Genomic DNA, 102,288 nt, shown 5'->3' with positions numbered 1-102,288 from the left:
GGGTCCTGGGTTCGAGTCCCCGATGGTGCACTTTATAACGCTGAAAACCAGCGTCAAGGCCCGTTGGTCAAGCGGTTAAGACTCCGGCCTCTCACGCCGGCGACGGGAGTTCGATTCTCCCACGGGTCATATTTCCCAAGACCGCAAGCTGACTTCTTCAGTTTGCGTTTTTTTGTACATGGACCATTAGCTCAGTTGGTCAGAGCAACCGGCTCATAACCGGTGGGTCCGGGGTTCGAGTCCCTGATGGTCCACTCTTTCAATTTTATATCTAGGGGTATAGCTCAGCTGGTAGAGCAGCGGTCTCCAAAACCGCGTGTCCCGAGTTCGATCCTTGGTGCCCCTGCTTTATAAAAGCTCGCAAATACGTTGTTTGCGAGCTTTTTACATTTTATGACATTACATGAAAATCGTTTTTTGACTACTATTTGACAACTAAAGCTATACCGACTTATTTTGAGTTATTATAGAACCCACTCGGTTATGCTAAATTATGAGTTTCATAATTTAGCATAACTTTTTTTGATGTTAGTTATATACTATCTCTCGTTATGTGGTTTTTATGACTAATTATAATGAAGATGATCGATGCCTACAAGACAGGCAGCAAGAACTGATTCTATCCCCCCCTTGCGGGCGGATACATAAAGCCGTGCAAGTCATCACGACCTGCACGGCTGATTTTTATCTTATTTCAGAACACACGAAAGACCGGGCATTCAGAGACTTTTTACTGTCTGTTCAGATGGGCATTTAGGCACTTTTTAATGCTTAAAGTTTTTATGTAATTTGCTCTTTATTAGACTTATCGCAAATCTAATAATGATCCTAAAATCATATCTGTAACGCTTCTGATATTCATATTCTTATATAGCACTACGGATCCTGCACCACTTGTGTCGCAGCAAGATCTTCGACATCGCTGCATAATTTTTCTTTTAACGGTATGTCTGACTTTTTGAAGGCAGTACATAAACCGATTTTTCTATCATTTTTCACTTTTGGTTGTATCTATAAGTTTCCCAACAAACAAAAACCGTGCATTTTCATAATCGAATGAACAGGTAGACAGGGCGATGTATCTATCTTCATCGGTCAGTTCGGTATCTGCCAGACATATGCTGTTACTGCGGATGATATCCACCCACTGTGTTTTTGGGGCGGGAACGTCATATACAGTATCAAAGGCACTTACTATTGCGAGTGCAAAAAATTCAATACGATAGCTGGCTGTCATGGTTATAAGCCGACCGCTTCTGTGTTTTTCAAACTCAGCAGGATCCCTGAATTTGCGTATATCACCGAACATGGTATCCCCCATATTATGTCCGTACAATATACTCTGATCATCGGAAAAATCGGCTCTGCAGATCTTATCCAGAAAGATTGCACCGTGCTCGTTTTCCAAACCATCAGCCCCGTGGTGAAGATAGTACTGATTATCATTGCCTTGAACAATAGGATAGTCTATGTTTGAATCTTCAACATAAAGCCAGCCGATGAGATCGGGACATTCCTTTGATAACTGCTTCAGTTTTTCACGTATAATTTCTTCATACGATCCCCTCGCTTTTTCAGCCGATGTCAGAACGATCGCCTGTTCTTCACGTAACGCAGCCGCATGTGTTTTTGTATCATCAGATGATATATCGCTATCATCACCCGAGGTCTGACTTGTTTCCGCTGCATTTATGTCGGATGATACAAAATGCACCGCCGATGTACGGAACTGCCGCAGTACCGCAAGGGATACAGCCACCGCTAGCAGAATCGCCGCCGCACGAAAACGTGCCGATCTAAACATAAACATCACCGTCACTTATATGAATGTTTCTGTCCTGTGTCCTGAAATATCCGAAGATATCCCGTCAGATAACATCATTATCCTCTCTATGTTTTCTGCTGCGTATTACCATAACTATCAGAACAGCACCTGCGGCAGTTAAGATAATGAAAGGTGCAACACTGAACAGCAGTCCTGTAACGGATATATCCTTCATAGTGTTGGTGAAGGTTATCGTCTCTGTGCCGTAGATATCATATACAGCGTTCATTTCTGCTGTTGCATCGGGGGAAACTGCAACGGAAGCCGCTGCATCAGCTGTACCGCTCTTCAAATTAAGCGCTTCATCATCAGTGCCTTTTGCCGAAGCGATGTAAATATCACCTGTGTCATTTTTTTCGGTGACCTTTATCTTGGTACCCGTAGGCAGACCTGTCAGAGTTATCTCATCACCGTGCCTGAGCTGAAGCCCTGTGTTTGAATTTGCTATGCCATCAAGAGTCCATGAACCGTTAGCTGCAAGATGTGCGGCAACTGCTGCACCTGTAGTACCGTCCTTCTTTATCGTGTAACTGAAATCATCAGCAGAGGTCACTGAAGCATTGCTGAGCTCCACCTTAAAGGGGAAATTGTGAAAAGCATCTGCAAGCCCACCATCGACCAGCTTTTTAACTTTCACGTTGTAAGTATAATATTTATCCGAATGATATTCGGTAGTTTCCTGTCCGCCTACCCCCGATATTGTTTCGGTCTCAGTATCAACATCAAAACCTGTTACCTTGCCTTCGTTTGCCGATGTAACAGTACTGTCATAGGTGATGCTGTCGGTATCATTGTCGCTCTTGAACAGTACATAGCCGTATACCTCCAGACCGTCCTTGGCATTATTGTACTTGGTATAAACATCAAGATATATATCGTTATCCGCGCCGCCGTCACTTACGCCTGCTGCTGTAAAGGTCGCAGCCGTTGTAACATCGCTGATCTTGTAGCGGTATATTCCGGGAGGATTCAGCTGCACCTTGGTAGAATCATCATTCGGATCATAATCCGGATTGAATATCTTATTAGCGTCTACGCTGATTCTCATACTTCCCGTGACCTTTTTACTTGTATCAACAGCTGTTGCACCGATAGTATTGGAGTTATGTAAAGTATCTTCGCTGCCGCCGAAAGCTATGCTTCCCTCAACAACGCTTGTCGTACTTGCATCATCACCTGTTGTGGATATAGCTTCTATCTTGCCGGGGTGAACTATAACTGCTATCGGTACAGCGCCGGGTTTTGGCACACCGTTTTCAAGGTCACTGTTTGCGTAGGTAAGTATCTGGGTCTCATTGTTTGTTGACGCACTGGTGATATTATAACTGTATGTTATATTCGGTGCGTAGATATCAGATCCCTCTGTGTTGAACATCAGGATATCCTTGTTGATGGAAATATTTGCGGTGGAATTCGGCGTAACAGTATTGGCGTTTTCGCTGTTTATCATTCCCGTGCTTACTGCCGAAACTGTCAGAGTCTGTGTCATTGCGCAGGCTGCACATACAGCGATCAGAGAATTTTTAATAGTAGTTTTTTTCATAATGAACCCTCCTTCATATCATGAATATACCTTTTCATTCTTTTGCCGAGTTGATATTTTTTCCTTAGTTGGTGTTTTACCTTTGTAACAGAATGTCAGATGATCTATAAGCAGGCTTACCGCTGCTATAACTATCATCAGCCCTGTCCATTTGTCACTCAGTGTCATCTTTTTGGTCAGGTCTTCCGTCATCAGGAAGACTACTATTGATACTATCAGCAATACACATTCGAGTATCATCCCGATATGCATTTTATCTGTAAATCTTCTTAGCTGCTTACATATCTCCTCATTCTTTTCACTGCATCTCCTTTCTTCCGTATCGTTATTTTCATAATTTTCGTGACTGTCATAACAGCCCTTTTCTTCAAGCTTTTTTGCTAATTTTTTGCTGTATGATATCTGCCTGTATTTTTTCCTTATAGCTGTTATAGGCAGAAGTATCATAAAAGTTTCTGCCACGCACAGCAGATTCAACAGTGCCCAGTGATCGCTGTCTGTAAAGTATCCCAGCGGAAGTCGGTGGATATCCTCCATCGGCACATCATCTGAACTGCGTTCCATATACTTTTCAGCATCTTCACTGCTAAGGGGTCCTGCACTTACGAAAAGCACTATCCTGCCGTTTGTTACCACATCGGTGCAGGTGGAAAGGCCTATCAGCATCCCGTCTGAAAGTTCCTGCGGTATATCCCTGTGCTGTACAGCGTGTTCACTCAGGTATTTCTTCAGCTCGGGAAATTTTGCATCTGCATCTTTCGATACGTTGTAGATAACATTATCGTAAGCATCTGCATAAGCACAGGCAAATACTTTTATAAGATATGTTCCATTTTCTGTCTGTAAAAGTCCTTCCTGATGTGAATCGAAATATTCCTTATCGAGGAAATTTCTGATATCACCGAACATTGCACCGTTATCCATGTGATGTCCGTATATCAGATTATACCTGTCGCTGAAATCACGCTCGTTCTCACTTGCAAGATATATAGATCCGCTTAGTGTGGAATCTCCGTAAATATCCTTGTTAAGGTATTCAAGATCGTCCCTGCCCTGCACCAGAGGGTAGTTGATATGGGTATCAAACAGTTCCAGCCAGCCAACAACATCGGGGTTTATCTTACGCAGTTCATCGAAAGTTTCAGTACCCTCCTCTTCGGCAGCCACCTTAGGACGGTATTGCAGAAGATCCTGTGAGATATAAGCATTCTGATTGGTATACCTGATATCATAAAGCACATACGCTCCGAAAGCGAGCATCAGCACTCCCGCACCTGCTGCGGCAAGCATCAGAAGTGTATTTGCAGCTGACGCTATCTTGTTCAGGAGTTTCATGATACCACTCTCCTCATATGTTATGTCTACGCAGGGTAATGACGACCTTTCCCTTTATCTCGCTGCGGTCAACAACACCGTAATAACGGCTGTCTTCACCGCCGCAGCGATCATCCGAAAGCACAAAGCAGGTGTTTTCGGGCAGCTTTACGGGATATTCAACAAATCCCTCATATCGCGGGGTGGAAGTATATATATTTGTTTCCGTTACGGTTTTCCCGTTTATCTCCAGATGTTCATCGTCCGTAATGTTCACCGTATCACCGCTTACCGCCACGATACGCCCGATGTAAGTTCTTCCGTTCTTGTATATAACTACCACGTCCTGTGCGGTGTACTTGTCCTCAAGGCGATAATATAGCAGAAGATCTTTCATCTTTATATTCGGTGACATATCATTGTTCGGCGCTGTGACTGCACCTAGCGCAAACCCGAACAGCAGCCAGATCAGTATTATTATCACAAGCAGATCCAGCAGAAAGATCTGTACCGGCTTCATGGGTGATCTGTGCTTTTCCATGGATATCATCTTTCTGTTAGGTGCCCGCGGTCCTCTGTTATCAGCCGCGTCAGTATTACTGCGGTCAAATATCCTCATAACTCTTTTTCCTCCTGAGATGAATATACATCAGCCATGCCGAACCTGTAAGAAATACTGCACTCAGTATCATATACGGCATCTTGTTTTCTTTCATTCCGGTCACAGGAACAGGCTTCACGTTATTATTAAGTACTATGTCCGTATCCTCGTTGATGATGATGTGGAAAGAATTTTCCTCGTCAAGGGTACAACTGTAACCGTCTGCTGTGGCTGAAAGTTCGTAAATTTCTGTCGGCATGAACTCCGTTACCAGATATCTTCCTCGCGGAAGTCCCATAACAGTAACATCGCTTCCGTCCTTTACGCTGAACTCCACATATCCTGTCATTGTTCCGCCTATGGTCTGATGGCCTACCTCAACAGAACTTACCTCGTTCCCGTCGGGTGAATATCCGCTTACAGGCAGATATGTCATATCCTTGATAAGTGAGGAATTGATCCTTACAGTAAATTCTGCGTTGTCAGGAGCATCACCGGTAACTTTCTTACGTATGCGCATCTGTATGCCCTTTGTACGGTAGATCACGTAGATAACAGGCTCTGACGGCATATTGTTCCATTCCTCATCCGGCGATCCGCGGTATACCATGTGTCCATCATTGAATCCCGTGCTGAGCTGTCTTTCCGAATATACCTCTTCCAGATCCGAAACTCTTACATCAGTTCTGCTGCCGATACCTATACGCGTGTAGTTCAAAAAGCACTTCCAGCACTCTCCGTGATCTGTATCATACTCATCAAGATCTGGCGGAACTTTGAAGGCTCCTGCCTCTGTCTGATCGAATTCCAGCGTTCCGTATGCGTTCAGCGGCAGATATGCATTCTGCTCCACCGTCACATCATTAAGGTGTACAGGTTCCGAGTTTCTTGTAACAGGTGTTATCAGTTTCAGCCTGCCGTTGGGTTCTTCTATAACGTAGCGTATCGTAGGCTTTTCGTAGTAGATCAGCCATATGTCCCTGCCGTCAAGCAGTTTTTCGGTATCGTTGTTCAGCCACAGCTGATAGATATCCTGCACATCAGTCATCTGATAGCTGAGAGTTGTAACAGGCATCTCGATGTCCGTAAGTTCACCGTTCGGCTTCTTGGCAGCCGCAGCTATCATGCCGAACATATATCTGTTATTGTCGCTTATCAGCGTATCGGGGTCTATGGCAGTAAGATCATACACAGAGCCTATGTCTATGCTCTTTGTGTATACACTGCTGTCACTTACTCGCAGATTGTCCCTTACGATAAATCCGTCATTTTCAGCAACAGCCACATGAAGTATCAGCGGCAGGGGAGTATGAGTGTTTTTATAATTCACTGTATGATCTGCGCTGTTTTCGGCTGAGGTATATGAATAAGCAAGTGTACCCGCATCTACCGTACCGTTCGATGAAGTCGATGTAATATCCGTTTCAAATTCAGGTACAGCTGTCTGCTCAACAGTGAAGTTCTGAGTTATCTCGGTAACTATAACATCACGGTACCAATAGTTTCCTTCTGTGTATTCTTCATCATTATTCGGGAACTTTGAATAGAACAGCGCAAATGATACTGACTGTCCGTCACAAAGGTCTATATTCTGTTCATTATATTCTGTTGTGCTCTCGGATTCAACAACAGGTGATCCATACTGCTGATAGTTTCCGGTACCATACTTAGATTTTCTGTACCTTGTCCTTGTGACAGTTGTCCTTTCAGTAATTTTAACTGTATACTGAAATTCCCTTGCTATGTCCTCTGGCAGACCTGCTGTGGTTTCGCTCAAAGTGATGATGGTCGGCTGTGTAGCGTAGTATACAACATAAAGCTGAATATCATAGCCGCAGTTTACAAAATCTGCGCCGTTCAGCGAGTATTCAAATCCCCTCCAAGTGTTGCGTATCTCCAGATAAGGGCGCGAGCTGTTGCTGTTCGATGCAGCTGTTATCATCGTCAGGTCTTCCGCACTTGCCGCATTCCGGCTTCCGAATGCAAAGGAGTAGTACTCGCGGTTATCATTTGATACCGGATAATCCAGCGGTGTCGTCAGCTCATTATTCATCACATAATTTGCCACTGCCGCAGTCTTCGGTGCCACAGCTATGGTCTCCACTTCATCGAGTGCCCCTGAAAACTGCATTTCAACATATCCGATGTCCACGTCTTTCGGACGCTTATGGAACACCAGATATACTTCCTGGTCAGAAGGCAGTATACTTTCTGTACCGCTGCTGTATGTTATCTTTACAGCCCTCGCATCAGTATCAAATCGTATATCAGTTATGCTTCGGCTGTCTGAGATATTGTTAATACCTGTCTGTATAAATGCATCGCTTATGCAGGCAAAATCAAAGGTATAATTCTCATCTGCCAGGGGTATCGGCTCGGCATACACTCTTGCCGTGCTTTCCGCACCGATTTCGATGGGCACATCTGCGGTGAATGTTATTGCACTCTGCTTGCGCCATTCAGTGTCTTTAAGCACCAGTTCAGGGTCAGATGCATCTACTGCGTGTACGATTACCTCAGGCGGACTGTTCCAGTATCCGTAAAGGGTCATTTCACGTGTGATGATCGTTTCAAAGTCAAACTCCGGAACAGAACCCTGACCGCTGCTGTAACGCTGCGCACTCCAGTAATGGAATACTGTCAGCGGGTCATTGCAGTGCGGTGTGCATGGCGGCTGATCGTGAAGTGCTGAATTCAGCTTGACTTCACGGTAATACAGACCGTTCAAATCATCGTAGTGATAAGCACTGTCCTGCTCTTCCCAGCTTCCACCCCAGTTTGAATCCAGCTTATTCTTGTCGAAATAAACCTTGACTTCCCATTCAGCATACAATGTCTGGGGAGTGCCGTCAAAGCCCGCAGTAACTGCCGTGTCTATCAGACGGTTGGCTCCGGCTTCAAAATGTATGCCGCTTCCGTCAGGCTTGGTATTCCAGCCTGTAAAACGGTAATTCAGGTTCTCAAATATATCTCCGCTGAGTTTTATGTGGGAATTGTTCAGCAGATGACTAACTCTTACAGAAGTGTTCGTAACACTGTATACAGGACGGCTGTTCTCGTAGTCCCTTTCAGGGTCAACGCCTATACGTCCGCCGTAGGATAACATACAAGCCTCATACCCTGCCGTGGGCATACCGCTTTTCAGTGAACCTCCGTTGGCATCATATATGACAGTTGCCGTATCCACAGGGATATATACTGCCTCCATGATTATAATTCGCTTTTCCGTACCGTCCTCAGTCATGGTTATCTCTGAGTATGATTCTTTCAGTTCAAAGCTGTGTCCGGGCGGATAGATACGTCCGCTCTTATCGCCTCGAATATGCCAGCCGATGAAGTTCATACCCGCCGGCGCAACGGCTGTTCTTGTAACAACTGCCTTTGCGTTTCCTGTGTAAACAGATTCTGCCAGAAGCAGGAACACATCATCTTCCGATTCATCTCGTGCATCTATTGTACCGTCACCTGCGTGATAGTCGATATGGTAAGCACCCAGTTCCTTCCAGTGCAGGCGCAGCAGTATATCATGGTCTACTTCATGATCGAAGTTGAAAGGTGTTTCATGACCTGTCTCCCTGTCGATCTCATACCAGCCCGCATACTGATACATCTGCTTGTCTTCTGCCCTGTACCTTCTGCTGAGGTCTGCACCCTCCAACTCCTGTGAGTAAAAAGCACGTCTGTCTGTGCAGGCAGATTCCGCAGGATCCCATTCTTTGGAAAGATGATAATAGTCTCTGTCATAAAGGTGGTAATAATACTCACCGTTATCGTCCTGAACATAATTCCTTGTGGTGTGGATATACTCCACTATCTTGTCACCGTGATAGGATTCCCAAAACCATGTGGAGGAACCCTCAGGCAGCTGACCGCCGTTGGGGTCTATCTCGATGAGATACCACTCTGCTTCCCAGCCTGCGTATACTATCATGTTGTGGGCAGGCATGGTCATGTCGTCAAGGTCTGCTTTCGCGGAACAGTGCTGATCGAAATACCAACCGCTGAAACTCCACCCTGCCTCCGCTTCGGGAAGCTGTACACCGCCCAGATAGTTTTCGATATTGTCTCCGTAAAGCACAGGTATATCAGCTATAAGAGTATTGTCCCTTGAATCCACGAATTCGATAGTGTAGGTATTTCTGGTGTAGTAGAAATACAATGACGAATTCGGAATGGTGTTGTTGTTCCATGAGGTGTTACTTCCTACGTTTACAACAACGTTGTTCTCATTAGCCGCACATTCTCTTGTAAAACCCTTAAGCTCCCAGAAATCCGCAGCGTAGTTTATGATCTGGAAATCATGGGTAAGATCAAGGTAAAGAGAATAGCTTTTATCTCTGAATGTCCTGCCGCTCTCAGCACCCGGAAGTGCCTCGACGTAATAGTGGAAGTAACGTTTCTGCTTATTAGTTGTGGTATGATCGAATGTCAGATTTTCATCGGGCATTATCTCCATACGGGTGATACGCTGTGTGTATGTGGATGAACCGACAGGTGTCCATGAGGTAGGCGGATTGGTCTGAGGGTAGGTAACGTTATTGCTGCCCGTGAAAGACCATATACCGCTTATATCCTCACCGTAGCGAGCAGTCACGGTATGTATGGTCCTGTTTGGGTTTGTCGTCCTGAATATCACCGTATGCACGTTACGGTCATAATACACATTAAGTATGGTAGTTCCGTTACCTGCGGCTTCTTTGCTTTCGTCACAGTGTTCGAAGTGAAAACCATCGTATGGACACTGCATATAGCTGTCAGGCACAGATACCGTGTTTTCCGTATGCTCAAAAAACTGTTCACTTTTCTCAAAGTCGTAATCATCATCTTCATCGTAATCAGCTTTCTGTTTCCAGCAGATGATGGTGTATTTCGTCTGTGCAGGTATCCAGCGTGCCGTGAATTTCAGATCGTGGTCAAACATCAGCCGTCCGTCTTCTATATGTATATGACTGCGCTGTTCAGCGTCAAAATCAGGCGATCCCAGAAGCTGTGCAGAACTGTCCGTTACCTTTACCGGTTCGTGTCCTTCTTCTTCAAGATACCAGCCAAAAAAGTCATAACCTTCGCGGCGCGGCACACGAAAATCACTGCTTTCCGCACCGCTCTTTGCTTCAACTGCACAGGGCGGTATATAGGAAGCACCGCTTCCTGTTGCACCAGAAATGAATGTTATCCAGCGCAGAGGTTCAAATATGGGGTAAAGGTCGATAGTATGTGAAGGACCAACATGATTCTCAACATCTACTGCTATGACTGACGGCAGCGGAGTGCGGTCTGCGTTGGGGTCTTCGTTTACAGCATAATCGTAAGACCAGCCCTTGAACTCCATATGAGGTGCCTGTATATCAGAATTTTCCGTACCCTGTACAAAGGTATTTCCGTCGTGTGTAGCAGTCACATCATCTACGCTGAACTGATTTACCTCATCTGTCAGCGTGACCATTTTTGTTGCAAGTATCGCACCGGGTGTACCGTCAGCATTTCGCTGATCGTGAAATACCACGAATATACAGTCTGCATATACAGCCCCGACTTTTACCACTCCCTGACTATCCTCTGTAACAGGGGGCACGTTTGAAAAATCTATCCCCTCATCGTAAGTTCCTGTAACCTCATTGTATATGTACCAGCCTATGAATGTCTTCGTTCTTGATTCCAAAAGCACAGGCAGCTGAGGAAAGATAGGCTTTTCATCGCCCTTTATCGTCTGTTCGCATATCTCTCTGCCCGATGATGTCGGGAAGTAATAAAGTGAATATACCCCGCTGTCATCAGGTGTATAGAATTCATAAGTCCTGAGTGGGATAGTTCCATCGTCTATCTCATAAAGTGAGAATCCTGTTGCCTGAAAGATAACAGTATCTCCCTCTACGGAAAAATCAGTTATCTCCTCGCGTACTCCGTCATCAGATATGTGCCACAGACGCATATTCTTGTTGGCAGCATTTGCCTGACCTATCTTGCTGTTTGTTATCTTCGTGGTGATAGGTGCTTCCGATTCAGGCTGAAATACCTCGCCGTCCTTGGTTATGGTTATATCGTAAGAACATATAGCGCCGCTTTCGGTGTCGCTGTACTTCTGAACAGTAAGGGTCGCATTTGAAGGCATAAGTCCGTCAAGAGATACCGATTCCGAACCATCTCTGCCGGGATAAGCACTCAGCTGCTGATATTCAAGCCCGCTGATGTCTGTTTCTGTTGTTTCTTCCGATGTCTCAACTGTTATCTCTTCTGCTGATGCTGCCAATAATTCAACAGGAAAGCAGTTGAACAGCATCGCTGTTGCTATAAGAAGCGGGATCAAACGCTTTATCTTTTTCACAGGTATCCCCCCTTAGGAAATATATTTCAATCATTTTCTTATGTTGTTATTTGAATATAATGTTAAATAGTTTCTCTCAATTAATTCATATGTTTTATGATTTTATCTATTATGATTATATCATACCAAGTGTTACAAAGCCGTCACAGCGAAAACGTTTCGTGTGTTCAGTTGGTGAAAATATAATGAAAATCAGTTGAAAATATATTGCTGTTACGATGTTTGCAAAGGCTGTTCAAAAATAACTTTTTTTGCTTACGAAAAATTTTTCGCACCACTTGTTTTGTTGTATTTTCACATAAAAAAAGACCCTTCCTCCGTCATCGGAGGAAAGGTCTTTATACCCATGAAAACTCATCAGCTATGGTCTCCAGTTCTCCCTCATATTTCACTGAGCCGTGCTTGATGCCTATCTTGCCGTATTTCTTTTCTATAAGATCCCTCTCACCTATCTCGTCAAGGGATTCGATCATATCCTTTATAAGCTGCCGCAGATATCCCTGTTTGTCCGGATCTCCATCCCATAATATACCCAGCAGCTCCCCGTTTGAACACAGTGTCCCATCACGGTAGATAAGGTACGCGAACATTTCCAGAGTCCTGCTCCTGTGAAAAACAAAAGCTTTGCCGTTGTCGAACACCGCAAAAGGCGAACATCTCACAAGTAAACGGCTTTGAGGCGCGTCTATCGGGTATCGCAGATTCTGCAATTCACGCCGCAGATCTTCCTCAAATACCGGCTTCCGCAGATACCCGCTTGGGTGAACGCCGTAAGCTTCATAGCAGTATTTTGTAAATCCCGTCACAAATATTATATTCAGCTTGGGATAAAAATCCTTTATCTTTTTTGCCAGCTCGATACCGTTGATACCGGGCATCTCCACATCAAGAAAAACTATCTGCACTTCCTTTGAAAGCAGTTTGAATGCCTGCTCCGCAGTATTCGCAGTCATGTGTGTGCCACCGGGGTCGATCTTATTCATAAGATGCTGCATCATCTCGGATATCTCAGGCTGATCGTCAACCGACAGCGTTATCAATCTTCTCATCTCCAGACTCTTCTTTTATAGTTATCCGCGCAACAGTGCCGTCAGGTACTTTCATAAGTTCCAGCCTGCCGCCGCAGACCAGATCAAGCCTTTTTATTATATTCTCAAGTCCAACGCCCCTGCGCTCTTTGTTCTTTTCGATATCAGGACGATCTCCCGTGCCGTCATCTTTTACCTCAATGACGATATATCCGTCTTTGCGGAACGAGCTGATACCCACCGTACCACCATTTTCACGGGATATACCGTGTCTTACGGCATTTTCCACCAGTGGCTGAACAGACAATGCAGGCACCATAAAATCATCACACATTATGTTGTAATCGACTTGCAGCTTATCCTTGTAATTAATGCGTTCCAGCGTCAGATAAGCCTCGATATTGTCCATCTCCTGTTCAAAAGTTATGGGGCTTTCTTCGCTAAGTATATCAAAATGCGATCGCAGATACATGGAAAAATATTTTAGCCCCTCGTATACCTCGGGATACTCTCGACTGCGGGCGCATAGCGTCATTAGCGAGTTGTTTATAAAATGTGGCTGTATCTGCGCGATAAGCAGCTGATTCTTACTTTGTTCAAGCAGATAGTTCGATTCGGCTAACTCCGTCTGCATTCTCTCCAGTTCCTGGATACTTCGTATAAAACTGTCTTTCTTGTTCTGTTCATGCAGTGTGAATAGTATCAGTGCAGCAAAAGAAGCCATTGTGCTGTTAAGATTATATGTCATATTAAGGCTGACTATCATAGCCACAGTATGAAAACCCGCTGCTGTGATAACAGCTTTTGCAAGAAAATTGTATATCCTTTTCCATTCAATCACTGTAACACATATTATGAAAATATACGTGATTATCGTAGTCAGCTGCCATATGGGGAATCCCCAGGAACGCTCATAGCGGTTATCCTCGGTTATTTGGTAAAATATCCATGTGTATCGATTGCTTATCAGCAGCGCATACAGCAGATACTGTACCGCCTGCACTGTGACTATCACTCGCCGCAGTCCTCTCAGACCGTGCTTGTCAGCAATGTATTTTCGTATTATTTTCAATAGGAACTGCGTTATCCCCGCACAGGAAGCGTAGTACACAAAAGTCGCGATACGAATTATATAATAAGCGGCTTTGCTTTCATGCCCACCGAAAATCAGGATAAAAATATCGCTTAAATTGTAGATCAGTACCGATATATAAAAAAGGGTAAGTTCTTTTGTAAGCAGAACCGCCCTGCTGTTTATTACCTGATAGCGTTTATCGTCCTGCCTGCCCACAAGCATCGAATACAGCAGAAACAGGATAAAACACTCATTCCAGCATTTTACGATTATCTGTGCGAACTGCATCGCCCCTAAATGCGATATCAAGCTCTCCATATTTACAGCATCACCTCATTTAATGCCATGATTTTCATTAAGGCAACACTCGCCTGAGTCGTTATTCTCATTTTATATAATTGTGATATTGTCTATATATTTGTTTATTCTATTATAGCTCAAAATCTTGTTCATGTCAAGTTCATCTTTTAATAATTGATGAATTTAACTAGATTGCATAATTTTACATAATGCCTTTGTTTTTCGGCTTTTCACGTGGCATGAAAACGGATAGCCGTCCAATAATAAGACAACTATCCGTTTTGCATTTATAAAATTATATCGATCTCATCCCGTTACTTTATGGTAACAGTCACAGCATTTTTTATTGCGTTTGATGTATACCAAGTGTCGTTCACTCTTGCGGCGATAGCAACTTTATAAGTCTTGCCGGGGGTGAGATTTTTGGGAGAAGTGTAAACTGTATCGGTTATATCCTGTGTCTGTATTCTCCATTTGCCTGCAAGGTATACAGCTATGCCGTACCTCTCAGCGTTTTCAACCTTATCCCATGTGAATCTTACCTGATGATATTTCTCGCTGTATGTTACCTTAATGTTGGTGGGATAGGCGGGCATAGGTAAGCGCTTGTATGTGTTCTTGCCATTGCTTTCGATAACTGCAAAATCACCGTTGCCGCTGATAACTGTTGAAGTGTCTTTTACGTTTACCCAGCCTTTGCCGTTAAGAAGCTCTGCATCTTTGGCAATATTTTTGAAATTCTCGCCAAGGGTAAGGGAACTAAGTTCACCAGAAGACCAGAACATACATCTCATATATGTAACACTACTCGTCTCAAAACCGCTCAGATCCAGAGCAGTCAGGTTGGAACAACCACCGAACATCCAACTCATATCTGTAACTTTGCTCGTATCAAATCCACTTACATCCAGTGAAGTCAGTTTGGTACAGCCGCCGAACATTCAATTCATGAGTTTCATAATTTAGTATAACTTTTTTTGATACTATCTTTATTTTAGATACTATTATTGTTTTTGAATGATTTATTGTACGGGATATAGTTACTAAATATTTTCTGATTTTAAGTTTTTTTATTTCTTAACAAAATAAGCATAGACTCGTACTCTTATATATGGTATAATAACTTTATATAAAATGAGCAAAGACGCTTCTCTATTTTGTGAGGGGCGTCTTTTACTTTTGAAAGGAGTCCTGTAAATGAACAGCTTCAAGAATACCATGTATGAGGCTTTCACTGCGAATAACGTGATATCTCCTGCTTACTTTGATAAATACGGTGTTAAGCGCGGTCTGCGCAACCCCGATGGCACAGGGGTAATGGCAGGCGTTACGAATATATGCAATGTTCACGGTTATGTTGTTGACGACGGCGAGAAAAAGCCCGCCGATGGCAAGCTTATCTTCAGGGGATACAATATCCGTGACCTTGTGGGCAGGGTAGAAGCCGAAGATCGTTTTGGATTTGAGGAGATAGTTTATCTACTGTTGACAGGCAGACTTCCCACAGTTGAGGAACTTTCTGATTTTTCTGAACTGCTTTCGGACAGCCGAGCACTTCCCGATGATTTCTTTGAGGACATGATATTAAAAGCACCATCACGGGATATCATGAACAAAATGGCAAGGGCGACTCTTGCGCTTTACTCATACGACAGTGACCCCGAAGCTCATACCCCCGAGCACGAAATTGACACAGCGGTTTCACTGATTGCAAAAATGCCTGTAATAATGATATGCGCTTATGAGACCAAAAAGCGCTATTACAACGATGATTCAATGTTCATGCACCCGCTGATAAAGGGTCAGTCCACGGCTGAAAATATACTTTCAACTCTCCGTCCCGACAGAAAATTCACCCACGATGAAGCAAAACTTCTCGACCTTATGCTTATGCTCCACGCAGAGCATGGCGGCGGAAACAATTCAACGTTTTCTTGCCGTGTGCTGACTTCCTCCGGCACAGACCCTTACTCTGCATATGCCGCGGCTATCGGTTCGCTGAAAGGTTCAAAGCACGGAGGAGCAAATCGAAAAGTCAATGAGATGATGGGATTCATCAAGAGAAATGTTTCTGACTGGGAAGATGAAAATGAGATCTACGATTATCTGAAAAAGCTAATCAGAAAAGAAGACGGCGACAAAAGCGGACTTATCTACGGTATGGGGCACGGTGTTTATACTCTTTCCGACCCCCGCGCAGTTATGCTGAAAAAGTACGCAGGTAAAATGGCTGAGTGTACTGAGTTTGAAAGAGAGTTCCGCTTGCTTTCTTCCATTGAGAATCTTACCCCGCAGGCATTTTCTGAGATAAAACATTCCGATAAAGTGATGTGCGCAAATATCGACCTGTACAGCGGTTTTGTTTACAGAATGCTTGGCATACCCGAAGATCTGTTCACTCCTATGTTTGCAGTTTCCAGAATGGCAGGCTGGTGCGCCCACAGATTTGAGGAAATAAACAGCGGCAGACGGATCATTCGTCCCGCATATAAATCCGTTGCCCCCGAGAGACCGTATATAGCTCTCGGCAACAGATAAATACCTGATTATTGGAGGTATACCATGAAAGACGGTTATGTTAAAATTTCCTGTGCTACACCAGTGCTGAAAGTGGCAGACTGCCCCTACAACGCTGACAGGATAATCGAGATTATTGATGAAGCCCACCGCAAAGGCGTGAAGATAGTCTGCTTTCCCGAACTTTCCATAACAGGCTACACCTGCGCCGATCTGTTTTTGCAGGATACTCTGCTTGAGTCTGCAAAGCGTGAACTTGTTCGCATAATAAAAGCCACAGAGGGCAAAGATATCGTTTCGATAGTAGGCGTGCCCCTTGCGGTGGGAGGAAAGCTTTACAACTGCGCGGTGGTCGTAAACGGTGGTAAACCAATTGGAGCGATCGCAAAAAAGAATATACCAAATTACAGCGAGTTCTACGAAGCCAGACATTTCACTTCCGCAGCAGATGATCTTTGTGCTGATGTTCCCCTTGGTGATGGCTATACCGTTCATCTTGAAAACACTGTTTTCGTCTGCAATGAAATGCCTGATATCACATTTGGCATAGAGATCTGCGAAGATATGTGGGTATGCTCTCCCCCAGCGGAAAAGCTTGCGGAATCGGGGGCTGTGATGATATTCAATCTTTCTGCCAGCGATGAAGTTATAGGAAAAGCCGAATACCGCAGAACTTTGATAAAGGCGCATTCAGGCTCCATGGCTTGCGCTTACGCTTATGCCGACTGCGGCATAGGTGAATCCACACAGGATATGGTATTTGCGGGACATGATATAATCGCCGAAAACGGCTCTGTGCTTGCGGAATCAAAGGCATTTTCAAGCGGACTTACCATCGCTGACATCGACATCAAGAAGCTTCACTACGAGCGCAGAAGAATGAATTCTTTCACAGCATCGCAGGATATCTCCGCCGCATATTTCTCACTTGATATCACAAAAACCAAGCTTGACAGAACTTTCCCGCAAACACCATTTGTACCGACAGATAAGAATGTTCTTGACAGCAGATGCGAAGAGATACTCACCATGCAGGCTGTCGGACTTATGACAAGACTTCGCCATATCGGTTGTAAGACCGCTGTTCTTGGGCTATCGGGCGGACTGGATTCTACTCTTGCATTGATTGTAACCGTTCATGCATTCGATATGCTTGGGCTGGAGCGCAGCGGCATACACACCATCACCATGCCCTGCTTCGGCACAACTGACAGGACTTACAACAATGCGGTTTCCCTCGCAAAAGCTTATGGCGTTTCACTTTCGGAGATTAATATCTGCAAGAGTGTTACACAGCATTTTGCGGATATCGGTCAATCGGCGGAAGTACATGATGTCACATATGAGAATTCACAGGCAAGAGAACGCACTCAGGTGCTTATGGACAAAGCCAATCAGCTTGGTGGCATAGTCATTGGCACAGGCGACCTTTCCGAGCTTGCGTTGGGCTGGGCGACTTATAACGGCGACCATATGTCTATGTACGCAGTCAACGCATCAATCCCGAAAACGCTGGTGAGATGGCTGGTAAATTATGAAGCTCAGGTATCAGAGGGCGAGCTGAAAACAGTTCTTGAAGATATTCTCGATACTCCCGTCAGCCCGGAATTGCTTCCACCCGAAGAAAACGGCACCATTTCGCAGAAGACCGAGGATATTGTAGGACCATATGAATTACACGACTTCTTTATGTATTATATGCTGAGATGCGGATTCCCTCCTGCAAAGATATTCCGCATAGCCTGTATCGCTTTCAATGAAAAGTATACCAAAGATGTGATCCTCAAATGGCTGAAAGTTTTTTTCCGCCGTTTCTTCTCACAGCAGTTCAAGCGTTCCTGTCTGCCTGACGGTCCCAAAGTCGGAACGGTCACACTTTCACCACGCGGTGACTGGCGTATGCCAAGTGATGCCAGCGCAGATATCTGGCTGAAAGAGATAGACGGTATACAGTATTAGTATGGTAGAACGCACATTGACTAACAGTACAAATACCCTAACATTCCGAAAACGCTATGTATATATGTATAATAATTGATAACCGTAAGAAATAAGTGATACAGTGCAGGCTTCTTCAAAATATCTACCGCCCGGGCGGATATTATCCTGCCTAGTCTGGTTCTTGTACTTTTACCTATAGGCAGTCATGTGATAGCATCTCGTAAGCTGTCAAAGCTGCTTCCTTATCCATGTTGCAGCTAAGACGGTATAATGGTATTCTTCTGCCAAGTCTGCCCAAGAGGTTCAGCGTCTTTTCGAGGTCCGTTTTGTTATTTGGACGATAGCTTTGTTGTACGAGAACGGGTAATCCTTTTGAAAATTTCTCACGTTCTATGTGGTTGTTGGTACCTCTTTCAAGAAAAACGATACCGGCGAGTTCAACACCGATGTTCTTCTGCATGCCTTCTTTGCCTGCCCATGGCGTGCCGTAAACCATAATTTTTTCACCTATGTGAATGAACGGCTTGTCTCCGTTTACAATATAGCTGCCCTCGATATTTTCAAGCCACAGGCGGATATGTGTTGTCTTACCTGTGCCCGAGGGCGCAGTGAACAGCCATGCTTTGTTTTGCACAGCCACTACAGCTCCGTGCATGAGAAAGGTATCGAATGCAAGTATCTGAGCGGCAATTTTACGGTATACTGCCAGCGTTTCAAGATAACCATCGGGATAATCGGTAACGGGGATACCCTCTGCTGCGGCTTCGCGTTTGTTCATTTCTTTCTCACGTGCGATATCTTCGGCAGAGGTGGAAATGCTTAAATTTGGCTTGCTGTCGGTGATATAATCCCTGCAAAGCCTGTACACATCTTCATAAATGCTGTTTACGGCAATATTCACGCCGGCGAGACGTATCGTAAAATCCATTTTATCTTCTCCAAAGTGATATTATCTTTCCGGCGGCAGAACGTGCCTTATCTCGGCAATGCAAAATCTTGAAACGCATTTTAAATGGCTTGCACCACAGCTTTTTATACAGAGCATACCGCAGACCGTCCAGCTTTATCGGCTTGTTTCCACGCTGAGCTGAGATCACAACTCCCAGAATATCCTGCGGTCTGACGATATCTGCGCCCGAGCAGTTATCACCCGCAATCACAAATCTTCCGTCGGGAAGCCTGTCAACTGTCCTGTGCAGAACATACTGTTCGCCATTGGCGTTTTTGCGTTTGAAAAGCACGATATCAAGATTTTCAAGAGTTTCGGCAGAGCATTTTTTCACGCTGATAGCGTCCGAACCTGCACGGAAAAGCGGGCGCATACTGATACCCTTGACGGTAAACATTATCCTGCCCGAGCGTTCCAGCTCCTGTTCGTAAGTAGTCATCACTCTGTAAGCAGACTTGCTTTACGAAGCTGTCCGATAAACTCCGAGACAAACCGCGCTATCTCATCAGAGGAAGAATCGGGATACTTTTTGGCTAGTTCACTGTTTATCGTTTCGGCATCGGTATCCTCGGAAAGAAGTTTGATAATATCCGCCGCTGTTTCGTTAAGGCGCAGCATACCGTGGAATTTCGTGCTGTCCTCTCCCACAGCCACCGCATTCCATTCGCCGTCAAGTTCCATAACTGCCATTTCCACCGCAAGTTTCATAAATAATCCTCCCATTATAAACGGCAAACGCCGATTGATATTTAATAGTATAACACATGATCTTCGAACGGTCAAGCATTTTTACTCATTTTGCTAATTGCTCGTGTTTAGAAAATCAATTGAATTAAAATTCAATAAATTATTGACATATATGAATAAATATGGTATGATATGTTAAAATAACAAATATAGTTAATTTTAAATTAATACAAGAAAAATTGTAACAAGACAAAACAGCACCTTATCTCAAAATAAACGATCAGAAGGAGGATTATTTATGAAACACAAATTCAGAAGAGGATTGATGTGTGTCGTCATGGCTCTGGCGCTTGTAGTCAGTGCTTTCACTGGTGTTTTTCCACTGCAATGCATTACTGCCAGTGCTGATGACGAGTATCTGACTTTCACCGCAGAACAGGATGACTCTTCGGTTACGATCAGTTGGATGGATAGCTCGTTCTCGTTAGATTATAATAATGGTAATGGCTGGGTACCCTATTCTGATGGATATACCATAAATCTTAATCAAGATGATTCGGTTCAATTCCGTGGAAAGAATGATAACATTAGTGGCAGCATATTTGATAACAACAAACACGTTTATATCGAGGGTAGAGTAGCGTGCACCGGTAATATCATGACACTTTTGAATTATGAGGTTCCTGGTGATGCTTCAATGAGTTATGCTTGCTTTAGCAATATGTTTTTGAACTGCATAGGTTTGACAAAAGCACCTGATCTGCCAGCTACAGATTTGTCTAAAACATGTTACTTTAGAATGTTTGAGGGTTGCTCCAATCTGACAAAAGCACCTGAGCTTCCTGCGACAAAATTAGAGTGGAGTTGTTATGACTGCATGTTTAAAAACTGCACAGGTCTGACAAAAGCACCTGAGCTTCCTGCGAAAGAGCTAGATGGTCATTGTTATAACTCAATGTTTTATGGTTGCACTAGTCTGACAGAGTTGCCTGAGCTTCCTGCAACAGAGTTAAAAGAAAACTGTTATTTTTGGATGTTTGTATTATGCGAGGGCATCAAGGTGTCATATGAAAGAGATAATGAAAATTATAATGCTGAATACAAGATTCCTTCTTCCGGAGAGGGTACTTTATCATCCCCTAAGGATATTTATCTTATGTTTGCTGGAACCGGCGGACCTGTTCAAGTGCCAGACATCAACACAACTTATTATGTACATAAATATACTTTCTTTAGAGAAGTACCTGCAACCTGCACAACAGCAGGAAATATCGAGTATTATACCTACGGTGACAAGTATTACACCTATGATGGTACGACTTATACTGAATTGACCGACCTGAACGGTGACGGTGATGTAAATATTGATGATACGGTTATCCCGGCTACAACAGGAGTACATACTTACGGTGAGACTTCACCTATATGGACGTGGATAAAGGAGAACGGCGAATACACTGTTTTCGTTAAGTTTAAATGCAAGTTCTGCGGTGATATTGTAACTCCCGAAACTAATCCTTCCCTTGTCTGGGTCGACAATGGCAACGGCGTGAAAACTTACACCGCAACTATTAATCTTAACGGTCATGACTACACAAGCACAAAGGACGAACAAATAACTCAGAGTATTACGATCAACAACAATACGAAAAATTATAAGTACGGCGAGCAGATAAGGGCAGATGCTCACGCTATGAAGGATGGTAAGTATTTTGTAGGCTGGTATGATGTCGATACAAATACTAAGGTCAGCGGTACGCAGACTTATTATTTCTATGCTACACGTAATATGAGAATTGAGGCGAGGTATGATAGCTCAGCAGTAGAGGAAGAAGAGCCTGTTTATTCGATGAATGTAAGCAGAGTTGATCTTCCCGAAAGTGGAAAGCAGAAAATATCTTTCACAGTTGATTGGGAGCTGCCTGAGGACTACCAGTTGATTGAGGCCGGCGTTTTAAGAAGCTACACAAATGACAACCCCGAGCTTGATGGTGCAGATGTCAGCAAAAAGGTATCGACACTACAAACTGAAAGAGGTACATTTAAGTACAATCTCACCCTCAGTGCAGCGAATTCAGAAAAGACTATTTATTCCAAGGGATATGTGACCTACAGGAATAAGCTGAATGATCAGATAGTAACAGTTTATACAGCTCCGGTTGCTACTGCTAAAGCATAATAAAAATGTCAGGAGAGAAATATATGGAAAAGAAAATGCAAAAACCCGAAATGGAGATCATTCGTTTTGACTGTGCAGATGTTATAGTGGCATCAGGCGGCGGTCCGTTTGAAGAAGTTGGCGAAAATGAAGAAGAATGAGCATTATTGCTGATCACTGAAAACAACAAAACATAAACGGCAGGCAGTTTCGGCTGTCTGCCGTTTGCCATTAGATACCATGTAAAATTGCGATGAAATGGCTCTACACCTAAACGGCGCACCCTGTTTCTTGACCTTAGCTCAATTTCAGTTACAGATGCGCAATTGTACCAAATGCTGTTTAATACTTAATAACCTTTGTCACTCTTTACAAAATGAAAAGATAATATTCATATAATTAATAATTATCTTGCTATTTGGATTTGACTATGATATAATAATTTATGCAAGCTATTTTGATTATAATAAACAAAAGGAGGAACTATTATATGACCTATAATTTAACTAAGCGTGCCCTTGCAGGTGCGCTGGCTGTTCTTTGCGTTGCGGGAACTGTTCCTGCAGGCGTAACTTCAAACGTCTTCTGTGGTATAACTGCTGTCACAGCTTATGCTGATGCAGATGTTACTTCTATTCCTGTTTCAAAAGTACGTGAGGTCGCAACTCTTGATGAGTTTATTACTGCTGCTAATAATGCAGAGGATGGCGACACCATCAGGCTCACAGACTCTTTCACCATAGTTGGTTATAAAACCATAAATAACGGCAAATCGTTCAATGTTGATTTTAACGGCAACATGATCTATTTTGACGGTGAGGGCACTTATAAGGTTCAGAGCTATCTTTATATCGATAATAAAGATACTAATATCACTTTCTTCGACAGAGGTCATGGCGGCGGAATGTCTGCTATCAATCCCTGTGTAGTTCGTCTTATATTGATAAACAGAGGTACGGTTGAACTTCTCAGTGGTTCGTATATAGGTGGTCTTGATACTATCAGAACTGATTCAAACGATGCACACGTTTTTATCAAGGGCGGCTATTATGATCTTCTTAAAGAAGACAGCGAAGGTCCGTTTTTCAGAAACGGCCGCGGGCATTATTATTTCACAGGCGGATATTTCACCGAGGCCAGCAATATTGGTGATACCAGATTTGATCTTGTAGAAGGTTTTGAATATTATAAAACAGGTGACGAAGAGTATCCGATAGGTGTTCGAAAAATCGGTGCTGTTTCTATTGAGCCTACTGATGTTTCAAACATTCCCGATCAGAAATACACAGGCAGCAAGATCACTCCTGCTTTAAAGATACAGACAGCTTCGGGACTTCTGCATGAGAATGTTGATTTCACTGTTTCTTATGCAGATAACACCGAAGTCGGTACAGCTACAATATATATAAATGGTATAGGCGATTTTTACGGCACGCTCACTAAAACTTTCAAGATCAAAGATATACCAAAGTACGTGATACCAAAGAATTTAAGAGCACCTTACGGCAGTGCGCTTTCAAGTGTAAAACTGCCCGATGCAGATAACGGTACATGGTACTGGGATAGTGCGAAAGACACTGTCGGTGATGCAGGCACGAAGACTTTCAAGGCGACTTTCGTTCCAAATGATACCGAGCATTATCTGTCTGTTTCGGGTATCGACGTTCCTGTTACCGTTTATCATACTTATAAAAAGGTAAAGGCTGTTGAACCAACTTGCACCAAAGACGGCAATATCGAATTCTATATCTGTACCGACGGCAAGTACTACACCGATGATAAGGGTGAGAATGAAATCTCTCTTGCAGATGTAGTTATCCCTGCACCGGGGCACAGCTTTGGTGAACCTGATTGGACATGGTCTGACTTAAATTCAACAGCCGCAATTACTGCAAAGGCTACCTTTAGCTGTAGTAAGTGCCGCTATTGTGAAACTGTTGATGCTGTGGTAACTGCTAAGGTACTCAACCCGACTTACATTGCTGACGGCAAATATGTTTATACCGCTACGGTAAAATTCGGTGGAAATGTCTATACATCTGTCAAGGAAATACCTATTGAGATGATCCAGCTCACTCATGTTGAAGCTGTTGCGCCGACCTGCACAAAAAATGGCAACATCGAATACTGGTACGATAAATCAAATAATAAGTACTTTACCGATAGTAAGGGCACAAGCGAGATAACAAAGGATAAGACTGTTATCCGGGCGCTGGGTCATAAATTCGGTGAGCCCGTATGGAAATGGAACAAAGATCATTCTACCGCTACAGTTTCATTTGCCTGCTCGCAGTGCAATACAGTTCAGGGTACAACTGCTAAGATAAGCACCACAACGATTATGCCTACATACACTTCGGTTGGCAAGACTATATATGAAGCCACTGCGACCTTTAACGGCAAAACTTATACCGATACTCAGGAAGTCCTCATGCCCAAGCTGGTTTACAACGCTCCCGAAATATCCTACGAACAGGGTTATGGTGCAGTCAAACTCAGCTGGACAGATGTTGAAGATGCCGAGAAATACGCTGTTGCGGCGTGTGTCAGCGGCAGATGGTCTGTTCTCGCAGAGGGCGAAGGCAACAGCTATGTTCTGACTGGTCTTAAAGAAGGTAAGGAGTACAAGGTAGCTGTTATCACAAAAGCATATGGTGAGTGGGTAAAGAGCGTTACCAATGCTATTGTTGTATCTCCCAAGGATACTACTACAAAATATCCCGCAGTAACAGATATCGATTATAATGAGGAGTTCCACCAGTTCAGACTCATCTGGACAAAGGTAAAGGATGCCCAAAATTACGGAGTAGCTGTTTACCTCGCAGGAAGATGGGTGATACTTGATCAGAATATCTCTGCATCGACTCCTTACTTTACTTCACCCAAACTCAAAGCAGGTCAGACTTATAAAATGGTCATCTGTGCAAAAATAGGCGGCAAGTGGGATACATCAGCACTTAACACCAGAACATTCGACGTTACTGTAAAGTGATGATTCCTGCGTAATAATATTATAAACATTCACAAATATAAAGAGCTCAGCGAACCTCATAAGTTCGTTGAGCTCTTGCTTTTGAACTAAAAAATGCCTGTCCCAAACGTGAACAGGCATTATCTTTTATTTTATTGCGTCATCGTTCTCGACTACCGGCGGTATCTCACCCTCGTTTGGTGAACCATCGGCATTGATGCTTCCCATATCTTCGTCCATACCGAAGATATGCCAGTAACCGCCCGATCTTCCGACGTATATGAAAAGCTTCGACTGCTGACTGCCCTTAGTTCCTCGAAATTCAATGTTCGTTACTACCTCGCAAACCTCGCTGAGCTTCGGCGCAGAACCGTGCTGCTCCTTGTAAGCTGTCATATCGTAATCTTCCGCCGAAAGGGGAGTCATGTCACCAAACTTGACGGTTATGTTGTAACCCGCGCCGTAAGTATCGGTAAATTCCTGATACAGCGCTTTCATGTATTCGTCCTTGCTGAGACCGGATGCCTGCCTGTCATCGTCGTATTCCTGCTTTATCTCTTTAGGGAAGCATTTTACGAATTTGTCGTAATCTCCCTGAGATATCGCGGTAAAATACTGTTCGATGACTTCTTCCTTGGTGTTAGCAAAAATCGCACCGCTCTTGTAAAGTGCAAATCCCAGTACGATCAAAGCTGCGATCACCACTACTATCAGAAAATGGGTTTTAGACTTCGGGTCGGTCCTCTTTTGTACCTGTCCCTGCTTTTCTTCTTTAGCCCACTTTGCATACAGCTTCTTATCTTCTTCCGTTTGCATACGAATGGGCTTTTTTCTCGCTGCTTTTCTGTATTTTTTTACAGATTCTGCAACTTTTGCAGGCTTACCGTAGCCGCATTTGTCGCAGAAATCTCCGCTGTAATAGTGTCCGCATGACTTACAGATCTTTCCCATATATTAACCTCTGTATTATTCTCTGATTTGTTTTGTTCTCTCCGATTTAATGACTGAAAGCTTGTTCTTTTTCTGTGAATAAAGCAGTGCGTCCGCATGGCTGAGCAGTTCGCCGATCTCATCGTCAGAAGTACATTTGAAAGGATAAACGCCAACGCTGGCATGAACGTAGAACTCCTTGTCCCTGCCCTCGTTCTCGTTGAACTCAGCCGATATATCGTCTATCCTCTTGCGTATCGCAGCTGCACTGAGACTATCATCAGACTTCACGCACACCACGAATTCATCTCCGCCCAGTCTGCCGATGACTTCACCGCCTCTGAAGGCTGAAGAAAGTATCTTTGCGACACCGCATATGGCAAAATCGCCCTCTTCGTGACCGAAACAGTCGTTTATGGTTTTAAGACTGTCCAGATCCGCAAATATCATCATAGCGCTGCAACCCTCGTTCTCTTCGGCACGTATAAGCTTTCTGGCCGCCTCAAAGAAACCTCGCCTGTTAAGACAGCCTGTTAGATCGTCCTGTTTTGAAAGCTCGTCCAGCAGCTGATTGTTCTCGCGTATCTCGATAAGGCTCTGATTGAGCTGTTTCTCAATGATCTTCTGGTTCTTCATAACAACGATCATTTTCAGCGCTGCGCATATCTGTACCATCAGCGATGGCAGAAAACTGAAATACTGATGCTCCAGTTCGCATATAAGCAGTCCGTAATGTTCTTCGTTGGTAAACAGCGGCATACATATCATCGTGCAGCGTCTGTCGCGAATAAAATGCTTGTTTGTAAGCAATTCATCGGGCGAGATGTGCTGTTCCTCAGGGGGCAGAAGCTTGGGCTTGCCGAGGTTGTGATAAGCTTTCAGCTTTATGCAGTCAGGGAATTTCCATTCCATACCCTTATGATGCTCCACTATATTGTCATATACGTAAAGATAGCTTGCTTTAACATGAAGTCTTTTCATTTTGTCTACCACAGAGCGGTAAGCTTCATCGTCATAAGCATCAAACACCAGCATATCACGGGTTATCATATTTGTCAGCCAGGTCATAAGCGTGTTGCTTCTCAGCTTGTAGTGATTCATTTTGATGTGTCTTTCGGATATCAGCTTGTATAACCTTACAAATATGCTGTTGAGCCTTAGTTGCTCTGTCTTGGTATCAAGGGTACACGCCAGCGCTGAGTGTATATACTCCATCGTTGAGTACAGCGTTTCCAGGTCGGTGTACTCAAAGAAATCCTCTGTTATCGTTTCTTCCAGCTTTTCAAAAATATCGTAAGGATCAAAGTCGTTGTCCTGCTTTATGCTTTCTGCACTGGAACACAGTTCCTTTATAATATCCGCAAAGGTCTCACGGTATTTTATCGATGTATTGCTGAGCCTGTACCTGTTGAATATCGTTCTGCAGATATCATCAGCGTGCTCAGTGATCATTTTCGGGTCGTTATGGAGCGCACTGAGTTCTGCCGAAGCTGCATCAGTACAGCCGCAGGAGTTCCTTATTATGATCTTTGAAGAAATTGTCTCCTGTTGTATGGCACCGTCGTTGATGTAGTTTACAGCCTCTATAAGCGCATTGTATCCAAGCTCGGTGGAATCCATTGCCACAGTAGTCAGATGTGGCGTAAGATCTGTCGCAGCAGGATCATCGTCAAATCCGGTGACGAGAATATCCGTGCCGGGTCTGATGTTCCGCTCTTCCATTGCCTTGTAGCCGCCTATCGCCATCTGATCGTTTGAGAATACTATGGCGTCAAGGTCGGGGCATCTGTCAAGAAGCTCGCCCACTTCAGTTTTAACGTGCTTTGAAAAATTGCCGTAAGCGACCTTGTTCTCGTCATACTCGATACCGTACTCAGCCAGTACTTCCTTGTATACCTCGAATCTCTCTACAGCATCATCACTGGTCATAGGTCCGCTGACGAATCCTATCTTGAAACAGCTGTGAGCTTCTATCAGATGCTTTATCACCTGTCGGAGCCCTGTACGGTTGTCAACAGTAATGCAGGGATATCCGTTTATCTGCGAAGTAAGGGTTATTATCGGCACATCTGAGAATTTTTTGAGAAATTCTTCTCTGCGCTTTTTGTCAAGGTGACTGCCGATAGTTCCTATAAGTACGAGCAAAGCATCAAAGCACTTGTCTTTTGCAAGTTCAAACACCGTGTTGTACTGATATTCGTAAGCTGTCCTGATCTTGTCAGCATACTGTGCATCAATATAACGTCCGGGGAGTATGAACATATCAACGTCAAAATGCTTTGCGGCTATCATAGCTCCCTCGCAAACGGCGTTATCAAATTCATCCTCCGGATTACTTATCAGCAGACCCACTCGCAGCCTGCGTCTGCCGATAGTTGTTTCGCTCATAAAATACACTCCGTTTCATGATCGCAGGTCTGTAACGGTAACACCCTTCCCAAACAGACCCTTCAATGAGTTCCTTATTTTCACCCATAAGCCGTTTTCAGTCCTGTTTAGGCTGAAACACAGCATATATTATTTCAGATGATACTTACTATCCATCTGAACGCTATAAGTTGATATGAATGTTTTTCTGACAGTCCTTTATTTCAAGCTTTCCGTCACGGCAGCCAAGGTCGAAGCATTCGGCCGCCAGGAAATCGATGTTTATCTCCGTTTCCGTCAGTTCAACAAATCCGGCACCTGTACTGTCGCCAATACCGGATACCATACTGCCCTCACAGCTGAGGTTCATTGCAGAATTAGATATCCTGCACGCGCATTCACTGCCGCGGGTACCGATGTTGGTTATCTCTCTGCCCTTGATGTTTGAAAACAGTTCGCAGTTCCTGATGTTTATATCAGCAACGCCGCCGTTCTTGGCACCGACAGCGCACATAGTGTTTCCGCTTGCCGTGATAGCAAGCTTGACATTTTCCACGTCTATTCGTGTATTGCCGTCGATAGAGCCTATACCCGTTAGATTAGCCGAAGCCGCACCGATGGAAACAAAACATTCCTTGATGGTGATATCGCTTCTGCCGATGGAACTGCCGATACTGATACTGTTGCCGCCTGCACAGCTTACATCCATAGTTCCCGAGAGTATGTTTATACCGTCGCGGCTGCTGCATTTTCCGCCGCCTATTCCTACGCAGTTATCGCCGCAGGCAGTGATGGTCAGTTCATCATCCATCTGTAAAGTTATCTTACCGTAAGTCAGGTCGAATTCATTTCCTATGCCAAAGCAGCTTACGCTTTCGGGTATTATCGTCAGGCTTCCCGAACCTTCAAGGGTCAGTTCTGCCTTTTCGGGAACAAGTATACCGCCCTTGACGAGCCTGTTTTTACCGCTGACCCTGACCGTTACCTTGCTTCCGCAGCCAAGCGACAGCGCAGGACGTCCCAGGGTGGATTCTATAGAAGCATTTCTCAGCCTCAGCCTACATTCAGCACCCTCTTTGACAGTAATGGGCATGATCGCAGAAGGCATACCTGCCTCACCGATGATCTCCACATCACAGCCGCTGATGAATACCCCTGTGTACTTCTCCTGTATAAGATCAGAGAGCTTGATTATCTCTTTTTCCTCAGAATCCGCATGATATATCTTGCCCGAATTGCCCTGGGCTTCAAGATGATACTTCACTATCTGGCTGCGTATCCTCTCGCTTATCTCATTGATAAAGAAAGGCTTCGGACGCGAGATATAGAATCCCTGGAACAGATCGGCGTGGATATTTGAAAGGACTTTCAGTTCTTCTTCCGTTTCCACACCCTCAGCCAGAACAAGAAGACCGTTAGAGTGCATCATGTCTATCAGCTGAGAAACTATGCTCCTTAGCTTTAGATTAGTATCTATACCCGATATCAGCGAATGATCCAGCTTGATGTACTGAGGATCATAGCGGATAAGTCTTGATGTATTCGAGTATCCTGTACCATAGTCGTCTATTGCCATCTCGACTTTCTGTTCTTTCAGTCTGTTAATCAGAAAAGCCAGATTCTCGTCAGATGTATCAGTCTGCTCGGTAAGCTCGATGACAACCTTTTCCATCAGCTCACCATAATTAGTCATAAGCTCAGTCCAGTCGTTGTCACTGAGAAAACTTGAAGGTATGGCATTTATGAAAAGCTTCCTCTTCTTGAAAAAGCTCTGGTTCTTGCTTAGCTGGTCAAGCACATTGTACATGGTAGCGTGCTCGATATCGTAGAGTCTGTCGTACTTCGCTGCCATGTCGATTATCTGCAAAGGACTCAGTCCGAACTTCTTGTCCGTCCTCATAAGTGCTTCGTATGCGAATATACTTCCGTCCCTCGCGCTTACTATGGGCTGGAAATAATACATGAAAGAATTTCTGTCCAGCACATGGAAGAAATTCTGCACCCTGCGGTAGTCGTTTTTCTGAAGCTCGTACACAGCACTGGAAAAACTGCTTATAGTTCCAACGCCCGCACTGACAGCCTCATACAGTGCAAATGAAGCATAGTGGAATTCCTTTACTGCCGCATTTTCTCTCCTGCAGAAAGTCACATATCCGCCAGTAAAGGTCATGGAATGTTCCTTGCTTATCACAACTCCGAATTCGTCCGTAACGTAAGAACTCTTTACAGCCTTCTGTAAATTCTCAGCGAACTCCTGAGGTTCTTTTACTCCGCTTCTGACAAATACCCAGAATTTCATTCCCGAATGATAAGCCAGTGAAGTACCCTCGGGAGAAACCTTTTCCATGCTTTCCAGCGCACTTCTGACAAATGACTTCTCGTCTCTGCCCTCATCGATGTGCTCCAGCTTTATAAGCATCAGGAAAGCGTCATCACCGGCATCGGTCATTCGCTCAGCCAGCTGGTTCTGGTTCAGCAGGGGATACATTTCACCGATAGCCAGAGGTACAGCCGTGTCACGGCGCACAACAAAGCCGGCGATACAGTCCTCATCGTCAACATGGACTGTCATCACCTTAGCGGGACTTGAAGATACCTCCGCATCAAGGGCACACTCCAGCACATTTCGCAAAGCATCACAGGATAGATACTCCCTGTCCATGCCAAGCAGCCCCAGCGCATTATCATCAATATAATATTCGCGGCTGTCGTTCCACAGCACAAAAGCTCCTACACTGTCCGTGCAGTGCATAAGCTCTTCCCACAGACTGCCCAGCATACGCTGCAGCTGTTCGCTTCTTTCTTCATTCATTGTGTGACCTTCTTTGCGGGTGAAAAGCCCCGTATATTTTAGATTATTCCATGTTAAATTATATCAGATTCTTATTCAAAAGTCAACTATTCAACTTTTCGCGCCGCGAGCATTTTTTTGATCTGAATAAATGCGTATGAACGCCTTGTTCAGCCTTCTGCATTGTGTTGACACTGCTTACTGACAGTCAAAAATCAACTTTTTCACAGCGAAAACTTTGTGTTAACAATTGTTTTAAATTTTAATATAGACATAATTCTGCAAAAGTTGTACAAAAACGTACAACTGTTTCTTAATTATTAGCTGTATTTAAATGGGAATGATAGATCACCCACGATATAAGGCGTGAAACTCTATACAAGGTCAGCATTTAAAAATATGATACTACAGGCGAAAAAAACACGGAGAGGAAAACCTCTCCGTGTAGAATACATATATTAGAGATAGAATACAAGAACAAAGATAAGTAAGCCGACAAGAGCAACGAATCCGAATACCTTGAACATCGAAGCAGAAAGGCTCTTTTCAGCCTTCTTATATTTGATGTACTCCTTGATCGGGTCTTCATGGTATTCTCTCTTCAGCGAGTTGCCCACAGTAGGATTGAGCATATCGCCGATGTTGATGTTCTTATACTTCTCCTTGATAGCTTCAGCAGCGTGAGCTTCGTCGAATCTGTGGTAGCCGTAAGCAGAATCCAGATTTGAATTGTCCTTCTTCTTCATGTCGATGTCTTCCATCGTAATCTCGGGACCCTTATTCTCGCTGGTGCCGCCGCCGTTAAGATATACGTGTTCAGTATCAACTTCCTTCATCATCTTGCTGGAACGGTTGGAACGCAGCAGCTTGATAAGGGTATCGGTATAAAGCTCGTCTTCGATCTCCTGCTCTGTAAGCAGCTGATCGGTAGTCTCATCGGTACGGGAATCAACTTCGTTTATCAGGTAAGTCAGCGAACGGTTGCTGATCTCACGCTCCTCAACTACTTCTTCCTCTTCAACATGACGATAGCCCTCGGGTGCAGTGAACTGCATATCTATTCTTTCATCTGCGATTTCAGCTCCTGTGCCGTCAAGACCTGTGAGGTTTACAGACTTACGCTTTGTGCCGGTAGCTATGCTGCCTTCGTCGATAACTCTTGCAGTGCTGGTGCCGACGCTTGCGAAAGGATCGATAGCTTCAAGTGTTCTTTCACCCACGTTTGCAGAGGGCAGATCGTCAACAACTTCGGGACGGTAGGATACAGGACCCATATTATCCTTGGGCTTTGAGTATTCATCAGGTTTAGCATTAACAGTAAAGCTGCTTGCGATATCCTTGTCTGAGGGGATCTCAAATGCACCGGGAGTCTTGGGTTCTTCCTTCTTGATGATGGGCTTGCGTCTGGTAAGACCGTCGATAGCTTCAACATGCTTAACCGGTATCTCTTCCTCAACAAGAGAAGTCTTGCCGGAAGAACTGCTGGCTGTGCTCGCCTGACTGCTCTGTGAGCTTGCTGCCTGTGCAGCGATAGCATCATCAACAAGGCTTACCTTGTGCTCTTCCTGAGGCTTCTGCTGTGCAGGAGCGGGTGCAGGTGCGGGCTTAACAGTATTGACAACAGGTCTTGCAACTGGCTTGGGAGCTTCTTCACTTATGATGGTATCAGCAGTGATAGCAGAAGCAGAAGCTACGAAGCTGTGAGCTTCCTCCACCTTTGATGAAGCTGCAGAACTTGTGATATCCTTTGAAGCTATCCTCAGCTTTGAACCGGTGCCGTTAGCCTGACCGATGTTGGACATGGGATATACCTTGTCAACGTCGATCTTTGCAGCCTTGAGTATCTGAGTTGCGGAAGTGCATCTCATTGAACCTCTTACCATCTCTTTGAGAGGCAGGAGTATTATATCTTTAAAAGTAGCGTGGAGCTCTGCCAGCATCTGGTCGCTGCCTGCTGACATTACGGATTGCGGAAAACGATTGTCAAACAGACGCTTCCATTCGCTCTGCTTGGAATCTATGAGCTTGTCTATATACTTGGCAAGAAGTATCCACAGATGAGGGTGCTCGAATCCTCTGTCATTGGTGATGAGCCACATATAGCATCTGATGAAAGCATCATAGCAGGTGACATCCTTCAGGTTAAGGAGCACGTCGTCCTCGGTAAGCGCCTGAGAAAAACAGCCGTCAGAGAATGCGAAGCAGCGGTAGCCGTTGCTGGCGAGCTTAGCATAAGCAGTCCTCAGTGTGATGTCATCTCTTTTGAAAGGCGGCAGCGCGGTAGGAAAATCATAATCAGTCTTATAATTCTCCGCATCTCCCATTGAGAGAAGCTTCTTGTAGGTAGCAGTCAGCTCCTCATCCTCCGCAGTAACGGGCAGACCCAATATTCTGAAAGGATTGCAGGCGAACAGCTCGTTAGCGGTAACTCCAAGTTTCTGGTTTGCCAAAGTGATTCCCCCTTAAAGGTATTTAAATGTAAAAATTATCTAGAAAAAGTTTTAAACGGTTAAAAGATTATACATTGCACCCGCATAATAAACTCTATACTATATCGAATCAATTATATCAAATAATCTTACATGATATATCAATAAAAATAAAACGTTTAGTGAACTAAATGTGAATACAGGTAAATATAACTAAATTGTTCTCTGAAATTTATCTCAATTAGATGACAAAAAGTATTTGCATTTTTGTGCAGTTTATAGTATAATTAATTTGTATAGATATAAGTCCGCGGAACAGGCATTTGGTGCGGGTGTTTATCTGAACATTTTTACACTAGGGGGAAATATATAATGGCTCTATTCAATAAAAAGAAACCTGAACCTGCTGCTTCTGCAGCACCTGTGGCAAAGCCCGTTAATCCTGATGATATCTGGAATACTCCGTCGCCCAGACGCAGGCAGACCGTTGCTGTAAAAGAGTCTAAGTATGATGAAGCTGTTCCCGAGACTCTTGAGGTAGAGAGCGTTGACCCTGAGATGATCAAGACCAAGATGGCTCAGCTTGAAGCAGAACTTGAAGAGAAGAAGAACCAGCCCGTCAAAACTCATGCAGATTATGGCACCAGCACAGTCGGACGTGAAGAGATAATTGACGCTCAGACTGAGTATGAGAAGCTTTATGTAGTTGAGCATGAAAAATATATAAGGTCACATCAGGAAGAGATAACCGAGGCTAAGGAGCAGGGTGTAGCTGAGAAGATGGAAGCTATGTATGCTGAGCATGAAGCCAAGGTCGCTGAGGTGGAGAATACAAAATTTGAATTCAGCGAGGTTGGACAGGCTGAGGTCGATAAGAAGCTTGTTGATCTGCCTTATGCGAAGAGACCCGAGGATTATGCGGAGTATAAGGATATAGCAGCTGTCGCATCCGAACCTGATGAAGCCGAGATCGAGAAGCTGGGTGTTATTGATCACAGTGAAGATCCCGATAATATCGGATTTGTCGATGAGGAATTCCTTGCCAAGAAAGTCGAGGAATTTGAGGCAAAATATGGTGACCGCAAATAAGGTCAGGGCAAATGTTTTTTTCTAGGAGCGATAGGTTTTGAACATCAACACAGACAACCCTATAATCAAGTATTCAGAAGCAGGAAAGGAATTTCCCTATGATAAACTTTTCTATTCGACGGTAAATGATTATATAATGGAGTATAAGAACGCGCGTCTTGATAAGCTGACAGATCATGACGCTTCGGTGTGCCTGGCAAGGATAATCAGGCGCATGGAGGTCAACGGTGTACCTGTTCAGCAGTATTTCAAAGATGAACTTGATGCGTGGAAAGATGCTTCCAACTATACAAGAGTTCTCAGACTCTGCGATCTTATGGCAAGAGATATCTTCTGCTGCTTTGATAAGAACAGAATAAATGAGAACGGGGATTTTGATAAGGTCAACAGATTCTACTGTGTAAATACCGATGGCAAGCGCGATTTTTTCATGCTTGATGAAGTCAAGAAGTCCTCACTTTTTAAAAAGAGCAGGACTCCCGAAAGCGAGTATTTCATGGATCTTCAGAAGAGATACGACGCAGGTCTGCTGCCAAAGTCAAAGGAAGAAGAAAAAAAGTTTTACGGCAATGCCGATTGATAAACAGAGAGGAAAGTGGAAATGGTTAAAATAGAAATGGAAAACGGTAAGGAGATACTTATCGAACTTTATCCCGAGAAGGCACCTATCACAGTTGCAAATTTTGAGAAGCTTGTAAAGCAGGGCTTTTATGATGGTCTGATATTCCACAGAGTCATCAAGGGCTTCATGATACAGGGCGGCGACCCCGAGGGTACAGGCATGGGCGGCTCTGATGAGAAGATCAAGGGCGAATTTGCAAGAAACGGAGTTAATAACGATCTCAAGCATACAAGAGGCGTTATCTCCATGGCAAGATCCATGATGCCCAACTCTGCAAGCTCGCAGTTCTTCATCATGCACGAAGATGCTCCTCACCTTGACGGTGACTATGCAGCTTTCGGCAAGGTAGTAAAGGGTATCGAGGTAGTTGATGAGATAGCTGATGTAAAGGTCGATTTCAATGACAAGCCTCTGGAGCCCCAGGTGATGAAAAAAGTCACCATGGTTGACTGATAATAATTATTATTAAAGCAGATGCCTCTGTATTACAAAAATATAGAGGTTTTTGCTGTGTATAGCGAAAAATATTTCTCGGGAGTGGTAAAAATGTTTATAAAAAGGTTTGCTGCGGTCATTGCTGCGGCTCTGGCGGTGACTGCTACTGTTCCTGCTGTTTATGCGGAATACGGCTACGATCCGACATATGATTACAATACTTATGATTATAACAACTACGATTATAATAACTACGATTATAATTACGATAACGGCTATGACAACGGCGGATACGAGGAGACTACAACTACTACAGCTCCGGACCCCGGTTATGACCCTGCTCAGTCTGCAGGTAATGAAGTTACAGCCATGGAGAACAAGGCGACTACTCTTGTTCCCGATAAGCCAACATCTGCACCTTCAAAGGTCTATCTGAAGCCCGGCGAGATCAAGGATGGCACCGTATCCGTAGAGCTTAGGATAGAAGCTGATTCTGCTGTATCCAGCGCACTGATGTCGGTTGCATTTGATACCGCACTTCTGCAGCTGGAAAGCACACAGATAAATCCCGAGGCAGGCGGCAAGGCTGCCGAGAACAGCTTCAACGGCAAGTATGTATTCAACTATACCAATGATTCGGGAAGCAAGTTCCAGGGCAATTATGTTACCCTGAATTTCAAAGTGCTGGATAAGGATATGGTCTCAACCACACTGTTCCTGACTGTTACCACACTGGATAACAAGACAGGTATACCGATATCCTATTCAGTTGAGAACGGTATTATCGCAAATCCCGATGCGCCCGGATACAATGGTGAGGAAACTCAGGCTCCCAAGCTCAACAAGCTGGTAAGGGTTCAGAAGAGCATTGGTCAGGCTCCGCCCTCGAAGATGGGTATCGAGAATTACAGGAATATCGTTGTTGCTGATCCCAGCATAGTAAGCTTTGAAAACGGCGTTTTCAAGATGCTGTCTGCGGGCGAGACTTCTTTTGATGTAGTGTTCAATAATGATGAACTTGAGACTTATGATATCATAATTGAGGATGATACTATTGTGACCGACGTGCAGGACAGGGCTGCACAGGCTGCTGATAATAACGGCGGCGGTGTTGACAAGACTGTACGTAATCTGTTCATCATAATTGCTATCGCGCTGACTATGATAATCATAGCGGTTGAGTATCTTGTTATAATGAAGCCCACAAGCAAGCGCCGTAAGAAGCTTGCTGCGGCAGAAGCTTTCTTCGAGAGGGAAGAGCAGGAAGATGATGACGAGGACGAAGAGGAAATGCGTGAAGACCTGAAAAAGGCTTTTGCAGCCCGCGATGCCCGCCGCAAGTCAGCCCGCGGAGAGGAAGAAACCAAGGCAGATGAAGATGATCCCGAAGAGCAGGATGATGCTGAAGCAGAAGCTGAGGCAGAAACTTCCGAAGATGCTGATAACGGTGATGAGTAATAATTTTTCGTGATGTAAAAAAGGACAGCTGTACGGTTGTGCGGCTGTCCTTTTTGTACGGATATTTTATATTTGTGTGAATTTTTCTCTGAAACGTTTGCGGACGTTGACAGGCGAGTTTAAACATGGTATAATCGATATGCTGTTCATATCTTGGTTTGGATGTGGAAGGTATTTGTCTGAAAGAAAGACTTTCGACGCAGGTAAAGTGAAAGTAAATCTGTGTGGGAAAAGCCCGCACAGTTTGAAAATATATATTCGGGAGGGCAAGATATGCCTAAAAAGGTCATCACAGATCATACAACCGGTGAGAGAAAATGCCGATGTTTCAAAAGATGCGGCGGGTGTCAGCTTAGTGAGAGCTACAGCGAACAGCTTGCAAGAAAGCAGGAAAAAGCCGCGCGTATGCTTTCGGGCTTCGGAAAAGTCGAGAACATCGTGCCCATGGAAGTGCCTTACAATTACAGGTGCAAGGTGCAGACCGTTTTCGCAACGGACAGCTCAAAGCGTATAATTTCAGGAGTTTATCAGTCTAACGCAAAGAAGATGGTGGCGGTGGACGATTGTATGCTTGAAGCCGAGGTGGCTTCGCCTATCGTTCAGACCATCAAGGTGCTTATGAAAGATATGCGCATAAGACCCTATGATCTTCGTACAGGTGAGGGTTTGCTCAGACATACGCTGATTCGTACTTCTTTCACCACGGGACAGGTCATGGTTGTGCTGGTTACTGCATCTCCGATGCTTCCTGCGAAGAATAATTTCGTTAAGGCGCTGGTGAAAGCTCACCCCGAGATAACCACGATAGTACATAATATCTGCCCGACAGGTATGCCGCTGACTCTTGGTGACAGGAGCCTTATACTTTTCGGCAAGGGCTATATTGAGGACGAGCTTTGCGGATGTCGTTTCAGGATATCACCTGCTTCATTCTATCAGGTAAATCCGACACAGACCGAAAAATTGTATAAATTTGCAGTTGAAGCAGCGGGCATACGCAAGGGCGTTAAGGTCATCGATGCTTACTGCGGAACAGGTACCATAGGCATAATATGTGCAAAGAACGGTGCAGAAGTAACAGGTGTAGAACTTAACAAATCTGCTTGCAAAGACGCTAAAGTCAATGCGGAGCTGAACGGTCTGGATAACATCAAGTTCTTCAACGATGATGCAGGCAAATTTATGCAGGCAATGGCTTCCCGCGGTGACAGCTTTGATGTGCTGGTTATGGATCCTCCTAGGGCAGGTGCCAGCCGAGAGTTCATCGGATGTGCGGTGAAGCTTGCGCCTGAGAAGATAGTATACGTATCATGCAGTATCGAAACTCTGGAGCGTGACCTAAGGATATTCAAGAAAGAGGGCTACAGAGCCACATTCATTCAGCCGGTGGATATGTTCCCGCATACTATGGGTATCGAGAATGTTGTCTGTCTTGAAAGGACTGAAAAGCCTGCCGAAAAAGCTTCAGATAAATCTGCCGAAAAGGAAGAGCAGGTATTTTTGAAGCCAAGAAGAAGGTCTGACAAAAGACTTGCAAAGAATGGCGTAAGGCGCAGAAAATGACGGCTTTTTTGCGGCATAGTCATTAAATAGGATATATAGTCGGGTCTGCCGGAAATGGCGGATCCGAAATTTGTATAATTTATGTATTTGTCGTATATTTGGTTGACATTGGTTCATATTTATGGTATAATAATATAGTATGATATGCGTGGATTTTGCGCATAAGTTATCCCTGAACAGGAGGATATTTGATGAACAGTAAGATCGAAGCTTTGGTAGCGAATATAGAGAAAGTCATCGTCGGCAAGCAGGAAACAGTACTTAAAATAGTAACTGCCATGCTTTGCGGTGGTCATGTTCTGATAGAGGACGTTCCCGGCGTTGGTAAGACACAGTTGGTTTCTGCACTAGCGAGATCTGTTGCGGGCAAGTTCAACCGTATACAGCTGACCCCCGACGTTATGCCCTCGGATATCGTCGGATTCTCTATGATAAATCAGGTGACCAGAGAACTGGAATACAAAGAGGGTGCTGCCATGTGCAACTTCCTGCTGGCGGACGAGATAAACCGTGCTTCACCTAAGTCACAGTCCAGCTTGCTGGAGATAATGGAAGAACATCAGATATCCATCGACGGTGTTACCCATAGTCTGCCTGTGCCTTTCATGACACTGGCGACCCAGAACCCAGTTGAAACATACGGTACTTATCATCTGCCCGAAGCACAGATGGACAGATTTATAATGAAGATATCCATGGGCTATCCCGCCTATGAGGACGAACTTCGTATCATGTCAAATGGTGAGAATCTTATCTCGGCTAAAGACCTGAGGGCTGTAATGAGTACAGACGATATCGCTGTGCTGATGGAAGAAGCTCAGAAAGTGGCTACTGCTCCCAGCATCAGAAAGTATATCCTCGATATCGTTACTGCTACGAGAAATTCCGAGTATATAAAGCTTGGTGTTTCACCTCGTGGTTCTATAGCATTGCTGAGGGCTGTGAAGTCCTACGCATATGTTATGGGCAGAAGTTATGTTATTCCCGATGATGTAAAGTCGGTAATGGTCGAGGTGCTTGCCCACAGGCTTATGCTTTCACCCAAGGGCAAATCAAATTTTGAAGACAACGGCGCTGCACTTAAAGCTGTGGCGATGACGGTACAAAGTCCTACTACTGCGGAGTGATCAGATTGGAGACTGTAAAAAACCTGATAAGCTTTCTGGCGTGTCTGGCATTGTCGGTCGGATTGGGCTATCTGATAAGCGGCAGCGGAGGAATTTTCATTGCAGTACTGCTTATCGTGGCGCTTATTACATCGCTGGCGATGCTGACTTTATCCCATGCGAGCATAGATATTTCCATGGGGCTTTCAGGAAATATCGTCAACAAGGGCGATGAACTGACTGCCAGACTGGATTTCAATAAAAAATTCTTTTTTCCCAGCACCTTTATCGAGGTGACTCTGTCGGTGACTCCGAATATTGAGGGTGGGGACAGCTCGCTGGCGTACAAGTTCATATGTACGGGATTGCGGGGAGACAGCATAGAGATACCGCTGAAAGCCATACTTTGCGGCGGTGCTGAGGTCGCGGTGGAAAAGATATCTTTCACTGATTATCTTAGCTTGTTCAGCATGAAAAAGAAAAATCTTCCCGAAAAATGTTTGGTGAAGATCCTTCCGAGGATACCTGATACAGGCTCTCAGAGCGAGGTGTTGAGGTCGGTATCTCAGAATATATCTTTTGACGACAGCGATGAGGAATCAAACGAAACTTCATCTGCACTTACGGGAGTACCAGGCTATGAACACAGGGGCTATGTTCCCGGAGACCCACTGAAAAGGGTCAACTGGAAGCTGAGTTCAAAAAAGGATCAGCTGATGGTAAGGCTTGATGAAAAGGTGACTTCTTCCAGCCAGATATTCAGAATGGATCTGCCCAAATGTCCAACTCCTGATCTGATTAGTTATACCATGATGGATATCACGATCGAAGGCTCGCTTGCTATGCTTTCGATGCTGATTAGGTCGGGCTATGAGAGTGAGTACAACTATTTCATCGATGATAAGTGGGAAATGGCTGAGATAGTTGACGAGGCGTCGCTTATACAGCTTCAGGAGAGGCTTGCGGGCATCGCTCCTTATCCGGATGAACACAGGATGGTCGATCACGATATAAATGAAAAGGGTAAGGCGATGATATGCTTTACTTCATGCACCGGACAGATGACCGATCAGCTGACTGAACTGATGGAGAATTTTGAGGGTACACTGGTCGTTGTCAAAGAGAGCGGCCTGGGTGCTGTCAGAAGTGATATGTGGACGGTCAGCCGTGAATTTGAATTTGAAAAACTAACTTAAAGGGGGCGTGAGCCATGACTGATAAGAAAGAACCGCTGAAATGGCTCTATGCTTCCATAGCTAAATATTTTCTTCCGCTGCTGCTTGGTGCGGTCGTGATGAATGTTATATTCGGGACTTATTATGATTACTTCGTCAAGACTGTTACAGCGGGATTCGTAGCATACGAATGTATTCTTTTCTGGTTTTTTGAAAAGATAAAGAAGCGGAAGGTATGGCGTTTCTTTATTTATATCACTCTGGGACTTGTGATACTAGTTTTCTCGGGGTGGTTGATAGGCAACGGCTGGCAGCAAACCGGTGTCAGCTTTATAGACTGGTTTTACGTGAACTCACAGGAAGTGGGTTCGGTAACTTACTACAATGCCTTTCTATTTGTAGGTATGGGATTCTTCATCATTTCTATACTTTACTATTTTACTGTTTACAGGTTCAGGATTTTCGGTGTAATGCTGACGACCATGTTCCCGTTTGTTATCTATGGTAAGCGTGCGCAGAACCTGAACACCCTCAGTCTGACTTTCATGATGACTGTGTTCCTGGCGATGATGATACATCAGAAGAGGGTAGCGGATGATTATACCGAAAAGCAGAAGCGAAATATGATAATGAACCGTTCCTATGCTGTCGGGATATCGCTGTTCGTGACCTTTGTAGGCGCGCTGACCATGCTTCTTCCGAAGCCTGAATATAAGTCACAGCTTGAAGCAAACAAAGGTATTTTCAAGTATTATCTGAACTCAAACACTACGGATTACGATGATCTTAATGATGTATCTTCACCGAGATTCGGTGCTAATTCGACAGGGGAGATTTTATTCACTGTTGATACCAAGGACGTTGAAACCATTTATATGCGCAGGCAGTCCTTTGATCTGTTCAGAGCTGATCAGTGGGTGCTTAGGGACGAATACAGGGATTGGTACGGTGCCGATGATGGTACGGATAATATAGTCAATTCTCCGCTGTATATGCATAAACTTCTGAAGTCTATGGCGGCTACAGGCAGGTATGAGGATCTCGGACTTACTGAAGATCTGTTCGGGAACGAGTACAAGAGCAAGATATGGCTGAATCTTTCGGGTTCGACTTACAGCCCCAGCTATATACCGGCTCCGATAATGGCAGAAACTGAAAGCCTTGATTATGGCTTTAGGAACGTTCACGGCGAATTTTATTACAAGAGCAGATATTCTTCGGCTTACGGTGGACTTGGAGTAAGCTATGGCGCTATTCCCGAGGAGGACGCTGAGTACGATTATGTCAGCCGTCTGCCTTTTAGCTGGGAAAGCTTTGAGAAGATGATGACAAGAGGTGTATACTACGGTGATGTCAGCCCCGAGGATTACTCGCAGATAGTCAGTATCTATGATCGCTACACTGAAAAAGGCGGTGTGACTGAAGATATTGCAAAGCTTGCAAAGGACATAACAAAGGACTGCAAAACTGATTTTGACAAATGCTCGGCTATAGTGGATTATTTTGAGGATAACGGCTATATCTACGACCTTGAATATATCCCCGATGATGAATCGATAGATTATTTCCTTTTTGAGAGCAAGACAGGCGTATGTACCAGCTATGCAACTTCAATGGTGCTGATGGCAAGGGCGCTGGATATCCCTGCGAGATACGTTGAGGGATTTGCGGCGTATGAGCGCAATGATGAAGGCGATCTGGTTGTTCGTGACAGCCATGCTCATGCCTTTGTTGAGGTATACATCCCAGGTGCAGGATGGGTGACTTTCGACCCGACAGTTCCCGATTATAAGGGAACAGAGAACGGAGGCGGTAATAACGCTGCTAAGGCTATCAGGACATTCATGGATTATTTCAGCAAGATAGCACTGTTCCTTGGCGTTGTGTTCGTGCTTGTATTCGTGATATTCATTGACAGGATAATCGAGCTGTTCTTCCGAATAAGAATGAAGTTCCGCAATAATACACCCGAAAAAACCCTGGCACTGTATGAGCGGATAGTTCGTCTGCTGGAGATATCATCTGACAAGGATATGCATATTCGCGGAATGACACCCGGTGAGATACTTGATTTGGGTACCAAGAGAGGTGCTGAGATAAGCAGGGCTGTATCCCTGTTTGAGATGGTATGTTTCGGTGGATACAAACCGGCAGCTGTGGAATTTGAAGCTGCATACAGCTGTTATAAGCAGAGTTGGAAAGCTCTTGCGGGCAAGAGCAAGAATAAACAAAAGACCGCGCATGGTGTTGATACTAAGGACGGCATATAAAAAAGCTGACAGATCGCGGCGGTATCAAGAACTGCTGCGGTCTGTGATTATAAGTCTTCGGAGGTGTTAAATGTATGAAATGGCTGGATGGAAGCGATATCTCGCCCGAAAGATTTACCGGAGAGTCACTGTGCGAGAAACTGTCAATGGAAATGTATAGCTATGATGAAGATAAGTGGTCTGAATGTGATGATGCGGTATACAATGCACTTCTGATAATTGATTTTGACGCGGTGCTCGTCATGGAAGGTTTCCCGACGCCTTATTATGGGTATTTTTCAGTGGATATATTTCGGAAGATGATAGATGCATTCAGGGCTATCGGAGATGATGATGATGCGGAAGTGCTTTCGCAGGCACTGAAGCTCGATGAGCATTACAGTGAGATCATTGCAGGTGGAGAAAACGATGGTGCTTATGAGGAGTTAAGTGATAAGCTGAGTGAGTTGGAGAACTCTTTGTACATTAATACCGATCTAGATATGTGGGGGCTGGTTTACAGGTATCTTGACAGATACATTGAAGAGCAGACTTCGCTGACAATCTGATTTTCTTGACAGATAAAGGAGAAAATAATGAGTACTATTAGAGATATCGTCCATGATAAGGACGGCCTTGGCTGGCTGTACGGCAAGTTTGATGCTGACTCGCTTTTTAAAGGTGAGATGGATATTACCATATACGGTGAAAGTGATGATGATATCGTGTATGCTGAGAAATGCGTAGCTCACTATGGTCGTTTAAAAGATGATACCGAATTTATGGCTGATCTGCGCGACAAGCTGGCGAAGTTCATGTATTATATGCGTAATGAGTGGGAGGCAATGGGCATATACGATGATATTGCCGAGGATACTGACAAGGCTGTGGCTGATTTTGAATCCGGCGGAGATATACTGAAGTATCTCACAAGACCTTACCTTAATGTGGAGCTTCCCGAAGACGGCACTGACGAGATCGGTTACAGCATCACGGCGGACTGCCCTTGGGAGCCTGAGCATCAGTGTTCGATCATCGTTAGGGGAGATCAGCTGAAATATGTTGGTCCCGATGACGGGAGCACACCTTGGGACGATGATGAGGAGTACTACTGTATTTGGCTAGACGAATAACAGTGAGTTCTTGATTAAAACGATAAGAGCGTATGCATTGATAGCATACGCTCTGTTTGTTTATCAGCTGTTTGCGCCGTTGGCGATGAACATTGAATCACCGAAGGAGAAAAATCTGTATTTTTCTTCAACGGCAATTTTATAAGCATTCATGGTATTCTCGTATCCTGCAAAAGCGGATACCAGCATGATGAGAGTGCTTTCGGGTAGGTGGAAATTGGTTATCAGACCATCGAGGACTTTGAATTCAAAGCCCGGGTAGATGAATATCTCTGTGAAGCCATCACAAGGCTTTATCTCACCATGAAATGCGGCTACGCTTTCGAGGGTGCGGCATGAGGTAGTTCCAACTGCGATAACACGACCGCCCTCTGCCTTGGTCTTGTTGATTAGGTCAGCGGTACGCTGGGGAAGCTCATAGTGTTCACGATGCATTTTGTGGTCGAGGACTTTGTCTTCCTTTACAGGACGGAAAGTTCCGAGACCAACATGAAGAGTCACATAGGCGATATTCACGCCCATTTTTTCTATATCGGCAAGCTGTTCTTTAGTAAAGTGCAGACCAGCCGTTGGGGCTGCAGAAGAGCCTATCTCGTTGGAGTATACTGTCTGGTAGCGCTCTTTATCTTTGAGTTTCTCGGTTATGTACGGTGGCAGGGGCATCTGTCCTATCTCGTCGAGAGCGGCAAAGAAATTGGTGGAATCACTGCACTCAAATTTGGCTATACGGTTGCCGTCTTCAAGAACTTCGGTTATCTCGGCGGTGAGAAGTCCGTTGCCGAAGACAAAACGTCTGCCAACTCGGGCTTTTTTACCGGGGCGGCAGAGTATCTCCCATTCGAGATTGCCCCGCTGTTCAACCAGCAGGAATTCGATGAATGAGTGAGTATCCTCGGTCTCGCCGTAGATACGTGCAGGTAGAACTCGTGAATCGTTCAGTACCAGCAGGTCACCTTTTTTGAGGTGGTTGCATAGATTATAGAAATGGTCGTGACCCACCTCACCTGTGGTTCGGTCAAGGCAAAGCATCCTTGATGCGTTTCTTGGCTCGATGGGGGTCTGGGCTATGAGTTCCTGTGGAAGCTCATAGAAAAAATCGGACTTTTTCATGTTGTTCAGGTCTAGCATTTTAAACTCTCCTTGCTTATATCGTATGCCGCGTAATGTACAAAATCTGCGGCTGCTTGCTGACAATTTACAGAAAATTCATATAAAACTTTTCGGAACATGGGCGCTTTCTATTGACAAGCGGCGGAATATGTGTTATCCTTAATTCCAGAACAGATAGAGGTGCAGTTGAAAAGAGTAGCACGGTCTGTCCTTTGAGATATTTCCCGAGGACTTAGCACCCCATGCCGAATGACCGATGTGAAAGGTAAAACTGCCGAAGCTGCGATGTGGGATATCGTTTGCTGACTGATGGTTTAATAGGTCATCGGTTGTCATCATGGCTTTATGATGGAGTGCTATCGGCGGAAAATTTATTTTGCCAACATTCTTATTATATTGTATGATGCGCCGGTTTTCAACCGGTTTTTTTGTTATTTGTCAATTTTTTATGTTTTGCGCAAAATTTCGACGCGGTATAACAGCTGATTTGGCTATCGTGACGATGAGCGTGAGAGGAAAAGGAGTTTTTTGTTATGGAAAAGAAATTTAAGGTAGGTATCATCGGTGCGACCGGTATGGTAGGTCAGAGATTTTCTCTGCTTCTCGACAAGCACCCCTGGTTCGATGTAGTATGTCTGGCTGCTTCCCCCAGAAGCGCAGGCAAGACTTATAAAGAGGCTGCTGGCAGCAAGTGGAAGCTGGCTGATCCTATGCCTAAGTCCATGGAGGATATGGTTATCCTCAACGCTGAGGACGATGTAGAGAAGATCGCTTCTATGGTTGACTTCGTATTCTGCGCTGTTGACATGAAGAAGGATGAGATCAGAGCTCTGGAAGAGAAGTACGCTAAGGCTGAGTGCCCTGTTGTTTCCAACAACTCTGCTCACAGACATACCGATGACGTTCCTATGGTGATCCCTGAGATCAACCCTGAGCACATCGAGATCATCGCTTCCCAGAGAAAGAGACTGGGCACAAAGAGAGGCTTCATCGCTGTTAAGTCCAACTGCTCACTGCAGAGCTATGTTCCCGCACTGGCTCCTCTGCACGCTAAGTACAAGGTAACAAAGGCTCTTGCCTGCACATATCAGGCAATCAGCGGCGCAGGCAGAACTTTCGAGACATGGCCTGAGATGCTGGATAACGTTATCCCTTACATCGGCGGCGAGGAAGAGAAGAGTGAGCAGGAGCCTATGAAGATCTGGGGTCACATAGAGGGTGACAAGATCGTTGACGCTACAACTCCCGCTATCACTGCACAGTGCCTGAGAGTTCCCGTTTCTGACGGTCACACCGCTGCTGTATTTGTAAGCTTTGAGAACAAGCCCAGCAAGGAAGAGATCCTCCAGACATGGAAGGAATTCGCTGGTGTTCCTCAGGAGATCAATCTGCCTTCCGCTCCCAAGCAGTTCCTGAACTACTTCGAGGAGAACGACAGACCTCAGGCTAAGCTCGACAGAAATCTCGAGGGCGGCATGGCTGTTTCCATCGGCAGACTGAGAGAAGATACTCAGTATGATTACAAGTTCGTTTGCCTGTCTCACAACACACTGAGAGGCGCAGCAGGCGGTGCTGTTCTGCTGGCTGAGCTTCTGGCTGCTAAGGGCTATTTTGACTAATTTATAAAGATTACATGGTCGGCGGGCGGCAGTTATATGCCGCCGCGGCAGACCTTCAACGAAGATCATTGGTCCTAACGATCAAGGAGAATTATTATGAAGAATACCATTTTTACAGGCGCAGGCGTTGCTATCGTAACACCTATGAACGCCGACGGTTCTATCAATTACGATAAGCTTGGTGAGCTTATCGAATGGCAGATAGCTGAGGGTACTGACGCTATCATCATCTGCGGCACTACAGGCGAAAGCTCTACAATGGGCGATGATGAGCACGTTGAGGCTATACGTTATGCTATCGAAAAGGTAAACCACAGGATACCTGTTATCGCAGGTACAGGTTCAAACCACACCGAATATGCTGTCGGTCTTTCAAAGAAGGCTGAGGAGCTGGGTGCTGATGCTGTTCTGCTGGTCACACCTTACTACAACAAGACCTCTCAGAAGGGTCTGATAGTACACTACACCACCATCGCAAATGCTATCAATATCCCCATAATCCTTTACAATGTTCCTTCCAGAACAGGTGTGAACATCACTCCTGAAACTCTGAAGGAGCTGTCCAAGGTAAAGAACATCGTGGCTGTTAAGGAAGCAAGCGGCAATATCTCACAGATAGCTAGAGTTGCAGCACTTTGCGGCGATGATCTGGATATCTATTCTGGTAATGACGATCAGATAGTTCCCATCATGGCACTGGGCGGCAAGGGCGTTATCTCTGTTCTGTCCAACGTTATGCCTAAGGAAACTCACGAGATCACTCAGCTTTGTCTGGAGAACAAGTATCCCGAGGCACAGGCTAAGATGAACAAGATACTCGATTTTGCAAACAGCAACGGTCTGTTCTGCGATGTTAACCCTATCCCTGTTAAGGAAGCTCTCAACCTCATGGGCTGGGAGGTAGGCGAGTGCCGTCTGCCCCTTATCAAGATGGAAGAGGCTAAGATCGAGAAGCTCAGAGCTAAGATGGCTGAGCTGGGACTTGTAAAGTAATAGAACTTTCTGAGGGCGGAGCGGTGAACGCTCTGCCCTTTGTTATTGATCGTAAAAAACGAAAGGACTGATAAAAAATGACAAATATTGCTATATGCGGTGCTTGCGGTCACATGGGCAGAGTTATTGCCGATGTTATCAGCGGCAGAGATGACTGCAAGGTCATCGCAGGTATTGACAAGGTTACTGCACAGTATGCGGATTTCCCGATAGTTGCAAATGTGGCTGATATGGCTGAAAAGCCCGATGTTATCATCGATTTTTCTCACCCCTCAACTCTGGATGATCTTCTGAGCTATTGTCTTTCAAACGGCACAGCTCTGGTAGTTGCTACTACTGGTTACGATGAGGAACAGACTGCTAAGATCAAAAAGGCTGCTGAACAGATACCTCTGTTCTTCACCTTTAATATGTCACTGGGTGTTAATCTGCTGGCTGATCTTGCGCGCAGGGCTACAAAGATACTGGGCGACCAGTTCGATATTGAGATAATCGAGAAGCACCACAACCAGAAGCTTGACGCCCCCTCGGGTACAGCTATTATGCTGGCTAATGCTATCAATGAAGAGCTGGACAACAGATGCAGCTATACATACGACAGGCACTCTGTTCGTGCCAAGAGAGGCAAGAACGAGATCGGTATGCACTCTGTTCGCGGCGGCACTATCGTTGGTGAGCATGAGATAATCTTTGCAGGCAGAGACGAGGTAGTAAGCTTGAAGCACGAGGCTCACTCCAAGAGCGTTTTTGCAGTTGGCTCTGTAAATGCGGCTGTTTTCCTGAAAGGAAAGGCTGCCGGTCTGTATGCTATGGACGATCTGCTTAAAGAGAGCTAAATCTTTTTGAACATATATCTTATATGAGACCTTCCCGGAAACGGGGAGGTCTTTTTTATGTCTTGCGGATTCTGATTTGCGAAAAATAAATATCGAAAAACAATAAAAAAGTATTGACAATCAATTTTGAGTGTGATATAATACAAATCAAGAAAGAAAGGAGAAATTGGTTATGAAGAAATTTACATTTGATGATATGAACGTAATAGTAATCTTGATAGGGATTTTTGTGTACCCTATGTGGCTGGGTTGTTTTATAAGCACCCTTTGGATATCGTTCATTCCGTTTATTGGGATGATACATTGTATGCGTAGAATCGGTAAAATGTACAGAAATATAAGCAGCGTGGAAAACGGTAAGAAAAAATTAATTAAATTGAACGTCTGTCTGCTTTTGTGGATAGCAGTGCTGCATATTCCGGGAATGGTGCTTTTCTATTTCAATGATACGAAAAGTATGTACAATATAAAAAAGGCAGATTATGTTTATGGGGTACAAGGTATAAACGAAAAAAACAAGAAGATAACCAAAAAGCTTTTGCCTGAAAAACTTCCTGAGAAATGTGAGAATTACTCATATATGACTGAGGGTGTTTTGACTCCTTATCATGCCACGTCTTGTCTCGTGTTTCGCACAGATGATGAAACTATAGAGGATTATGCGGAACACTACGGCGTTCTGTGCGATGAGGTAAGAGTGAAAAATGAAGACAATGGTGAGAAAAAGACTGTGTTTGATGAGTTTTTACATAAGGCGGAGATAATGTCGGATTTAGATGAAAGCAGGTTAGCGGAGTTCGATAATGCGGAGTTTTATCGGATAGACGGACACTTCCCGATAGGTGTCCTGATCGACAGGGATAGCGGATACGTGGTGATACTGACATAGGAAAAATCACGGATAACTACTTTGTGTAAGATATGATATAAGTCAACAAATATAAGGAGACAACAACTATGAAAAAGAGCACTTTAAAGAAAGTGAACATAATAATATTCTTACATAATTATGTATTTCCTGTGTGGATCCTTTGCAGCTTAATGACGATAGGAATATCACAATATTGCTTTTTGGGTACGCTCGTGTTTATGATCGCTACGGGGTGACTTATGAAAAAGTTGATCGCATAAAAAACGGCAGGAAAATCTTACGTTATTTTAGGATCGCTTTGTTTTTGTGCATTTCCGGGTTGATCCTGCCTGCGATTGTACTTTTGAGTTTTGATCATACAAAATGTATGTACAATATAAAACGGTTAGATTACACCTACGGAGTTTTCGGAAAGAATGCGGAGTATTATAAAAAGCTTCTTCCTGAAAAACTTCCTGATAAATGCGAGGACTACTCATTTGTGACGAAAGGCAGTATATTAGCGCAGGATTATCACGCATCTTCATGTCTGATGTTTCGTACCGATGAGGAAACGATAAAGTATTATGCAGAATACTACAGCTTATTGTGTGATGAGATAAGAGTGGAAAATGATGATAGTGAAGAAAAGATAAAGGGACTTGATTCGTTTTTAAAACAGGCAAGAATATCAGATGAAAGCAGACGCGGAGAGTTTGACAATGCGGAGCTTTACTGGATAGACGGTCACTTTCCGAAAGGCGCACTGCTTGACAGAGACAGCGGATATGTGGTAATACTGACGTAGGGAAAATCAGGAAAGGAAAAAACGATAATGGAGAAATATGGATTTAAGATATTGAACGTAATAATATTCTTGCTGACTTTTTTTGTGTTCCCTGCATGGTATATCTGTATAAACACATCCAGGATCTCATTCTATTGCATTTTGGGGACGATCGTGTTTATGATTGCTACGTGGAAGGTTTATGATGATGTTTACGATATAAAATATGGCAGTATAATATTGAATTGTTTTAGAGTCGCTTTGATTTTGTGCGTGGCGGGGTTATATCTGCCATCGATGGTGATCTCACATTTTGATCATACAAAATGTATGTATGATTTAAAATGGCTGAATTATGCGCACGGGGTGTACGGATTTAGCGGGGAAAGACTGGAGCATTACAAAAGGCTTTTCCCCAAAAAGCTTCCCGATGAGTGTGATGACTATGAATATCTGACTCAGGGTTATATTTATGACAGATATCCAGGTTCTCGTCTGATGTTCCGCACAGATGAAGAAACGATAGATATGTATGAGGAATACTACGCCGGTTTTTGCGAAAGAAAGTACAATGGTGCTCTTTGCGATGATATAAGTATGGAAGAAGAGTTTGAAGAAACAGAGTTTAGGCTCGATGGTTTTTTGTCAAATTCCGGATTAGTAGACAGATGGGGTGAAGGGGAAGATAAATGGCGAGAAGAGTTTGAAAATGCTGTGATCTATTCGACAGGGTACTTTCGTGAAGAGGTGCTGCTTGATAAAGACAGCGGATATGTGGTTATAACGATAGATGAACCCAAGTGATAAAACAGGGGATATCTCTTTATACATGGGCAGATATACATTTTTGCTATACCCTTGATGTTATATTTAGTACTTGCAATTTTAATAGTCGTGTGTTATAATTAAAGAGTATTATTTTTGGCAGTGAAACAAAGCTGCTGTTGAGGAAAGGAACTGATCGTCATGCTGTCAGATATCGAGATAGCCAAGCAGGCTAAAATGCTGAAAATTTCCGAGATCGCCAAGAAACTCGGGATAACCGAGGAGGAGTATGAGCCTTACGGTCATTATAAGGCTAAGCTCTCTGAATCTCTTTATGAAAAGACCAAGGACAAGCCCGACGGTAAGCTGATTCTTGTAACTGCAATCAATCCCACACCTGCGGGTGAGGGCAAGACTACTATTTCGGTAGGTCTTAATGAGGCTATGCACGTTATTGGCAAAAATTCAATGCTCGCACTGAGAGAGCCTTCTCTCGGACCTGTGTTCGGCATAAAGGGCGGCGCTGCTGGCGGCGGATATGCTCAGGTTGTTCCCATGGAGGATATCAATCTTCACTTTACAGGAGATATGCACGCTATAACTGCAGCTAACAATCTGCTTTGTGCGCTGATCGATAACTCGATGCAGCAGGGCAATCCTCTGCACATCGATCAGAGAAGAATAATGTTCAAGAGATGTCTTGACATGAATGACAGAGCTCTGAGAGATATCATCATCGGTCTGGGCTCTAAGGTAAACGGTATACCCAGAGAGGATTCTTTCCAGATAACCGTTGCTTCCGAGATAATGGCTATACTTTGTCTGGCGGCTGACCTTGACGATCTGAAAAAGCGTATCGAGAGGATACTGGTAGCTTACACAACTGACGGCAAGCCCGTATTTGCTAAGGATATCGGCGGCTGCGGCGCTATGGTTGCACTGCTGAAAGACGCACTTAAGCCTAATCTGGTTCAGACACTGGAGAACAATCCTGCACTGATACATGGCGGTCCTTTCGCGAATATTGCTCATGGATGCAACTCTGTAAGAGCAACAAAGCTGGCACTTAAGCTTGCTGATTACACCATCACCGAGGCTGGTTTCGGTTCTGATCTGGGTGCTGAGAAGTTCTTTGATATCAAGTGCCGTTTTGCGGGACTCAAGCCAAGCTGCGTTGTACTGGTCGCTACTATCCGTGCGCTGAAATACAACGGCGGCGTTGCTCGTGCTGATCTGACTGCTGAGAATGTTACTGCGCTGGAAAAGGGCATTGTAAACCTGAAAACTCATATCGAGAATATGAAGAAGTTCGGTGTGCCTGTTGTTGTGGCTATCAACAGATTTGCCAGCGATACCGAGGCTGAGATCGAGGTCATCAAGCGTACCTGCGCTGAGATGGGCGTTGAGGTATCTCTTGCCGAGATATTTGCAAACGGCGGCAAGGGCGGCACTGATCTGGCTGAAAAGGTCGTTGCTACAATCGAAAATAACGAGAGCAACTTCAAGCCTCTTTACGATGAAAAGCTGCCTATCAAGGAAAAGCTTGGCATAATCGCCAAGGAGATATACCGCGCTGACGGCGTTATTTTCACCGCTCAGGCTGAAAAGGCACTGAAAGAGATCAATGATCTGGGCTACGGTGATATCCCAGTCTGTGTAGCGAAGACACAGTATTCGCTTTCGGACGACCCTGCTAAGCTGGGCAAGCCCGAGGGCTTTGAGATAACTGTCCGCGACCTGAGAGTATCGGCGGGTGCAGGATTTGTTGTGGCTTACACAGGTGATATCATGACCATGCCCGGTCTGCCCAAGGTGCCTGCTGCCAACAACATCGACTGCGACAATAAGGGTAATATCTACGGATTGTTCTGATAAAACAGAGGTGCGAAATGAAAACCAAAGTCATACCCGAACAGGCGACAGCACAGGGCGTTGACGTAAAAATGTCCAATAAGACGGACAAAAAGCATAAGCACACACAACTTAAATGGCTCATTGGCAGCACGTTGTTTTTCGTGCTGCTGAATGTGCTTGCATGGAAAAGTACACCTTTCTGCGATTTTTATCAGAAGAACATTTTCCCTCTGTGGGCGCAGACCTACGGTCGTGCCACATCGGTTCTGCCGTTCTCATTCGGTGAACTGCTGATAGCAATCGCGGTTTTTGGCATACCGATCTCATTGCTGGTTATGATAGTTCTGCTCATTATTAAAATTAAAAAGGGCAGGCGTGGGAAAGTCGCAAGGGTATTCGGGTTCATCTACGGATGGATACTTGTATTTATCCTCGGTACAGAAACACTGAACTGCTTTGTTCTGTACCATACTTCTTCGTTTGAAAAGCTCAACGGTATCAGTACAGAAGAGCACACCAATGAGGAACTCAAAGAATTAGGATTCCGCATTGTTGTGCAGATAAACCAACTTTCGACACAGGTTCATCGGGATGAAGATGGCCACTTTATACTGACTTCGGACACCGATGATACGGCGAGAGCGGCTATTGAGGGGCTTGAAGATGAGTTCGTCTGCTTCGGCGGATATGTAGTCCACCCGAAGCCGATCTACTGCTCATTTTTTATGAGCCAGATGGACTTGATGGGGATATATTTTCCATTCTCGATGGAAGCGAATTACAATGCCGATATGTATAAGGCGAAACTGCCTAATACTATCTGTCATGAGCTAGCCCACACAAAGGGTTTCATGAGGGAGGAAGAAGCGAATTATATCGCTTTTGTAGCCTGTGACCGATGTGACGATGTTGAGTACCGTTACTCTGGATATCTTTCGGCACTGACTTATGTGCGCAATAAGATATTCGAGTTCTGTGACGAAGAAACGAAGTATGAATTCGATAATGCTATCTGTGACGAAGTATGGGCGGATATCGACGGAAACCGTGAATACTGGGAGTCGGTTGAAGAAGCCGAGGACACTGTGTTTGAAAGCGAGAGTGTCAGTGAAGTTAGTGAAAAGGCTATGGAGACTTCGCTGCACGCTAACGGTGTTGAGGACGGAATTGCGTCCTATGGCAGAATGGTTGACCTTATGTTGAATTATTACGACGAGCACAAGTTCGTTGGTGAAGAATAGTGGGTTGAGATAAATTGAACTTTACATACAGGACTTCTTCTCCCGAGCAGACTATCGCGCTCGGGCGTGAGATAGGCAAACGTCTGCGGGGCGGCGAAGTGCTTGCTTACCGCGGAGGGCTCGGTGCGGGAAAAACTACCATAACACGCGGTATTTCCGAGGGACTTGGGCTTGGTGACGAAGTTACTTCGCCTACCTTTGCACTGGTGAACGAGTACCGAAAAAAGGACTGCAAAATCAGTTTGATACACTTTGATATGTACCGCATAACCTCGGGTGAAGACCTTGAAACTACGGGTTTTTTCGATTATATGGACGAGGATACGGTACTGGCGGTGGAGTGGTCGGAGAATATCGACGACGATCTGCCCGAGGACTGTATCAGGATCACGATAAACAGGATATCCGATGATGAGAGAGAACTCACCATCGAGACCTGCGGCGGAGATGACAGATTTGAAAATATTAGCTATTGATACAAGCGGCAAGACGGCTTCTGTTGCTATAAGCGACGGGGCTCGTATGCTGTGGGAAAAGACGGTTTTTACTAAGCTTACACATTCGCAGGTTATACTGCCTATGGTGGAGAGCGCATTGGAAGAAACGGGACTTGATTATCCCGATATAGACTGCATCGCAATCGCGAACGGTCCCGGGTCTTATACGGGACTGAGGATCGGTGTGGGTGCTGTTAAGGGCATTTGCATGGGTGCGCCGAATATAAAAGCAGCAGGGGTATCGACCTTGCTTGCGCTTGCATACAACTGCATCGGTTTTGAGGGCAGGATACTTGCGGTGATGAGGGCGCGTCCGAAGATAATCTACGCGGCGGCTTTTGAATGCAGCGGCGGAAAGATATTCCGAATGAGCGATGACAGAGTATGCAGCGAGGAAGAATTTTTCTCGCAGATCGAGCACTGCGACCATATAATGCTTGTTGGCGACTGTGCCGAGGAGATAAAGGCTGGACGGTTTGCTGATGCCGACAATGTGCGTACAGCTCCTCTGAACTGTGTTCTGCAAAGAGCATCGTCGCTTTGTCTGGCGGTGGAAGATGACCCGACGCTGATGTGCAGTGCCGATGAACTTGCGGTGTCGTATCTTCAGGCTACTAAGGCTGAGAAGGATAAGGCTCACCGCGACGAGTAGCTGTAGATTTTTTTGACAATATAATTTATGGAGGTAAATACTATGAAACTGGCAATTGGCTGCGATCATGCAGGTCCTGAGCTTAAAAAAGAAGTTCTGGCTTATCTGGACGAGATAGGCGTGGAGTATATCGATCTGGGCGTTCAGGAGGGTGAAAAATGCGATTATCCCGATAAGGCACAGGAAGTCTGCGCTAAGGTAACAAGTGGTGAATGTGAACTTGCTGTACTTATCTGCGGGACAGGTATCGGTATGTCCATGGCTGCTAACAAGGTCAAGGGCATAAGGGCAGCGTGCTGTTCTGATTATTTTTCTGCTAAGTACACAAGGGCTCACAACGATGCCAATGTACTGTGCATCGGTGCGAGAGTTGTGGGCGCAGGTCTTGCCTGTGAGCTTATCAAGGTGTTTATCGACACTCCTTTCGAGGGAGGAAGACATCAGCGCAGAGTTGATAAGATCCATGCTATCGAAAATGTATAGTGTAAAAAATTTGTTATGCTTGTTTATTAATTTTGTTTAAATTGAAGTAGCTTTTTCCCAAAAACTGGTGTTTTTTTACAAAAAAACCTGTTTTTGGGATTTTTTTAATTGATTTGGAAAATTCTTTCTATTGACAAGCTTTGTGAAATCGAGTATAATATACAGCATTGAACGAAAATGTAACCGTTATGTAATTAACTGTAACTTTTTTGGAGGTATTATATTTTATGAAATTTATCAAAGCGGCATCCGGTGCAGTTCTCGCGGGTATTATCATCGCGGGCATGAGCCTGACTGCCAGTGCTGATGAAGTCAGCAAGGATATTATAAGCGCGAGCGGTGAAACTTTTGATGTGAATTACGCAAATGAAAATGAAGATGCGGGTTATCTGAAATATAAACATAATCTCATCGCTAACAGAATGGCGGAAATGTCGCCTGCGGGCAAGATAAAAAAGAACTATTCTACCATATGCGGTTCTTTCGGTTCTTATCTTACACACGACAGCAGATTCGATGGTACGAACAGAACGTATCTTATCGACGTTTCACAGTGGCAGGGAAAGATAGACTGGAAGAAAGTCAAAGCTGACGGTATAAATGATGTTATAATCAGACTTGGATATCGTGGTTATGGTTCGGCAGGCACGCTGATGATGGACAACAGTTTCTACGAGAATATCAAGGGTGCAAAGGCTGCCGGTCTGAAAGTAGGCATTTATTTCTACACTCAGGCTATCAGCTATGCTGAAGCTCGTGCGGAGGCTGACTTCTGTGCTCAGGCATTGAAGGGTTATACTCTTGATCTTCCTGTATACTATGATATCGAGAGCGTTGACTACGATTACGGCAGACTCGACCATGCAGGTCTTACAAAGGCTCAGAAAACAAAGCTCTGCAAGGAGTTCTGCGACAGGATAGAGTCTTACGGCTATGAATCCGGCGTATATGCAAATCTTTACTGGCTGAATAATATGATAAACGGCCCTGAACTTGGTAATGATTACAAGACATGGGTAGCCGCTTATATGTCACAGCTGAATTACGCGGGCATATACGATATGTGGCAGTATTCAAGCAATGCAGATATCAACGGTATCAGCGGAAGCGTCGATATCAACGTTATGTATGATGTTGATTATTCTCCCACGACTACTGTTAAGGTAAAGATCGAAGATGGAGTGCTTTCCTGGAACAAGGCTGCAGGGGCTGACGGTTATACAGTCTATGGTTCTGACAATGGCACCGATACATATGTTGTTGCCAATGTTACAGGGACAAACTTTTCATTGAACGATCAGAGCGCAGGTAAATACTGCGTTGCAGCTTACAACTATTTCAGCGGTAAGAATTACTACGGTAAAAAATCCAATATGGTTGACAGCTTCCGTCAGGCGCCTGCAGATGTTGAAGCAAATAGAAGCGGTATCGACAAGGTGACTGTCAGCTGGGAGGCTGTTCCATCTGCAGCAGGATATGAGGTCTATACCGTTTCTGACGGTATTACCAGAATGGCAGGCAAGACTTCGGATACCAGCTTTGAGATAAGAGGAAAAAATCTACAGAACAAACAGGCTTTTGTAAGGGCTTACAACAAGAATGGCTTGAACGGTGAACTTTCGGATTTTGTCTCACTTCCGGGCAACGCTCCTGCTTTTGTTCCTTATGCTGAGTTCAGGGCTAACAGACTTGTATGGACTGCCATTCCCGATGCTGACGGTTATATCATAACAAGGAACCTTAATGGTAAGGTCAGTGAACTGGTCGTTCATGATACTTATTATTATGTTGATGAAAGCAAGACGGCTGATTTCTATGTTCAGGCTTATTCTGAGCTTGATGGAACGCAGTTCCGCACGGAAGCTTCGAATATCTGCTCGTTCAAGGGCGTTAGTTATCCTCCCAAGGGTGAGATCGTGCTTGATTCAAGCTCGAATGGTCTGAGCTGGAACAAGATAGATGATGCTATAGGCTACATTGTATACAAGCTTGCAGATGACGGCTCCGAAATCGAAATTGGAAGAGTTGAGGGCTGTCGTTTCAATACGGATGATACCGATGCTTCGGTATTCTTTGTAAAGGGCTACAATGTAAAGGATGGCAAGGAATTCTATACCGAGTCTTCAAACCGAGTGATAATATCACTGCCAGAAGTTACCGAGGCTTCACTGGTAAGCAAGACCGATGATTTTGCAGTTATATCCTGGAATGAGATAGCAGACTGTGATGAGTACATGGTTTATCTTGATAAGGGTAACGGCTACGAGCTGTATACCACTGTCAGGGGCAGCATGGCTATGATCGGTGATCTGAAGGATGCTTCTTTTGCAAGTGTAAGGGTAAAGGGCTATGTCGGTGATAAGAATGTGGTAAGCTTCGGTTTATTCTCCAATCAGCTGTATATCATAGGTGATGAGAAATCAAGACCAAGTAAAGAAGTCCTTGACTTCAATGATCTTTTAGGTTAATAAGAGTTATTGCGGCTCCGCTTTCGGCGGGGCTGCTTTTTGTTTGTGTGGAACGGTGTTGTGGCGGCGGGAAATTTTGCGCTTTGGTGTCTTTACATTTGCAGGAAAATATGTTATAATAACATTGTATGGAATGAAACTGATATGATCGGAAGTGATGTGGTGAGCTGTTTACGTTTGAGCCTTGCTGCGGCTGTGACGGCGCTTAGTGTCGGACTCAGCGGCTGTACGGGGTTCAGCTTTACGGTTGACGGTCTTCTTAATGCTCCAAAGCTCACCGAGGAGCAGGGCGAGATCCATGAAGCTCTGACGGCGGCTGTTGGCGGGAGCGTTACACTGAAATATCCAAGAAACGGTGATAACCGTTCGGCTTTTGTTATAGGAAATCTTGACGGTGAACCCGGTCAGGAAGCGCTGGTATTCTATGAGTATAACACGGGTGCTGGTTCGGATAACGGAATAAGGGTCAATCTGCTGGATAAAGATGAGAACGGCAAATGGTTCTCGGTAAAGGAGCTTGCTGGCGCAGGCACGGAGGTCGACAGAGTTATTATTGCCCAGATGGGCGAGAAGAACCGTTACAATGTGCTGGTAGGCTATCAGTCTGTTACGGGCAGCGACTGTGCGCTGGAGATATACAGCTGCTATGACGGTGATTTCAAGCGTGTTGGTACTGATACTTATTCGGTACTGGATACACTGGATATAAACTATGATGGCTATCGCGAGATAGTTACGATACAGAGGCAGACCAATGCGGAGACAAATGTTACATCTGCAAAGGCTTCGCTTCTTGATATGTCTGCGGACAATGAACTTGTCAGAACTGAGGGCATTGATATGTGCTCGAATGTTGTGAATTATGTCAATACCTGCTCGGGTCTGCTGAACAAACAGCATGAGGCGATATTCATTGACGGCATGAATACGGACGGCAATCTTCAGACGGAGATAGTTTACTATCGGTATTCCAGCCTGCAGAATCCCATGCAGCTCAGTCCCCAGAAGCTTCTGCCGCTGTGTACAAGACCTTCGGGCTATTATAGTACCGACGTTGACGATGACGGCATAGTTGAGATACCATCGGTAAAGCCCATGACAGGTTATGAGAACGCTATCACCGATGAGATGGTATACATGACAACATGGAATGTATACAAGGATTTCTTTGACCTGTCGGAGAAATATCACGGATATTATTCCATATCCAATGGTTATTTTTTCTCGTTTCCCAACAGATGGAACGATCAGGTTACTGTCAAGAGAGAACTGGATATGTCGGAACTTGTATTCTATAAATACAGCGGTGACATCAACAGCTCCAATACCGAGATAATGAGGATAGCGGCTGTCAGTCGAAAGGACAGTGAGTCCTATGCAGACGACGGCTACAAGCTGATCGCAAGCAAGGGTCAGCTGGATTATTATGTGAAACTTCCTGAGGATAAGAGGGAACAGCTGATACTCACCATAGACGAGGTCAAGAACAATTTCTTTATCGTTGACTGATACACGATATTTTATTTACTAAAACGAGAGGAGAACTTTTACTATGAAAAAAGTGCTTGTTTGTGAAGATGAAGACTCCATCCGCGAGTTTGTTGTTATAAATCTTGTAAGGAGCGGCTACGAGGTCGTAGATGTCAACTGCGGCGAGGACGCTCTTAAAGCTTATGAGGAGAACGAGGGCGGCTTCGATGTTGCACTGCTTGATATAATGATGCCCGGCATCGACGGTATGCAGGTATGCAAGAAGATACGCGAGAAGAACAATTCCGTTGGTATCATAATGCTTTCTGCGAAAAGTCAGGAGATGGATAAGATATCCTGCCTGATGAGCGGTGCGGACGATTATATCACAAAGCCTTTCTCCATATCAGAGCTTATCGCCAGAGTTGATGCTGTTTGCAGAAGAGTGAACCGCTCGGCAGTCAAGCCAGAGGAGGCTTCTACTATAACTTCAGGTCCCTTTGTGCTCAATCTCAAGAGCAGGACAGTTCTCAAGAACAATAAGCAGATAGACCTGACTCAGGTTGAATACCAGATAATGGAGTATTTCTTCAAGAATCAGAATGCGGCTCTGGACAGATCCAGCATACTCAATCATATCTGGGGCGAGAGCTATTACGGCGACGACAAGATCGTTGACGTTAATATAAGACGTATCCGCATGAAGATCGAGGACGAGCCTTCTAATCCTAAGTATATACTGACGATATGGGGCTTCGGCTACAAGTGGTCTGGCGGAAACGGCTAAAGGGGTACTGCTGAAATTGAGCATTGATATTAAACGGAGATACCGCGGCAGAGAGAGCATAACAAGGCACTGGCTCATAAACAGCATGGGTATCGTAACGCTGATACTGCTGGCGGTGGAGATAGTGCTGATAGTTATAGTGCGGAGCTATTACTATACTTCGGCAAAGCAGTACCTGACTTCAAAAATGAATATCATCACCACTTCTGTGATGAATTCGGCGGGAGATACTACCAACTACAATGCCGAGATAAGAAGCATTGTCGAAAGCTACGAGGACAAGGACAGGATAGAGCTTATGGCGATAACTGCTGACGGCGATGTTGATGTTACATCCTCGGGATTTTCACTGGAGGGCAGTGACAGCATGACGGATTATGCTGAGGCTAAGGCTTCCGCGGCTGGTACGGCTGCACAGATAATCAAGCTGCCTACAGGTGAAAAGGTGGTTGCGGTCACTTCGGTGATATCGCCCAAGGGCTGCGACTACGAGGCGCTTAGAATGCTGAGTTCCATGAAGAATGTGGATCATCAGATAGTGATGATAATCGCTGTGATATCCGCCATAGTTATGGGTATCATACTGCTGATGTTCTTCACAGGTATGTATTTCATCAGGCAGATAGTAATACCTATCCGCGGTATTGCGGATATCACTCACAAGTACGCTAAGGGAGATTTCTCCAAGCGTATCGAGAAAAAAAGCGAGGATGAGCTGGGTCAGCTGTGTGATTCCATAAACAACATGGCTGAGGAGCTTTCAAACACCGAACAGATGAAGAACGAGTTCATATCCTCGGTATCACATGAGCTGAGGACGCCGCTGACAGCGATAAAGGGCTGGACAGAAACTGTTGCAACTATGTACGGCGATGTGGAGACCTTCAAGAAAGGTATGCGCGTCATCAACAGTGAGACAGAAAGACTTTCGCAGATGGTTGAAGAACTTCTGGATTTCTCACGTATACAGGATAACAGGCTCATGCTGCAGATGGATACCATCGACATACTTGCCGAGCTCGGCGAGACAGTGCTTATCTATCAGGAGAGAGCAAGGGCGCTGGGTATCACGCTGAACTACTTCGAGCCCGATATGCTGCCCTTTGTTTACGGCGATAAGAACAGGCTGAGACAGGTGTTCATCAATGTGGTGGACAATGCGATAAAGTACTCCGACAAGGGGGATACGGTATCGGTGGAAGCTTATGAGGAGGACGGAGATATCTGCATATCCGTATCGGATACGGGTATCGGTATATCAAAGGAAGATCTTCCCAGGATAAAGCAGAAATTCTTCAAGGCTAACCACACCCGCCGCGGCTCGGGTATCGGACTTGCTGTTGCTGATGAGATAATTTCAAGGCACGGCGGTGTTCTGACCATTGATAGTGAGCAGGGTGTTGGTACAACTGTTATGATAACTCTGCCATGTATTGAGCAGGAAGAAAGATTGGAGGAGAGCGACACGGTAGATGTGGAGCTGATATCCTCTGATGACAAGCCCGATGGGGCTATAGAAAGGAAAGAGACCGATGAGCAGTAATGCCGGTAAGGAAAAGTTCAAATCAAAGATAGGCGGTCAGGCAGTTATCGAGGGCGTTATGATGCGCGGTATCGACAAGGGCGCTATGGCTAATCGTATGCCTGACGGTACTATCGATATAGATGAGTGGGAGATAAAAGGCGGAAAGAATCCTGCATGGTACAGGAAAGTGCCTTTTGTGCGCGGTATATTCAACTTTGTGACTTCGATGATAGACGGCTACAAGTGCATATCACGTTCTGTGGATAAGCAGATGACCGACGACGAAGAGGAAGAACCCACCAAGTTTGAAAAGTGGCTGGAAGAAAAGCTGGGCGACAAGCTTATGCCCATTGTGACCACCATATCCATGATAATTGGACTTGTGATCGCAATGTTCCTGTTCATGTGGGTGCCATCGGCTTTGATTAAGCTGATAGAAAAGCTGGCAGGTACAGAACTCAATACGGTGCTGAAAAACGTCATCGAGGGCTTTTTGAAGATAGGCATATTCATCGGATATACGGCTCTTACTTCTCTTATGCCCGATATGAAGCGACTTTACGAGTATCACGGTGCTGAGCACAAGACTATTGCCTGCTATGAGGCTGAGACTGAGCTTACACCAGAAAATGTAAAGCAATTTACCCGCTTCCACCCGAGATGCGGAACAAGCTTTATATTCCTGGTGCTTTTCATAAGCATCTTTGTGAATACTATTTTCAGAATATCCTGGGCTAGTCTGCCTATGAGAGTGCTTTGCAAGCTGGCTCTTCTGCCTGTGGTTACGGGTATTGCTTATGAACTTATCCGTCTGGCGGGAAAGTACACAAATCCCGTGACTAAGGCATTTTCCGCCCCGGGACTCTGGATACAGCGCATAACCACACGCGAACCCGATAAAAAGGAGATCGAGTGTGCTATAGCTGCTCTGAAAGCAGTTATCCCCGAGAATAAAGAGGATGATCAGTGGTGACTTACAGGGAACTGCTGAAAGCACAGGCTGAACGTCTTGAAAGTACAGGAAATGACAACGCGCTTTTCGATTGCAGTGAGCTTCTGGGGCTTGCTATGGGTATAGATATCCGCAGCGGGTCATTTGAATCTGCTCTGGACGGACAGGCTGAAAGCTCTGTAAAAGCGAAATTTGAAGAACTATGCAGCAGGAGAGCGAATGGTGAGCCTCTCCAGTATCTGCTGGGAGAGTGGGAGTTTTACGGTATCCCGATAAAGGTCGGTAAAGGCGTGCTTATCCCAAGGCAGGATACGGAAACTCTTGTGGAGCTGGCTGTTAGTAAGTGCAAAAACTCGGAAGATATAGTTATTGCTGATCTTTGTTCCGGAAGCGGCTGTATCGCTCTGGCGCTGGAAAAATACCTGCGTTGCAGAGAAGTATACGCTGTTGAGAAGAGTGAAGCGGCTACAGGCTATCTCAGCGAGAATGTTAAAATGAACGCTTCGGCAATTAAGCTCGTTATGGGCGATGTCCTTGACGAGGGCTGTGCTGTCACTATCCCTGAATGTGATTTGATAGTATGCAATCCGCCTTACCTTACAGGTGAAGATATGGAACGTCTGCAAAGGGAAGTTACTCACGAACCAAGTGAAGCACTTTTCGGCGGTGAGGACGGTTTGGATTTCTACCGTGCTGTTACGCGCATCTGGAAAAACAGGCTGAAAACAGGCGGCACGCTGATATATGAGATTGGCATAGGTCAGGAAGATGACGTTATGCAGATAATGGTGCAGCACGGTTTTGAGAACGTCCGCTGCAAGCCTGACCCCTGCGGCATCATGAGATGTGTTATTGGTACAAAAAAATGAATACTAAACATATAATCACCGATAAGGACTATTATATCTGTGACGGAGACAAGGTTCGTTTTATCGAAGACGAGGGCACCATATGGCTTGTAGGCGACTATAAGAATCCCGGTACTGGTATAAAAGACCTCTATATCCCGAATACGATAAACGGCAAGCCTGTGGATACGATAGAGGGCGAAATAATTGATTATAAGAAAGATCTTCGAAGTTTTATCGTGGAGGACGATAATGAGTACTTCCGCTTGTATGAGGGTGGGCTTTACTCGAAGGATATGACTGAGATGTACTTCATGCCCCCGAAATATGAGGGCAAGGTGTTCTTTGTGCCTGAGGGTGTAAAGCTGATATGCGATACAGCGATATTCGTAAATACTCTTGAAACTCTGGTCATTCCCGAGGGCTGTACACGAATGATTGAATACAGCGCCTCTGCTCTGAAAAACCTTAAAAGAGTATATATCCCGAAAAGTATGGAGTTTATAGGCTTCAAGGCTTTCAACTTTACAACCCCGCAGGAAGTATTCTACGGCGGAAGTGAGGATGATAAGGCTAAGATAGATTTCTGTGATGAAGGATTTAATGCGGGGCTTCTGGATGCTGAGTGGCATTATAACTGCCGTATCCCTAAGTCGCCGGATGAAATAATGTTGTTATACTAAACTCTGTCGCAAAATTTGCATATAAAGCTCACAGGAGCTATGATTTTTGCGATCGGGAGCTTTAGAGGCGCATATTTTGCTATAGAGTTTAGTATATATCGGCGGTGATGCTTTTTGAAAAACAGGAAGAATTATCTTAAACGCAGGGCGAAGCTTCGCAGGCTTGTAAACGAGGGTTTTGCTTTTGAGACAGGTCGGGTATGCGAGGTGTGTGGCGCTGGTCTTTATGATTTTCCTATGTATGACGCGCTTGGGTGCCTTGCCTGTGACAGTTGGGCAGAGGATGTCTGCGGTGACCCCGATTGTCCCATGTGCGCAAAACGTCCAGCAAGACCATGGGGTATTCTGTTTGATGCAGATGCCGATCTGGGCGGACATATAGCAGTACGTCACGCGCTGTTGAGAAAAAGAAGTCTTCAGGACAACTATTTTCACAAGAAAAACGGTTCTGAAAGACGAAAAAGACGCATAGAGTACATTAAAGAGTACAGAAAACGATAAGTGTACTAAATTTGGTACGCAAATCTTAAAATTGGCAAAAAATCACTTGCAGTCCGTACAAAGGGACAGTTAATGTGCTATAATATATGCAGGAAAGAAAAATTTCCGAATAAAATGATTTTTGAAAGGAAATAAAAAATATGGCTATCGATAAGAAGAAAAAGGAAAAGGACGTTAAGGTACACAACATCACTGACGCGGAGGAGAAGAAGAAGGCACTTGAAACTGCCATTGCTTTTATTGAAAAGCAGTTCGGTAAGGGCGCTATCATGAAGCTTGGCGACGCAAGGGCTATGGACGTTGAGGCGATACCTACAGGTTCCATGATGTTGGATATGGCTCTTGGTATAGGCGGTGTTCCACGCGGACGTATCATTGAGATATACGGACCTGAGTCGTCGGGTAAGACTACAGTTGCACTGCATATCATTGCGGAAACACAGAAGATGGGCGGGGATGTTGCTTTCATCGACGTTGAACACGCTCTCGACCCTGTTTACGCTAAGAATCTTGGCGTTGATATCGACAGTATGCTGGTATCTCAGCCTGACAGCGGTGAACAGGCGCTGGAGATAGCTGAAGCGCTGGCAAGATCGGGAGCTATCGACTGCATAGTTATCGACTCAGTTGCGGCTATGGTAACAAAGGCTGAGATCGACGGCGAAATGGGTGATACTCACGTAGGTCAGCTGGCAAGACTGATGTCACAGGCTATGAGAAAGCTGACAGGTGTTGTATCCAAATCCAACACAACCTGCGTTTTCATAAATCAGGTTCGTGAGAAGATAGGCGTAATGTACGGCAACCCCGAGACTACTCCCGGCGGACGTGCGCTGAAGTTCTATGCTTCGGTTCGTATTGAGGTAAGACGCGGCGAGCAGATCAAGGACGGCGGCGAAGTTCTGGGTAACAGGACAAAGTGCAAGGTCGTAAAGAACAAGGTCGCACCTCCTTTCAAGGAGTGCGAGTTCGATATCATGTACGGCAAGGGAATCTCCCGCGTGGGTGAAGTGCTTGATGCGGCTGTTGATCTTGGCATCGTCAAGAAGGGCGGTGCATGGTTCAGCTATGAGGATTACAAGCTGGGTCAGGGCAGAGACAATTCAAAGCAGTTCCTGCTGGATCATCCCGATATCATGGCTGAGATCGAGGATAAGATCAAGGCGGCTATGGCTGATGATAATGCATCTATTGGCGGCAAGAATGACAAGAAGTCAAAGCTTGAAGAAAAGGCAAATGCAGGTGCAGGTATCACCGCTGACAAGGCTGTATCCGAGCCCGAGAATCCTTCCGATGAGGATTTTGAGGAATTCGCACCCATAGATATCGACAGTCTCGGTGAATAAAAAATGCTTAAAATAACCAACGTTTCCCTTTACAAGGGCGGGACGTATATGATCGAATTCGAGGACAGGGACGCAGAGTTTCTGAACCGCGAGATCGTCAGCAGATATAATTTGAAGGCAGGCATCAGTCTGCCTTTGTCTGCGTGGGAAGATATAAAGGCTGAGGAAGAATACCGAAAGGCGCGGGAACGTGCGCTGTATCTTCTGGACGTAAAGGATTATTCGTATATAGAGCTTTTTCGCAAGCTTGAAAAGAATTATTCGGAGGACACCTGCTATCGTGTAGTTGATAAAATGGCAGAGCTAGGTGCAGTCAATGACAGGCGCTACGCCGAGGGACTTGCAAGGCACTATGTTGAGGTCAAGCGTTTCGGACGAACAAGGGCTTTCCGCGAGATGCGTAACAGAGGTCTTACAGCGGAGATAATCAACGAAGCTCTCGACCGTTACGATGAAGACGAGGAAAATACCTGGTACGACCGTCTTTATGAGCTTGTGGAGAAGAAATATCTGCGGTATCTCGATGACGAAAAAGGTGTCGCCCGCGTGAAGAATGCGCTGGTAAGATATGGTTATGGTTATGACCTAATAAAAGAGGTGCTTCGCGACATTGAAGAAGAATACGGCGAGGAGGAGTAGACTATGGATAAGATCAAGTACAACGAAGAACAGGAGGCTTTCGAGATTTCCTACGAGATATGGGGAAAGCCCGTTACGGTTCTTTTTTATATGGAAGATCAGCAGGACATAATGGATAATATTTCAGATATCGCTGATAAGCTGGGCAGGGTAGAGCGCAACAAGTCGAAGCTTGCCGAGATAATTAAGCGTGACGGAAAGTACGACAAGAAGAAATTCCCCCTGCTGACTTCAGCGCAGATAGAGGATATCATGGAGATCGACAGCGCTTTCGTTGACGAGGACGAAGAGGGTACTGTTCTGAGTATCACTGTTACTGCCAAAAACGGCGCTCTGGGTGAGGGTGTTATGGTCGAACTTCTGGGTGACGGGTCGATAGAGATCTCCTGCGAAGGTAAATTAATGTAAAATATTTTTACAGCCCTTTACAAATCGGTAAAAAGGTGTTATAATATAATAATGTGATTAGACAGAATGTTAAATTGATAGGAGTTCTTATTTTATGTCTACAAGAGTGGGAATGGTTTCTCTTGGGTGTCCCAAAAACCAGGTGGATGCCGAGCATATGCTTTATGACCTTAAAAAAGAGGGCTATGAGCTTGTGAGTGATGCTGCGCTGGCTGATGTGGTCATCGTTAATACCTGCGGTTTTATTGAATCTGCCAAGCAGGAAGCTATCGATACGATACTCGAATTCTGCACCCTTAAAGAAGAGGGCAGGATAAAGCACGTTATCGCTACGGGCTGCCTTGCTGAACGCTACCGCGATGAGATGAAAAAGGAGATACCCGAGCTTGACGCTGTTGTCGGACTTGGCTCAAACGGCAAGATAGCCGAGATAATCAGGGATATTTACCGCACCGAGGAAAGCGTTTGCGCCTACGGCAGCAAGACCGACCTTCCTCTTGAAGGCGGCAGACTGATATCAACCGAGCCTTTCTTTGCATATCTTAAAATAGCTGAGGGCTGTTCCAACTGCTGCACTTACTGCGCTATTCCTGCCATAAGAGGAAAATTCCGCAGCAGAAAGATGGAAGATATCCTGGAAGAAGCAAAGTGGCTGGCGGAACACGGCGTTACCGAGCTTGTAGTCATAGCACAGGATACCACCAGATACGGTGAGGATATCTACGGAAAGTCAATGCTCCCCGAGCTGCTGAAAAAGCTCTGTGAGATAGACGGATTTAAATGGATAAGAACACTTTACAGCTATCCTGAGCGCATCAGCGATGAGTTCATCGAGGTTCTTGCGACCGAGGATAAGCTGGTCAAGTATATAGATATGCCGATACAGCACTGCAACGGCGATGTTCTTAAGAGAATGAACCGTGCCGGCGACGAAGCTTTTTTGCTTGAACTGATACAGAAACTCAGGGCAAGGATACCCGATATCGTGCTGAGAACTACCCTCATAGCAGGATTCCCGGGTGAGACGGAAGCTCAGTTTGAGGAGCTATGCGAGTTTGTCAAGAATGTTGGATTTGAGAGACTTGGCTGCTTTGCTTATTCTCCCGAAGAGGGTACTAAAGCTTACTCTATGCCCGATCAGGTAGATGAAGTTACAAGGAACAGACGCGCTGATATCATCATGCAGGAGCAGATGCTGGTGACTGAAAGATACAATCAGGCTCAGTTGGGCAAGACAGTCGAGATAGTATGCGAGGGCTTTGACCGCTACGCAGAGTGCTATTTCGGCAGAGGTGCAGCAGACGCGCCCGAGATAGACGGAAAGGTATTCTTTACCTCTGAGAAAAAAGTTGCAGTTGGACAGTACGTCAAGGTTGAGTTATTTGATACTCTTGACTACGATCTGCTGGGAACTGTAACGGAATAAGGAGGGCTTTTCGATGAAGAAAATGAATCTGCCAAACAAGCTTACTGTTCTGAGAGTAATACTCATACCATTCTTCATGGTATTCATGCTTTGCTTTGAGATAGGTCCGAGACTGCATACTATACTTGCGATGTCGGTGTTTATAATCGCTTCGCTGACTGATATGCTGGACGGCAAGATAGCAAGGGCGCAGAACCTTGTCACAACATTCGGAAAGTTCCTCGATCCGCTGGCTGATAAGCTGCTGGTCATGGTAGCGCTGATATGTTTCACCTTTGAAAGATGGATAGACCCAATCGCAGTGGTCATCATACTGTCAAGAGAATTCATGGTCACAGGTCTGAGACTCGTTGTTGCGGGCGAGGGCGTTGTGGTAGCCGCAGGTATCTGGGGCAAGCTGAAAACAGCTTTCACAATGGTTGCTATGATAGCTATAATGTTCATGCAGATAATCTACCCCGAACTGAAAGGCTCACCGGATCTGAACTGGACACACCCTGTGTTCCTGCTGAATGAGGTGCTGATCTGGATAGCTGTTATACTCACAGTAATATCGGGCGGCGTTTATCTTAAAGCTTACGCGAAGTATATCGACCCTAACGAATAATATAATATTCCCAAAATGCGCATCAGCAAGAATACCACGTATTAGTGACGTTCAGAGAAAAGCCGTTTGGTGCAAGGCTAAGTCACGGCGATGGGAAGTGCGGCTGACAGCAGGGAGAGGGGAACGGCAAGGCTCAGTATCCCTCCTCGTTTATCCGCGTTAAGGATATCAAGGCTGTACGGAATATGTACAGTGAAACGGAGTGGGACCGCGGGATCTCTCGCCTCCGAATACGCATATATCGCGTGTTCGGGGGCTTTTTTATTTATTAGAGATCAGTTCTTTTAAAACGCAGTAAGTAAGATTTATTGATATGTTTATTCAGAGATACGGAGGGTCAGTATGAGTAAGTTGATAACCAGGATCATCAGAAGCTACAAAGAGGAGATACAGTCCATCAAGGACAGAGACCCCGCTGCCACCAGTACATTGGAGATCCTGACTTATTCGGGACTGCACGCGGTGGCAATGTACCGTGTTGCACACTGGTTCTATCTTAAAAATTTAAAGTTCGTAGCCAGGGTAATATCCCAGACGGCACGTTTTCTCACGGGTATCGAGATACACCCCGGTGCCAAGATAGGCAAGGGTCTGCTTATAGACCACGGCGCAGGTGTTGTCATCGGTGAGACTGCTGAGATAGGTGATAACTGTCTGCTGTATCAGGGCTGTACCCTTGGCGGTACGGGCAAGGATCAGGGCAAGCGTCACCCTACACTTGGCAACAATGTAATGGTGGGATGCGGTGCGAAGGTGCTGGGTCCTTTCAAGGTCGGGGACAACTCGAAGATAGCGGCTAACGCTGTGGTGCTTGAATCTGTTCCGCCCAACTGTACAGCTGTTGGCGTTCCCGCCAAGGTAGTCAAGCAGAACGGCAAGCGCACTCTCGATCTCGATCAGGTGCATATGCCCGACCCTGTATCCCAGGAACTCTGTAAGGACAGACTTGAGATAGAACGTCTGAAAAAGCGCATTGAAGAGCTTGAAAAGCGCATAGGTCAAGAGGGCGAGTAAATGGATAGTATCGATCTTATCGAGATATTGCTGGCAAAGCCTTATCTTTACACCTGCGGTGAAAGCCTTATCGCCCTGAGAACGTTTCTGAACGGTTATGCCTTTTGCAGGATAGAGAATCAGCTGACGGGCGGAGCAAAAACTGCCTATTCGCTGCTGCCTGCTGACTGGGGTCTGTTTACGGAATATGTCCGCTGCAGCCTGACCTACGATGAACCCAATGCGGACTGGTTCGATATACTTATGACCTATTTCGGCGACAAAGAGGGCTACCGAATGTTCGTCAATTATTTCGACAGCTATCGCAGGCTGGAGATATCATCTTACAAGCGGGCTAACCTTACGGAAGAACAGCAGCGATTCTATTCGCAGAACAGCGGTAAAGCGCTAGTTCCTTTGGCGTACTATGTTGCGGATATAAACAGGGGAGCCTGTTATCTTGCCGCCTGCGAATTTGATAAAGAAGTACATCGGACGGCAAGGGTCTACAAGACTGAGGAAGAAGCTCTTGCAGATGCAGAGAAGCTTTTCGGCGGAGAACTCAGCTGGTTCGGCGTAACGGGAGTTGAAGAACTGAATTTCAGAAAGCCTGTACGGCTTTATAATAAAAAAATCTAGGAGGATACAAATGAAGCTTTATAACACACTTAGTCACAAGGTAGAAGAATTTATACCCAATACTGCGGGAAAGGTATCCATGTATACCTGCGGTCCTACGGTATATCACTTTGCACACATCGGCAATCTGAGAAGCTATATCATGGAGGACGTTCTGGAGAAGTATATGCGCTGGAGCGGTCTTGATGTAAAGCGCGTTATGAACATCACCGACGTTGGTCATCTGACTTCTGACGGCGACACAGGCGACGACAAGATGCTCAAAGGTGCAAAGCGCGAGCACAAGACAGTTATGGAGATAGCTAAGTTCTACACAGATGCTTTCTTCACCGACTGTGGCAAGCTGAATATCAAGACACCCGATGTTGTAGCACCTGCTACCACATATATCGATGAATTCATCAAGGTCATTTCTTCCCTTATCGAAAAGGGCTACGCTTATGAGGCTGGCGGAAATATCTACTTTGATACTTCAAAGCTGAAGGAATACTATGTGTTCCATAATTTCAGCGCTGAAGACCTTGAAGTCGGTGTTCGCGAGGGCGTTGAGGAAGATACCAATAAGCGCAACAAGGCTGATTTCGTGCTGTGGTTCACAAAGTCCAAGTTTGACGATCAGGAGCTGAAATGGGAATCTCCATGGGGTGTAGGTTATCCCGGCTGGCATATTGAGTGCAGCTGCATTTCCATGAAGAATCTCGGTGAGTATCTTGATATCCACTGCGGCGGTGTTGACAACATCTTCCCACACCATACCAATGAGATCGCACAGTCCGAGGCTTACATAGGACACAAGTGGTGCAACTACTGGTTCCACGTTCATCACCTGAATACCGATACAGGCAAGATGTCAAAGTCAAAGGGCGAGTTCCTGACAGTATCTTTGCTGGAAGAAAAGGGTTATGACCCGCTGGTCTACAGATTCTTCTGCTTACAGTCACACTACAGAAAATCACTGGTATTCTCATGGGAGAACCTCGATAACGCTAAGACCGCTTATGACAAGCTGACTTCAAGGATAGCTGTGCTTCTTAACGAAAAGGATGCAGGTGAGGTCGATAAGGACAAGGCTGCTGAACTGAGAGCAGCTTTCGCCGCTGCTATGGACGAAGACCTTAACACTTCAAATGGCATGACAGTTATTTATGATATCCTGAAATCCGATGCCAATGCTGCGACCAAGCTTGCTGCTATCGATGATATCGATAAGGTGCTTTGCGTAGGTCTTATTGCTGCTGCAAAGAAGCAGAACGAAAAGAACAGCAGCGCTGATATCCCTGCTGAGGTTATGGCTCTGGTGGAGGAAAGACAGGCTGCCAGAAAAGCCAAGGATTTCGCAAAGGCTGATGAGATACGCGACAAGATAACCGCTCTGGGCTATGAAGTCAAGGAAACTCGTCAGGGCACAACAGTGACCAAGCTTTAAGCGGAGGAAATAATGGAAAATAAGAAACCAAAAAAGAATTATTACGATGTGCAGCGCAGCAGGCGTTTCAGGATATATTTCAATTTTTCGATGATAGCCCTGGCATTTGTGTTGGTGTTCTCACTGTTCAACGCTTGTCAGAGAATGAAGACAGGCACACTTGACCCTGATAACGTTGATCTTATCCAGTATCAGTTACCAAAGGACGATGCACCTGTTGTGGTGTTTGAAACTACCGAGGGCACATTCACTGCAGTGCTTTATCCAGATCAGGCACCGAAGTTCGTGGAGTATTTTGAGGATCTGGTAAAGGACGGATACTACGACAACACCTATGTTTTCGCTGTGCAGAAAGATGTTTATTTCATGGGTGGTTCAAAGTCCTCTGACGGTACCGAGACTTCTGATACGGATAAAACTCAGATCGAACCCGAGATAAACAAGGATCTGTGGCCTTTCAAGGGTTCGCTGATATCCTATGGTGACAAGGGCGGCTCCATCTTCAACAGAAAGATCATGTCGGGTAGCCGTATACTATTTGTTGATACGGTGGAGTTCACCGATGAATTCAAGGAAGAACTTGATTCTGCAGGCGGCAACACCGAGCTGGTTGACACTTTCAAGGAGAAAGGCGGCATACCGAATTTCTCCCAGCAGTACACCATCTTCGGACAGGTCTATGACGGCTTTGAAGCATATGACGCTATCTGCCGCGCCGAGGTAGTGAAAGAAGATGACGACCTTCGTCCAAAGAAGGATATCATCATCAATAAGGCATACTTATCCACCTATGGCGAGCACAAAAACGACAGTTTCTTTACTCTTGGTACGGATAAAAATGTGACCGATGCGGAATGATTTGACCTAATAAATTATAAAGAGCTAAGACCGATAGATATCTAGTCTTAGCTCTTTTAGTTTTATGGATCATTTTTAGGCATTAGCTTTTTTCATTTTCAAAATGAGCCATACAATGCCGATAAAGGCAAGTATTATGCAGAATATCTGTGTCAGCGAAAGGATAATGCCCTCATGTGATGCGCGGAGAAAATCCAGCGCGCATTTAGCTGATGCTGAGGTTATGAATATCACCTGTACAGCATATCGTTTCTTTTTGGTATAAAGTATTACGCCGATCAGAAATATTATTAGGAACGTGAGTGTCTCAGATGCCTGAACAGGAAAAGCAGGACATTCATGCGCATTTCTTCCCGAATACTCCACAGCAAAAATGCCGTCATAATCAAAGCCGTGACAGCACCCGGCAAGAAAACAGCCTATCTTGGAAACGCTGTACATCAGCGGAAGCATGACGGTTGCAGTCTCTGCCATGACAGGCAGATCGTTCCGTGACGGAGAGATAAGTCCCATTGTGATAACAGCTGCGTATACTCCTACTAATCCGCCGACTGATGAAAGCCCGTAGCTCTTGCCGCCGCTGGTGATGTATGTCAGCATAACAGCGCAGAACAAACTCATCACAGGCAGCAGAAGAAGCATATACAAGGCGATACGTTTTTGTACGCCTTTTCGTTTATTCAGTATATACATTCCAACGGCGCCAACCAGAAATGACATGATTATCATCACACCGTAGGGCTGTATGTGTGAATGAGTTGTGTTTATATGGATATGCATAAATCAGAAACCATGACAGTCTTTCATGCAGGAAGCACACATTGCCATAAGAAGAATTATTCCTATCAAACCTAGAATAAATAATGCTATGTAAACGATCATAAGCACTTTGCCGAAGGTGTTTTTCGGATATTTTACGCGTACATAGATCATCAGTATTAAAGCGGCTAAACCTGAAAAACCACTGATGGATGTAATATTTTCGTATCCATTCCTGCTTATCGCAACAATCAAAGGATTAACACAGAACATCAGCAACAGGGATATTATGCACATAGTGTTGGCTTTCTTTTTATCCTCGGGTGTTTCTACATCAAAAGTTATGTTAGGTGTCATTCCGAAAGATGTCCCTTGCGCAGGCAGATCAACTACGGACATATTTTGCATGGAATTCAGATATGCTGATTCCTGTGGTGAAAGCTGTTTATACCATCTGCCGTCCTGGGCAGTGTAAAACCCCAGCTGCTGAAGTGACTGCACCTGTACACCACCTGGCGCAGCGAGAAATACACCTTTCTGATCCCATATACATTCACAACCGCAGATACCATAATAATTTACTATCATAAATACACCTCTTAATTTTTAGCAACCCTTAAAACAACTCGTGCACTCGTTACAGCAAGAAATAAGAATTAAAACAATTGTAATACATATCACTACGTCTAATATTAATAGCACACCAACTTCTTTGGAGGATCGCTTTTTGGGATATCGGATATTAACATAGATCATAAGTATCTCTCCGACTATAAAAGATGATCCGGCGATGGGGAGAGATTTTTTTTCAAACAGCAGTAAACTCGCAAAACCTACACCGAAGACCAGTAACAGGGCGATGAGTCTAAGAATGAAGCCTTTCTTTTTATCTTCGGATGACATCTCTTTTGCGCAGGAAGAAGCTTGTTTGTTAGATGAACTATCAGCAGGAAAGTCAACTACATCCATATTTCTCATAGAATGAAAAAATAGGGCTTCATCGGGTGAAAGTTCTTTATACCATCTGCCGTCCTCGGCTTTATAAAACCCAAGCTGCTGAACAGCCTGTATTTTTACTCCTAGTGGTGCAGCAATAAGTGTTTTGTCTTCATTCAATATATATTCACAGCTGTGTATGCCGTAATAATTGACTTTCATAAATACGCCTCATAATTTCAGTGATAAAGTATAAAGCAAGTAATTTGTCTTGTTCATTAATTATAACACATTTCTCAGCAAAAGTAAAGATATCGTGAAACAAAATTCTCATATGCCGTGTCTGTAACGTGACCGCCAGTACGGTGTCCTGACTTATATGAAATTGCATCATGATTTTTAAAAACTGTATATTTTACTATACTGTTTTGAATCAATGACCACGCAGTTCACCGCAAAAGATACTGTTTGAGGGAAGGCACAAAAAAGGCACACCTGTCGTTGTGACAGATGTGCTTTATAAAATTATTTGATCATTGCCATAAAAATGGGTACTGCCATGAATACTAAACTGAAGATCAGCATGAAAATCAGTTTAGGGATACTTTTGCGGTAGATGGTAAGAGGGTCGTTCGGGTCTACCATTATCTCGCGCTGTTCACCCACGCGAGGAACATCAACGTTGCTTGAACTGCTTTCATGATGCTCGTAGTAATTTCCATCAAAATAGTATCTCCATACGGGGCTGTAGGTTGTTGATGAAGATCCGTCGGAATCTCTGCTATGCGAAACATGAAGATCATGACATACAGCCATAACGGGCTGAGTGCAGATCTTTTTCTTTGAAATTTCGCTGAACAGGGAAGTCCAGAATATCATGCTGCCCGAGATGAAAAAGATCATTCCGAAGCCTATGGGAGCATTGTTATTTGCAAAATGCGAGACTGCAAGATATACAGCAACACACAGTATCGCAGTTACAGGCAATGCGCGGATAAATGGCTTATAATCAGGTCTTGAAGTTCCTTTTCGCACATTGTTTGATATATACATTGGGTCACCAGATGAGCGGTACAGATCATTCGGGGCATTGTCATAGCTGTTCATCAGACTGTTATTGCCGTATTCGGGCATATTGTTATAGGTATCATGAGCGCTGTATGTACCGTATGTATCATCATACATGTTTGTATTTTTCTTATCTAGATCAAGCATAGCGTTTACCTCCTTTGTTTTTTACAGTTACGGATTATTTTATTTGATTATAATATAATATTTTGCCTGTAAAGTCACTCAGCGGCACTATTATTCATCTGGGATGTCAATACTGTAGTCTTCGCCCTCATAGCTGTCAAGGTACAAACGGATTTCATTCTCCGATATCCACTCTACGTTCCAGTATACCGTTTCGGAAAAACCTGAACCGCTGTATTCAAAGATACATTCATCATTGTAAAATACATCGGGGCGGCTGACATGATCGACTTTGACTGTAACTGTTTTTTCTCCCGATGGTGATTCGCTTTTGAATTCCTTATCGTATTTTACATCGTTACAGCCTGCAAGGAATATCATCAACGCTGCGGTAAAAACTACTGTTGAATACTTGATGATCCTGTTAGAAAATATCATTTTGATCCCTTTTCCTGTTTTATCATACTTATATGTGCTTATCGTTTGCTTATTAACGAATATTATATCATATTCAAGGTCAAAAAGCAACCCTCGAATCCGAAAACAGCGCATTTTTCTCCTTTCACTTTTACGCGGTAAGATCTGTATTGACATTGTTTGTTAAAAATGGTATAATATATAAGATTATAATGCATTAACACAGAAAAGCGGTGAAATATTTGAAACCAAAACATATAATAGTAAGCATAGTTTATCTGCTCTCGCTTATATTGCTGGCTGCCCCCGGGGCTATTGGGATATTTGAGCGGGGAGGCGCCATGAAAGTGCTGGGCATTGTGCTTATGCTGGCGCTGACTGGTGCTTACGGAATGTATATCTATTCGCTGACACAAAGCTCACAGCCTGCAGGACCGGGACTTCCCGCACAGCAGACTCCTTACGAGAAGTACCGTGACCTTGCGGAGTGGTTCAGGCTTTATGAGTTCTATGGCCTAAAGAATATGAGCGGTGACCCTAAGATAGCTATGCTGATAAATTCAGACCTCGGAAGTGTTGATAAGAGTGCTTTCAGCTATCACAACCCATTCAGGCAGACAGAACTGGGCACACGCATTCAGGAGAGTATTCAGGGCATAACCACTAAGTATGACCAGACACTGCGTATGCTTTCGGATTCTTTCAATCCTGCGGATATCACTTATCAGAACTATGTCTCGGTGCTGGATGACGTACTGAAAGTTTCAGCTTCAAATGCAAGGGCGATAAAGAAAAGGGTGTGCGTATTCGATTACCGTCAGTGGTCACAGGACGAAAATGACAATATGTGCAGACAGTACATCGACGAAGTTAGCACTAGGGCTGAAAGGCTTGAGGAGATAAACACCAAATTCGACTGCCTTATACATGAACTGGTGTGCCTTGATGAGATATCCGAAGCACCTCTTGCAGATATGCAGAAGCTGATAGATACGACCTCGGATTACAGAAGTCTTGAGGAATGAACTATATGAAAGGTTGAGTGCAAGAATGACAAAAAAGATGAAACCGGCTGTGCTGGGCGCTGTTGTAGTTGTTATAGGTATCATTATAGTTATAATAGCCGCAGTGTCATCAAACGGCTCTAAAAAATCAAAGGAAAAGGACACTGACAAGAACGGAAATAAGATCCTTAGTGCTGAAGATATCGACAAGAATCTGAAAAACAGCGCAGAGAAAGTAACTGTTACAAGGAACTACGCGCCCAAAGGCACGGTTTCTTTTGATGATACTTTTGCTGCTGAGGAACTTCCCGATATCGACAATACCTACCCCGTAGGCGTTGAGCCTTACGGAAAGGATATCGTGGTGGAGATATTCTCTTCCCCCGAAAAGGCAGGCACTGGCACTGACGGCTGGATGACTGAAATGGCTGAGGAATTCAATTCCTCGAACGCAGAGGTAAACGGCAAAAGCGTTGGCATAAGACTGCGCTCCATATCCTCGGGTACACAGATAGACTATATAGCGGCAGGCGTTTACACCCCCGATGCTATATCGCCATCGGCTAATATCTGGTGCAATATACTGAGTGATAAAGGCATAAAAACACAGACCATCACAGACAGGACTGTAGGAAATGCGGCAGGCATACTCATTGACCCTACCACTTATTCCTCACTTGAATCCGAGTACGGCACTGTGGATATCAAGGCTATAGTTGATGCTACCGCAAAGGGCACTATAACTACAGGCTATACTAACCCATTTGTATCCACAACAGGACTGAACTTCCTGGCGGCTATGCTGAACAGCTTTGACGAAAACGACCCACTGAGTGCAGATGCGGTAAAGGGATTCCAGTCATTCCAGGATAACGTTCCCTTTGTTGCATATAATACACTGCAAATGAGAACAGCTGCTGAAAGCGGAACTTTCGACTGTATGATGATGGAATATCAGTCCTACACTCAGGATGTGACCCTCACAAACAACTATAAGTTTATACCATTCGGCATGAGACACGATAATCCTCTTGTTGCTGTTGGTGATGTCAGCAGTGATAAGCTTTCTGCTCTTCAGGAGTTCGCTGAGTTCTGCGCATCTGACAGCGCAAAGAAAAAAGCTACAGAATACGGCTTCAACGGTCTTGAAGACTACAAGGGCGGACTTGATAATATAAGCGGAAGCAACTGGATGCAGATACAGAAGCTCTGGAAAAAGAACAAGAACACAGGCAAGCCCATAGCGGCAGTGTTCGTTCTCGACTGCTCCGGCTCAATGTCAGGCGAGCCTATAAACTCCCTTAAAATGTCACTGAGCAACAGTATAAAGTATATTAACTCTACCAACTATATCGGCGTGGTATCCTATTCAAACGGCGTGAATGTTGAGCTGGAGATCGGTCAGTTCGATATAAATCAGCAGGCTTACTTCATGGGTGCTGTTGATTCTCTTACTGCATCTGGCAATACAGCTACTTATTCCGCACTTTCAGAGGCTGTGATAATGCTGAGAGATTTCATGACGCAGAACCCGAATGTATCGCCAATGGTATTCCTGCTCAGCGACGGTCAGTCTAATGTCGGCGCAGGTATAAAAGATATCAATGACGCTGTTACGGCTTCACAGATACCGATATACACCATTGGCTACAACGCTGATCTCGACGAGCTGAAAGCTATATCCGAGATGAACGAAGCAGCTACCATAAACGCTGATACAGACGATGTCATCTATCAGCTGAAAAACCTGTTCAATGCTAATCTGTAAGCGGGAGAAACAGTATGTACGATGAAAAAATGGCGGCGGCTGTGGACACGGCGCAGAAACGTCTTATGGATATGGCAAGCGGAAGCTCCGTGCTTATGAGCGTCACCAATGACCTTGCTGAACTCAGCATGCTGATAGAAAAGCTTGACCCATCGAAGATAGATTTCGACAAGGGCGGGCTTGAACGTCTGAAAATAAACAGCTACTGGAACAGGTTCGATGAAGCTTACCCCGCCTTTCAGGCAGTGATGGAAAGGCTTTCCCGCGACAGGAAGATACTGCACAACAGCAGTGTTACGGTAAACGGCTTTCACAGTGAATTCAATGAGGCATACGACAGTTTTCGCGCAGTCCCAGAGGAAGACCGAGACGAGGAATACGTAAGGCAGGCGGCAGTCACCGAAAACATGGCTATGCTGATGAAGAGCACTCTCGAAGAGCATGAAGCGGTCTGTGAGCGCGTTGACACAGTGCTGATGGTAACCGAAACATCACTGAATATAGCCGTTTATCTCGCAAAGCAGAAGTTCGGCAGAAGCATAGCAACGGCAGGCAATGTACGCGCAGTAGGGGAGATCTCTTCGGGTAATTTCAAGAAGCAGTTCGCTATGCTGAAAAGTATCCTATCGGATAATAAATGATATCTCCCACTATGCTGATCTTCAGGTGAACATATTTCCCAGGTAAATTAACAAGCAGCAGTATTTTCACAGAGATACTGCTGTTCAGGGGGATTTTTTACGTTAAATTGTGCACACTGAACAGTTATAAACTCAATTTGAACAAAAAATAGTACATCAAAAATGATTACTTCACTTTTTATTCACTAAGTATATCATGAAAATTTAATCTCTTGTGTTATAATAATCAATGTGTTACTGCATGAGTAATATTAGCTTTTTTATAAATATTCTATTAAAGTGAGGTAGGAAATGGTAAGAAGCAGTTTGAAGCTTTGGATAGGGATAGCTGTTATTGTGGTAGTGGTCTTTTCAGGACTGCTTATCAAATACTCGCTCAGAAGAGATCCCCTCTCCATCGAACGTTCCGGAAAGAGCCTTTCTGAGAAAGGTGACGGCATGCCTGAAAATGATGGTCTTACTACTGACGCTGCTGATGTGGTACTGAGTACTGATTCCGATTATCTGACTACTATCGACAGCGTGGAAAGCCAGCCTGAGGAAGAAGCCCCCGTGGTCACACAGTCTACCGAGAAGGTCGATAACCGCCGCAAGACTGAGACTACAACCACTAAGTCGACTAAAGATGTCAAGGAAGAAAAGCTGAAGAAGGCAAAGAAAGAACTTGAAGCAGCTTCAGAAAAATTTGATAAAGCTGGTGAAAAGCTCGACCAGTGCAATCAGGCTCTTGAAGATGCAAAGAGCAGAAGAGATCAGCTTCAGGGTGAATACGACAATGCAAAGTCCAAGTACGAAGAGAGCAAGCGTAATTACGATGAGAGCCAGAAAGAAAACTTCAACAAGGGTATGCTGGGCTTCTTTGAGAGTATAGGCGACCACAAAGGTATTGAAACGCTGAACGATTCCGATCTTGTAGCTCTTGCAAATATGGGCGACTCTGCCGATGCAACATCGCTGGAATGCATGAAGAGAAGCATAGATTATCTTAATTTCATCAACCAGATCAGAAAAGCCGAGGGCAAGCCTGAGGTCAAGGTAAGCTGTAAGCTTATGGCTCTTGCGGCGCTGAACAACGATTTGTATGCGGCAGATAACAGCAATTCTAACCCTACAGATCTTGATGAAGATCTTGCTATTGGTTTTGATGATCCGTTCACTATATGGTATTATGATGAAAAGGACGATGAAGGAGGTAATTATCTCAGCCTTGTGAATGAAGAGCATATCGCTGCGGGCTTTGCTTACAGTCACAAGAATGGCAATGTTCATAACGTGCTTTTCTGTGACAAGGGCTATGATGCAGGACGTATGATGCCTGTCAGTGAGTTTGCTGAGAAATTCAACGCCTATTATGAAACTGCTATCAAGGGCAAGAGCTACTCAGGTGCCGAGGAAGCTATGAAGCATGCCGAGAGTGCGCTCAATTCTGCTAAACAGGCAGTTACCGATAAAGAAAAGGCTGCACAGTCAGCATCCTCCGCTTACGGTTCAGCCAAAACTGTTTTCGAGCAGAAGCAGAATGCTGTTGATGAGCTTGAATAATGTATCTTAAAATTTTACTGCCTTGTCCTTTTGCGGATGAGGCAGTTTTTTAGGAAGTGATATTTATGAAATTCAGAAAACGTATATTAAGTATGGCCGCTGTTTGTGTGATGTTGTTTGATGTGATGAGTATTCCTGCTTCGGCTGATGAAATTGAAACTAAAACAGTATCATCTGCTAACAGGCTTTGTGTGTTCTCGGGATGGGGCACGGGTTTTTCAAAGTGGGCTGTTGAAGCAGGAAAATCGAAGGCTGTATCTGATAAAGCAGCCGAAATGCTCTTTGGCGAAAAGGGGCTCAAAATGAATATGGTCAGATATGAGGTAAGCGGCGGTGACGATCCCGCACACTCTCACTTCCTAGATTCTGATAAGATGCCCCCATCATGGATTAAGACTGTAACCGACAATAACGGCAAAATCGACCATGTCCTTGATCTTTCAAAGGATAAGAACAGGATAGCACTTCTGAAAAAGTGTATCACCAGTGCTGGCGGAAAGCTGTCGGTGGAACTTTGTCCGACTTCGCCGCCGTACTATATGACAGTCAGCGGCTGTACGGCGGGGGCTGTGTATTCAGGAAATGACAATCTGCGAGCGGATTGCCGTAATGCTTACGGAAAATATATTGCATCAGCTGTTAATGCCATGGCTGGCCAGGGGGTAAGCGTGACAAGTATCGCGCCTATGAATGAGCCTTCTTCACTGCACTGGAAAGCCGGAGACACCAGACGTGAGGGATTTCATGTCTCTCAGGGAGAACCGCAGTCCAAGCTATTGATAGCTGTAAGTAATGCCCTGAACAGTGCGGGACTATCAAAAGTATCGATCTCTGCATCCGATGAAACTGATATCGATACTGCAGCAGCTTCTCTTGGAGCGCTTTCAAGTCAGGCTGCAGGAACTGTCAGCAAGGTGAATATACATTCTTCTGAGCATGAAAATGCAGATTTTACTGCCTTGGCTCAGAAATACGCTGGCATTCGAATAACAGACGCTGACGGTTGTTACACAGCCGGTGAAAATGCAGGAGAGATGTCCGCAGCGCTGGGTATAAGCAAGAGAATAATTTCTGATCTTCAGAACAGCAGGGCTTCGGCGTGGCTGATGTGGCAGGCTGTTTGTGACGGCAGACCTGACCTTGATGCCGGCTATCTCGGTCTGCTGTATCGTGATAATATGACGGGAAGCCTTGATGCTACGCAGAAGTATTATGCTTTCGGTCAGTTCAGCAGATATATCGGCGCCGCATCGACTCTCATTAAAGTCGATGAGGATACGATAGCAGCATATGAAAGATCAAACAACAGGCTGACTATTGTTGCGGTCAACGACTGCAGCTGTGTAAAGGAAGTAAAGTATTATCTCGATGGATTCGGTCTTCTTAAAGGAAGCAGTGTGACAGAGATACGCACTTCGGGAAGCCTTTATGACGGCGAGCAGTGGTCCGTTACAGATAATGCGGCAGTAGTCACAAGCACGGGATTTTCTGCCGACCTTGCGCCGAATTCGGTCACAACCTATGTAATTGACGGTGCGGTGCTCCATGTAACCGGAACTCTGGGCGATGTTAACGGCGATGGTCATATAAATGTTACTGACCGTACCCTAACGGCGGCTCATGTTAAATTTGCAAGATTTCTGCCGGACGATGCTCAACTTCTTGCTGATGTTAACTGTGACGGTTTGATAAATATCACCGATATTACTCGTATGGCAGCCCATATCAAGGGTAAGCGTTTTATCAAAGATGTACGCAGGTATAATGAAGATGACTTTATTACTGATGCAGAGAACGATGTGATTTCGGATTATGATATAGCATCTGATGGATAATTTGGATGAAATTGCCCGAAAAAGCTTAGCTTTTCGGGCTTTCTTCTGTATTTATAGCAATTGACATCAAGGGACGATTAGGGTATAATATACTAAATGCCATGGCAAAAGCTGTCAATATACCTGTTTTAAGGCTTTGGTGGTGCTATGGTATTTAAGCGTAAAACAAAACCGTATTGAAAAAACGATCGGAGGAAATATGTTGAATAAAAAGGTTGCAGCCTGTCTTGCGGCTGCTGTTTTCGTGTTCGGCGGCAGCGGGATACTGCCTGTCAGGGATAGCATATACAGTGTATCGGCTTCGGCTGAAACTTACGGCGATTTTTACTATGAAGCTGTCGGTGGTGGCGTTGCGATAACTGCTTATGGCGGCAATGGCGGAAAAGTATCGATACCCTCGAAGATAAGCGGCAAAAAGGTTGTAGCAATTGCGGATAACGCATTTTTCCAGTGCGACTCTGTAACGTCGGTAACTATACCAGATACTGTTGTGACTATCGGAGAGAGCGCTTTTATGGAGTGTGATTCCATGACTGCAGTAACAATACCCGATTCGGTGAGGACAATTGGGGTATGTGCTTTCAGCGGCTGTACAAGCCTTAAATCTATAAAGCTGCCGAAGAATCTTCAGACTGTTGCAGAATCTGCTTTTTCGGACTGCACTGCGCTGAAAACTGTAACTATACAAGATTCTGCAGTGACATTCAAGTATGAGGCTTTTATGGGTTGTACTTCTTTGAAGACGGTAACTATTCCTAAGAATGTTGTCAAGATAGAAGAAGCGGCTTTCGGTTTCAGCCTTGATGACAACGATACCGCTTCTTACACGAAGATAAGCGGATTCAAGATAAAGTGTTATATGAATTCTCAGGCGTATATCTATGCCGTCGAGAAACGTTTTGCTTATGAGATCCTTGACCCGGAAACACCCGATATTATCTTTGATGATGAAGATGAGGATATCAATGAGGATGAACTTATGCCCGGAGATGTAAATGGAGATGGTTCTGTTAATAATTCGGATATTATATTGACAGCAGCTAATGTTAAGGGTGTAAGAATGCTGAATGAAAAGCGAAGGGCTCGTGCAGATGTCAATGGTGACGGCAAGGTCAATATCACCGATGTTATTTTGATAGCAGCCCACGTCAAGGGCAAAAAGATGCTGAAAAAGCGCTGATCGATTTTTCTGTATATAAGTTTAAGTCCCGCGGTACTGTTCCGCGGGACTTTTTGGTCTATTCTTTTCCGGCAATAAATAAGCTCAGCGAACCATTTTAGGTTCGCTGAGCTTTGATCTTCAGGGGAGGAGATAGTCCCTTGATTATTAGTAAATTACTGTACTGTAACGTACACTGCGTTCTTAATAGCCGCATTTACATTCCAGTCTCCGTTTACCTTTGCGGCAATTGCTACCTTGTAGCTCATGCCGGGTGTCAGGTTCTTGGGAGTGGTGTAGTAAGTAGTGGTCGAGGGGAGAGACGAAGTCTGAACTCTCCACTTCCCTGCGAGGTAAACTGCGATGCCGTAGTTTGTTGCACCGCTGACAGGCTTCCACGAGAATCTTATCTGGTGGTACTGCTGGTTGTAGAGAACGCTGATATTGGTGACTGTGTTAGCGTTGCTGCCGGTCTGCTGTGTATTCTGTCTGGGTACAGCCATAACGATGTAGTTGATGGAGTAGCCCTCGCCGCCGTTTGTGCCGAGAGTTACCTTTGTACCGGAATTTACATCCTTCTTGTAGAGCGCGAGCTCAACATCGTTTGAAGAGTACAGCGATGTGCCCACAGGAGTCCATGAACTCAGCCAGCTGAGCTGATTGTTTACTCTGGTATCAACTGCGACGTAGAGGGTGATATCTGCGCCGGCTGTGAATGATGCCAAATCGGATGTGTACATCTTGGAATCGCATGCAGTGCGGATAGTTTCAGCATTTACGAGATAGCTGGGAACATTCGATACTGTGAAATCACGGTCGCCGAAGAGCTGGAAGCCGTTGCTCATATCATTTCTGATAGACCAGTCTGAAGCATTTTCAGTATCGTTTACTACCAGATTCTTGAAATATTTGCCACTCATAGGCTCGGGAGCATTTTCGGTAACAAGTACGATGTAGTTTACACAGCTTGTTGAACCGCCGTTTGTGCCGAGAGTGATCTGGCTGCCCTTAGAGTAGGTTTTCTTGAATACCTCCATTGTCAGGCTGTTAGAGGTGTAGATAGAATCGCCTGTCTTAGTCCAGCTTGAAAGCCATGAGGGCAGACCGCTGCTTGTGACACGGCTGTCAACTGCTGTATAAACAGTTATATTTGAACCTGCAGTGAATGTGCCGAGGTCAGATGTTACAGTCTTGGAATCGCAGGCAGTTTTGATAGCTTCTGCGCCAATAAGATAAGAGGGTACGCTTGTTGCTGTGAAATCACGGTCGCCGAAGAGCTGAGAGCCATAGCCGAAATTGTAACCAATTGCCCAGTCTGCACCGTTTTCGGTATCGTTGACTGTCAGGCTCTTTACAAGTGTGCCGTTTATCGGGTCGATGGTAACGGGGGTATAAGAACCAGAATAGTTGTAGTAGTAGGGAACCCAGCCGCTCAGGTAAGTATTTACATCAAGTCCGCTTGCGGAGTACCTTACAGTACCCGAAACACGTCCCGAGGTGTTTACTGCCTGACCGTTTACTGTGGTGTTGTATTCCTTGAATCTTGCGTTGCCGGGCTGGTTGCCGCTCATGCTTGTCCAGCCTGCGGAGGTTATCATGCTTTCGGATGAAAGCTTTGTATTAACGAATGCAACGTCTGCATCGGCACCCCAAGGTCTGCCGAAATAGCCCGAGCCTACCTTCATGCCGCTTGTGCCGTATACGTTACAGCCTGAGAACAGATATTTGCCGTCGCTCTTTGCTGCGGTGATGTAGCCGCCCACAGCTTTGTCGGTATAGCCAGTCCATACGAGGTCGCAGTTCTGGAATATACACGTGCCCTGACCGTAGATATAGTCGGTGTTGCCCTCGATGCGGCAGTCGCGGTAGTATTCGTGAGAGCCTCTTGTGAACAGGGTATCCTGGCTTCCGAGGAAATTACACTTGTAGAATTCGCTGTAATCGCCCTCGACAGCGATAGCGGCCGCACGCTCGGTAGCGGTCTTGCTCTTTACATCCGCACCCTTATAACGCTGGAATGTGATGGACTCGCTGCCCGAAACCTCAACGCCGTCTGCAAGCTCCTCATCGGTAACATAGCGGTTGAAGGAGTTCTCAAATGTGATATACTCAGCGCGGAAATTTGATGCCTTGGTACCCAGTGCAACAGCACTGCCCCAGCGTGTAGGCTCGCCCTTGGATGACTTCGACCATGCATTGCTGGCGTTGTAATATCCGTCGCTGCCCATGCTGTAATACTTATAGCCGATGCCGTAGTACCAGGTGATCTTAACTTCCTTGGATGGTTCATCGTTTATGAAGCTGATGTAAGGTGTGTTTACACGCACCTGCTCACGGTATGTGCCGGGAGCGATATGTATGCTTACACGGGTCTGCTCCGAAGACGGATTCTTAGCTGCTGCAGCGTTTACAGCCGCCTGAATGGTGCTGTAGTTGTTGGATTTGTTGCTGTAGCCTACATAGAAATGAGTTCCCTGTGTCTGGGTCGAACTCGAAGGCTCAGGCAGAGTGCCAAGCTTGATGTTGTTTGCGCACCATGTGCCGTACCATGAATAACCTGTTCTGCGCTCAAGGCTTATCTGTGTAACGTCGGTATAAGCCTTGCCGTCGCGGTCGGCGAACATCGGCTTACTGTACTGGAGATCGTAGAATCTAGCCCATATAGTCGAGCCGCTGGAGTATGTTACAACCTTGTCAGTTTTATCGGAGTTCCAGCCCCATGCTCTGTTCTCGATCTTTACTGCATCGAACCACTTTACAGCGGCATTGATGCTACGGATAACGTCTGCGGATTTTTTTGAATCGGGAAGCGAACGCAGGAAATCAACTATGCCCGCACTCTCGGAAGTACATACCGATGGCAGCTCATATGCTCTTGCAGCAGCGGGAGCAAGTGTATATTCATCGTGCTGCTGACCCCATGCAGTCAGTGTGCCGTTGACCTTTATCTGTGTTTTAAGGATACAGCTTATACCCTTATTTACAGCACTTTCAGCCTTGCTCTGATAGCTGCTGTCAACCCATGAGAAAGCTCCCGACTTCTGGGAAACTTCAAGCATGATCTTCAGCACCTGTACCATTGCACTGTCGTTGTAGGTAATGTGTGCGTGGTATGTACCTGCATCATTGAATACCTGAGGCCAGCCGCCGTTGGAATACTGACCGTTTATCAGCAGGTCAAGACCTTTCAGGCAGGCAGTTTTGTACTTTGTGGTACCTGTTGCGTTGTATACGCTTGCAAGGAAACGTATCTGTCCCCATGTGGCGTTGTTATCGATTGTAGACTTGTTCCACGAGCCTGTGGTAGCGGTCTTCATATCTTTTCTCCAGCCGCCGTCGGAGAGCTGATATGCGATCATTTCATCTGCAAGGGAAGTAGCTTCGTAGCTCTTCCACCATGAAGAATCCTTTTTGGAGTAGGCGCTCCAGCTGAAATCATTGTCACCTGCATAAGCAATTATACTGCTCTGGCTCTGCAGGAAAAGAGGTGCTGATGTTGACATCACCATTCCTGCGGCAAGCAGCAAGCAGGCTGCTTGTTTTGAAGTTCTATTCATTTCTGGTTCCTCCTTTGAAAAACATTAAAATATTTTTGTTGTTTCAAATTTTCGTTTTAAATATTAACTAAAAACATTATACCATTGTTAAATACATTTGTCAAGGGATTTTATAGACATAAACGTAGAAATTTTTATGATGTGGTCAGTTTCTTATTCTTTTCAAAAAATAGATATTAGGATAAGCAAGTGTCTGCTTGAACTATATCGTTTTCGGTGAATCGACGGATATCGGGGTTGACTTTTATGAGGATATTGTGATATAATTTTTTTGCTACAGATAAAAGGGAGGGCGGTATTATGAAGATCAGGATAGCAGTTGTTGAGGATGACCGCGAGATAAGCAGTATATTAAAGGAACTTCTTGAAAGCAGCGGTTATGAATGTGTTCAGGCTTTTGACGGCGATGAAGCATCGAAACTGCTGGCACGGGAGAGCTTCGATATGGTGCTGATGGATCTTATGCTGCCCTACAAAAACGGTGAAAGGCTCATAGCTGAACTCAGGGAAAATGGAGAAACTCCCGTTATCGTCATATCTGCAAAGTCCATGATGGAGACAAAGCTTGAAGTGCTCAGGCTTGGGGCAGATGATTATATAATCAAGCCCTTTGACCTTGACGAAGTGCTTGTAAGGATAGAAGTTGTGCTTAGAAGAAGCGGAGCATTTTCGGCAAAGCCTGTGCTTGAAGCAGGGGAGCTTTCGCTGAACACCGAGGAGAACCGTCTGACAGTAGGCGGAAAGCAGGTACAGCTTACGGCAAAGGAACTCATGCTGCTGAAACTTTTTCTTGAACACCCGCAAAAGGTCTACACAAAGGCGGAGCTTTATGAAACGGTCTGGAACGAGCAGTATTTCTACGAGGACAACACCATAAATGTTCATGTGAGCAATCTGCGTTCAAAGCTGAAAAAAGCATCGGGCAAGGATCATATCGAAACGGTCTGGGGAATAGGCTACAGGCTCAAAGGGAAACCGCAATGATCGCCGCGACTGTTATACTCGGGGTCATCTGTGCGGCTCTGCTGATATATCTTTTGCTCATGAAGCATCAGCTGCGTGTAATGCGTCGTGAGCTTGAACGAACTGCCGAGTTCGACTATGACCGTCAGCTTTTGATATCTCTTTTTGACAGTGACATGAATGATCTTGCGGGAGAGATAAACAAAAGCATAGAACATCAGAAAAAGCTGAAACTTGAAACTGAGCAGGCAGAGATTTCACTTCGGCAGTCGGTATCGGATATCGCCCATGACCTGCGCACGCCTCTTGCGGTGATGAAAGGTGATCTTCAGCTTATACTGCGTGACAACGCCCTCAGTGAAAATTGCCGCGGATATGCGGAGATCTGTCTTGAAAAGACGGAACGACTTAAAGAGATGTGTGATGAATTTTTTGAGCTTGCAGTGCTTGAAAGCGAGAGCGGTATAGTCGATGTTGAGAAAATAAACCTCACGAATCTTCTTATGAGTTTCATCGCGGAGAATGAGGGCATGATAAGGCTTTCCGGGCTTGAACCCGAGATATCTTTGCCGCCCAAGACGGTATTTGTCCTTGGTGACACTCAGCTTGTGGGGCGTATGCTGGGCAATCTGCTGGGAAATGTGCTTAAATATTCCCGTGAGTATTTCACTCTGACACTCACAGAGGATGGTTGCCTGACCATATCAAATCCCGTCAGCGGGAATATTCCCGAACCCGATCGCCTTTTTGAACGCACCTATCGCGCAGACCGTGCAAGGGGCGGAAAAGGTGCAGGTCTGGGACTATATATAGTCAAGCTTCTGGCTCAGAAACAGGGTGCTGAGGTCAGTGCTGATGTCAGTGATGATATGCTTTCGGTGATGATAAAGTTTTCTCAGGGAGAATAGCGTTATAAATCTATAAAATGTTTAAGACACTTCTGCTTTGCGGGGTGTCTTTTTGTTTGTGAATAATCTGTAAACATTAAATATACTTAAGAAATTCTTTAAGGTATTGTTTTAGAATTATAATCAAGGAAAGATCATGCAAACGAAAGGAGTATGTACTATGAGTGATATAATCATCAAAGCAACTGACCTTACAAAGCAGTACATGAAAAACACTGTGGTCAAAGGCGCAGATATTTCCATAAGAAAGGGAATGATCTGCGGGCTTGTTGGACCTAACGGCGCAGGCAAGACGACTATAATGAAAATGCTGGGAGGTCTTGTCATTCCTACGGCAGGTGAGATAGAACTTTTCGGAGAGAAGAGCGAAAAAGGTCTGGCACATTCCCGCAGCAGAATGAGTTTTATGATCGAAACTCCCTACGCAAAGCAGAACATGACAGCCAGGCAGAACCTTGAAAAGCTAAGGCTACAGAAAGGTCTGCCCAACAGTGACAGAGTTGATGAAGTGCTGAAATTGGTAGGGCTTGCGGACACCGGCAAGAAATCGGTGAAGAATTTTTCCCTTGGCATGAAGCAGAGACTTGGCATAGCTGGGGCTATGCTTACAAAGCCCGAACTTATGGTTCTCGATGAACCTGTCAACGGTCTTGACCCCGAGGGTATAGTGGAGATACGCGAGCTTCTTCTGAAACTCAACCGTGAGGAGCATATAACCATAGTCATATCTTCACATCTTCTATCCGAACTTTCACTTCTCTGTACCGATTATATTTTTATCCGCAAGGGCGAGATAGTTGAGACCATATCCGCTGAAGATCTCAATCATAAATGTCATGAGTTCTATCACATAGCTACGGATAACAACTCGGCTCTTCCCGCTATGCTTGAAAACAAGCTGGGTATACACGATTTCCGCGTGCGCAGGGACGGTTCGGTGGAACTATACGAGCGTATAGACGAGATTAGGCTGATATCTAAGACCTTATTTGAAAACGGCATAATACCCACAGAGATACATATGCACGACGCTAACCTTGAAGAATTCTACATGAAACTGGTAGGTGAAGAAAATGATAAATGTGATGAAAGCACAGAAGTATCAGGTACTGAGAAGCACTAGCACTTATGCCATATTTATATTGTCAGTGATGTTTATGGCAACGATCCTGTTTTCTGAAATTTCAGATGAGGAAATATCAAAGGTAACAGGAAGTTTATTTGCAAGCTATATAGGTGAGATAAACTCTGTGGTGATACCTGTTATAATAATGATATACACGGCTATGATATGCGGCGGTGATCTATCCGATAAGACTGTAAATTACGAGATGCTTTCGGGGATAAAGCGCAGAGATGTTTTCTTTGGCAGATTCTTTGTGGTGCTGACAGTGAATATTCTTGTATATATAGTTATCACAGCCTTGCCTATGCTGACATTCTCCTGTTTAAACGGGTGGGGACACACTATGGCTGTCAAAGAAGTTTTAATAAGATATATTGCGGGTCTTCTTCCCCTTATACGCTTCACTTCCTTTTACACTTTTCTTACATTTCTTATGCATAACAGAGCGGTAGTTATCAGTGTGGGATATATACTGTCAATGGTATCGATGCTGGCAACTATTATGATAAATGAGCTTTTTGATACTAAGATCGCGATGTATCTGTTTTCGATCGATACTTTTGATAAACTGCTGAATCCAAAAAATATGGGCTATGGCTTTTTTAACGGTGAAGATGTTTTAGTTGTCAAGGATATTATCGAAAAAGAAACACTATGTCACGCGGCGGCAGCGGGCATTATCGGCACAGCTGTTTTCCTGATCTTAGGTCTGACTGTGATGCGCAAACGCGACATGAATTGAGGTGAGGACATGAAGAATTTGATAAAAGCACAGCTGTATCAGATATCGCATACCAGAGTGTATTACCTTGTGTTTGCAGCCATGATGCTGTTGTCGGCACTGTTCGGTGCGGTGGAATATCTTAACGGTAGTGATAGTCTGGAAGAGTGGCAGAAGCTCACAGCTTCGGATTTTGCTACCCGTATCGATACGATTGTTACCTTATCGATGATGGGAATGACATTCTTTGCGGCATATTTCTGTGCTGATGATTTTAGTGATAAAACAGCCAACTATGAGATGATGTCTGGCAGACTGAGGAAGCAGGCTTATTTCGCAAGGGCATCGGTGTCGATAGTTATGTGTACTCTTTTCGGATTGATCATGGTTTTCACATCACTTGGTGTAAGCTATATTCTTAACGGCTGGGGCGATTCAGTTCCATTCAGTGCGGTGGCTATCAGGATACTTCTGCTGACTTTTCCTTTCATACGTTTATCATGTTTGTATGTGATGATAGCGTTTTTCATAAGGCGTTCGGGGTTATCATTTCTTGCCTTTTATGGTCTGATGAGTGTGGTGAGCATTTTAAAAGCTGCTGATGATGACTCTGGGGTGCTGACAGCATTTTCTTCCATAGGCAAGCTTATGAAGTACAATGAATGGCACATCTTCGGTCTGGAGAGCGGTGTTGAGGTGGTCTATACCCCTATGCCCGAAGCAGGATTTATTGTCAGGTGCATTATCGTTTCACTGGCGGTGGGGGCATTATATCTGGTGATAGGCTACAATTTCTTCCACAGCGATGATCTTGAATAGGGGGCGGTAAAATGGGAAAACTTGAAACTTTAGATATAGTCATGCTGGTTTTACTGCCCCTGTTGAGCGGTGCGCTGTGGTATATGGTGGGGTATGCTGATAGAGTGAAAAATTCAAAGTGGAGACTTTTATGGCTTGTCCCTGTTGCATCATGCTTTTTGATAGTATATGTTTCCGGGCTTGAAAAACTTTTGATCCCTGCATATCTTGCTTCTGCTGTGACAGCAGTCGGGCTTTTCATACCCGAGAGAAAAACACGCAGAGCGGCATCTGTGGCATCCTGGGTTCTGGTGTTGATAAGTCTGCCGCTGTGTCTTTTCAGCAAGACTTACCGCAGTGTGGATTACGTCAAAGATTTCAATGATGGCTTTGAGAGTATGAAAGCTCACTATGTTCTTGCCGAGCACAAAGAAGTGGATTGGGACGCGCTATATGAGAAATATCTGCCCGAATTTCAGGCGGCGAACAAAGCTCACGACAAGGTTGCCAATGAGATCGCATGGTACAAGTTCTGTGCTGAGTTCCACGATCTTCATGTGAATTTCGGCTCAGACGAAAAGACGAGAGATGCGGCTTACACAAGGGTCTCGGGAAATGACTACGGTCTTGTGATATGCACCCTTGCCGACGGCAGAACTGTTGCAATTGAAGCTGATGAAAGTCTTTCAGAAAAGGGCATTAGAAACGGCACAGAGATAATCAGTTGGAACGGAATAGCCCCCGCTGAAGCTGACGAGCTGAACGAATTGAAGCAGATGTATTCCTTTGCTGACGAAGATAACGAGAAGTTCTACGAGGGATTTTTTGCTGCAGGCACCGGTGGAGATACTGCCGAGGTAGTAATAAAAGACGAAAGCGGCGCAGAGAAAACCGTTGAACTTACAGAGCTTTCGGGTGATTATTATTCGCGGGTGAAAGAGGCTTTCAAAAAGATAAAGGGCGGCATGAACGTGGGTCATATGACAGTTACAAAGATCAATGACACCACAGCTTGTCTGCGCATCAAGCTGATGCAGTTTGATTCATTGTCCGAGAAAGACAATCACAAGCAAATGAAACAGGAACTCTGCGATAATATACGCGAAATGAAAAATCAGGGCGTTCGTGATATCATAATCGATATCCGTGAGAACGGCGGCGGTTCTGGAACTATGGTCAAGGCGATAGGAGAAGTTTTTGCACCCGAGGGCGAGTACTATTATGTCTCCGATGCTTATTTTGACCACGACAAAAAGTGCTATGTCAGCGAGGGCGACGGCAAATGGAAGACCGTCGGTGATGTGACCGTCAAGGGGGAGAATATCCTTGGCGATGAGGGCAGGATAGTACTTCTGGTGGGCAGTGATTCCGTAAGTGCAGCCGATCATCTGACAAAACTTATGAGCGGATTTGAAAATACAACGGTCATGGGATTTACAGGACCTTCGGGTTCGGCGCAGGGTGTTTCGCCAATAAAACTCAAAAGCGGTACATTCAGCTATTCAAGTTCGCTGATGCTGAACAAGGACGGCACGATTTTCATTGACTGCGGAACAGATATGCAGGCAGATGACGATGCTGAGGTCATAATACCTTTCGATGAAAATGCGCTTCACGCGATATTTGACGATGGAAATGATTATCTTATGGATAAGGCTGTTGAATATCTAGCTGAGATAGAAAGGTGAAAAAATCCCCCGAAGTGTTTAAACGGCACTTCGGGGGATCGTTTATTTTTTTGCTATAATAAAACCAAACTTGTTTGGATAGAGTCTGTTTTAGTGTGTGGCGGATTGCTTTTCGCCCATCGTTCCGCGGGTCGAGAAATCGGATTCGCTTCGCTGTCCGATTTCGGGCGCGGCAATATATTTACGGACATAGAATGAGCGTATGCATACGGTCGCATACGCTCGTAATTTTTGGTATTGCCGCGCCTTATTTGGTCGAAAGTGCGCTGTTCTATTTATTGCGTTATTGCCGCGTCGCTTTTGCGCCTTGACCGAGAGGCTCTGCCTCTAACAGTCAGCTTTGCTGACTGTATGCTCTCCGCAAGCCTTTCGCGAAAGGCATGAGCCAAAGCTCCCTTCGCGGCATAGCTTTGTTTTGGTCGCTGGTTTGCTGCCGCGCAACGCTTGAGCCAAAGCTCTCCTCTTTTGCAGTTGCCGCTGAATTTCTACATCGAACTCATTTGATATCAAAGCTCCGAGCAGAACTCAACTTTCTTGCCTTCAAGTATCATGTTTGTAGTTCTAACTGCGCACATCTTTCCGCACATTGAGCAGGTGTGTCTGTCAGCAGGTGGGGTACTCTCAAAGTACTCCCGTGCCTTTTCGGGGTCAACGGCTATTTTGAACATCTCGTCCCAGTCAAGCTTATGTCTTGCTTCTGCCATAGCGTTGTCCTTGTCGCGGGCGTGTGGTACGCCCTTTGCGATATCCGCTGCGTGAGCTGCTATCTTGGAAGCAATTATACCCTCCTTAACATCGTTTACATCGGGCAGACGAAGATGCTCAGCAGGGGTAACATAGCAGAGGAAATCCGCACCGCTTGATGCCGCGATAGCACCGCCGATGGCTGTGGTGATATGGTCATAGCCGGGGAATATATCAGTAACAACAGGACCCAGCACATAGAAAGGTGCGTTGTGGCATATGCGTTTCTGGAAAGTCATGTTTGCGGCTATCTCGTTCATTGCCATGTGTCCGGGACCCTCTACCATTACCTGAACGTCCTTTTCCCATGCGCGGAGTGTCAGCGAACCAAGTTCGATAAGCTCGGATATCTGTCCCGCATCTGTGGAATCGTCGATACAACCCGGACGAAGTGCGTCGCCGAGGCTGATTGTAACATCATATTCACGGAGGATATCAAGCACCTCGTCGTAGTGCTCGTAGAACGGGTTCTCGTTGCCTGTCATCATCATCCACGCGAAAAGCAGTGAACCGCCGCGGGAAACGATGTTCATCTTTCTGCCATCACGGCGGAAAGCTTCAACGGCGCGTCTGTTGATGCCTGCATGGATAGTCATGAAGTCAACGCCCTCTTCTGCATGGGCGCGGACAACTTTCAGAAAGTCCTCAGCTGTGATATCGAGCAGATCTTTTTCAAGATAGCCGATAGCGTCATACATAGGTACAGTGCCTATCATGGCAGGGGATTTCTCCACCAGCTGCTTGCGGAATGTGTTGGTCTTGCCGTAGTTTGAAAGATCCATTATAGCTTCCGCACCGAACTTGTGAGCCATATCGACTTTCTTCATCTCGGTCTCGTAGTTCTTTGCATCGCCGGAGATACCAAGATTTACATTTATCTTGGTGCGCATTTTTGTTCCAATGCCCTCGGGAGAGATAGACTTGTGATTGATGTTGCAGGGGATAGCGACCTCGCCCTTAGCCACAAGTGCGCGGAGCTCTTCGGGGTCGATGTACTCCTTTTCTGCAACTATTTTCATTTCAGGAGTGATCATGCCTTTCTTGGCAGCTTCCATCTGTGTGTGATATTCTCTCATTTTACTTTTCCTTTCGTTTTATACTATTCTTCAAATTTTCCATAAAAGAGGACACGTCTTCCGCCTGCATGAATCCGCTCATCATGCATATGCCGTCTGCACCTGCACGTATACAATCTGCGGCATTTTCAGGAGATATCCCGCCTATTGCGTACACTGGTATCTTTACGCTTTTTTTGACTTCTTCAAGAAAACCCAACCCGCGTCCTGCAAGACCTTTTTTGCAGTCAGTCTCAAAAATATGTCCCGCGATTATGTATCCCGCACCCAGCGCTTCTGCTTCAATAGCATCGTCTTTTGAGTGGGTGGAAGTTCCAATTACATCGAACTGCGCTTTTTCCTCGTGGGACATTTCCCTCAGTATGTGCAGCGGAAGATGTACTATTTTTATACCGAGCTTTGCAGCTGTTTTCCAGAAACTGTTCACAGCAAAAGGTACGCCGTATCCTTTACAAATCTCAGCTGATTTTTCTGCAAGTTCGGAATACTCCTTTTCGGACATATCCTTTTCCCTCAGTATCACCAAATCGGGACGATTAGCCGCGATATTTTTCAGCTGTTCGGGAAAACTTCCGCGGCATAGTTTTCGGTTCGTTATACAGATTATCTTACACATAAAGATAATCGTTGAGCACAGGCTGTAAGCCCTCTTCGGACATATCCTTGTACATCGTTTCAAAGCTTCTAGTGTCAGCTATCTCGAACTGCTCGTCGCCCTCTTCGGCATTTTCTTTGCCTGTGTACTTGCTTTCGTGGTCGCCGATTCCTGTTGATACTCCGGCTGAGATCTTTGTAGCGGCTATCTTTACTATGCCGTCGCGGAAGCTTTTTGTCTCACGTGATGATACTGTTATCCCTGCAAAAGGCAGGAAAAGTCTGTAGGCGCAAAGCACCTGACAAAGCTGTCTTTCACCAACATCCATGTGGTTGATCTTGTCATTGTTGACTATTGGACGAAGTCTGGGACATGACAAAGATATCTCGGCATGGGGGTATTTTCTTTGCAGAAAATACATATGCAGACCTGTCGCGAGAGCATCTTTTCTGAAATCCGAAAGTCCCAGCAGTGCCGAACCTGCGATTCCTCTCATGCCGCCCATAAGTGCTCTTTCCTGAGCTTCAAATCGGTAAGGCCAGACACGCTTGTGTCCAGCAAGGTGGAGAGTTTCGTACTTGACATTGTCGTATGTTTCCTGAAAAACGGTGACGTAATCAACTCCGCATTCATGGAGATACTTGTAGTCCTCAACGTTCACGGGATATATCTCAACACCCACCATGCGGAAATATTTTCTCGCAAGCTTGCAGGCTTCACCGATGTATTTTACATCGCTCATGGTCTTGCTTTCGCCTGTGAGGATAAGTATCTCTTCCATGCCGCTGTCAGCGATTACTTTCATTTCGTGCTCTATCTGCTCCATGCTGAGCTTCATTCTGCGGATATGGTTATAGCAGTTGAATCCGCAGTAAACGCAGTAGTTCTCACAATAATTGGCTATGTACAGCGGTGTGAAAAGGTACACAGTGTTGCCGAAATGCTTTCTGGTTTCAATACGGGCTTTCTCCGCCATCTGTTCAAGAAAAGGCTCGGCGGCGGGGGAGAGCAGTGCTTTAAATTCTTCGACACCTATAGTGTTTTTCTGCAATGCGCGGGAAACATCAAGAGCGGTGTATGTGCTGTAATCGTAGCTGTCAAACTCCGTCATTACTTTTTCAAGTATATCGCTTTTTATCTGCTCCTGGTCATTCATATATTTCATATGATCGGTGCGGCAGGAGGGGTCATTTTCCAGCTTGTGTTTACGTTTTAAAGCTTCCTCGGAAAGACCTTCGGAATCAAACAGAAAATTGTTTTCCATCATTTTCACCCCTTAGTCCCTGAGGAAACCTGTCAGAGTATCCGAGGGCGATGCACCTCTTACAAGAACTCTGCCGAGACCCGAAAGGTAAGCCTGTCTGCCCGCTTCAACTGCCTTGCGGAAAGCATCTGCCATCATGGGCAGGTCGCCCGCAGTTGCAAGGGCTGTGTTGGACATTACTGCAGCCGCACCCATCTCCATAGCCTCGCAAGCCTGTGAGGGTCTGCCGATGCCCGCATCTACGATTATGGGCAGGTCGATCTCGTCAATAAGTATCTGTATGAAATCTCTTGTTGCAAGACCCTTGTTTGAACCGATAGGAGAAGCCAGAGGCATTACCGAAGCCGCGCCTGCATTAACAAGGTCTCTTGCAGTGTTCAGATCGGGATACATATAGGGCATTACGATGAATCCCTCTTTAGCGAGTATCTCTGTTGCTTTGATGGTCTCTGCATTGTCGGGCAGAAGATATTTTGTATCCCGCATTATCTCGATCTTTACGAAATCACCGCAGCCCAGTTCTTTTGCAAGTCTTGCTATGCGCACAGCTTCCTCGGCATTTCTTGCACCCGATGTATTCGGCAGGAGAGTTACTCCCTCTGGGATATGGTCGAGGATATTCTCGTGCTCCTTGGTGTTTGCGCGTCTTACCGCCAGGGTGATCAACTCAGCACCTGCGTTTTCAACTGCGGCTTTTATCAGTGACAGGGAATATTTTCCCGAACCCAGTATGAATCTTGAATTAAATTCGCGCCCGCCTATGACGAGCTTGTCATTGTTTTCCATTAATATCGTCCTTTCGTTATCAGGCTTCTTCTTCACCCGAAATTATCCTTAGCACCATCGTTGCCTGATGTGCGGCGCATACTGCAACTCGGGCAGAAATAAGCCCAAGTCCACCGCCCACATCACTTTTTCCGTCACCGCACAGCCAGAAGTTTTTTGATATCCTGCGGGTGACGATAGTGTTCGCACTTCCAAGCCCTGCCATTCCCGAAGCGGCTACCAGCTTTTTTCCCGGGAAATATTCCAGCACCGTGTTAACAAGCATGGCTTTTTGTTCGGCGTTATCGAAACATTCGCAGACTATGGGGTAATCTGACAGAAGTTCAGGTATATTGCTTTCATCTAGCTTTACTGTCCGAGATGTGATCTCGCAGTATGGCGCTATCCTTTTCAGCGTATCAGTCAGGGCTTGTGATTTATACATCCCCAGCTGATCGGGGAAGTACTGCTGTCTGTTCAGGTTTGAGATATCCACCTTGTCAAAGTCGATAAGGTGAAGTTTTCCAACCCCTGCCCGCGCAAGGCTGACGGCAACATTTGAGCCCAGACCTCCCAGTCCGCATATCACAACCGCCGCTTCAGCGAATCGTTTTTGCAGTTCCTTGCCGTGACGTTCTTCAAGTGCGGCATACATTTCTTCTTTTGAGGGTATCATCTAGCCTCCCCCCACAAAGCTTACAACTTCAACGGAATCGCCGTCTTTTAAAACTGTACTGTCGTACTGCGATTTCGGTACTATCTCAAGATTGACCTCAACAGCTACACGCTTAGGGTCATAGCCGTTCTCGTTCAGCAGTTCGGTGACGGTCTTGCCCGAAAGATCACGCTGTTCACCGTTCAGTTTTACCATGTTCATTCCTCCCAACAAAAAAGGGGGACTGCACGCAAAAAACAGTCCCCCGAAAATACGGTATCATATTCCCTACGTTGGCATTATCCAAATCAGGTTACGGGTCGATAGCTCAGTCGCTATCCTCTCAGCCTGTCTACAAGCTCCCCTTATATAAATTTTAACACTGATATTATAGCACTGTTCAATTCAAAAATCAAGTACTTAACGGAAATTTCAGGAATTTTTTTACAAATTGCCGTAAAATTATTTTACTGTCCGTTGAAACGTACTGCCCGCACTTGAATTTGGGAAAGATTTGTGCTATAATTAATTGATTAACTTATGTTGTGAACGGAGGTGGGCGCGTGAAAAATATCGATGATCTTATCGAGCTTATAATGGGTGACCCTAAGCTTCGTGAAAGCAAAACTCTAGGTGAAAAAGTATACCGTGATGAACCCATACTCAAACGCGCTTCTCAGCTTGTTCGGGATATTGTCCCGCCCAAAGATGACACCCCTGCTCAGCTTATGGAGATGCGCAGAATGGCATATTCTCCCGAGGCACAGTGGCGCTCTCGGGAATGGCTTTTCGGTAAGCAGGGAAGTTTCATGGCAGACTTCGAGGACGATTTTGAGAAAGAAGTCCCATTTGAACACTATTTCCCCACCTACAATGATATGACCTTTGAACAGCAGCGCACTTACTTTACATGGCGCACACGCATCAGGCGCGGCGAGTACAGAGAGACAAGCCTTTCTTACATATTTGTGTATGTCTATGAGCTGATAAATCTCATTGGTGTAAAAAATCCTCGCGAGGGATATGACAGGCTGAAAACTCTGCTTGAACATTATGGCGAAACTCAGCCAAAGCTTAAAAGGTTCGTTTCTGCGTGGCTTGATGATATGGTCATATATTACGGGCTGGATATTGCTCTGCTCAAAAACAGCGGTATCTTTGAGTTTGATGATGCGCTATGCGTTTTGCTTGATACAGATAGCCACACTGACGATGAAGTTTTCTCCGCCCTTTGCGTAATGTCATCTTACAATGCAGAAAAATCCGCTTTTTACAAAGCTTATCCCGAGGATTTGCGTGCCGTTGCGGTGCGGAGTTATAAGGCATTTTCAGACTATTACGGCGCTCACCGCAAAAAGACTCTGTTTGAAAAATTCTTCGGAAAAAGCACCATCAGCGTCCATCAGATGTTTAATTCAGCAGTGTTCTGCTATTACCGTTCATCACCTCAGAATTCCGTGGTCATAGACGATGTCCGCCGCTGTTTTTGCAGGGGCGGTGAATGGTTCACCGAGGGTTACGTAGGCAAACCTCACAGCAATAAGGAAGTCGGACAGTTTCTTAGGGCTGTTGACAGTTTGATGCGCAGAAAGTACGATTTCAAAAAACAGCTTCAAACCACGGATATCACAAAGCAGCTTTCAAAAATCATCACCGAACAGACGGATATCCTGCTTGAAGAGAAAAAGCGCGCCGAAGCGATGCGGGTGGATATTGATCTTTCTAAACTTGGAAGTATCCGCCGTGCCGCCGATATAACGCGGGAGAAGCTTATCGTTGATGAAGAAGATTTCGAAGAGGACATACTTCCTCAGCCCGATGTACAGGAAGAATCTCCCGATGAAAGTGTGCAAGAGAACACCACACCACTTGACAGTGGCGAGTATGCTTTCATGCAGGCACTGCTTTACGGCGGCGACTATCAGTCTGCTGCGAGAAATGCAGGGTCAATGCCATCTGTCTTGGCGGACAGTATAAACGAAAAACTTTACGATATATTTGCCGATACGGTCATCGAATTTGACGGCGATACCCCAGCTGTCATCGAAGATTATGAAGAAGAACTGAAAGGAATGATACTTCCATGAAGATACCCAAGAGGATAGCGCAGGCGGTTATCAATTCGCTGAAAGGCGGAGTTGTGCCGAGGATAGGTCTGCCTTATATCACCGTGGGAAGAGAGGTTGAAATTGATGCACTGCTTCACGATGTTGATATAATCGAAGAGGGCGGTGCTTCATTCAGATTCATAGTCGGCAAATACGGCAGCGGCAAAAGCTTCCTTTTGCAGACCATACGCAGTCATGTCATGGACAGAAATTTTGTTGTGGTG

83 protein-coding genes, 3 tRNA genes, 1 pseudogene and 2 riboswitches (1 of these 89 cut by a window edge) are annotated in these 102,288 nt (G+C 45.1%); of the genes and pseudogenes, 59 read left to right on the top strand and 28 right to left on the bottom strand.

Translation table 11 applies throughout. The annotated features are described in order from the left end of the window. Nucleotides 1–57 precede the first annotated feature (57 nt). The 3 genes from BMY75_RS10560 (at nucleotide 58) to BMY75_RS10550 (ending at nucleotide 346) form a co-directional block, all read left to right on the top strand. A tRNA-Glu gene (locus BMY75_RS10560) sits at nucleotides 58–129 on the top strand. A gap of 51 nt (nucleotides 130–180) precedes the next feature. Continuing rightward, a tRNA-Ile gene (locus tag BMY75_RS10555) sits at nucleotides 181–254 on the top strand. Nucleotides 255–273: 19 nt separating this feature from the next. Then, nucleotides 274–346, top strand: a tRNA-Trp gene (locus tag BMY75_RS10550). A 642-nt stretch (nucleotides 347–988) separates the two neighbouring features. On the opposite strand, the gene BMY75_RS10545 is transcribed toward BMY75_RS10550, so the two are convergent. From BMY75_RS10545 to BMY75_RS17500, 8 genes and pseudogenes are all read right to left on the bottom strand, one after another. Next, a complete protein-coding gene (locus BMY75_RS10545; RefSeq protein WP_081350517.1) occupies nucleotides 989–1,810 on the bottom strand; it encodes a class B sortase in 822 nt (273 codons plus the stop codon). Between the two features lie 58 nt (nucleotides 1,811–1,868). Then, the gene (locus BMY75_RS10540) at nucleotides 1,869–3,368 is read right to left on the bottom strand and encodes a DUF7601 domain-containing protein (protein ID WP_074833593.1); all 1,500 of its coding nucleotides are present in this window, start codon (nucleotides 3,366–3,368) and stop codon (nucleotides 1,869–1,871) included. A gap of 18 nt (nucleotides 3,369–3,386) precedes the next feature. Continuing rightward, nucleotides 3,387–4,703, bottom strand: a complete 1,317-nt coding sequence (gene srtB / locus BMY75_RS10535; protein WP_074833590.1) for a class B sortase — start codon at nucleotides 4,701–4,703, stop codon at nucleotides 3,387–3,389. Between the two features lie 13 nt (nucleotides 4,704–4,716). Continuing rightward, a complete protein-coding gene (gene lepB, locus BMY75_RS10530) occupies nucleotides 4,717–5,301 on the bottom strand; it encodes a signal peptidase I (RefSeq protein ID WP_081350516.1) in 585 nt (194 codons plus the stop codon). After that, on the bottom strand, nucleotides 5,288–11,605 hold the full coding sequence (locus BMY75_RS10525) for an InlB B-repeat-containing protein (RefSeq protein WP_074833587.1): 6,318 nt from the start codon (nucleotides 11,603–11,605) through the stop codon (nucleotides 5,288–5,290). Before BMY75_RS10525 ends, lepB begins: the two co-directional genes overlap by 14 nt. A gap of 338 nt (nucleotides 11,606–11,943) precedes the next feature. Beyond that, nucleotides 11,944–12,654, bottom strand: a complete 711-nt coding sequence (locus tag BMY75_RS10520; protein WP_081350515.1) for a LytR/AlgR family response regulator transcription factor — start codon at nucleotides 12,652–12,654, stop codon at nucleotides 11,944–11,946. Next, complete coding sequence (locus BMY75_RS10515) at nucleotides 12,626–14,026, bottom strand: sensor histidine kinase (protein WP_081350514.1); 1,401 nt, start codon at nucleotides 14,024–14,026, stop codon at nucleotides 12,626–12,628. The genes BMY75_RS10520 and BMY75_RS10515 overlap by 29 nt, the downstream gene beginning before the upstream one ends. 296 nt (nucleotides 14,027–14,322) lie before the next feature. Beyond that, nucleotides 14,323–14,949: pseudogene (locus BMY75_RS17500) on the bottom strand (BspA family leucine-rich repeat surface protein); the annotation flags it as partial. A 256-nt stretch (nucleotides 14,950–15,205) separates the two neighbouring features. Here BMY75_RS17500 and BMY75_RS10500 point away from each other — a divergent pair. Together BMY75_RS10500 and BMY75_RS10495 are read left to right on the top strand one after the other, a co-directional pair. Further along, on the top strand, nucleotides 15,206–16,546 hold the full coding sequence (locus BMY75_RS10500; protein WP_074833580.1) for a citrate/2-methylcitrate synthase: 1,341 nt from the start codon (nucleotides 15,206–15,208) through the stop codon (nucleotides 16,544–16,546). Nucleotides 16,547–16,570: 24 nt separating this feature from the next. Further along, nucleotides 16,571–18,484, top strand: a complete 1,914-nt coding sequence (locus BMY75_RS10495; protein WP_074833577.1) for an NAD(+) synthase — start codon at nucleotides 16,571–16,573, stop codon at nucleotides 18,482–18,484. A gap of 175 nt (nucleotides 18,485–18,659) precedes the next feature. On the opposite strand, the gene BMY75_RS10490 is transcribed toward BMY75_RS10495, so the two are convergent. From BMY75_RS10490 to BMY75_RS10480, 3 genes are read right to left on the bottom strand one after another with little or no spacing between them, the layout of a single operon-like run. Further along, the gene (locus tag BMY75_RS10490; protein ID WP_074833575.1) at nucleotides 18,660–19,394 is read right to left on the bottom strand and encodes a hypothetical protein; all 735 of its coding nucleotides are present in this window, start codon (nucleotides 19,392–19,394) and stop codon (nucleotides 18,660–18,662) included. A gap of 1 nt (nucleotide 19,395) precedes the next feature. Then, nucleotides 19,396–19,854: a S24/S26 family peptidase gene (locus BMY75_RS10485; RefSeq protein ID WP_074833573.1), complete on the bottom strand. Its 459-nt coding sequence runs from the start codon at nucleotides 19,852–19,854 to the stop codon at nucleotides 19,396–19,398. After that, nucleotides 19,854–20,123, bottom strand: a complete 270-nt coding sequence (locus BMY75_RS10480; RefSeq protein ID WP_074833571.1) for a PqqD family protein — start codon at nucleotides 20,121–20,123, stop codon at nucleotides 19,854–19,856. Before BMY75_RS10480 ends, BMY75_RS10485 begins: the two co-directional genes overlap by 1 nt. A 277-nt stretch (nucleotides 20,124–20,400) precedes the next feature. Here BMY75_RS10480 and BMY75_RS10475 point away from each other — a divergent pair, with 277 nt between their 5' ends. After that, nucleotides 20,401–22,281, top strand: a complete 1,881-nt coding sequence (locus BMY75_RS10475) for a hypothetical protein (RefSeq protein ID WP_074833568.1) — start codon at nucleotides 20,401–20,403, stop codon at nucleotides 22,279–22,281. A 469-nt stretch (nucleotides 22,282–22,750) separates the two neighbouring features. Further along, nucleotides 22,751–25,252 (top strand): hypothetical protein, encoded by a 2,502-nt coding sequence (locus BMY75_RS10470; protein ID WP_074833566.1) that lies wholly within the window; start codon nucleotides 22,751–22,753, stop codon nucleotides 25,250–25,252. Between the two features lie 126 nt (nucleotides 25,253–25,378). Here BMY75_RS10470 and BMY75_RS10465 read toward each other — a convergent pair whose 3' ends face one another. The 4 genes from BMY75_RS10465 to BMY75_RS10450 form a co-directional block, all read right to left on the bottom strand. Then, nucleotides 25,379–26,182 carry a zinc ribbon domain-containing protein gene (locus BMY75_RS10465; RefSeq protein ID WP_074833563.1) on the bottom strand — a complete coding sequence of 268 codons (804 nt, stop codon included), beginning with the start codon at nucleotides 26,180–26,182 and terminating at the stop codon, nucleotides 25,379–25,381. 15 nt (nucleotides 26,183–26,197) lie between these two features. After that, complete coding sequence (locus BMY75_RS10460; protein WP_074833560.1) at nucleotides 26,198–28,549, bottom strand: diguanylate cyclase; 2,352 nt, start codon at nucleotides 28,547–28,549, stop codon at nucleotides 26,198–26,200. A gap of 163 nt (nucleotides 28,550–28,712) precedes the next feature. Continuing rightward, nucleotides 28,713–31,340, bottom strand: a complete 2,628-nt coding sequence (locus BMY75_RS10455) for an EAL domain-containing protein (protein ID WP_074833556.1) — start codon at nucleotides 31,338–31,340, stop codon at nucleotides 28,713–28,715. Between the two features lie 437 nt (nucleotides 31,341–31,777). Beyond that, nucleotides 31,778–33,769, bottom strand: a complete 1,992-nt coding sequence (locus BMY75_RS10450) for a hypothetical protein (protein ID WP_074833553.1) — start codon at nucleotides 33,767–33,769, stop codon at nucleotides 31,778–31,780. Between the two features lie 351 nt (nucleotides 33,770–34,120). On the opposite strand from BMY75_RS10450, the gene BMY75_RS10445 reads away from it, so the two are divergent. The 10 genes from BMY75_RS10445 (at nucleotide 34,121) to BMY75_RS10400 (ending at nucleotide 44,578) form a co-directional block, all read left to right on the top strand. After that, nucleotides 34,121–34,837 carry a hypothetical protein gene (locus tag BMY75_RS10445; RefSeq protein WP_074833550.1) on the top strand — a complete coding sequence of 239 codons (717 nt, stop codon included), beginning with the start codon at nucleotides 34,121–34,123 and terminating at the stop codon, nucleotides 34,835–34,837. 37 nt (nucleotides 34,838–34,874) lie between these two features. Then, entirely contained in the window at nucleotides 34,875–35,417 is a 543-nt protein-coding gene (locus BMY75_RS10440; RefSeq protein ID WP_074833547.1) for a hypothetical protein, read from the top strand. 21 nt (nucleotides 35,418–35,438) lie between these two features. Continuing rightward, complete coding sequence (locus BMY75_RS10435) at nucleotides 35,439–35,912, top strand: peptidylprolyl isomerase (protein ID WP_074833544.1); 474 nt, start codon at nucleotides 35,439–35,441, stop codon at nucleotides 35,910–35,912. Between the two features lie 93 nt (nucleotides 35,913–36,005). Further along, nucleotides 36,006–37,352 carry a hypothetical protein gene (locus BMY75_RS10430; protein ID WP_074833541.1) on the top strand — a complete coding sequence of 449 codons (1,347 nt, stop codon included), beginning with the start codon at nucleotides 36,006–36,008 and terminating at the stop codon, nucleotides 37,350–37,352. Nucleotides 37,353–37,625: 273 nt separating this feature from the next. Continuing rightward, entirely contained in the window at nucleotides 37,626–38,915 is a 1,290-nt protein-coding gene (rlmD, locus tag BMY75_RS10425; RefSeq protein WP_074833539.1) for a 23S rRNA (uracil(1939)-C(5))-methyltransferase RlmD, read from the top strand. A gap of 191 nt (nucleotides 38,916–39,106) precedes the next feature. Continuing rightward, nucleotides 39,107–40,042 (top strand): AAA family ATPase, encoded by a 936-nt coding sequence (locus BMY75_RS10420; protein WP_074833536.1) that lies wholly within the window; start codon nucleotides 39,107–39,109, stop codon nucleotides 40,040–40,042. Between the two features lie 5 nt (nucleotides 40,043–40,047). Next, the gene (locus BMY75_RS10415; protein WP_074833533.1) at nucleotides 40,048–41,217 is read left to right on the top strand and encodes a DUF58 domain-containing protein; all 1,170 of its coding nucleotides are present in this window, start codon (nucleotides 40,048–40,050) and stop codon (nucleotides 41,215–41,217) included. Between the two features lie 14 nt (nucleotides 41,218–41,231). Beyond that, nucleotides 41,232–43,466: a transglutaminase-like domain-containing protein gene (locus tag BMY75_RS10410; protein WP_074833530.1), complete on the top strand. Its 2,235-nt coding sequence runs from the start codon at nucleotides 41,232–41,234 to the stop codon at nucleotides 43,464–43,466. 74 nt (nucleotides 43,467–43,540) lie between these two features. Continuing rightward, nucleotides 43,541–44,014 carry a DMP19 family protein gene (locus tag BMY75_RS10405; RefSeq protein WP_074833528.1) on the top strand — a complete coding sequence of 158 codons (474 nt, stop codon included), beginning with the start codon at nucleotides 43,541–43,543 and terminating at the stop codon, nucleotides 44,012–44,014. 27 nt (nucleotides 44,015–44,041) lie between these two features. Beyond that, nucleotides 44,042–44,578 (top strand): DUF6985 domain-containing protein, encoded by a 537-nt coding sequence (locus tag BMY75_RS10400; RefSeq protein ID WP_074833526.1) that lies wholly within the window; start codon nucleotides 44,042–44,044, stop codon nucleotides 44,576–44,578. A 63-nt stretch (nucleotides 44,579–44,641) separates the two neighbouring features. Here BMY75_RS10400 and queA read toward each other — a convergent pair whose 3' ends face one another. Beyond that, nucleotides 44,642–45,706 carry a tRNA preQ1(34) S-adenosylmethionine ribosyltransferase-isomerase QueA gene (gene queA / locus BMY75_RS10395; protein WP_081350511.1) on the bottom strand — a complete coding sequence of 355 codons (1,065 nt, stop codon included), beginning with the start codon at nucleotides 45,704–45,706 and terminating at the stop codon, nucleotides 44,642–44,644. A gap of 149 nt (nucleotides 45,707–45,855) precedes the next feature. Next, nucleotides 45,856–46,055, top strand: a riboswitch (Lysine riboswitch). A gap of 166 nt (nucleotides 46,056–46,221) precedes the next feature. On the opposite strand from queA, the gene asd reads away from it, so the two are divergent. The 28 genes from asd (at nucleotide 46,222) to BMY75_RS10255 (ending at nucleotide 73,841) form a co-directional block, all read left to right on the top strand. Continuing rightward, entirely contained in the window at nucleotides 46,222–47,307 is a 1,086-nt protein-coding gene (gene asd, locus BMY75_RS10390) for an aspartate-semialdehyde dehydrogenase (protein ID WP_074833523.1), read from the top strand. A 96-nt stretch (nucleotides 47,308–47,403) separates the two neighbouring features. Continuing rightward, a complete protein-coding gene (gene dapA, locus BMY75_RS10385) occupies nucleotides 47,404–48,300 on the top strand; it encodes a 4-hydroxy-tetrahydrodipicolinate synthase (protein WP_074833520.1) in 897 nt (298 codons plus the stop codon). Nucleotides 48,301–48,377: 77 nt separating this feature from the next. Next, nucleotides 48,378–49,136, top strand: a complete 759-nt coding sequence (gene dapB, locus BMY75_RS10380; protein ID WP_074833518.1) for a 4-hydroxy-tetrahydrodipicolinate reductase — start codon at nucleotides 48,378–48,380, stop codon at nucleotides 49,134–49,136. 307 nt (nucleotides 49,137–49,443) lie between these two features. Beyond that, on the top strand, nucleotides 49,444–50,025 hold the full coding sequence (locus tag BMY75_RS10375; RefSeq protein WP_139199794.1) for a hypothetical protein: 582 nt from the start codon (nucleotides 49,444–49,446) through the stop codon (nucleotides 50,023–50,025). A 349-nt stretch (nucleotides 50,026–50,374) separates the two neighbouring features. Then, the gene (locus BMY75_RS10370) at nucleotides 50,375–50,794 is read left to right on the top strand and encodes a hypothetical protein (RefSeq protein ID WP_139199792.1); all 420 of its coding nucleotides are present in this window, start codon (nucleotides 50,375–50,377) and stop codon (nucleotides 50,792–50,794) included. 309 nt (nucleotides 50,795–51,103) lie between these two features. Further along, a complete protein-coding gene (locus tag BMY75_RS18250; protein ID WP_139199790.1) occupies nucleotides 51,104–51,577 on the top strand; it encodes a hypothetical protein in 474 nt (157 codons plus the stop codon). Between the two features lie 162 nt (nucleotides 51,578–51,739). Beyond that, nucleotides 51,740–53,410, top strand: a complete 1,671-nt coding sequence (locus BMY75_RS10360) for a formate--tetrahydrofolate ligase (protein WP_074833508.1) — start codon at nucleotides 51,740–51,742, stop codon at nucleotides 53,408–53,410. A 17-nt stretch (nucleotides 53,411–53,427) separates the two neighbouring features. Next, complete coding sequence (locus BMY75_RS10355) at nucleotides 53,428–54,633, top strand: DUF3810 domain-containing protein (protein ID WP_074833506.1); 1,206 nt, start codon at nucleotides 53,428–53,430, stop codon at nucleotides 54,631–54,633. A gap of 14 nt (nucleotides 54,634–54,647) precedes the next feature. Beyond that, nucleotides 54,648–55,109 (top strand): tRNA (adenosine(37)-N6)-threonylcarbamoyltransferase complex ATPase subunit type 1 TsaE, encoded by a 462-nt coding sequence (gene tsaE, locus BMY75_RS10350; protein WP_074833503.1) that lies wholly within the window; start codon nucleotides 54,648–54,650, stop codon nucleotides 55,107–55,109. Beyond that, complete coding sequence (gene tsaB, locus BMY75_RS10345) at nucleotides 55,090–55,782, top strand: tRNA (adenosine(37)-N6)-threonylcarbamoyltransferase complex dimerization subunit type 1 TsaB (RefSeq protein ID WP_074833500.1); 693 nt, start codon at nucleotides 55,090–55,092, stop codon at nucleotides 55,780–55,782. Before tsaE ends, tsaB begins: the two co-directional genes overlap by 20 nt. 42 nt (nucleotides 55,783–55,824) lie before the next feature. Next, on the top strand, nucleotides 55,825–56,265 hold the full coding sequence (rpiB, locus tag BMY75_RS10340; RefSeq protein ID WP_074833498.1) for a ribose 5-phosphate isomerase B: 441 nt from the start codon (nucleotides 55,825–55,827) through the stop codon (nucleotides 56,263–56,265). A gap of 227 nt (nucleotides 56,266–56,492) precedes the next feature. After that, complete coding sequence (locus BMY75_RS10335; protein ID WP_074833495.1) at nucleotides 56,493–58,733, top strand: GH25 family lysozyme; 2,241 nt, start codon at nucleotides 56,493–56,495, stop codon at nucleotides 58,731–58,733. 144 nt (nucleotides 58,734–58,877) lie between these two features. Further along, nucleotides 58,878–60,242: a hypothetical protein gene (locus tag BMY75_RS10330; RefSeq protein ID WP_074833612.1), complete on the top strand. Its 1,365-nt coding sequence runs from the start codon at nucleotides 58,878–58,880 to the stop codon at nucleotides 60,240–60,242. Between the two features lie 43 nt (nucleotides 60,243–60,285). Then, a complete protein-coding gene (locus BMY75_RS10325; RefSeq protein WP_024856350.1) occupies nucleotides 60,286–60,990 on the top strand; it encodes a response regulator transcription factor in 705 nt (234 codons plus the stop codon). A 16-nt stretch (nucleotides 60,991–61,006) separates the two neighbouring features. After that, nucleotides 61,007–62,533, top strand: coding sequence for a HAMP domain-containing sensor histidine kinase (locus BMY75_RS10320; RefSeq protein WP_074833492.1), 1,527 nt, complete (start codon nucleotides 61,007–61,009; stop codon nucleotides 62,531–62,533). Next, nucleotides 62,523–63,488, top strand: a complete 966-nt coding sequence (locus BMY75_RS10315; RefSeq protein ID WP_074833490.1) for a DUF1385 domain-containing protein — start codon at nucleotides 62,523–62,525, stop codon at nucleotides 63,486–63,488. The genes BMY75_RS10320 and BMY75_RS10315 overlap by 11 nt, the downstream gene beginning before the upstream one ends. Further along, nucleotides 63,485–64,336, top strand: coding sequence for a peptide chain release factor N(5)-glutamine methyltransferase (gene prmC, locus BMY75_RS10310; protein WP_081350518.1), 852 nt, complete (start codon nucleotides 63,485–63,487; stop codon nucleotides 64,334–64,336). Before BMY75_RS10315 ends, prmC begins: the two co-directional genes overlap by 4 nt. Next, complete coding sequence (locus BMY75_RS10305; protein WP_074833486.1) at nucleotides 64,333–64,998, top strand: leucine-rich repeat domain-containing protein; 666 nt, start codon at nucleotides 64,333–64,335, stop codon at nucleotides 64,996–64,998. The genes prmC and BMY75_RS10305 overlap by 4 nt, the downstream gene beginning before the upstream one ends. A 114-nt stretch (nucleotides 64,999–65,112) precedes the next feature. After that, a complete protein-coding gene (locus BMY75_RS10300; protein ID WP_074833483.1) occupies nucleotides 65,113–65,499 on the top strand; it encodes a hypothetical protein in 387 nt (128 codons plus the stop codon). 140 nt (nucleotides 65,500–65,639) lie between these two features. After that, the gene (gene recA, locus BMY75_RS10295) at nucleotides 65,640–66,845 is read left to right on the top strand and encodes a recombinase RecA (protein WP_139199788.1); all 1,206 of its coding nucleotides are present in this window, start codon (nucleotides 65,640–65,642) and stop codon (nucleotides 66,843–66,845) included. Nucleotides 66,846–66,848: 3 nt separating this feature from the next. After that, nucleotides 66,849–67,484, top strand: coding sequence for a regulatory protein RecX (locus BMY75_RS10290; RefSeq protein ID WP_074833481.1), 636 nt, complete (start codon nucleotides 66,849–66,851; stop codon nucleotides 67,482–67,484). Between the two features lie 3 nt (nucleotides 67,485–67,487). Beyond that, entirely contained in the window at nucleotides 67,488–67,892 is a 405-nt protein-coding gene (locus BMY75_RS10285) for a hypothetical protein (RefSeq protein WP_074833478.1), read from the top strand. Between the two features lie 94 nt (nucleotides 67,893–67,986). Beyond that, on the top strand, nucleotides 67,987–69,318 hold the full coding sequence (gene rimO / locus BMY75_RS10280) for a 30S ribosomal protein S12 methylthiotransferase RimO (RefSeq protein WP_074833475.1): 1,332 nt from the start codon (nucleotides 67,987–67,989) through the stop codon (nucleotides 69,316–69,318). 13 nt (nucleotides 69,319–69,331) lie between these two features. Beyond that, the gene (gene pgsA / locus BMY75_RS10275) at nucleotides 69,332–69,925 is read left to right on the top strand and encodes a CDP-diacylglycerol--glycerol-3-phosphate 3-phosphatidyltransferase (protein ID WP_081350510.1); all 594 of its coding nucleotides are present in this window, start codon (nucleotides 69,332–69,334) and stop codon (nucleotides 69,923–69,925) included. Nucleotides 69,926–70,267: 342 nt separating this feature from the next. Next, a complete protein-coding gene (gene epsC / locus BMY75_RS10270; protein WP_074833473.1) occupies nucleotides 70,268–70,939 on the top strand; it encodes a serine O-acetyltransferase EpsC in 672 nt (223 codons plus the stop codon). Next, on the top strand, nucleotides 70,940–71,557 hold the full coding sequence (locus BMY75_RS10265) for a hypothetical protein (RefSeq protein WP_074833470.1): 618 nt from the start codon (nucleotides 70,940–70,942) through the stop codon (nucleotides 71,555–71,557). It begins immediately after the preceding gene. A 10-nt stretch (nucleotides 71,558–71,567) separates the two neighbouring features. Beyond that, a complete protein-coding gene (cysS, locus tag BMY75_RS10260; RefSeq protein ID WP_074833468.1) occupies nucleotides 71,568–72,983 on the top strand; it encodes a cysteine--tRNA ligase in 1,416 nt (471 codons plus the stop codon). A gap of 12 nt (nucleotides 72,984–72,995) precedes the next feature. Beyond that, entirely contained in the window at nucleotides 72,996–73,841 is an 846-nt protein-coding gene (locus BMY75_RS10255; protein ID WP_074833466.1) for a peptidylprolyl isomerase, read from the top strand. Nucleotides 73,842–73,916: 75 nt separating this feature from the next. On the opposite strand, the gene BMY75_RS10250 is transcribed toward BMY75_RS10255, so the two are convergent. From BMY75_RS10250 to BMY75_RS10230, 5 genes are all read right to left on the bottom strand, one after another. Continuing rightward, nucleotides 73,917–74,621: a prolipoprotein diacylglyceryl transferase family protein gene (locus BMY75_RS10250; RefSeq protein WP_074833463.1), complete on the bottom strand. Its 705-nt coding sequence runs from the start codon at nucleotides 74,619–74,621 to the stop codon at nucleotides 73,917–73,919. Between the two features lie 3 nt (nucleotides 74,622–74,624). Beyond that, the gene (locus BMY75_RS10245) at nucleotides 74,625–75,188 is read right to left on the bottom strand and encodes a hypothetical protein (RefSeq protein WP_074833461.1); all 564 of its coding nucleotides are present in this window, start codon (nucleotides 75,186–75,188) and stop codon (nucleotides 74,625–74,627) included. An 18-nt stretch (nucleotides 75,189–75,206) separates the two neighbouring features. After that, the gene (locus BMY75_RS10240) at nucleotides 75,207–75,758 is read right to left on the bottom strand and encodes a hypothetical protein (RefSeq protein WP_074833458.1); all 552 of its coding nucleotides are present in this window, start codon (nucleotides 75,756–75,758) and stop codon (nucleotides 75,207–75,209) included. A gap of 303 nt (nucleotides 75,759–76,061) precedes the next feature. Then, nucleotides 76,062–76,751: a DUF3592 domain-containing protein gene (locus tag BMY75_RS10235; RefSeq protein WP_074833455.1), complete on the bottom strand. Its 690-nt coding sequence runs from the start codon at nucleotides 76,749–76,751 to the stop codon at nucleotides 76,062–76,064. Nucleotides 76,752–76,841: 90 nt separating this feature from the next. Next, nucleotides 76,842–77,168: a hypothetical protein gene (locus tag BMY75_RS10230; RefSeq protein WP_139199786.1), complete on the bottom strand. Its 327-nt coding sequence runs from the start codon at nucleotides 77,166–77,168 to the stop codon at nucleotides 76,842–76,844. A gap of 221 nt (nucleotides 77,169–77,389) precedes the next feature. Between BMY75_RS10230 and BMY75_RS10225 the strand changes: the two genes are divergently transcribed. From BMY75_RS10225 to BMY75_RS10200, 6 genes are all read left to right on the top strand, one after another. After that, nucleotides 77,390–78,172: a hypothetical protein gene (locus tag BMY75_RS10225; RefSeq protein ID WP_139199784.1), complete on the top strand. Its 783-nt coding sequence runs from the start codon at nucleotides 77,390–77,392 to the stop codon at nucleotides 78,170–78,172. 25 nt (nucleotides 78,173–78,197) lie between these two features. Further along, nucleotides 78,198–79,919, top strand: coding sequence for a VWA domain-containing protein (locus BMY75_RS10220; protein ID WP_074833446.1), 1,722 nt, complete (start codon nucleotides 78,198–78,200; stop codon nucleotides 79,917–79,919). Nucleotides 79,920–79,933: 14 nt separating this feature from the next. Beyond that, complete coding sequence (locus tag BMY75_RS10215) at nucleotides 79,934–80,560, top strand: hypothetical protein (protein ID WP_074833443.1); 627 nt, start codon at nucleotides 79,934–79,936, stop codon at nucleotides 80,558–80,560. 291 nt (nucleotides 80,561–80,851) lie between these two features. Next, entirely contained in the window at nucleotides 80,852–82,102 is a 1,251-nt protein-coding gene (locus BMY75_RS10210; protein ID WP_074833441.1) for a CAP domain-containing protein, read from the top strand. Between the two features lie 65 nt (nucleotides 82,103–82,167). Next, a complete protein-coding gene (locus BMY75_RS10205; RefSeq protein ID WP_074833439.1) occupies nucleotides 82,168–83,937 on the top strand; it encodes a glycoside hydrolase in 1,770 nt (589 codons plus the stop codon). 199 nt (nucleotides 83,938–84,136) lie between these two features. Further along, on the top strand, nucleotides 84,137–85,117 hold the full coding sequence (locus BMY75_RS10200) for a leucine-rich repeat protein (protein WP_074833437.1): 981 nt from the start codon (nucleotides 84,137–84,139) through the stop codon (nucleotides 85,115–85,117). Nucleotides 85,118–85,272: 155 nt separating this feature from the next. On the opposite strand, the gene pelA is transcribed toward BMY75_RS10200, so the two are convergent. After that, nucleotides 85,273–88,653, bottom strand: coding sequence for a pectate lyase (gene pelA, locus BMY75_RS10195; protein WP_074833435.1), 3,381 nt, complete (start codon nucleotides 88,651–88,653; stop codon nucleotides 85,273–85,275). A 300-nt stretch (nucleotides 88,654–88,953) separates the two neighbouring features. Between pelA and BMY75_RS10190 the strand changes: the two genes are divergently transcribed. From BMY75_RS10190 to BMY75_RS10165, 6 genes are all read left to right on the top strand, one after another. Continuing rightward, complete coding sequence (locus BMY75_RS10190; protein ID WP_074833432.1) at nucleotides 88,954–89,637, top strand: response regulator transcription factor; 684 nt, start codon at nucleotides 88,954–88,956, stop codon at nucleotides 89,635–89,637. After that, the gene (locus BMY75_RS10185; protein ID WP_074833429.1) at nucleotides 89,634–90,524 is read left to right on the top strand and encodes a sensor histidine kinase; all 891 of its coding nucleotides are present in this window, start codon (nucleotides 89,634–89,636) and stop codon (nucleotides 90,522–90,524) included. Before BMY75_RS10190 ends, BMY75_RS10185 begins: the two co-directional genes overlap by 4 nt. Nucleotides 90,525–90,684: 160 nt before the next feature. Next, complete coding sequence (locus tag BMY75_RS10180) at nucleotides 90,685–91,647, top strand: ABC transporter ATP-binding protein (RefSeq protein ID WP_074833427.1); 963 nt, start codon at nucleotides 90,685–90,687, stop codon at nucleotides 91,645–91,647. Continuing rightward, on the top strand, nucleotides 91,610–92,392 hold the full coding sequence (locus tag BMY75_RS10175) for a hypothetical protein (RefSeq protein ID WP_139199782.1): 783 nt from the start codon (nucleotides 91,610–91,612) through the stop codon (nucleotides 92,390–92,392). The genes BMY75_RS10180 and BMY75_RS10175 overlap by 38 nt, the downstream gene beginning before the upstream one ends. Nucleotides 92,393–92,401: 9 nt before the next feature. Beyond that, nucleotides 92,402–93,190: a hypothetical protein gene (locus BMY75_RS10170; protein ID WP_074833422.1), complete on the top strand. Its 789-nt coding sequence runs from the start codon at nucleotides 92,402–92,404 to the stop codon at nucleotides 93,188–93,190. A gap of 11 nt (nucleotides 93,191–93,201) precedes the next feature. Next, nucleotides 93,202–94,857: a S41 family peptidase gene (locus BMY75_RS10165; RefSeq protein ID WP_074833419.1), complete on the top strand. Its 1,656-nt coding sequence runs from the start codon at nucleotides 93,202–93,204 to the stop codon at nucleotides 94,855–94,857. Nucleotides 94,858–95,363: 506 nt separating this feature from the next. Here the strand turns inward: BMY75_RS10165 and thiC are convergent. Genes thiC through thiS form a run of 6 tightly spaced genes read right to left on the bottom strand, consistent with a single transcriptional unit; the run spans nucleotide 95,364 to nucleotide 100,172 of the window. Further along, nucleotides 95,364–96,677: a phosphomethylpyrimidine synthase ThiC gene (gene thiC, locus BMY75_RS10160; RefSeq protein ID WP_074833417.1), complete on the bottom strand. Its 1,314-nt coding sequence runs from the start codon at nucleotides 96,675–96,677 to the stop codon at nucleotides 95,364–95,366. Nucleotide 96,678: 1 nt separating this feature from the next. Next, nucleotides 96,679–97,293, bottom strand: coding sequence for a thiamine phosphate synthase (locus tag BMY75_RS10155; RefSeq protein ID WP_074833415.1), 615 nt, complete (start codon nucleotides 97,291–97,293; stop codon nucleotides 96,679–96,681). After that, complete coding sequence (thiH, locus tag BMY75_RS10150) at nucleotides 97,286–98,536, bottom strand: 2-iminoacetate synthase ThiH (RefSeq protein WP_074833412.1); 1,251 nt, start codon at nucleotides 98,534–98,536, stop codon at nucleotides 97,286–97,288. Before thiH ends, BMY75_RS10155 begins: the two co-directional genes overlap by 8 nt. Nucleotides 98,537–98,548: 12 nt before the next feature. After that, the gene (locus BMY75_RS10145) at nucleotides 98,549–99,322 is read right to left on the bottom strand and encodes a thiazole synthase (RefSeq protein ID WP_074833409.1); all 774 of its coding nucleotides are present in this window, start codon (nucleotides 99,320–99,322) and stop codon (nucleotides 98,549–98,551) included. A 19-nt stretch (nucleotides 99,323–99,341) separates the two neighbouring features. Continuing rightward, on the bottom strand, nucleotides 99,342–99,977 hold the full coding sequence (thiF, locus tag BMY75_RS10140; RefSeq protein WP_074833406.1) for a sulfur carrier protein ThiS adenylyltransferase ThiF: 636 nt from the start codon (nucleotides 99,975–99,977) through the stop codon (nucleotides 99,342–99,344). Next, on the bottom strand, nucleotides 99,978–100,172 hold the full coding sequence (gene thiS, locus BMY75_RS10135) for a sulfur carrier protein ThiS (protein ID WP_074833404.1): 195 nt from the start codon (nucleotides 100,170–100,172) through the stop codon (nucleotides 99,978–99,980). Nucleotides 100,173–100,223: 51 nt separating this feature from the next. Further along, a riboswitch (TPP riboswitch) is annotated at nucleotides 100,224–100,332 on the bottom strand. 187 nt (nucleotides 100,333–100,519) lie between these two features. On the opposite strand from thiS, the gene BMY75_RS10130 reads away from it, so the two are divergent. Continuing rightward, entirely contained in the window at nucleotides 100,520–102,043 is a 1,524-nt protein-coding gene (locus BMY75_RS10130) for a TerB N-terminal domain-containing protein (protein ID WP_074833401.1), read from the top strand. Then, a protein-coding gene (locus BMY75_RS10125; protein ID WP_074833399.1) for an ATP-binding protein crosses the window boundary here: on the top strand, nucleotides 102,040–102,288 show its 5' portion. 1,068 nt of this gene lie beyond the right edge of the window; only the first 249 of its 1,317 coding nucleotides appear in the window; its start codon is at nucleotides 102,040–102,042; the stop codon falls past the right edge of the window. Before BMY75_RS10130 ends, BMY75_RS10125 begins: the two co-directional genes overlap by 4 nt.

Source organism: Hominimerdicola alba, from assembly GCF_900109655.1.
Taxonomy (GTDB): Bacteria; Bacillota; Clostridia; order Oscillospirales; family Ruminococcaceae; genus Hominimerdicola; species Hominimerdicola alba_B.
Note: the sequence above shows the minus strand (reverse complement) of the source record. Positions and strands in the feature narration are given on the sequence as shown.

What these genes read in the sequence shown, in the direction of transcription:
- BMY75_RS10545 (WP_081350517.1), bottom strand. Translation starts at nt 1,810, where the DNA reads ATGTTTATGTTTAGATCGGCACGTTTTCGTGCGGCGGCGATTCTGCTA.
- BMY75_RS10540 (WP_074833593.1), bottom strand. Translation starts at nt 3,368, where the DNA reads ATGAAAAAAACTACTATTAAAAATTCTCTGATCGCTGTATGTGCAGCC.
- srtB (WP_074833590.1), bottom strand. Translation starts at nt 4,703, where the DNA reads ATGAAACTCCTGAACAAGATAGCGTCAGCTGCAAATACACTTCTGATG.
- lepB (WP_081350516.1), bottom strand. Translation starts at nt 5,301, where the DNA reads ATGAGGATATTTGACCGCAGTAATACTGACGCGGCTGATAACAGAGGA.
- BMY75_RS10520 (WP_081350515.1), bottom strand. Translation starts at nt 12,654, where the DNA reads ATGAGAAGATTGATAACGCTGTCGGTTGACGATCAGCCTGAGATATCC.
- BMY75_RS10515 (WP_081350514.1), bottom strand. Translation starts at nt 14,026, where the DNA reads ATGGAGAGCTTGATATCGCATTTAGGGGCGATGCAGTTCGCACAGATA.
- BMY75_RS10500 (WP_074833580.1), top strand. Translation starts at nt 15,206, where the DNA reads ATGAACAGCTTCAAGAATACCATGTATGAGGCTTTCACTGCGAATAAC.
- BMY75_RS10495 (WP_074833577.1), top strand. Translation starts at nt 16,571, where the DNA reads ATGAAAGACGGTTATGTTAAAATTTCCTGTGCTACACCAGTGCTGAAA.
- BMY75_RS10490 (WP_074833575.1), bottom strand. Translation starts at nt 19,394, where the DNA reads ATGGATTTTACGATACGTCTCGCCGGCGTGAATATTGCCGTAAACAGC.
- BMY75_RS10485 (WP_074833573.1), bottom strand. Translation starts at nt 19,854, where the DNA reads ATGACTACTTACGAACAGGAGCTGGAACGCTCGGGCAGGATAATGTTT.
- BMY75_RS10480 (WP_074833571.1), bottom strand. Translation starts at nt 20,123, where the DNA reads ATGAAACTTGCGGTGGAAATGGCAGTTATGGAACTTGACGGCGAATGG.
- BMY75_RS10475 (WP_074833568.1), top strand. Translation starts at nt 20,401, where the DNA reads ATGAAACACAAATTCAGAAGAGGATTGATGTGTGTCGTCATGGCTCTG.
- BMY75_RS10470 (WP_074833566.1), top strand. Translation starts at nt 22,751, where the DNA reads ATGACCTATAATTTAACTAAGCGTGCCCTTGCAGGTGCGCTGGCTGTT.
- BMY75_RS10465 (WP_074833563.1), bottom strand. Translation starts at nt 26,182, where the DNA reads ATGGGAAAGATCTGTAAGTCATGCGGACACTATTACAGCGGAGATTTC.
- BMY75_RS10460 (WP_074833560.1), bottom strand. Translation starts at nt 28,549, where the DNA reads ATGAGCGAAACAACTATCGGCAGACGCAGGCTGCGAGTGGGTCTGCTG.
- BMY75_RS10455 (WP_074833556.1), bottom strand. Translation starts at nt 31,340, where the DNA reads ATGAATGAAGAAAGAAGCGAACAGCTGCAGCGTATGCTGGGCAGTCTG.
- BMY75_RS10445 (WP_074833550.1), top strand. Translation starts at nt 34,121, where the DNA reads ATGGCTCTATTCAATAAAAAGAAACCTGAACCTGCTGCTTCTGCAGCA.
- BMY75_RS10435 (WP_074833544.1), top strand. Translation starts at nt 35,439, where the DNA reads ATGGTTAAAATAGAAATGGAAAACGGTAAGGAGATACTTATCGAACTT.
- BMY75_RS10430 (WP_074833541.1), top strand. Translation starts at nt 36,006, where the DNA reads ATGTTTATAAAAAGGTTTGCTGCGGTCATTGCTGCGGCTCTGGCGGTG.
- rlmD (WP_074833539.1), top strand. Translation starts at nt 37,626, where the DNA reads ATGCCTAAAAAGGTCATCACAGATCATACAACCGGTGAGAGAAAATGC.
- BMY75_RS10420 (WP_074833536.1), top strand. Translation starts at nt 39,107, where the DNA reads ATGAACAGTAAGATCGAAGCTTTGGTAGCGAATATAGAGAAAGTCATC.
- BMY75_RS10410 (WP_074833530.1), top strand. Translation starts at nt 41,232, where the DNA reads ATGACTGATAAGAAAGAACCGCTGAAATGGCTCTATGCTTCCATAGCT.
- BMY75_RS10405 (WP_074833528.1), top strand. Translation starts at nt 43,541, where the DNA reads ATGAAATGGCTGGATGGAAGCGATATCTCGCCCGAAAGATTTACCGGA.
- BMY75_RS10400 (WP_074833526.1), top strand. Translation starts at nt 44,042, where the DNA reads ATGAGTACTATTAGAGATATCGTCCATGATAAGGACGGCCTTGGCTGG.
- queA (WP_081350511.1), bottom strand. Translation starts at nt 45,706, where the DNA reads ATGCTAGACCTGAACAACATGAAAAAGTCCGATTTTTTCTATGAGCTT.
- asd (WP_074833523.1), top strand. Translation starts at nt 46,222, where the DNA reads ATGGAAAAGAAATTTAAGGTAGGTATCATCGGTGCGACCGGTATGGTA.
- dapA (WP_074833520.1), top strand. Translation starts at nt 47,404, where the DNA reads ATGAAGAATACCATTTTTACAGGCGCAGGCGTTGCTATCGTAACACCT.
- dapB (WP_074833518.1), top strand. Translation starts at nt 48,378, where the DNA reads ATGACAAATATTGCTATATGCGGTGCTTGCGGTCACATGGGCAGAGTT.
- BMY75_RS10375 (WP_139199794.1), top strand. Translation starts at nt 49,444, where the DNA reads ATGCGTAGAATCGGTAAAATGTACAGAAATATAAGCAGCGTGGAAAAC.
- BMY75_RS10370 (WP_139199792.1), top strand. Translation starts at nt 50,375, where the DNA reads ATGTACAATATAAAACGGTTAGATTACACCTACGGAGTTTTCGGAAAG.
- BMY75_RS18250 (WP_139199790.1), top strand. Translation starts at nt 51,104, where the DNA reads ATGTATGATTTAAAATGGCTGAATTATGCGCACGGGGTGTACGGATTT.
- BMY75_RS10360 (WP_074833508.1), top strand. Translation starts at nt 51,740, where the DNA reads ATGCTGTCAGATATCGAGATAGCCAAGCAGGCTAAAATGCTGAAAATT.
- BMY75_RS10355 (WP_074833506.1), top strand. Translation starts at nt 53,428, where the DNA reads ATGAAAACCAAAGTCATACCCGAACAGGCGACAGCACAGGGCGTTGAC.
- rpiB (WP_074833498.1), top strand. Translation starts at nt 55,825, where the DNA reads ATGAAACTGGCAATTGGCTGCGATCATGCAGGTCCTGAGCTTAAAAAA.
- BMY75_RS10335 (WP_074833495.1), top strand. Translation starts at nt 56,493, where the DNA reads ATGAAATTTATCAAAGCGGCATCCGGTGCAGTTCTCGCGGGTATTATC.
- BMY75_RS10330 (WP_074833612.1), top strand. Translation starts at nt 58,878, where the DNA reads ATGATCGGAAGTGATGTGGTGAGCTGTTTACGTTTGAGCCTTGCTGCG.
- BMY75_RS10325 (WP_024856350.1), top strand. Translation starts at nt 60,286, where the DNA reads ATGAAAAAAGTGCTTGTTTGTGAAGATGAAGACTCCATCCGCGAGTTT.
- BMY75_RS10315 (WP_074833490.1), top strand. Translation starts at nt 62,523, where the DNA reads ATGAGCAGTAATGCCGGTAAGGAAAAGTTCAAATCAAAGATAGGCGGT.
- BMY75_RS10305 (WP_074833486.1), top strand. Translation starts at nt 64,333, where the DNA reads ATGAATACTAAACATATAATCACCGATAAGGACTATTATATCTGTGAC.
- recA (WP_139199788.1), top strand. Translation starts at nt 65,640, where the DNA reads ATGGCTATCGATAAGAAGAAAAAGGAAAAGGACGTTAAGGTACACAAC.
- BMY75_RS10290 (WP_074833481.1), top strand. Translation starts at nt 66,849, where the DNA reads ATGCTTAAAATAACCAACGTTTCCCTTTACAAGGGCGGGACGTATATG.
- BMY75_RS10285 (WP_074833478.1), top strand. Translation starts at nt 67,488, where the DNA reads ATGGATAAGATCAAGTACAACGAAGAACAGGAGGCTTTCGAGATTTCC.
- rimO (WP_074833475.1), top strand. Translation starts at nt 67,987, where the DNA reads ATGTCTACAAGAGTGGGAATGGTTTCTCTTGGGTGTCCCAAAAACCAG.
- pgsA (WP_081350510.1), top strand. Translation starts at nt 69,332, where the DNA reads ATGAAGAAAATGAATCTGCCAAACAAGCTTACTGTTCTGAGAGTAATA.
- epsC (WP_074833473.1), top strand. Translation starts at nt 70,268, where the DNA reads ATGAGTAAGTTGATAACCAGGATCATCAGAAGCTACAAAGAGGAGATA.
- BMY75_RS10265 (WP_074833470.1), top strand. Translation starts at nt 70,940, where the DNA reads ATGGATAGTATCGATCTTATCGAGATATTGCTGGCAAAGCCTTATCTT.
- cysS (WP_074833468.1), top strand. Translation starts at nt 71,568, where the DNA reads ATGAAGCTTTATAACACACTTAGTCACAAGGTAGAAGAATTTATACCC.
- BMY75_RS10255 (WP_074833466.1), top strand. Translation starts at nt 72,996, where the DNA reads ATGGAAAATAAGAAACCAAAAAAGAATTATTACGATGTGCAGCGCAGC.
- BMY75_RS10250 (WP_074833463.1), bottom strand. Translation starts at nt 74,621, where the DNA reads ATGCATATCCATATAAACACAACTCATTCACACATACAGCCCTACGGT.
- BMY75_RS10245 (WP_074833461.1), bottom strand. Translation starts at nt 75,188, where the DNA reads ATGATAGTAAATTATTATGGTATCTGCGGTTGTGAATGTATATGGGAT.
- BMY75_RS10240 (WP_074833458.1), bottom strand. Translation starts at nt 75,758, where the DNA reads ATGAAAGTCAATTATTACGGCATACACAGCTGTGAATATATATTGAAT.
- BMY75_RS10235 (WP_074833455.1), bottom strand. Translation starts at nt 76,751, where the DNA reads ATGCTTGATCTAGATAAGAAAAATACAAACATGTATGATGATACATAC.
- BMY75_RS10230 (WP_139199786.1), bottom strand. Translation starts at nt 77,168, where the DNA reads ATGATATTTTCTAACAGGATCATCAAGTATTCAACAGTAGTTTTTACC.
- BMY75_RS10220 (WP_074833446.1), top strand. Translation starts at nt 78,198, where the DNA reads ATGACAAAAAAGATGAAACCGGCTGTGCTGGGCGCTGTTGTAGTTGTT.
- BMY75_RS10215 (WP_074833443.1), top strand. Translation starts at nt 79,934, where the DNA reads ATGTACGATGAAAAAATGGCGGCGGCTGTGGACACGGCGCAGAAACGT.
- BMY75_RS10210 (WP_074833441.1), top strand. Translation starts at nt 80,852, where the DNA reads ATGGTAAGAAGCAGTTTGAAGCTTTGGATAGGGATAGCTGTTATTGTG.
- BMY75_RS10205 (WP_074833439.1), top strand. Translation starts at nt 82,168, where the DNA reads ATGAAATTCAGAAAACGTATATTAAGTATGGCCGCTGTTTGTGTGATG.
- BMY75_RS10200 (WP_074833437.1), top strand. Translation starts at nt 84,137, where the DNA reads ATGTTGAATAAAAAGGTTGCAGCCTGTCTTGCGGCTGCTGTTTTCGTG.
- pelA (WP_074833435.1), bottom strand. Translation starts at nt 88,653, where the DNA reads ATGAATAGAACTTCAAAACAAGCAGCCTGCTTGCTGCTTGCCGCAGGA.
- BMY75_RS10190 (WP_074833432.1), top strand. Translation starts at nt 88,954, where the DNA reads ATGAAGATCAGGATAGCAGTTGTTGAGGATGACCGCGAGATAAGCAGT.
- BMY75_RS10185 (WP_074833429.1), top strand. Translation starts at nt 89,634, where the DNA reads ATGATCGCCGCGACTGTTATACTCGGGGTCATCTGTGCGGCTCTGCTG.
- BMY75_RS10180 (WP_074833427.1), top strand. Translation starts at nt 90,685, where the DNA reads ATGAGTGATATAATCATCAAAGCAACTGACCTTACAAAGCAGTACATG.
- BMY75_RS10175 (WP_139199782.1), top strand. Translation starts at nt 91,610, where the DNA reads ATGAAAGCACAGAAGTATCAGGTACTGAGAAGCACTAGCACTTATGCC.
- BMY75_RS10170 (WP_074833422.1), top strand. Translation starts at nt 92,402, where the DNA reads ATGAAGAATTTGATAAAAGCACAGCTGTATCAGATATCGCATACCAGA.
- BMY75_RS10165 (WP_074833419.1), top strand. Translation starts at nt 93,202, where the DNA reads ATGGGAAAACTTGAAACTTTAGATATAGTCATGCTGGTTTTACTGCCC.
- thiC (WP_074833417.1), bottom strand. Translation starts at nt 96,677, where the DNA reads ATGAGAGAATATCACACACAGATGGAAGCTGCCAAGAAAGGCATGATC.
- BMY75_RS10155 (WP_074833415.1), bottom strand. Translation starts at nt 97,293, where the DNA reads ATGTGTAAGATAATCTGTATAACGAACCGAAAACTATGCCGCGGAAGT.
- thiH (WP_074833412.1), bottom strand. Translation starts at nt 98,536, where the DNA reads ATGGAAAACAATTTTCTGTTTGATTCCGAAGGTCTTTCCGAGGAAGCT.
- BMY75_RS10145 (WP_074833409.1), bottom strand. Translation starts at nt 99,322, where the DNA reads ATGGAAAACAATGACAAGCTCGTCATAGGCGGGCGCGAATTTAATTCA.
- thiF (WP_074833406.1), bottom strand. Translation starts at nt 99,977, where the DNA reads ATGATACCCTCAAAAGAAGAAATGTATGCCGCACTTGAAGAACGTCAC.
- thiS (WP_074833404.1), bottom strand. Translation starts at nt 100,172, where the DNA reads ATGGTAAAACTGAACGGTGAACAGCGTGATCTTTCGGGCAAGACCGTC.